The sequence below is a fragment of the Caballeronia sp. SBC1 genome (assembly GCF_011493005.1).
GTDB lineage: Bacteria > Pseudomonadota > Gammaproteobacteria > Burkholderiales > Burkholderiaceae > Caballeronia.
The window spans coordinates 917,912-1,033,254 of record NZ_CP049158.1 but is presented as its reverse complement, the minus strand read 5'-3'; the positions used below and the strand labels follow the sequence as shown (position 1 = coordinate 1,033,254).

The 115,343-nt window shown below is 59.6% G+C and carries 95 protein-coding genes and 2 pseudogenes (2 of these 97 running past the window's edge); 51 read left to right on the top strand and 46 right to left on the bottom strand.

From position 1 onward, the window contains the following. The 4 genes from oxc to SBC1_RS31455 all read left to right on the top strand — a co-directional run. Window positions 1–1,284 carry the 3' portion of an oxalyl-CoA decarboxylase gene (gene oxc / locus SBC1_RS31470; RefSeq protein ID WP_165989116.1) on the top strand. Its footprint begins 471 nt before the window's first position, so only the last 1,284 of its 1,755 coding nucleotides appear in the window; the start codon falls outside the window, past its left edge; the stop codon is at window positions 1,282–1,284. 106 nt (window positions 1,285–1,390) lie between these two features. Next, a complete protein-coding gene (gene frc, locus SBC1_RS31465) occupies window positions 1,391–2,641 on the top strand; it encodes a formyl-CoA transferase (protein WP_165104248.1) in 1,251 nt (416 codons plus the stop codon). Between the two features lie 111 nt (window positions 2,642–2,752). Beyond that, entirely contained in the window at window positions 2,753–3,196 is a 444-nt protein-coding gene (locus SBC1_RS31460) for a PAS domain S-box protein (RefSeq protein WP_165104247.1), read from the top strand. Window positions 3,197–3,248: 52 nt separating this feature from the next. Continuing rightward, window positions 3,249–4,700 (top strand): aldehyde dehydrogenase family protein, encoded by a 1,452-nt coding sequence (locus SBC1_RS31455; RefSeq protein WP_165104246.1) that lies wholly within the window; start codon window positions 3,249–3,251, stop codon window positions 4,698–4,700. A gap of 111 nt (window positions 4,701–4,811) precedes the next feature. Here the strand turns inward: SBC1_RS31455 and SBC1_RS31450 are convergent, their stop codons facing one another. Next, window positions 4,812–5,162, bottom strand: a complete 351-nt coding sequence (locus SBC1_RS31450) for a hypothetical protein (RefSeq protein ID WP_165104245.1) — start codon at window positions 5,160–5,162, stop codon at window positions 4,812–4,814. A 204-nt stretch (window positions 5,163–5,366) separates the two neighbouring features. Continuing rightward, on the bottom strand, window positions 5,367–6,287 hold the full coding sequence (locus SBC1_RS31445; protein ID WP_165104911.1) for a LysR family transcriptional regulator: 921 nt from the start codon (window positions 6,285–6,287) through the stop codon (window positions 5,367–5,369). Window positions 6,288–6,696: 409 nt separating this feature from the next. On the opposite strand from SBC1_RS31445, the gene oxlT reads away from it, so the two are divergent. The 5 genes from oxlT (at window position 6,697) to SBC1_RS31420 (ending at window position 11,275) form a co-directional block, all read left to right on the top strand. Further along, window positions 6,697–8,049 (top strand): oxalate/formate MFS antiporter, encoded by a 1,353-nt coding sequence (gene oxlT / locus SBC1_RS31440; protein ID WP_165104244.1) that lies wholly within the window; start codon window positions 6,697–6,699, stop codon window positions 8,047–8,049. 3 nt (window positions 8,050–8,052) lie between these two features. After that, the gene (locus SBC1_RS31435; RefSeq protein WP_165104243.1) at window positions 8,053–9,030 is read left to right on the top strand and encodes a LysR family transcriptional regulator; all 978 of its coding nucleotides are present in this window, start codon (window positions 8,053–8,055) and stop codon (window positions 9,028–9,030) included. A gap of 135 nt (window positions 9,031–9,165) precedes the next feature. Further along, a complete protein-coding gene (locus SBC1_RS31430) occupies window positions 9,166–10,194 on the top strand; it encodes a 2-dehydropantoate 2-reductase (RefSeq protein ID WP_165104242.1) in 1,029 nt (342 codons plus the stop codon). A gap of 114 nt (window positions 10,195–10,308) precedes the next feature. Beyond that, the gene (locus SBC1_RS31425) at window positions 10,309–10,530 is read left to right on the top strand and encodes a hypothetical protein (protein WP_165104241.1); all 222 of its coding nucleotides are present in this window, start codon (window positions 10,309–10,311) and stop codon (window positions 10,528–10,530) included. Window positions 10,531–10,594: 64 nt separating this feature from the next. Continuing rightward, window positions 10,595–11,275: a GntR family transcriptional regulator gene (locus tag SBC1_RS31420; protein WP_370469715.1), complete on the top strand. Its 681-nt coding sequence runs from the start codon at window positions 10,595–10,597 to the stop codon at window positions 11,273–11,275. Window positions 11,276–11,351: 76 nt separating this feature from the next. Here SBC1_RS31420 and SBC1_RS31415 read toward each other — a convergent pair whose 3' ends face one another. After that, window positions 11,352–11,804, bottom strand: a complete 453-nt coding sequence (locus tag SBC1_RS31415; protein WP_165104239.1) for a hypothetical protein — start codon at window positions 11,802–11,804, stop codon at window positions 11,352–11,354. Between the two features lie 858 nt (window positions 11,805–12,662). Here SBC1_RS31415 and frc (SBC1_RS31410) point away from each other — a divergent pair. The 4 genes from frc (SBC1_RS31410) (at window position 12,663) to SBC1_RS31395 (ending at window position 16,963) form a co-directional block, all read left to right on the top strand. Further along, entirely contained in the window at window positions 12,663–13,910 is a 1,248-nt protein-coding gene (gene frc / locus SBC1_RS31410; protein WP_165104238.1) for a formyl-CoA transferase, read from the top strand. 100 nt (window positions 13,911–14,010) lie between these two features. Beyond that, window positions 14,011–14,787, top strand: coding sequence for a fumarylacetoacetate hydrolase family protein (locus tag SBC1_RS31405; protein WP_165104237.1), 777 nt, complete (start codon window positions 14,011–14,013; stop codon window positions 14,785–14,787). A gap of 13 nt (window positions 14,788–14,800) precedes the next feature. Beyond that, the gene (locus SBC1_RS31400; RefSeq protein ID WP_165104236.1) at window positions 14,801–15,520 is read left to right on the top strand and encodes a hypothetical protein; all 720 of its coding nucleotides are present in this window, start codon (window positions 14,801–14,803) and stop codon (window positions 15,518–15,520) included. Window positions 15,521–15,718: 198 nt separating this feature from the next. Then, the gene (locus SBC1_RS31395) at window positions 15,719–16,963 is read left to right on the top strand and encodes a YbfB/YjiJ family MFS transporter (RefSeq protein ID WP_165104235.1); all 1,245 of its coding nucleotides are present in this window, start codon (window positions 15,719–15,721) and stop codon (window positions 16,961–16,963) included. 170 nt (window positions 16,964–17,133) lie between these two features. On the opposite strand, the gene SBC1_RS31390 is transcribed toward SBC1_RS31395, so the two are convergent. Continuing rightward, a complete protein-coding gene (locus tag SBC1_RS31390; RefSeq protein ID WP_165104234.1) occupies window positions 17,134–17,337 on the bottom strand; it encodes a hypothetical protein in 204 nt (67 codons plus the stop codon). An 8-nt stretch (window positions 17,338–17,345) separates the two neighbouring features. After that, window positions 17,346–18,245: a LysR substrate-binding domain-containing protein gene (locus SBC1_RS31385; protein WP_165104233.1), complete on the bottom strand. Its 900-nt coding sequence runs from the start codon at window positions 18,243–18,245 to the stop codon at window positions 17,346–17,348. A 116-nt stretch (window positions 18,246–18,361) separates the two neighbouring features. Between SBC1_RS31385 and SBC1_RS31380 the strand changes: the two genes are divergently transcribed. Both SBC1_RS31380 and SBC1_RS31375 read left to right on the top strand, forming a co-directional pair. Continuing rightward, window positions 18,362–19,534: a mandelate racemase/muconate lactonizing enzyme family protein gene (locus SBC1_RS31380; RefSeq protein WP_165104232.1), complete on the top strand. Its 1,173-nt coding sequence runs from the start codon at window positions 18,362–18,364 to the stop codon at window positions 19,532–19,534. A 121-nt stretch (window positions 19,535–19,655) separates the two neighbouring features. Next, on the top strand, window positions 19,656–21,284 hold the full coding sequence (locus SBC1_RS31375) for an NAD-dependent malic enzyme (RefSeq protein WP_165989114.1): 1,629 nt from the start codon (window positions 19,656–19,658) through the stop codon (window positions 21,282–21,284). A 121-nt stretch (window positions 21,285–21,405) separates the two neighbouring features. On the opposite strand, the gene SBC1_RS31370 is transcribed toward SBC1_RS31375, so the two are convergent. Further along, window positions 21,406–21,927, bottom strand: a complete 522-nt coding sequence (locus tag SBC1_RS31370) for a hypothetical protein (protein WP_165104230.1) — start codon at window positions 21,925–21,927, stop codon at window positions 21,406–21,408. 277 nt (window positions 21,928–22,204) lie between these two features. Here SBC1_RS31370 and pyrE point away from each other — a divergent pair, with 277 nt between their 5' ends. After that, window positions 22,205–22,720 (top strand): orotate phosphoribosyltransferase, encoded by a 516-nt coding sequence (gene pyrE, locus SBC1_RS31365; RefSeq protein ID WP_165104229.1) that lies wholly within the window; start codon window positions 22,205–22,207, stop codon window positions 22,718–22,720. Between the two features lie 51 nt (window positions 22,721–22,771). Continuing rightward, a complete protein-coding gene (locus SBC1_RS31360; protein WP_165104228.1) occupies window positions 22,772–23,167 on the top strand; it encodes a VOC family protein in 396 nt (131 codons plus the stop codon). A 367-nt stretch (window positions 23,168–23,534) separates the two neighbouring features. Here SBC1_RS31360 and SBC1_RS31355 read toward each other — a convergent pair whose 3' ends face one another. Continuing rightward, window positions 23,535–23,759, bottom strand: coding sequence for a hypothetical protein (locus SBC1_RS31355; RefSeq protein ID WP_165104227.1), 225 nt, complete (start codon window positions 23,757–23,759; stop codon window positions 23,535–23,537). Window positions 23,760–24,418: 659 nt separating this feature from the next. Here SBC1_RS31355 and SBC1_RS31350 point away from each other — a divergent pair. Beyond that, window positions 24,419–24,559: a hypothetical protein gene (locus tag SBC1_RS31350; RefSeq protein ID WP_165104225.1), complete on the top strand. Its 141-nt coding sequence runs from the start codon at window positions 24,419–24,421 to the stop codon at window positions 24,557–24,559. Between the two features lie 521 nt (window positions 24,560–25,080). Then, complete coding sequence (locus tag SBC1_RS31345) at window positions 25,081–26,613, top strand: GGDEF domain-containing protein (RefSeq protein ID WP_165104222.1); 1,533 nt, start codon at window positions 25,081–25,083, stop codon at window positions 26,611–26,613. A 160-nt stretch (window positions 26,614–26,773) separates the two neighbouring features. On the opposite strand, the gene SBC1_RS31340 is transcribed toward SBC1_RS31345, so the two are convergent. The 5 genes from SBC1_RS31340 to SBC1_RS31320 form a co-directional block, all read right to left on the bottom strand. Then, window positions 26,774–27,244, bottom strand: coding sequence for a hypothetical protein (locus SBC1_RS31340; protein WP_165104220.1), 471 nt, complete (start codon window positions 27,242–27,244; stop codon window positions 26,774–26,776). 250 nt (window positions 27,245–27,494) lie between these two features. After that, a complete protein-coding gene (locus SBC1_RS31335) occupies window positions 27,495–28,787 on the bottom strand; it encodes an FAD-binding oxidoreductase (RefSeq protein ID WP_165104218.1) in 1,293 nt (430 codons plus the stop codon). A gap of 9 nt (window positions 28,788–28,796) precedes the next feature. Next, on the bottom strand, window positions 28,797–29,543 hold the full coding sequence (locus tag SBC1_RS31330) for an amino acid ABC transporter ATP-binding protein (RefSeq protein ID WP_165104216.1): 747 nt from the start codon (window positions 29,541–29,543) through the stop codon (window positions 28,797–28,799). Beyond that, window positions 29,540–30,196 (bottom strand): amino acid ABC transporter permease, encoded by a 657-nt coding sequence (locus tag SBC1_RS31325; protein WP_165104213.1) that lies wholly within the window; start codon window positions 30,194–30,196, stop codon window positions 29,540–29,542. The genes SBC1_RS31330 and SBC1_RS31325 overlap by 4 nt, the downstream gene beginning before the upstream one ends. A 31-nt stretch (window positions 30,197–30,227) precedes the next feature. Further along, a complete protein-coding gene (locus SBC1_RS31320; RefSeq protein ID WP_165104211.1) occupies window positions 30,228–30,995 on the bottom strand; it encodes an ABC transporter substrate-binding protein in 768 nt (255 codons plus the stop codon). Between the two features lie 167 nt (window positions 30,996–31,162). Here SBC1_RS31320 and SBC1_RS31315 point away from each other — a divergent pair, with 167 nt between their 5' ends. Beyond that, window positions 31,163–31,987 (top strand): IclR family transcriptional regulator, encoded by an 825-nt coding sequence (locus SBC1_RS31315; RefSeq protein ID WP_165104208.1) that lies wholly within the window; start codon window positions 31,163–31,165, stop codon window positions 31,985–31,987. 92 nt (window positions 31,988–32,079) lie between these two features. Here SBC1_RS31315 and SBC1_RS31310 read toward each other — a convergent pair whose 3' ends face one another. The 4 genes from SBC1_RS31310 to SBC1_RS31295 all read right to left on the bottom strand — a co-directional run bounded on the left by SBC1_RS31310 (window position 32,080) and on the right by SBC1_RS31295 (window position 34,966). After that, window positions 32,080–32,619 (bottom strand): YMGG-like glycine zipper-containing protein, encoded by a 540-nt coding sequence (locus tag SBC1_RS31310; RefSeq protein ID WP_165104206.1) that lies wholly within the window; start codon window positions 32,617–32,619, stop codon window positions 32,080–32,082. A gap of 25 nt (window positions 32,620–32,644) precedes the next feature. Further along, entirely contained in the window at window positions 32,645–33,010 is a 366-nt protein-coding gene (locus tag SBC1_RS31305; protein ID WP_370469669.1) for a hypothetical protein, read from the bottom strand. 656 nt (window positions 33,011–33,666) lie between these two features. After that, on the bottom strand, window positions 33,667–34,368 hold the full coding sequence (locus SBC1_RS31300; RefSeq protein ID WP_165104201.1) for an anti-sigma factor: 702 nt from the start codon (window positions 34,366–34,368) through the stop codon (window positions 33,667–33,669). Further along, a complete protein-coding gene (locus SBC1_RS31295) occupies window positions 34,358–34,966 on the bottom strand; it encodes an RNA polymerase sigma factor (protein ID WP_165104198.1) in 609 nt (202 codons plus the stop codon). Before SBC1_RS31295 ends, SBC1_RS31300 begins: the two co-directional genes overlap by 11 nt. 276 nt (window positions 34,967–35,242) lie before the next feature. Between SBC1_RS31295 and SBC1_RS31290 the strand changes: the two genes are divergently transcribed. Both SBC1_RS31290 and SBC1_RS31285 read left to right on the top strand, forming a co-directional pair. Then, window positions 35,243–36,208 (top strand): metallophosphoesterase, encoded by a 966-nt coding sequence (locus SBC1_RS31290; protein WP_165104196.1) that lies wholly within the window; start codon window positions 35,243–35,245, stop codon window positions 36,206–36,208. A 26-nt stretch (window positions 36,209–36,234) separates the two neighbouring features. Next, entirely contained in the window at window positions 36,235–36,609 is a 375-nt protein-coding gene (locus tag SBC1_RS31285; protein WP_165104194.1) for a cupredoxin family copper-binding protein, read from the top strand. 13 nt (window positions 36,610–36,622) lie between these two features. Here SBC1_RS31285 and SBC1_RS31280 read toward each other — a convergent pair whose 3' ends face one another. Continuing rightward, entirely contained in the window at window positions 36,623–37,708 is a 1,086-nt protein-coding gene (locus tag SBC1_RS31280; RefSeq protein WP_165104192.1) for an aldose epimerase family protein, read from the bottom strand. Window positions 37,709–37,720: 12 nt separating this feature from the next. Further along, window positions 37,721–38,929, bottom strand: coding sequence for a DNA-binding transcriptional regulator (locus SBC1_RS31275; protein ID WP_165104190.1), 1,209 nt, complete (start codon window positions 38,927–38,929; stop codon window positions 37,721–37,723). Between the two features lie 254 nt (window positions 38,930–39,183). Here SBC1_RS31275 and xylA point away from each other — a divergent pair, with 254 nt between their 5' ends. The 5 genes from xylA to SBC1_RS31250 all read left to right on the top strand — a co-directional run bounded on the left by xylA (window position 39,184) and on the right by SBC1_RS31250 (window position 49,620). Beyond that, complete coding sequence (gene xylA / locus SBC1_RS31270) at window positions 39,184–40,500, top strand: xylose isomerase (protein ID WP_165104188.1); 1,317 nt, start codon at window positions 39,184–39,186, stop codon at window positions 40,498–40,500. A gap of 241 nt (window positions 40,501–40,741) precedes the next feature. Further along, complete coding sequence (xylF, locus tag SBC1_RS31265; protein ID WP_165104186.1) at window positions 40,742–41,770, top strand: D-xylose ABC transporter substrate-binding protein; 1,029 nt, start codon at window positions 40,742–40,744, stop codon at window positions 41,768–41,770. A gap of 97 nt (window positions 41,771–41,867) precedes the next feature. Next, complete coding sequence (xylG, locus tag SBC1_RS31260) at window positions 41,868–43,424, top strand: D-xylose ABC transporter ATP-binding protein (protein ID WP_165104184.1); 1,557 nt, start codon at window positions 41,868–41,870, stop codon at window positions 43,422–43,424. Beyond that, the gene (locus SBC1_RS31255; protein WP_165104182.1) at window positions 43,421–44,620 is read left to right on the top strand and encodes a sugar ABC transporter permease; all 1,200 of its coding nucleotides are present in this window, start codon (window positions 43,421–43,423) and stop codon (window positions 44,618–44,620) included. Before xylG ends, SBC1_RS31255 begins: the two co-directional genes overlap by 4 nt. Before the next feature lie 125 nt (window positions 44,621–44,745). Beyond that, entirely contained in the window at window positions 44,746–49,620 is a 4,875-nt protein-coding gene (locus SBC1_RS31250; protein ID WP_165104180.1) for an NAD-glutamate dehydrogenase, read from the top strand. Between the two features lie 59 nt (window positions 49,621–49,679). Here SBC1_RS31250 and tdh read toward each other — a convergent pair whose 3' ends face one another. The 10 genes and pseudogenes from tdh to SBC1_RS31200 form a co-directional block, all read right to left on the bottom strand. Then, entirely contained in the window at window positions 49,680–50,708 is a 1,029-nt protein-coding gene (tdh, locus tag SBC1_RS31245) for an L-threonine 3-dehydrogenase (RefSeq protein WP_158934887.1), read from the bottom strand. 25 nt (window positions 50,709–50,733) lie between these two features. Next, complete coding sequence (locus tag SBC1_RS31240) at window positions 50,734–51,933, bottom strand: glycine C-acetyltransferase (protein ID WP_165104178.1); 1,200 nt, start codon at window positions 51,931–51,933, stop codon at window positions 50,734–50,736. Between the two features lie 83 nt (window positions 51,934–52,016). Further along, window positions 52,017–52,304 (bottom strand): annotated as a pseudogene (locus SBC1_RS31235) (SDR family oxidoreductase); the annotation flags it as partial. Continuing rightward, window positions 52,276–53,538: an MFS transporter gene (locus tag SBC1_RS31230; RefSeq protein ID WP_165104176.1), complete on the bottom strand. Its 1,263-nt coding sequence runs from the start codon at window positions 53,536–53,538 to the stop codon at window positions 52,276–52,278. The gene SBC1_RS31230 and the pseudogene SBC1_RS31235, both read right to left, overlap by 29 nt. Window positions 53,539–53,831: 293 nt before the next feature. Next, a complete protein-coding gene (locus SBC1_RS31225) occupies window positions 53,832–54,623 on the bottom strand; it encodes an ABC transporter substrate-binding protein (RefSeq protein WP_165104174.1) in 792 nt (263 codons plus the stop codon). Between the two features lie 129 nt (window positions 54,624–54,752). Then, on the bottom strand, window positions 54,753–55,814 hold the full coding sequence (locus SBC1_RS31220) for a GlxA family transcriptional regulator (protein WP_165104172.1): 1,062 nt from the start codon (window positions 55,812–55,814) through the stop codon (window positions 54,753–54,755). Window positions 55,815–56,762: 948 nt separating this feature from the next. Beyond that, window positions 56,763–57,554, bottom strand: coding sequence for an ABC transporter ATP-binding protein (locus SBC1_RS31215; RefSeq protein ID WP_165104170.1), 792 nt, complete (start codon window positions 57,552–57,554; stop codon window positions 56,763–56,765). A gap of 104 nt (window positions 57,555–57,658) precedes the next feature. Then, entirely contained in the window at window positions 57,659–58,372 is a 714-nt protein-coding gene (locus SBC1_RS31210) for an ABC transporter permease (protein ID WP_165104168.1), read from the bottom strand. 26 nt (window positions 58,373–58,398) lie between these two features. After that, window positions 58,399–59,088 (bottom strand): ABC transporter permease, encoded by a 690-nt coding sequence (locus SBC1_RS31205; RefSeq protein WP_165104166.1) that lies wholly within the window; start codon window positions 59,086–59,088, stop codon window positions 58,399–58,401. Between the two features lie 476 nt (window positions 59,089–59,564). Then, window positions 59,565–60,071 carry a metal-dependent hydrolase gene (locus SBC1_RS31200; protein ID WP_165104164.1) on the bottom strand — a complete coding sequence of 169 codons (507 nt, stop codon included), beginning with the start codon at window positions 60,069–60,071 and terminating at the stop codon, window positions 59,565–59,567. Window positions 60,072–60,340: 269 nt separating this feature from the next. Between SBC1_RS31200 and SBC1_RS31195 the strand changes: the two genes are divergently transcribed. The 9 genes from SBC1_RS31195 to SBC1_RS31155 all read left to right on the top strand — a co-directional run bounded on the left by SBC1_RS31195 (window position 60,341) and on the right by SBC1_RS31155 (window position 69,699). Continuing rightward, the gene (locus SBC1_RS31195) at window positions 60,341–60,595 is read left to right on the top strand and encodes a hypothetical protein (protein WP_165104162.1); all 255 of its coding nucleotides are present in this window, start codon (window positions 60,341–60,343) and stop codon (window positions 60,593–60,595) included. A gap of 10 nt (window positions 60,596–60,605) precedes the next feature. Beyond that, entirely contained in the window at window positions 60,606–60,788 is a 183-nt protein-coding gene (locus tag SBC1_RS31190; RefSeq protein ID WP_165104160.1) for a hypothetical protein, read from the top strand. A gap of 876 nt (window positions 60,789–61,664) precedes the next feature. Continuing rightward, window positions 61,665–62,924: an alpha/beta hydrolase gene (locus SBC1_RS31185; protein ID WP_165104158.1), complete on the top strand. Its 1,260-nt coding sequence runs from the start codon at window positions 61,665–61,667 to the stop codon at window positions 62,922–62,924. 16 nt (window positions 62,925–62,940) lie between these two features. Next, window positions 62,941–63,804: a VOC family protein gene (locus SBC1_RS31180; protein WP_165104156.1), complete on the top strand. Its 864-nt coding sequence runs from the start codon at window positions 62,941–62,943 to the stop codon at window positions 63,802–63,804. Window positions 63,805–63,830: 26 nt separating this feature from the next. Beyond that, window positions 63,831–65,522 carry an AMP-binding protein gene (locus SBC1_RS31175; RefSeq protein WP_165104154.1) on the top strand — a complete coding sequence of 564 codons (1,692 nt, stop codon included), beginning with the start codon at window positions 63,831–63,833 and terminating at the stop codon, window positions 65,520–65,522. 1 nt (window position 65,523) lies between these two features. After that, entirely contained in the window at window positions 65,524–66,306 is a 783-nt protein-coding gene (locus SBC1_RS31170; RefSeq protein ID WP_304502584.1) for an Asp/Glu racemase, read from the top strand. 2 nt (window positions 66,307–66,308) lie between these two features. Continuing rightward, the gene (locus SBC1_RS31165) at window positions 66,309–67,445 is read left to right on the top strand and encodes a monooxygenase (RefSeq protein WP_165104152.1); all 1,137 of its coding nucleotides are present in this window, start codon (window positions 66,309–66,311) and stop codon (window positions 67,443–67,445) included. Between the two features lie 49 nt (window positions 67,446–67,494). After that, the gene (locus SBC1_RS31160; RefSeq protein WP_165104150.1) at window positions 67,495–68,853 is read left to right on the top strand and encodes an MFS transporter; all 1,359 of its coding nucleotides are present in this window, start codon (window positions 67,495–67,497) and stop codon (window positions 68,851–68,853) included. 150 nt (window positions 68,854–69,003) lie between these two features. Further along, a complete protein-coding gene (locus SBC1_RS31155; protein ID WP_241202297.1) occupies window positions 69,004–69,699 on the top strand; it encodes a TetR/AcrR family transcriptional regulator in 696 nt (231 codons plus the stop codon). Window positions 69,700–69,841: 142 nt separating this feature from the next. Here SBC1_RS31155 and katG read toward each other — a convergent pair whose 3' ends face one another. The 8 genes and pseudogenes from katG to SBC1_RS31115 all read right to left on the bottom strand — a co-directional run bounded on the left by katG (window position 69,842) and on the right by SBC1_RS31115 (window position 82,462). Next, the gene (katG, locus tag SBC1_RS31150) at window positions 69,842–72,103 is read right to left on the bottom strand and encodes a catalase/peroxidase HPI (RefSeq protein WP_165104148.1); all 2,262 of its coding nucleotides are present in this window, start codon (window positions 72,101–72,103) and stop codon (window positions 69,842–69,844) included. 1,541 nt (window positions 72,104–73,644) lie between these two features. Continuing rightward, window positions 73,645–74,160: a hypothetical protein gene (locus tag SBC1_RS31145; protein ID WP_165104146.1), complete on the bottom strand. Its 516-nt coding sequence runs from the start codon at window positions 74,158–74,160 to the stop codon at window positions 73,645–73,647. Between the two features lie 559 nt (window positions 74,161–74,719). Further along, a complete protein-coding gene (gene zwf, locus SBC1_RS31140; RefSeq protein WP_165104144.1) occupies window positions 74,720–76,198 on the bottom strand; it encodes a glucose-6-phosphate dehydrogenase in 1,479 nt (492 codons plus the stop codon). Between the two features lie 142 nt (window positions 76,199–76,340). Next, the gene (locus tag SBC1_RS31135; protein ID WP_165104142.1) at window positions 76,341–77,288 is read right to left on the bottom strand and encodes an ABC transporter substrate-binding protein; all 948 of its coding nucleotides are present in this window, start codon (window positions 77,286–77,288) and stop codon (window positions 76,341–76,343) included. A gap of 98 nt (window positions 77,289–77,386) precedes the next feature. Beyond that, window positions 77,387–78,334: pseudogene (locus SBC1_RS31130) on the bottom strand (ribose ABC transporter permease); the annotation flags it as partial. A gap of 136 nt (window positions 78,335–78,470) precedes the next feature. Further along, a complete protein-coding gene (locus tag SBC1_RS31125; RefSeq protein WP_241202296.1) occupies window positions 78,471–80,021 on the bottom strand; it encodes a sugar ABC transporter ATP-binding protein in 1,551 nt (516 codons plus the stop codon). Further along, window positions 80,008–81,258 (bottom strand): ROK family transcriptional regulator, encoded by a 1,251-nt coding sequence (locus SBC1_RS31120; protein WP_165104137.1) that lies wholly within the window; start codon window positions 81,256–81,258, stop codon window positions 80,008–80,010. Before SBC1_RS31120 ends, SBC1_RS31125 begins: the two co-directional genes overlap by 14 nt. 226 nt (window positions 81,259–81,484) lie before the next feature. Beyond that, the gene (locus tag SBC1_RS31115; protein ID WP_165104134.1) at window positions 81,485–82,462 is read right to left on the bottom strand and encodes a hypothetical protein; all 978 of its coding nucleotides are present in this window, start codon (window positions 82,460–82,462) and stop codon (window positions 81,485–81,487) included. A 98-nt stretch (window positions 82,463–82,560) separates the two neighbouring features. Between SBC1_RS31115 and SBC1_RS31110 the strand changes: the two genes are divergently transcribed. The 5 genes from SBC1_RS31110 to SBC1_RS31090 all read left to right on the top strand — a co-directional run bounded on the left by SBC1_RS31110 (window position 82,561) and on the right by SBC1_RS31090 (window position 88,342). Beyond that, window positions 82,561–82,926: an STAS domain-containing protein gene (locus SBC1_RS31110; RefSeq protein WP_165104132.1), complete on the top strand. Its 366-nt coding sequence runs from the start codon at window positions 82,561–82,563 to the stop codon at window positions 82,924–82,926. A 502-nt stretch (window positions 82,927–83,428) separates the two neighbouring features. Then, window positions 83,429–85,417 carry a gamma-glutamyltransferase family protein gene (locus SBC1_RS31105; RefSeq protein WP_165104130.1) on the top strand — a complete coding sequence of 663 codons (1,989 nt, stop codon included), beginning with the start codon at window positions 83,429–83,431 and terminating at the stop codon, window positions 85,415–85,417. Between the two features lie 476 nt (window positions 85,418–85,893). Then, a complete protein-coding gene (locus SBC1_RS31100) occupies window positions 85,894–86,109 on the top strand; it encodes a DUF3311 domain-containing protein (RefSeq protein WP_165104127.1) in 216 nt (71 codons plus the stop codon). Then, entirely contained in the window at window positions 86,106–87,593 is a 1,488-nt protein-coding gene (locus SBC1_RS31095; protein ID WP_165104125.1) for a sodium:solute symporter, read from the top strand. Before SBC1_RS31100 ends, SBC1_RS31095 begins: the two co-directional genes overlap by 4 nt. A gap of 59 nt (window positions 87,594–87,652) precedes the next feature. Next, on the top strand, window positions 87,653–88,342 hold the full coding sequence (locus SBC1_RS31090; RefSeq protein ID WP_165104123.1) for a cytochrome b/b6 domain-containing protein: 690 nt from the start codon (window positions 87,653–87,655) through the stop codon (window positions 88,340–88,342). A gap of 11 nt (window positions 88,343–88,353) precedes the next feature. Here SBC1_RS31090 and SBC1_RS31085 read toward each other — a convergent pair whose 3' ends face one another. Next, on the bottom strand, window positions 88,354–88,806 hold the full coding sequence (locus SBC1_RS31085; RefSeq protein ID WP_165104121.1) for a CHRD domain-containing protein: 453 nt from the start codon (window positions 88,804–88,806) through the stop codon (window positions 88,354–88,356). A 759-nt stretch (window positions 88,807–89,565) separates the two neighbouring features. On the opposite strand from SBC1_RS31085, the gene SBC1_RS31080 reads away from it, so the two are divergent. Continuing rightward, window positions 89,566–90,891, top strand: a complete 1,326-nt coding sequence (locus SBC1_RS31080; RefSeq protein WP_370469714.1) for an MFS transporter — start codon at window positions 89,566–89,568, stop codon at window positions 90,889–90,891. 448 nt (window positions 90,892–91,339) lie between these two features. Further along, window positions 91,340–92,371, top strand: coding sequence for a hypothetical protein (locus SBC1_RS31075; RefSeq protein ID WP_165104116.1), 1,032 nt, complete (start codon window positions 91,340–91,342; stop codon window positions 92,369–92,371). A gap of 63 nt (window positions 92,372–92,434) precedes the next feature. On the opposite strand, the gene SBC1_RS31070 is transcribed toward SBC1_RS31075, so the two are convergent. The 4 genes from SBC1_RS31070 to SBC1_RS31055 all read right to left on the bottom strand — a co-directional run bounded on the left by SBC1_RS31070 (window position 92,435) and on the right by SBC1_RS31055 (window position 97,993). Then, entirely contained in the window at window positions 92,435–93,589 is a 1,155-nt protein-coding gene (locus tag SBC1_RS31070) for a porin (RefSeq protein WP_165104113.1), read from the bottom strand. Window positions 93,590–94,158: 569 nt separating this feature from the next. After that, window positions 94,159–96,390, bottom strand: coding sequence for a xanthine dehydrogenase family protein molybdopterin-binding subunit (locus SBC1_RS31065; protein ID WP_165104111.1), 2,232 nt, complete (start codon window positions 96,388–96,390; stop codon window positions 94,159–94,161). Window positions 96,391–96,413: 23 nt separating this feature from the next. After that, window positions 96,414–97,418: a xanthine dehydrogenase family protein subunit M gene (locus tag SBC1_RS31060; protein WP_165104109.1), complete on the bottom strand. Its 1,005-nt coding sequence runs from the start codon at window positions 97,416–97,418 to the stop codon at window positions 96,414–96,416. An 11-nt stretch (window positions 97,419–97,429) separates the two neighbouring features. Then, window positions 97,430–97,993, bottom strand: a complete 564-nt coding sequence (locus SBC1_RS31055) for a (2Fe-2S)-binding protein (protein WP_206366127.1) — start codon at window positions 97,991–97,993, stop codon at window positions 97,430–97,432. Between the two features lie 1,218 nt (window positions 97,994–99,211). Between SBC1_RS31055 and cysC the strand changes: the two genes are divergently transcribed. Further along, complete coding sequence (gene cysC, locus SBC1_RS31050; protein ID WP_165104106.1) at window positions 99,212–99,814, top strand: adenylyl-sulfate kinase; 603 nt, start codon at window positions 99,212–99,214, stop codon at window positions 99,812–99,814. 178 nt (window positions 99,815–99,992) lie between these two features. Here the strand turns inward: cysC and SBC1_RS31045 are convergent, their stop codons facing one another. Then, entirely contained in the window at window positions 99,993–101,678 is a 1,686-nt protein-coding gene (locus tag SBC1_RS31045) for a SulP family inorganic anion transporter (protein WP_165104104.1), read from the bottom strand. A gap of 365 nt (window positions 101,679–102,043) precedes the next feature. On the opposite strand from SBC1_RS31045, the gene SBC1_RS31040 reads away from it, so the two are divergent. From SBC1_RS31040 to SBC1_RS31030, 3 genes are all read left to right on the top strand, one after another. Further along, window positions 102,044–102,667, top strand: coding sequence for a DUF1007 family protein (locus SBC1_RS31040; protein ID WP_165104102.1), 624 nt, complete (start codon window positions 102,044–102,046; stop codon window positions 102,665–102,667). Beyond that, the gene (locus SBC1_RS31035; protein ID WP_165104100.1) at window positions 102,661–103,785 is read left to right on the top strand and encodes a nickel/cobalt transporter; all 1,125 of its coding nucleotides are present in this window, start codon (window positions 102,661–102,663) and stop codon (window positions 103,783–103,785) included. Before SBC1_RS31040 ends, SBC1_RS31035 begins: the two co-directional genes overlap by 7 nt. A gap of 125 nt (window positions 103,786–103,910) precedes the next feature. Further along, a complete protein-coding gene (locus SBC1_RS31030; RefSeq protein ID WP_370469668.1) occupies window positions 103,911–106,232 on the top strand; it encodes a hypothetical protein in 2,322 nt (773 codons plus the stop codon). A 344-nt stretch (window positions 106,233–106,576) separates the two neighbouring features. Here the strand turns inward: SBC1_RS31030 and SBC1_RS31025 are convergent, their stop codons facing one another. Continuing rightward, complete coding sequence (locus SBC1_RS31025; RefSeq protein ID WP_165989112.1) at window positions 106,577–107,365, bottom strand: alpha/beta hydrolase; 789 nt, start codon at window positions 107,363–107,365, stop codon at window positions 106,577–106,579. A gap of 210 nt (window positions 107,366–107,575) precedes the next feature. Here SBC1_RS31025 and SBC1_RS31020 point away from each other — a divergent pair, with 210 nt between their 5' ends. Next, window positions 107,576–108,859: a tetratricopeptide repeat protein gene (locus tag SBC1_RS31020; protein ID WP_165104094.1), complete on the top strand. Its 1,284-nt coding sequence runs from the start codon at window positions 107,576–107,578 to the stop codon at window positions 108,857–108,859. 24 nt (window positions 108,860–108,883) lie between these two features. Here SBC1_RS31020 and SBC1_RS31015 read toward each other — a convergent pair whose 3' ends face one another. The 3 genes from SBC1_RS31015 to SBC1_RS31005 form a co-directional block, all read right to left on the bottom strand. After that, window positions 108,884–109,702, bottom strand: coding sequence for a hypothetical protein (locus SBC1_RS31015; RefSeq protein ID WP_165104092.1), 819 nt, complete (start codon window positions 109,700–109,702; stop codon window positions 108,884–108,886). 51 nt (window positions 109,703–109,753) lie between these two features. After that, a complete protein-coding gene (locus SBC1_RS31010) occupies window positions 109,754–111,136 on the bottom strand; it encodes a sigma-54 dependent transcriptional regulator (protein ID WP_165104089.1) in 1,383 nt (460 codons plus the stop codon). Between the two features lie 489 nt (window positions 111,137–111,625). Next, on the bottom strand, window positions 111,626–112,555 hold the full coding sequence (locus SBC1_RS31005; RefSeq protein ID WP_165989110.1) for an alpha/beta hydrolase: 930 nt from the start codon (window positions 112,553–112,555) through the stop codon (window positions 111,626–111,628). Between the two features lie 864 nt (window positions 112,556–113,419). Between SBC1_RS31005 and SBC1_RS31000 the strand changes: the two genes are divergently transcribed. The 3 genes from SBC1_RS31000 to SBC1_RS30990 form a co-directional block, all read left to right on the top strand. Beyond that, a complete protein-coding gene (locus tag SBC1_RS31000) occupies window positions 113,420–113,845 on the top strand; it encodes a phasin family protein (RefSeq protein WP_165104084.1) in 426 nt (141 codons plus the stop codon). Between the two features lie 207 nt (window positions 113,846–114,052). Next, window positions 114,053–114,667, top strand: coding sequence for a carboxymuconolactone decarboxylase family protein (locus tag SBC1_RS30995; RefSeq protein ID WP_241202294.1), 615 nt, complete (start codon window positions 114,053–114,055; stop codon window positions 114,665–114,667). Window positions 114,668–114,901: 234 nt separating this feature from the next. Next, window positions 114,902–115,343 carry the 5' portion of a helix-turn-helix domain-containing protein gene (locus tag SBC1_RS30990; RefSeq protein WP_165104082.1) on the top strand. Its footprint extends 410 nt past the window's final position, so 442 of the gene's 852 nt are visible here — the first part of the coding sequence; its start codon is at window positions 114,902–114,904; its stop codon lies beyond the right edge, outside the window.

The window sequence follows — 115,343 nt, the reverse complement described above, 5'->3', positions numbered from 1 at the left end:
GAAGACATTGGCATCGGCATTGCGCGCGCAATTCGTGCCGCCGTGTCGGGCCGTCCCGGGGGCGTCTATCTGGACCTGCCGGCGAAACTGCTGTCCCAGACCATCGACGCCGTGAAGGGCAAACAGTCTCTGGTGCGCGTGATCGACGCGGCGCCGCGCCAGCTCCCGGCGCCTGACTCGGTCAAGCGCGCGCTCGACGTGCTGAAGGACGCGAAGCGTCCGCTGATCCTGCTCGGCAAGGGCGCGGCTTACGCCCAGGCCGATGCGCAGATTCGCGAGCTCGTGGAAAAGAGCGGCATTCCGTACTTGCCGATGTCGATGGCCAAGGGATTGCTGCCCGATACCCACGAGCAATCGGCGTCCGCCGCGCGCTCGTTCGTGCTGCAGGAAGCCGATGTCGTGCTGCTGATCGGCGCGCGCCTGAACTGGCTGTTGTCGCACGGCAAGGGCAAGACGTGGGGCGGCGCACCGAAGCAATTCATCCAGGTCGATATCTCGCCGACGGAAATCGACAGCAATGTGGCGATCGCCGCGCCGGTGATCGGCGACATTGGCTCGTGCGTGTCGGCGTTGCTGGGCGGCATGGATGCAAGCTTCCCGAAGCCGAGCACTGAGTGGACCGGTGCGATCTCCGAGCGCAAGAACAAGAACCTGGAAAAGATGGCCGCGACGCTGGCGAAGAATCCGTCGCCGATGAATTTCCACAGCGCATTGCGCGCGATCCGCGACGTATTGAAGACGCGCCCGGACATCAACGTGGTCAACGAAGGCGCGAACACCCTCGACTACGCCCGCAGCATCATCGACATGTATGAGCCGCGCAAGCGGTTCGACTCGGGTACGTGGGGAATCATGGGTATCGGCATGGGCTTCGCGATTGGCGCGGCGGTGACGAGCGGCAAGCCGGTCGTCGCCATTGAAGGCGACAGCGCGTTCGGTTTCAGCGGCATGGAACTCGAAACCATCTGCCGCTACGACCTGCCGGTTTGCACCATCGTCTTCAACAACAACGGCGTGTATCGCGGCACCGACGTGAACCCGACCGGCGGCAAGGACGTTGCCCCGACCGTGTTCGTCAAGGGCGCGCGCTACGACAAGATGATCGAGGCGTTCGGTGGCGTAGGCCACCACGCCACGACGCCGGAAGAGCTGACGAAGGCGCTGCAGGAAGCCATTGCGTCCGGCAAGCCGACCCTTATCAATGCGGTTATCGATGAAGCCGCGGGCACCGAGAGCGGCCGCCTGACGAATCTGAATCCGCAAAGCACGGCGATGAAAAAGTAATCCGCTTGGAAGGCATTGGCGGCAATGCAAACACTCGCCGCCGATGTCACCGCCTGGAACATCAGTAAAACCCCACCTTTAGCCAGTGAGTCAGGAGACAGGAATCATGAGCAAGCCACTCGAGGGAATCAAGATTATCGACTTCACGCACGTGCAGGCAGGCCCGGCCTGCACGCAGTTGCTAGCGTGGTTCGGCGCCGACGTGATCAAGGTGGAACGCCCGGGTTCGGGCGATGTTACCCGCACGCAACTGCGTGATATCCCTGATGTTGATGCGCTGTATTTCACGATGCTCAACAGCAACAAGAAGTCCCTCACGCTCGACACCAAGAAGCCGGAAGGCAAGGAAGTGCTGGAGAAACTTATTAAGGAATCCGATGTGATGGTGGAAAACTTCGGTCCGGGCGCGCTCGACCGGATGGGTTTCCCGTGGCATACCATCAAGGAACTGAATCCGAAGATGATCCTGGCGTCGGTGAAAGGCTTCAGCGACGGCCACCACTACGACGACCTGAAAGTCTACGAAAACGTAGCGCAATGCGCGGGCGGTGCGGCGTCGACCACGGGGTTCTGGGACGGCCCGCCGACCATCAGCGCAGCGGCGCTCGGCGACAGCAATACCGGCATGCATCTCGCTATCGGCATCTTGACTGCGCTGATCGGACGCGACAAGACGGGCAAGGGACAGAAGGTTGCGGTATCCATGCAGGACAGCGTGCTCAACCTGTGCCGCGTGAAGTTGCGTGACCAGCAACGCCTGGACCGGCTGGGCTACCTGGAAGAGTATCCGCAATACCCGCACGGCGAATTCAGCGACGTCGTTCCGCGCGGCGGCAATGCGGGCGGCGGTGGTCAGCCGGGCTGGGTGCTGAAATGCAAGGGCTGGGAAACCGATCCGAACTCGTACATCTACTTCACGATCCAGGGTCACGCATGGGCGCCGATTTGCCGCGCGATCGGCAAACCCGAGTGGATAGACGATGCGAACTACAACACGGCGAGCGCGCGTCAGCCCCATATCTTCGACATCTTCAAGACGATCGAAGAATGGCTCGCCGATAAAACCAAGTTCGAGGCCGTGGATATCCTGCGCAAGTTTGATATTCCGTGCTCGCCCGTGCTGACGATGAAAGAGCTGGCCAACGATCCTTCGCTGCGTGAAAGCGGTACGATTACCGAAGTCGCACACAAGGAACGCGGTTCGTATCTCACGGTGGGCAGCCCGATCAAGTTCTCGGACATGAAGCCGGAGATCACGGCGTCGCCGTTGCTGGGCGAACACACTGACGAAGTGCTCGAAAGCCTGGGTTATAGCAGCGCGCAAATCGCCAACCTGCATCAGCAACAAGCTGTTTAAACGCGAAAGCGCAGCGCCGTGGATTGCCTTGACGGACCCACGGCGCGGTCAGAATCGCTGCCAGAATCGCTGCCTGAATAGACCAAGGCCATTTCAACAATGAATAGCGCCATGCATACAAAATCCCCCATTGATTTCGAGCAACTGGTCGACGTGATCGGCGACGCGGTTGTCATCTCAGACGCCAGTGGCGCAATCACCTTATGGAACCCCGCTGCCGCACGCATGTTCGGGTTTACGCCGGAAGAGGCGCTGGGCAATTCGCTGGATCTCATCATTCCCGAACGCTTGCGAGGGCGTCACTGGAGCGGCTACGAAAAAACCATGGCGACCGGTGAGACCCGTTACGGACACGATGTGCTGCGCGTGCCGGCCGTGCACAAGGACGGGCGGTCTTTATCGATTGCATTCACGGTCGCGCTGCTGCATTCATCAGGACCGGAACAGAGTGTGACTGGCATCGTGGCCGTCATTCGCGATGAAACCAGCCGCTTCACTGAAGAGCGAAACCTGCGCAAGCGCCTGGCTGAACTAGAAGCCAAATCCGGCGCGTGATCCGAATCCAGGGTCTGCGCGCAGGACTGCACTACGGTAAAAGGAGACAACAATGACCGCCCAAGCGGACGTGAAACGTTACGAGCTGCTCATTGGTGGCGAAGCAGTGGCGCCCGGTGGAGGCGCGTATTCCAGCATCATCGATCCATCGACCGAGACGTGTATAGCGAGCGTTGCCCAAGGTACGGCGACTGATGTCGACCGTGCCGTGCAGGCGGCACGCGCCGCGTTGAAACCGTGGAATGCAATCAGGGCATCCGAGCGCGGCCGGATCCTGATGCGCTTCGCAGAATTGATGCGTACGCATCAGGATGAAATTGCAGCGGTGGAAAGTCTCGACGCCGGCAAGCCGATTTCCGGCGTGCGACGGCAGGATGTACCGGCTGCTATCGACACCCTCGCGTACTACGCGGGCTGGTGCGACAAGATCAATGGACAAGTAGTGCCCGCGCGACCGGACGCGCTCACCTACACCGTGCGTGAGCCGGTCGGCGTGGTCGCGGCTATCGTGCCGTGGAATTTCCCGTTGATGATCGGCATGTGGAAGATCGCGCCCGCGCTTGCCTGCGGCTGCACGCTGGTCGTCAAGCCCGCGGAGCTGACGCCGTTATCGGCGTTGATGCTCGGCCGTCTCGCGCTGGAAGCAGGCGTGCCGCCGGGCGTACTCAATATTGTTACCGGCAAGGGCTCGGTGGTCGGCGACGCGCTTGTCGCGCACCCAGGTGTGGACAAGGTCACGTTCACCGGTTCGCCATCGGTCGGGCGGGGAATCTTGCAGGGCGCGGCGGTCAACTTCAAGCGAGTCACGCTTGAACTGGGCGGCAAGTCCGCCAACATCATTTTCGCCGATGCCAATCTCGATCAGGCCGCACGCGCTGCTGCGTCGGGGATCTTTTTCAACGCGGGACAGGTGTGCTCGGCGGGCTCGCGGGTCCTCGTCCAGCGAGCGGTGTACGACGAGGTAGTCGAACGTCTGGCGCAACGTGCGCAGTCGATCACGCTGGGTGATCCATCGCAGAAAGAGACGTCCATGGGACCGCTCATTTCCGCGAAGCAGATGCAGACGGTGCTCGATTACGTGGACATTGGGAAGAGCGAAGGGGCGTCGGTGGTGTCGGGTGGACAGCGATGGGGCGAGCGCGGCTATTTTGTCGAGCCCACGGTGTTTGCCAATGTCGAGCATGAGATGCGCATCTCGCAGGAAGAGATCTTCGGCCCGGTGGTCAGCGTGATCCCCTTCGACGATGAAGCCGATGCCGTACGCATTGCCAACGGGACGCTCTATAGCCTCGCGGCGGGTGTCTGGAGTGCAGATATAGGCCGGGTGCACAGGATGGCGTCAGCGCTCAGGGCCGGCACGGTGTGGGTGAATACATACGGTTATACCGACGTGCGATTGCCGTGGGGCGGCTCGGGTGATTCAGGCTTTGGCCGCGAGCATGGTGACGTGGCTATCGAGAACTTCACCGAGCCCAAGAGCGTGTGGGTGTCGTTGGCGCCATGAGCTGGATGCAATGAGAAGAGGGGCGGGTTGATTAACCCGCCCCTCTTTGAAAGCTCAGTACCTGAGGCTTGACCTCAGGCGTGGACGAGTCTGCTCGTCAAGTACTCAGCATCAAGCGGCTTTAACGTGCGGGCTGTCGCAGTCGGGCCGCCACATGCGGGCGCCGCGGGTATCGTCGGCGCGGGCGATGGTCGTGGCGCGGCACGCCTCGTAATACGCGTTCTTCCTGCTCACGATGGCCTCGCACAGGAACTCCGCGCTGTAGGCCTTGAGCAAGTGTGGGCAATGCAATTCGATGTACTGCGCAATGCGCGCGTGATCGCTGGAAGCGTGCGCCAGCGACTGAAGTGTTTCGACGTCCCAGCGGAACATCAGGTCGAGTTCTTCGAAGGCGCTGTTGTAGGCGCAGAGCTGCGTCTGGAGTTCGCGCGCATCGGCGAGCGTGGTTTGTGAACGGTTCATGGTCGTCTCCTTTGTCGGCCGGAGTTGGCGTGTTGGGCGGAGTTGGCGCTTTAGCGCTTATTCCGGCCCCATGCCTTACTCGGTCCCATCCAGTGAACGCCAGCGTGATGTAGCTGCGTGGCTTAACTGCAGGATAGGAAGAACCATCCATATACGATAGTCACTTGTTTTTAGCCTAACTATTAAAGATACCTAATAGATGGTTTACCCGATATGCGTGATGGCCGAGATTTGCGCCGCCCCTTCATCGATGAGGAATTGCTTGAACGCCATTGCCACTGCCGGAAGCCGCTTGTTATGACGATGCACGAGATACCAGTTGAGCATCACGGGGAAACCTTCTATGTCGAGCACGGCCAGCCGTCCGATCTGCAGCTCCATGCTGACCGTGTGCGCCGACAGGAAGCTGATTCCCATCCCGGCAATCACCGCCTGCTTGATCGTCTCCGTGCTCGTGATTTCCATTGCGATGTTCAGCGGCTTGAGCCGTCCCGCGAAACCTTCCTCCATCGAATTCCAGGTGTCGGAACCGCGCTCCCTGACGATGAACGGCTCGTCGACAAGCGACTCAAGCGGAATGTTCTTCTTGCCCACCAGCGGATGATCAGGCGGCGCCACGATCACGTAAGGGTGCGGGGCAAACGACACGTTCTCGGTATCCATGTCCTTCGGCGGACGAACCATGATCCCGAGGTCCGTGAGGTTGTCGGTGAGCTGGTGCAGCAGTTCTTCGCGGTTATGGACGGCCAGGTTGAGCTTGACGTCGGTATTGCGTTTGGTGAATTCAGCCAGCAGGCGCGGAAAGAAATAGTCCCCGGCGCTGATCACGGCCACGTTCAGCGTACCTCCGGAAATACCCTTGAGTCGCGCCATGGCGTCGTCGGCTTCGCGGAATTGCTCGAGGATCGCGCGGCTGTGGTGAAGCATTTCCTGACCGGCAGATGTCAGGTAGATCTTCTTGCCGAGCTGCTCGAACAGCGGCAGTCCCGCGTGCTCCTCGAGCTGCTTGACCTGCGTGGAGACGGCCGGCTGGGTGAGGTAGAGCTCTTCGGCGGCGCGCGAAAAACTGAGTCGCCGGGCGACGGTTTCGAATATTTTCAGTTGCCTGAGCGTTGCATTCCGCATCATGACCGATCTCCGCCTATAAACGATCCTGAATTTATACAATAAATTTTTCTAACTTTCCCTAATCATTTTTCTCCCGCAGGATGCTTTCAACGTGCGCTAGTTTCGTAAGGTGCACGCGGGGGAAGGGGCAGCGCTAGAGTCATCCCCTATAAACATCAGAACATTGGGAATCGCTTAAAAATGATTCTTCGATCACCCGTCTTAGTCTTACTTTTGCGGCCCGCAGGATGGGCATGGCCATATCCGGTGCCGCGGCGCCACGAACACGTTCCCTGACCGACCAAGACCCCCTCACACCGGTGACCAGGACCGGCGTGCCGAAGTTGATTACTCGTCGATCGAGTAGTCGATGAAGCAATCGAATACGCGCCGCACGAGCGCTGATACAAACATAACGGAGACAGATATGGCAAACGCAGCGACGGCACCGGCCGCTGGTCAGCCCAAAATGGGGTGGCACAATAATCGGTGGGCTCAGCTCGCCATCGGCATCATCTGCATGGGGCTGGTCGCCAATCTGCAGTACGCGTGGACTTTGTTCGTAGTCCCAATGGATGCGAAGCATCACTGGGGCCAGGCCGCAATTCAAACAGCGTTCACCATTTTCATTGTCACGGAAACCTGGCTGGTGCCGCTGGAAGGCTGGCTCGTCGATAAATTCGGCCCGCGGCCGGTCGTGATCGGCGGCTCGATCTGTGCGGCGCTAGGCTGGATCATCGATGCAAACGCGACCAGCCTGATCCATCTCTACATTGCGGCGGTCATTGCCGGCGTGGGCGCGGGTTGTGTGTACGGCACCTGCGTGGGCACCGCGCTCAAGTGGTTTCCGGACAAGCGCGGTCTCGCTGCTGGTTTGACGGCGGCCGGTTTCGGCGCGGGCGCGGCCGTCACGGTCATCCCCATCTCGAACATGATCCAGCGCTCCGGCTACGAGCACACCTTCGTGTTCTTCGGCATCTTCCAGGGCGCCTGCATCCTGTTGCTCGGCATGTTGCTGGTACGTCCGAGGCCGCCGGCGTATGCCGTCCCGGCGAAGCGCGTGGTGGCGTCGAAGATCGACTACACGACAGGCCAGATGGTGCGCTCGCCGCTCTTCTGGGTGCTGTACATGATGTTCGTGTTCGTGGCGGCGGGCGGCGTGATCGCTACGGCGCAACTGGGTCCGATCGCCAAGGAATACGGCTTTGCCAAGATGCCGGTCAGCCTGCTCGGCGTGACCTTGCCGCTCCTGACCATGGCGCTCTCGATCGACAACCTGTGCAACGGTTTCACGCGTCCGCTATGCGGCTGGATCTCCGACAAGATCGGCCGTGAGAACACTATGTTCTTCATCTTCATCGGCGAAGGCGTGGCGTTGCTTGGCCTCATGGAGTTCGGCCACAACCCGTATCTGTTCATGTTCTTCGCAGCCGTGACATTCCTGTGCTGGGGCGAAATCTTCTCGATTTTCCCGGCCACGTGTGCCGATACCTTCGGCAGCAAATACGCCGCCGCCAACGCCGGTACGCTTTATACGGCCAAAGGCACGGCTTCGATGCTGGTGCCGCTCGCCTCGGTGTTGTCGGCCATCGGCTCGTGGGATGCGGTGTTCATCGCGACGGCCACCATTTCGATTGCCGCCGGGTTGTGCGCGAAGTTCGTGCTCGCGCCTATGAGAAAGCGCTGGATCGAGAACACGGTTGCCGAGTCGAGCCGGATCGATGCCGCCACGTTTCAGGCTGCCTGGACAGAAGCCCCGCGCAACTCGTCGGCGCAATGAGCAATGACTCGAAGCCCGACTGATGCCGTGCAGGGATTGAAGACGTCCGGCGTGTCGCTGCAGCAGTTGCGCCTGTTCGTGATCCTTGCGCAGCATCGGAGTTTTACTCAGGCGGGCAACGCGCTCGGCGTCACGCAATCGGCGGCGAGCCGCGGCATTAGGGAGCTGGAAGACCTGCTGGAACTGAGGTTGTTCGACCGCACGACGCGTCAGGTCGCACTCACCGATACCGGCCGCGCACTGCTTCCGCGCATTGCGCTGCTAGTCGATGAACTTGAAGCGGCGCTGCGTTTCGGGCGGCAGGTTTCCACGGCGGAAAGCGGCGCGGTGTCGATAGCAAGCAGTTCAAGCCTGGTCGCTTCGGTGCTGCCCGCGCTGCTCTCATCGTGCCGGGCGAGCTACCCCAATATCGCGCTGACGTTGCACGATGCGCCTCCGGGCACGGTGCTCGAACTTGTGCGCGCTGGCGATGCCGACATGGGCGTGCTAGCCGGCCCCCTGACTGATAGTAATCCTCACGGTCTCTGCGATTTATCGACGGAAACCCTGTTCTCCGATCATGTCTGCGCGATCGTGCCGGCCCGGCATGCGCTGGCATCGCACGCCACGGTGCGATGGCGCGACTTGAGCGGCGCGAGTCTGTTTCTTCTCGACGACGATGCCGGCAGTTTCGATGTCATCGCGCGTGCGCTCGATGAATACGGTGCGTCCAACGTCAGGCTTCAGCGGCTGACCCAGGCCGCGAGCGTCGAGCACATGGTCGCGGCGGGACTTGGAATTGGCATCCAGCCGATGCACACAGGCGCAGCCTCGGCTCAAGCGCTCGTTCAACCGGTGCCACTATGGCCATCGGTGACGCGATCCGTTGTGCTCGTGAAGCGAAAGAGCCGCACGTTGCCGGCGCAGGCAGCGCGTATCTGGACGCATGTCATTTCGTCCTATGATGAGGAACATAAGCCGTTGCAAACCGTTCACGCCTGACCCCAATCCACTGAGTATTCGAAGCGCGGCTCCCTGAAAAAGAGTCGCGCTTTTTTCTTGCGCTTTCGTCGTTGTTATCCAATACTGAATCTAATATGTTGTATATCAGAAGAGCTAATGATCTAGGAGACGACAATGAGAATTTGTATTTACGGTGCCGGCGCGATCGGCGGTTACATGGGTGCGCAACTGGCCCGGGCCGGAGCGGACGTAAGTTTCGTTGCACGGGGGCCGCATCTGGCTGCCATGCAGGCGAACGGCGTGCGTTTGCAGATTGATGGTGAGGAGCACATCGTCAAGGTGCGTTGCACAAACAATCCTGCCGATCTCGGGCCACAGGATTACGTGGTGATCGCGCTCAAGGCGCATTCGGTGCCGGGCGTGGTCGACCTGATGCAACCGCTGCTGGGGCCCGATACCGCGGTGATCACGGCGGTGAACGGCCTGCCGTACTGGTATTTCCATCAGCACGGCGGCGCGCTGGCCGGCACCACGCTGGAGAGCGTCGATCCGGGCGGTCGCCAATGGCAAGTGCTCGGGCCGGAGCGGGCGATAGGTTGCGTGCTGATGCCCGCCGCCGAAATTGCGGAACCCGGCGTGATCCGTCATGTGTATGGCAAGAAATTTCCCATCGGCGAGCCGAGCGGGCTGGTGACGCCGCGCCTGCAGGCGTTCCACGACATCATGAGCGCCGCCGACATGGAAGCGCCGATGCGCGACAACATCCGCGACGAGATCTGGCTGAAGCTGTGGGGCAACCTCCCTTTCAATCCTATCAGCGCGCTGACGGGCGCCACGCTCGATGTCCTCACCAGCGACCCTGCCGTGCGCGCGCTGTCACGCCGGATGATGGAGGAGGCGCAGGGCATTGCGGAGCAACTCGGGGTTCATTTCCGTGTGGATGTGGAAAAGCGCATCAACGGAGCAGCGGCTGTCGGCGCTCACAAGACCTCGATGCTGATGGATTGCGAAGCGCGCCGGCCCATGGAGATCGACCCCATTGTGACCGTCGTGCAGGAAATCGGCCGGAAACTGTCCGTCGATACGCCGATGATCGACGCCGTGCTCGCGCTGATCAAGCTGCGTGAAGGCGTCAACCAGGGAACGGCCAAGCCGAATATCAAAACGATTGAATCCTTCACACGTTCGCAAAAAGCCGCTTAAACTGCGAACACGGAAGAGCTGTTGTTTCTGATATATCACATACGAAATATGTTGCGTCGCGTTGCGACGCAACATATACTGAAGGCTCTTGGAGTTAACCACTAGGAGCCGGAAATGAGCATCGCTTTATTAGTCGTGATGGGAATTGCCTTGGTAGCGGGCGGTGTGGGTGTGACGTTTGCACTGGCATCGGCGGTGCCGCAAGACGTGTTGCAACGCGCGCAGGACAATGGTCGTTATGCTGGACTAACGGCAGATGACCAGGGCGGCGGCACGGGTACTCGGGCGACGACGGGCGTGCGGAACCTGGGACATCAAACCATCAATGCCATCTGATACTGAAGTTGCTGCAACCCCGGCTAATCTTCTTGAACCGCGGGCGGAAGGCAAGCCTGCAGGCGTGACGCTTTCGCTGGCGCCGATCAACGCGACGGTTTCGTTGCGCGATCAGGCGTATGCGCGGCTGCGCCAGGCCATTTCCGAGGCGGATATTTATCGTTCGCGCGAAGAGATCCGGCTGGATGAGAAGGATTTGACCGAGGCGCTGGGCGTGAGTCGTACACCGATTCGCGAAGCCATGACGTTGCTCGAGCAGGAAGGGTTTCTGCGAACGGTGCCGCGTCGTGGGATTTATATCGTGCGCAAGACCAAGCACGAGATTGTCGAGATGATCAATATGTGGGCCGCGCTGGAAAGTATGGCGGCGAGGCTTGCGACGCAGCGCGCGACGGATGCAGAGATTGCGTCGTTGCGGCACATGTTTGACCATTTTCAGAATCAGGCGCCGGCGGAGCATATTGAAGAGTATTCGGAGGCGAATATTGCCTTCCATCAGGCGATTGTGCAGTTGAGCAAGTCGCAGATCATCTTCGATACGATCAAGAATATTTTCGTGCACGTGCGCGCGATCCGGAAGATGACGATTTCGCAAAGCGATCGGGCGGCGAGGTCGATTGAAGACCATATGAAGATTATTGAGGCGCTTGAGGCGCGAGATACTGAGTTGGTCGAGAGGCTGGTCAGGCAGCATTCGCTGGATCTGGCGGCGTTTGTCGAGGCGAATTGCGATTTTCTGGATTGAGAGGGGGCGTTCGCACTTGGTCAGGATGGGGCGCTGGCGCTAGGTTGGGGTGGTGCTGGCTAGCCTGTTTCCGGAGTTAGCCGGCTGAGTCCCGGTTGCTACGTTCGGCCTTAGCGGTCTGCTTAAATTGGCTCATTTCTTTATCACTATTAGCCACTTCCGGTGGCGCAGCGTCGCCTAGCGGTGTGCTCGCATTGTCCGCAATGTCGCTAAAGCCGGACGCGGCTTTTTGCATTGCTTGGCGTTGCAGATTTGCAGCACGCGAAACCATGCGCACGACCGACAGAAGCAACGACATTTCGAACGGTTTCACGACATCGAATATTGGTGCTTGCAGCCGATATTCTCGCTCGATCCTCGCGTCAATAGCATCGTTGTATTCACTCAGCGACGACCGATCTTCCGCGCCCCGCGGGTAGTAGTCGAACGGCAGTACCTCTTGTCTATCTTGTCGCGCTGGTGGGTCAAGCGTGAAGCCGCCGTTCTCGAAAGCGTCAGTCGTTACGCCGTCTTCCTGCACGATATCCACCGCACCATCACGCACGTAAGCGAGCAACGTTTGCAGGGTATCCCGCGCGCTTTTGTCTGATCGGGAATACCACGAAAAGCCCCCCGTAAGAACGACTCGGCGCGCGCCACAAGCGCCGCGTTCGATTCCCACACGTACATGTCAGCGTGCATCAACATAGCGCGCCCCGCCTTGGTTTTCTCGGGGTCATCGCTGACGGTTTGTCCCTTACGCATGACGTATCGATAGCCGTTGTAGCGTGTCAATTCCTTTGTCATCCGGTCGTGTCTCCCATGGTGGAAACAGAGCCACGCTAACGCACTTTTCCGCGCGTCCATCTCAATAAAGAAACGGGTGCGTGAGCGATGACTTACATGGGGTCTGCATCAAGGGACGACAGAACGAAATGCATGTTGAAATGTGCAGGTTGAATGCCGCTCCCACTCTTGTAGGCCCCGTCGGTCATCGTCAGCGACTTCGTTTTGTCGACCGGGCCACCGATTAAGCCTCACCGGTAGAACCGATTCAGCACCCCTGTCCCGCTGCGCCCAAACCCGCTACATCGACAGATCCCGTCTTAGCGCACTGCAGCAAAAAATCGCCAAAACCCTTCATCGTGTCAGCAACTTCCGTCTACCGCACCGCACAATTCGCTGGCTGCTACGCGAAAACTCTTGACTAATACTGTGTATGGAATATTGTATATCACAGCGACACGGGTTCATCCCGGTGCCATGAGGGGCCTCCCCATCTATAGAAGCGGGGAAAAAGAGCCCATCATGTCCAGAGCACACCAAAACCCGGCACTGCCCGCAGGGCAATGCCGAAGGGCATCACAAGTATCACGATATAAAACCTGCTAAAGGTTAGGAGACAGGCATGAGCAAAGCCCTCGACGGGGTGCGTATCCTCGATTTCACGCACGTTCAATCGGGCCCGACCTGCACGCAATTGCTTGCATGGTTCGGCGCCGATGTCATCAAGGTTGAGCGCGCTGGCGCAGGCGACATCACGCGCGAGCAACTGCGTGATATCCCCGACGCCGACAGCCTCTACTTCACCATGCTCAACCACAACAAACGTTCGATCACCATCGATACGAAAAATCCGGACGGCAAGAAGGTCCTCGAGTCGCTCGTTAAAAAATGCGACGTGCTGGTCGAGAACTTCGCCCCCGGCGCACTCGACCGCATGGGCTTCACGTGGGAACGCATCCAGGAACTGAACCCGAGGATGATCGTGGCGTCGGTGAAAGGCTTCGGCCCAGGCCCGTACGAAGACTGCAAGGTCTACGAAAACGTCGCCCAGTGCGCAGGCGGTGCAGCATCGACGACAGGTTTCGACGATGGCCCGCCGGTCGTCAGCGGCGCGCAAATCGGCGATTCAGGCACCGGCCTGCATCTGGCGCTCGGCATTGTCACCGCGCTCTATCAACGCAACGCTACGGGCCGCGGTCAGAAGGTGCTCGCCGCCATGCAGGACGGCGTGCTGAACCTCTGCCGCGTGAAGCTGCGCGACCAGCAACGGCTTGAACGCACCGGCACGATGAAGGAATACCCGCAGTATCCGAACGGTACGTTCGGTGAGGCCGTACCGCGCGCCGGCAACGCATCGGGGGGCGGGCAGCCGGGATGGATCCTGAAGTGCAAGGGCTGGGAAACCGATCCGAACGCGTATATCTACTTCATCACGCAAGCGCCGGTCTGGGGCGAGATCTGCAAGGTGATCGGCAGGGAAGAATGGATCGATCATCCCGACTTCCGCACGCCGGCCGCACGGCTTCCGCACCTCAAGGGCATCTTCGCCGAGATCGAACAGTGGACGATGACCAAAACCAAGTTCGAAGCCATGGAGATCCTGAACCAGCACGATATTCCGTGCGGCCCGATCCTCTCGATGAAGGAAATTGCCGAAGACCCGTCGCTGCGCAAGACCGGCACGATCGTCGAAGTGGACCATCCCGTGCGCGGCAAATACCTGACCGTAGGCAACCCGATCAAGCTCTCCGATAGCCCCACGGACGTCTTACGTTCACCGCTTCTGGGCGAGCATACCGACGAGGTGATGGCGGAACTTGGGTACTCGCCCGATCAGATCGCGACGTTGCGAAGCCTCGGGGCGATCTAGGTCCGCGTGCGCTTGCGTCCCTGCTTGTAGGCGCGCATCGCTGCTGGTTCCGGCTGCCGTTTTTCAGAGACGGCAGCAATACTTCTTCAGGGTTTTCAACGTGGCTAACTGGATACGTTTTTCCCGCGCCGATGGCGTGGAGAGCTTCGGCACGCTGTCGGAAGATGGCAGTCGCGTGATGCAATTCGAGTGTTCTCCCTTTGATCGCATAGAGCCAACGGGCAAGGAATTGGGCATTGACGAGGTCACGCTGCTGGCGCCTTGCCAGCCGGGCAAGATCGTCGCGCTCTGGAACAACTTCTACGCGCTATCTAAGAAGCTCGATAAAGCGCCGCCCAAACATCCGCTGTTCCTGATCAAGCCCGCACGGTCGGTGATCGGCACCCACGAGGCGATACGCCGGCCCGTGAGCTACGACGGCAAGATCGCGTACGAAGGCGAGCTAGGCATTGTGATCGGCCGGCGTTGCTCGTCGGTATCGGTGGAAGAAGCCGAGGCTGCGATCTTCGGCTACACGTGCGTCAACGACGTCACGGCCGGCGAACTCCTGCAGGAAGATCCGAACTTTCCGCAATGGTGCCGCGCGAAGGGATTCGATACATTCGGGTGCCTCGGACCAACGATCGCAACCGGATTCGACTGGCGTGCGGCGCGCGTGATCACGACGCTCGATGGCGTCGAGCGGCAGAACTATCCGCTTGACGACATGATCTTCACGCCCGCCGAACAGGTCAGCCTGATCTCGCACGACATGACGCTCGAACCTGGCGATGTCATCGCGTGCGGCACGTCGCTCGGCATCGGCTCGATCAAGGACGGCGCCGAGGTGTGTGTCTCGATCGAAGGTATCGGGACCCTGGTCAATCGCTTGCTCTGATGCGGAGACATCAATGCTCGACGGTGCGTTGTGTGCATTTGCAGTGATGGCGTCGATGCAGAGTCTGAAGGCGCCGGGCGCAGTCTCGCCCACGCGTCGGCAGGCACTACGCGATGCAACCGGCGTGGGCGCGGCGGTGATCGTGGCTTACGGCATGGCGACGGGCTTCGACTCGACGCTCGTCGCGTTGGCTATCGCAGCGTTTGCGATGCTGACGCCGCAGTCAGGCCGGACCACGCCCGCGTCGCTGCAAAGTGCGCTGGCGCTGGCCGCGCTTGCGTCGGCATCGGCAGATCGTGCGCTCGGCTTCGACCCGGGCGCTTCGCTTGAGTGGACCGCGGTCGGCGGCATCGTGGCGATTGCGTTGGCGTTCGTGCTGAGCCGCGTGCGCTTCGGGGTATCGAATGCAAAACTGACGAGCACGATGCATTTCGCCTGCGCCGCGTTGTGCACGGTGATTGCCTATACGGCAGGGTTCGAAGGCGGCGCGGTGGCGGTGGTGATCATCGGCGCAATGGTCGCGCTGATTGGCGCTTACCTGGCAATGGCAATGGCCGATCGCGCGTACTCGGTTTTTATCGCCGCGTTGAATGGGTATGCCGCGTGTTCGGTTGTCGCGGCCGGCGTCGGGCTGGCAAACGGCGCGCTCGTGGTGACTGGCGTAGCGCTCGTGTTGGGATGCGTGGCAACGTGTACGAGTGTCAGGCCTTCAGGGGCGCCCAGCGAGAAGTAGGGACGAGATAGCGTGCTTGGGCACGCTATCTGCGTAATGAGGCCGGTTTTAATCGACAAGGAATTCGAGCCGTGAGCGAAGGGCGCGAGCGCGCCGGTACGAGGCCAAGGCGCGTTACCATAGCAACACGCCGCCAGATGCTGTGGCCGCATCCGGTAACGTTCATGTCCTTCGAGTTCCTCTAAGCCGCCTTAGCCGATGATCGACGACACACGCAGCAGCGCGGCACACGCAGCATCTGTTCATATATCACGCTCTCGCCAGCACACGCTCGTTCTGGCTGCGGGTTTGTCATTCGGCAGCGCAATCGCGCTTGGCCTTACGCGTTTCTCCTACGCACTTTTGTTGCCGGCAATGAAGGCCGATCTCAGCTGGAGCTTCGCGCAAGCCGGCGCGATGAACACTGCCAATGCGCTTGGTTATCTGCTTGGCGCACTCGCATTTCCATTTGTATCGCGTCGATGGCCCGTGGGTCTGTGTTTCATCGCGGGATGTGTTTTGACGGCAGTGTTGATGATCACCGGTGGTCTGGTTTCCGATACCCACGCGTTGCTTGCGCAGCGTGTCGTTACAGGCATTACCAGCGCGTTGATCTTCGTTGGCGGCGGGGTGTTGGCGGCGCGCCTCGCATCGGCCCATCCACGCGATTCAGGCCTGGTGCTCGGACTCTATTACGGCGGTGCAGGCAGCGGGATAGTCGTCGCGGCGCTGCTGGTGCCCATGACCACGTTCAGCGGACCGCATGGCTGGCAATGGGCCTGGTTCGCTTTGGCCGCGGCGTGCGCGTTGGCGTCCATAGTTGCGATTGCTGCCGCTCGCAGGATAGAACACAGCGAACCTGCGCCGGCCGTTCCTGCGTCACACGGTGCTTCGCCGATACACCCAGGCCCTTTACCCTGGCGACATTTCGGTTTCATGCTGGCCGGTTACGCGCTGTTCGGCGTGGGTTATATCGGCTACATGACTTTCCTTATCGCGTTGCTTCGAGCAGCCGGCATGAGCGCGGCCGTGGTGACTGCGTTCTATGTGCTGCTCGGTCTGGCAACCATTGTCTCGGCCCGGCTCTGGTCGGGACTGCTCAACCGCATGAGCGGTGGACAGGCATTGGCGGTCTTCAACGCGGTCCTCGCGTTCGCGACCCTGATGCCCGCGTTGTTCACGCAACCGGCGGTGGCATTTATATCGGGTGCGTTGTTTGGCGCGACATTTTTATCAGCGGTGGCATCGACGACCGCGTTCGTCCGGCACAATCTTCCAGCCACGCAATGGACCCGTGGAATCGGTGTGTTTACGATCGTTTTCGCGGTGGGGCAGATTGTCGGGCCGATCGTAATCGGCTGGATCTCGGATGGTGCAGGCCTCGCTCGCGGGCTCGTGTATTCGTCGGTCCTGCTTGCCGCAGGTGCGGTTCTCGCGATGCTGCAGAAGCCATTGCGCATTTGACAGTGCTGCAACGGCTATCTATTGATGTGGACCTCGGGCGTAGAAGATACTTAGCATGGCTTAGTGGTTTGGCGCGCGTAAAAAAATCGCTCAGTGCCCTTAAGCGATAAGCGATCTTTAAATACCTACGCTACGCTAAGCGATCAATCCGCCGCGCAGTCGATCAAATCTTAGTGACCAAAGTAGATCGAATGCTGGTCGTTGCCCGCAGCCGGCGCAACGGTGGTCCGGATACCTGAAGCCGACGTGCCACTGGTCGACGGGCCATACGCTTGCGCGGCTACCCCGTTCGATGCATCAACGCGTTGCTGGGCGAGCGCGGCTGGACCATGCCGGTCCGGCCGGTTGCAATCGAAGCGGTCGATATCACCCAAGGCGGGGGTTACTGGGACACGCGAAAGTGCTCGACCAGGAAGTCGATGAACGCACGAATACGCGCGGGTTGATTGCGGCGGCTTGGATAGTAGACAAACAAGTCCGCTGGCGGCAGCAGGAAGTCTGGCAGCACGACTTTCAGCCGGCCGCTTTCCAGGTATTTCGCGAGGTCCCATTCTGAGCGGATCGAGATGCCGTGTCCATCGAGCGCCCAGCCGAGCACGATGTCGCCGTCATTACTCGAGAGGCCGCCGTGCACCTTGACCGACACCGTCTCGCCGTCGCGGGTGAAACGCCAGACGCCGTAGGCATCGTCGTTCTGCCGGTGAAGGATAGTACGGTGGCGCGCGAGATCCGCAAGCGCGCTCGGGTTGCCGTGCCGCTGGAGATACGCCGGCGATGCGCACAGGAAGCGCCGGTTCGACATGATGCGGCGCGCGTTGAGCCGCGTATCGGGTAACGCGCCGAAGCGGATGGCGAGATCGAAACCCTGCTCGACAATGTCCACCGGCCGGTCCGTCACATCCAGTTGAACCTCGACTTGCGGATAGCGCTGCACGAACGCTGAGACAAGCGGCGCGATCGTCGTGCGGCCGAAGCCGAGCGAGGCATTCACGCGCAAGATGCCGCGGGGCGCTTCGCGGCTACGCGATACGGCATCCTCCATCTCACTCACGGCGGCAAGAATACGCGTAGCGTGCCGCAGATACGTGTCGCCCTCGTCAGTGAGGCTCGCGCTGCGCGTGGTGCGGTTCACAAGCCTGACGCCCAGCCGCTGCTCCATGAGCGCAAGGCGCCGGGTGGCGGCCGGCGGCGTCAGATCAAGCGCACGCGCGGCCGCCGACAAGCTGCCGAGGCGCGCCAGCTGGACAAAAAACTCGAGATCGGAGGTTACGTCATTCTTCACTTTAACTGAATAATCATATGTGTACCGTTGAAGTGTAACGCGATTGGGTGCGCGTAAACTTCGTTATCTGCTTGTGCGTTCCTAAACGCATTTGCCGACACTCAGGAGACAGTCACATGAAAATCGTGGAAATCCGCGAGCAAACCATTCCGATCAGTTCCTCCATTCGGAATGCGTATATCGACTTCAGCAAGATGACGCTCAGTCTCGTTGCCGTCATCACCGACGTCATTCGTGACGGCAAGCCAGTAGTTGGCTACGGCTTCAATTCGAACGGACGGTACGGCCAGGGCAAGCTGATGCGCGAACGTTTTATTCCGCGCGTGCTGGAAGCCGAGCCGGATTCGTTGCTCGACACGTCGGCGGGGCGCAACAACCTCGATCCGCACAAGATCTGGGCCACGATGTTCACGAACGAAAAGCCAGGCGGTCATGGCGAGCGCTCGGTGGCAATCGGCACTATCGACATGGCGGTGTGGGACGCGGTCGCGAAGATCGAAGGCAAGCCGCTGTTCCAATTGCTGGCGGATCGCTATGGCAACGGCACGCCGGATCGCGATGTTTTCGTTTATGCGGCCGGGGGTTACTACTATCCCGGGCAGGACTTCGGCAAGCTGAAGGACGAGATGCGCAGCTACATTGACCGCGGTTATACGGTGGTCAAGAAGAAGATAGGTGGCGGTTCGCTCGACGACGACCTGCGCCGGATCGACGCGGTGCTGTCCGTGCTGCAGGACGGTCAAAAGCTTGCCGTCGATGCAAACGGCCGCTTCGACCTGGACACAGCCATCAAGTACGCGAAAGCCCTCTCGCAATACGACTTGTTCTGGTACGAAGAGCCGGGCGATCCGCTCGATTTCGAACTCCAGGCCACGCTGCGGAATTACTACGACAAGCCGATGGCGACCGGCGAGAATTTGTTCTCGATGCAGGATGCGCGTAATCTGATCCGCTATGGCGGCATGCGTGCGGACCGCGACTACCTGCAATTCGACTGCGCGCTGAGCTATGGGCTGGTCGAATATTTGCGTACGCTGGACATGTTGCATCAGCACGGCTGGTCGCGTTCACGCTGCATTCCGCACGGCGGCCACCAGATGTCATTGAACATTGCAGCGGGTCTCGGCCTGGGCGGCAACGAATCATATCCGGATCTGTTCCAGCCATTCGGCGGCTTTCCGGACGGCGTGAAAGTGCACAACGGTTATGTAACGTTGCCGGATCTTCCCGGCATTGGCTTTGAAGGCAAGAGCGATTTATATGTGCACATGCAGGCTTTATCGTCGTAAGGCTTTCCTTTCTTCGTCGTCGCGTGGCTTAGCTATTTGCTAACCGTTGGTATGGCGACGTCCGATGTGTTCATACGCTATTCGGCGCAGTCCCTATGCGCCGGCTGACAGGAGCATTGCAATGCAAAAAACTAGCGAGCTTACCGGCCGCGATTTCCTTCGCGATCCCCGTCTTAACAAAGGTTCCGCCTTTACCGAAGCCGAACGTCGCCAATACCATCTTGAAGGGCTGTTGCCGCCGGGCTGCAGTTCACTGGAATTGCAGGTTGCGCGTACGCACACGGAGCTGGCTGCTCTCGACAACGACCTGCAAAAATATCTCCTGCTGTCCGATCTCCAGGCCCGCAACGAGACCTTGTTCTACGCCACGATCATGTCCGATCCGGCGACGTTCATGCCGCTCGTGTACACGCCGACAGTCGGCGAGGCGTGCCAGAAATTCAACCATATCTTCCGTGCAACGCGGGGCATGTATGTGCCTATCTCGGCACGGGGAAGGGTGAAAGAACTGCTGCAAAACTGGCCGGAAAAAGATGTTCGCTTCATCGTGGTGACGGATGGCGAACGCATTCTCGGACTGGGCGACCTGGGTGTGGGCGGGATGGGCATTCCGATCGGCAAGCTCTCGCTCTACACGGCCTGCGCAGGCGTGCCGCCCCAATACTGCTTGCCGGTGACGCTGGACGTAGGCACCAATAACCGCGACCTGCTCGACGATCCTCTCTATCTGGGCTTGCGTCAGGAACGTGTACGGGGCGACGACTACCATGCGTTCGTGAACGAGTTCGTTGAAGCAGCGCTAGAGTTGCATCCGAAATGCTGTATCCAGTGGGAAGACTTCGCCAACTTCAATGCCGTGCCGCTGCTCGCGCGATACAAGGACAAGATCTGCACCTATAACGATGACATTCAGGGCACCGCCGCCGTCGCGCTGGCGGGCATCTTCGCTGCGCTTCACATCTCGAAGCAAAAGCTCGTCGACCAGCGTTTCCTGTTCCTGGGCGGCGGCTCTGCGGGGACCGGCATTGCCGAGCTGATCAGTCAGGCAATGGTGCTGGAAGGCTTAAGCATTGACGAAGCAAGGGCGCGCAGTGCGCTGTTCGACGTGAATGGGTTGATGGTGAAATCGCGCCAGGACCTGGCCGATTTCCAGAAGCCTTTCGCCGTGGATCATGCCGCCGTGAATACTTTTGCTGACGCGGTGAAGGCGCTGAAACCGACCGGCATCATTGGTGTCAGTACCGTGCCGAAGCTGTTCAACCAGCAGGTGATCGAGGCCATGGCGGAGATCAACGAGCGTCCGATCATCTTCCCGTACTCCAACCCGACCTCACGCTCCGAGTGCACGGCCGAGGAAGCGTACCGGTGGTCCTCCGGTCGCGCTATTTTCGCGAGTGGCAGCCCATTCCCGCCGGTGGAAATAGAAGGGCGCACGTTTGTGCCTGGACAAGGTAACAACGTCTATATTTTCCCCGCGCTGGGCATGGCCGTGTTCGCCACCCAGGCGACGCGGGTCACGGACGAAATGTTCATTGTTGCGGCGAAAGCAGTAGCCGAGCAGGTCTCCGAAACCAGTCTTGCAACCGGCCTGATCTATCCACCGCAGAGCAAGATTTTCGAGGCATCGCTTCATGTAGCCGTGCGCGTGGCAGAGTGCATTTTCGACAATGAGCTGGCACGCGTGCCAAGGCCCGACGACATCACCGCGCTGATCCGCGACTGCGCTTACAAGCCGGCGTACGCGCTTTAAATCAGGCGGGCGTCGATTTTCCTCAAGCCGGATCGGGACTGGCGCATTTCGAACGCTTTTGGTGGGTTAGGGCCGGGGTTGGCCCCACGCGGGTTTGCTCCGCGTTCATCGTGCGGATGCGTTAAGCGAGTGCGGCCCGGATGCGGTCGATAGCCGCAATCTCCGGCGCACTCCCGGCAAGCCGTTCGCGAGGGCACCACGGGTACGGCAGAGCGTCGGCCCATCGCAGGATTGGCTCGACCGTGTCTTGCGGTAGTGTCGTCATCTCTTCTATTGTGATTCGGAGTTGCCGGACCTGTCCCGACTCCGCCGCCAACCACTCGTACCGGCCGAAACCAGCGCGCGCGAGACCGGTGCTTTTTTCTGACATACAGACAAGCCAGTCGCAGCTGAACGCCGCTCCGGCCACGGGCGGATCGCCCATACAGAAGGTGTAGACGTTCTCATAACGCTGTGCAAACTCGCTCACCAGAACATTCGAAATAGCTTTCGCACCCGTGACCGTGGCCGGGAACGAGATTTCCGATGTATTCAGTTGCATCGTGAGTTCGGCGTCGTCGGTAAATGCACTCGTGATCAAAAACGGGCGATTGCCGTCCTTCGCCCGAATATAGGTCTCGATGGATTTTTGCAGGGTGATCATGGGCGGTTCGGTGACTATGCTGGCAGGGTGGGAACGGGTGCGGCCCCAAGTCTATCGCCGCCTGACCCGCGCAGGGCGGTATCCCTTTGCCTGTAGCGGGCATGCGAGCGGGGCTTTATCGAGGCGTTTCGCTGCCCGATAATTCTGGGTGGGAGTCGGTCATTACGTCATATTGGATGCCCGTGCTTGGGATAATTGCTTCCTCGAAAGCGAGTTTTCGCGTAGATTTGCGACCGCGAAACAATTGTTACCCAGTAAAAGTAAGAGGAAACCATTCATGACCATTGCCCGGCGAATCCGCGAAGTGTCCAAGTTGAGCGGCGATTTTCTGCTGCGTTCAGGCAAACGCAGCAACACCTACTTCGACAAATATCGCTTCGAGTCCGATCCCGTATTGCTTAAAGCGATTGCGGAAGCGATGGTGCCCCTGATCCCCCCAGGCACTGAAGTGTTGGGTGGTCTCGAGATGGGCGGTATTCCAATCGTGACCATGCTCAGCCAGGTGACCGGCCTGCCGGCTGCGTATATCCGCAAGGAAGCGAAAGAGTACGGCACCTGCCAGTATGCGGAAGGTGCGGAGCTGGCCGGACGCAAGCTCGTGCTGGTTGAGGACATTGTGTCGAGCGGCGGAGCGATTTCCGACGCCGTGGCGAAACTGCGTGCCGACGGCGTGCCGGTCTCGCTAACGCTGTGCGTGATCGACCGTGAAAGCGGGGGTAAGGAAATGCTCGCGGGAATCGGGATCGAACTGAAATCCCTTTATACCTTCTCGCAGATCGAAGCGGGCCATTGAACAGCACTTCAGCAGCACTTCCGATGAGCCTCAATTCCTGAGCGGCCGAGCATGCAGCTTCTCGATCACGTTTCTATCGGGGTTCCCGATCTTGACATCGCCCGGCATTTTTACGATGCGATCATGAGCACGCTCGGCGCAGCCAAGGTGTATGACTTGCCTCACGCGCTGGGATACGGGGAACGGTGCACGCCGCAAGATGCCGCGTCGACTTATCTCGCGGTGTACCTGGATCAGGGCGTAATAGGCGACAACAAGCGGCACTGGTGTTTCAAGGCCGCCTCCCGTGCGCAGGTCGACGCGTTCCACGCCGCCGGCCTTGCGGCCGGAGGGAGTTCGGGTGGCCCTCCGGGGCTACGATCCGACTACCATCCGGGTTATTACGCCGCGTTTCTCCATGATCCGGCGGGCAACCGCGTGGAAGCGGTGTGTCACCTCGTCGCTTGATCGCTGGTTTGCCCCTGACCGGCGGCATGGACACTTGGCCCCGAGATTTGAGTGCCCCGAGTCTGGTTTTCCGTACTCAGCACTTCCGTGGACTTTGAGATCAAGCCCGACGCACGCATTGCGCCGAAGCAAGAAAAACCATTAGCACTACCAAGGTAGTTTTGCGATGTGATAGTAGCCGAATCATGAGGAATGCATGCGAAAGTCTGGCGTCGCGGACGCCTTCGCCCAAAACCAACCGCAAGATCGTCAATGCGAATGCGTAGGATCTCAGGTCATCCCGATACTGATCCTGATACCCCAGCGCGCGCAATCAAAGGATGGGTCACCCTTAGGCTGCGAGCGGTAGAACGCGCAAGCGTTGTTGCTATTGAGTCTGGTCGGCGTCAGTCGAGGTCTGCTGATGCCGATGTCCGTGACCTCGTCCGGTTGCGGACGGAGCACTGGCTTGAACGGGAGGCGCAGGCGGGTGATTAATGTACTGGAAGTTCTGCGCAATTGCCGAGTTGGGGACGTCCTGGCTCGACTGTGCGTAAGTTGTAGAAACGAATAGCAGGCACGCGACGGCCTGCGCGAACAGGATACGGTTCATTAGTGACTCGTTTGTTCGTGAAGAAAAAAACGGCCCACCCAAGAGGGCGGGCCAAGCTGCAGTCACTTGCATCACTCACAACCGCGTCTTGGGAGAAGACGCATGTCGAGTGTATGCCGAGCATGCGTCTCGTGCGTTGCAAGACTGCTTACATGCGTTACACCGCATGACAAGCTGTCTTTTCAATAGAAGGAACAAACTTTGCGTATGCCTGCTACTACTGAATGCCGAAGCCGGAGATTCAGTGTAATCAATGAACGGCATATCACGCTGGGATAGATTACAAAATACCGACAGTGCAATTGTATTGACTGAAGGATTGACGAGAGTTGATCCACGTTCCAATTCGGGCCTTGATTCACGTCTTGATTTACCACTTGATTCACGTAAACCCCATCGTTATTCAGCACAAAAATTTGCGAAAAGTTGTTATCCATTTCGCTTTCGGGCCGTTAACAGGGAAGTAGGTGGACAACCATCGACCGGCGGGAAACCTCTTGGAACGCGTGATCGGCAACATCGTCAACCATGAATGCTCGGGTTGAGGTGTGTCGTTGAGCTCGTCCGCCGATGTCGGCGTCTGTACTACCTGTGCGTGAATGTCCCGCTATGTGAAGCCACTTCACTTTTTTGCCAGCCTCACACCTATGGAAAATACCATGAAGAAAATTGCCATCACCCTCGCTCTCTTGGCTACGACGTTCTGCGCTGCCGCCCCGGCCTTCGCCCAGCCGTATCATCACCATCGCGAGTGCCACAAAGTCAGGGTGCATCATCATTGGGAAAATCGCTGCCGTTGATTACGGAGCTTTTCGGCCGATCGATGTGCGGCACGGCATTGATCGCTGATTGAATCCGCGGCATCAATAGGAAGACCTCCAAGATCTCCCAGCGGATACAAGCATTTGCACCAGCATGGCATCAAGCAGTTTTTGAAAAAGCCGTTCGGCATTCTGCCGCAACGGCTTTTTCGCGTCTGGCGTTGCGCGGCGCGACGCGTAAGCTTGACAGCGTTGCATCGCAATGATTGCCTTGACACGTAAAGCGCGCCCTAGAAGAAAGATCATCGCGCGCTACCCGGGAGCGCTTAGAATAATTGCATGACGAATAGGTGCCAGGATGCCCACTAAGACCCGGAGCCAAGCAAAATAATCAAAAGGTGGGATGCACATCCAGGGCATTGACCGATTGCATGGGTGATTGCGGCTTTAGGGAAACCGCCCTCAAGCGGGAGGGTCGATCGACGAAGTGCAAAGAGGCGCGGGCCGGCTCGGGTCCGACAAGCGCCAGACAATAGCGCCTTAGCGTTGGAAGCCTTCGAATGTTAAAAAAACCGACTATTTTCTTTCGGCTCAGAGCGGCTTTAGCGCGCCATCCGAATGCAATAGGTCTTGGCAGCATCGCTTTCTCGCTCATCGTGCTTGGGTTCGCCCTGGCTGTTCTGGTGCAGGCGCGTCAGGACGCGACTGCTCGTGCTATCGAAAACGCGGACAATCTGGCCCGGGTCATTGAACATGACATCACCTACACCTCTGAACTCACGGACCTCTCCATTCAAGCGGCCGTGGACGGCGCACAAGACGCAGACGTCATGCGGCTGCCGGACCGCCTGAGGCGGGAACTTCTCTTCGACAGATCGGCTACCGCCAGCCAGTACATAGGCTCGTTGTTGTGCCTCGATTCAAGAGGCAAGATTATTGTGGATTCCACAAGCGCGGTTCCGCGCAGCGTGGATCTGGCTGATCGCACATGGTTCACCGTTCATCGCGACAATCCGAATCTTGGACTGTTCGTCAGCCGTCCACTGCAGTCGCGTCTGAATCCTGGCGAAGTCGATCTCATGTTCAGCCGACGGGTGAACCATCCTGATGGCTCGTTCGCCGGGGTGGTGGTAGCAGCCTTTCGGCTCGACTACTTCCAGAACTTGCTGTCGGGCGTCCAGCTCGGACCCGGTGGGAACATCACGCTCTTGCAGGACGACGGCCATGTGATCCTGCGTTATCCGAACGACGGAATCCCGGTCGACGAAAACTTCAGTGGACGAAAAAACTTCGAGCGCTTCAGGCAGATGCATGAGACGTCGTTCATCGGCACGTCTGGAACAGACGGGGAGGAACGGCTCTATAACTTTCGCAAGTTCGACAAGCTGAAGATGATCGTGATAATTGCGCCCGCGACCCGTTACGTCTTCGCGGACTGGACGAGCCGGGCGTGGTATATCGGCATTGTCACTGCGCTGCTAATTGTCGGCCTGTTGTTTGCCGCGCAGCTTCTCTCCGTGGAATTCCGGCACAGGCTGCTAGTAGAGGAACAGTTGCGCGACATGACGCGTATAGACGGGCTGACAGGGTTGAGTAACCGCCGCAGTCTGGACGATCGTCTCATGCTCGAATGGCAGCGTTCCAAACGTTCGGGAAAACCATTGGCGCTTTTGTTCGTGGATATCGACCGGTTTAAAAACTACAACGACACGTACGGTCATCAGGCCGGTGACGACGCGTTAACCGCCGTCGCTCAGGCGATCGCGCGTAACAGCCAGCGGCCGGGCGATATTGCTGCGCGCTTCGGGGGCGAGGAGTTTGTTGTGGTGCTGCCCGAGACGGGCGGTGCGGAGGCGGCTGTGGTTGCAGCCGCTATTCACGCGGCTGTGCGAGGACTGGCTATTGAACATAACGGTAGCGAACATGGGGTCATCACGGTGAGCATCGGCGTGGCGTGTACAGAGACCGAAGAGGTGGCCGACGCGCTCGCGCTGATCAAAGCGGCAGACCAGGCCGTGTATCGGGCAAAGGCTTCTGGCAGAAACCAAACCAGCATGGCCGAGCCATTTGGCGGAGCGGCCGTCACGATCTAGGTCGGATTGCAATGCCCTCGGCTTCACCCACGGCGACCCACGGCCGGATCACTACACGGATGCGCCCTGGCGTTTCGTTCAGCGAGTTCTGATTGAAGAGGCCAGGGCGGTGATGGTGTCTATGTTTTGCTACCGGCAACCTACTTTCAAACGCGCGCTCTCATGCGGCGCCGGCCGCCGGACTTTTCTCACGCATCGACGTGACATGTTGCCTGGCCGCTTCGTTGCCGTGGGATAACGCGCGCACGGCAAGGGAAAACGCTAACTGGGTGTCGTGAGCGACAGCGCTGCGGTCATCGTCGAAGAGCTTGGCTGCGTGGCGCAGATGCTGCGCCGCTTGCCCATGGAGTTCCGCGGCGGCTGCGTGATGCTGCGCTGCGGTCGTGTTTTCGGCCGAGCCTGTTGGCGGAGGCAGTACAGTCGACGCACCCGCGTTGTGTTTGACGACGCTGTTGGCTTCATCTATGGCGTGAAGCGCGTGACCATGTGCCATGATCGCCTGATGGGCAGCATGGTCGTGGTCCTTGCCCGCTTCGAAATGGTGCGACGCCTCGCGGTGAAATCGCGCGGCCTGCTCGTGATGCGACGCTGCGGCTTCGAGATGTCCCTTTTTGCTTTGTTTTGTGTTCATGGTTACTCCTCCTGTACGACTTGTCCGACTTCGACGTTTGACCCGCTGCATGAGCCGCGTAAATGAGCCACCTAAATGAGCCACCTAAATGAGCCACCTAAATGAGCCACGCAACCGGCCGGAACCTATCCAATGAATTTACGCCTCTTCGGTTCCCGGAGGTTTTTTTTCGGCGAGCCGGCGCGGTCTGGTTGCGGCTTACCCCTAAGCCGGTCTGCAGCGAAGCACGCGGGCCATCATCGGACAGTTGTCAGGACAGCGCATCCAGCAAGCCGTACCACGCCACCCCCGCGCTGATATAAATGCGCTGCAACGCATGAAAGGGGATCGGCTTGATCGACGTCGGCGGGAGAGGCAACCCCTTTGCCGCGCCGCTCATGAACGCGGCGAGGTGTTTGCCCAAGGTTGTCGCCATCGCGATGCCGCGCCCGTTGTAACCCAGCGCTATGGTCAAGCCCTCGGCAGGCGTGTGCACATGCGGCAGGAAGTCACGCGTAATGGCGATGCGTCCCGCCCATCGGTATTCATATTCAATGCCTTCGAGCTGCGGATACATCAACCGCGATGCGCGTTCAAGATGCGCCCAATCGGCGGCAGTACGCGGATCGCGGAAGGGACCGCGGCCGCCCATCAGCAAGCGGCCTGCGGCGTCCTTGCGGAAATACAGCAGGAGCCGCCGCGAGTCCGACGCGACTTCGCGTCCAGGCAGCACGGTTGCGGAAATATCGTCGGGTAAAGGCCGGGTTGCGACAATGAAACTGTTCGCCGCGATCACCGATTGCGCGAGGCCGGGCCAAAGTGCATCGGTATAACCATTGGTTGCGAGCAGCACCTGTTTCGCATCGATGACCACACCGCCCGCACATCGCACGCGCCATGCGTCGGAACGCCGTTCGAGCGCGACGGCACGGGTTGCGCTGTGAATAGATACACCCGCTGCCTTCGCCGCGCGCGCCAGTCCACGCGCATAACTCAGGGGCTGTACGCTGCCGGCGCGTTTGTCGATCCAGCCCCCCACGAAAGTTTCCGTGCCGAGACGCTTCGCAACCTGTGCGCGGTCGAGTAGTTCGACCGGCGCACCGCGAGCTTCCCACTGCCGCGCACGGGCGTGCAGCGTGCCGAGCAGCTTGTCCGAATGCGTAGGTTGGATCCAGCCATTGCGGGTGGCATCGCATTGGATCTGGTGACGTTCGATCAGGTCGAAGACCGTGTCCGCGGCGCTGCCCGCGATCTGCGCGAGCGCTTCGCCTTCGCGTGAACCATACCGGCGGATGAGTTCGTCGGGATCGTATTTCAGCCCGGGGATCACCTGTCCGCCGTTGCGGCCGGACGCACCCCAGCCCGGTTCATTCGCATCGATCACGCAGACTTTCAAGCCGTGCCTGGCAAGATGCAATGCGCTCGACAGACCCGTATAACCCGCACCGACTATAAGAATATCGGTTCGGACGGACGTGTCGAGCGGAGGAGTATCGACGGCCGGTTCCGCAGTCGCGGCCCAGAGAGAGGGCGGCAAGGGTCGTGCAACTTCAACAATGCTCATGTTGGATAGTCAGGTTGAAGGCGCGTCGGAGGAGGTGAGCACCCGGCGCAGGAAATCGCGTGTGCGAGGATGTTGCGGACGTTCGAGCAGATCGGCTGCGGCACCTTCTTCGCAGATCGTTCCGTCGTAGAGAAAGCACACCCTGTCCGCCACTTCGCGCGCAAAACTCATTTCGTGCGTGACCACAATCATGGTCATGCCGTCATACGCGAGTTGGCGCATGACGCTCAGGACCTCACCGACCAGTTCCGGATCGAGCGCGGAGGTAGGTTCGTCGAACAGGATGGCCTTGGGCTCCATGGCGAGCGCCCGGGCAATCGCCACGCGTTGCTGCTGACCACCCGACAATTCCGACGGGTAGGCATCCATACGATGTGCGAGCCCGACCTTGTCGAGCAGATGGCGCGCTTTTTCGCGGGCTTGCACACGGGCTTCTTTTTTGACGAACACCGGACCTTCGAATACATTTTCCAGCGCAGTACGGTGTGGAAACAGGTTGAAGCGCTGGAACACCATGCCCACCTGCATGCGCAGTTCGTGAATGTGATGGGAGCGCGCGTCGACTGCGCGGCCATCCACGGTAATGGTGCCGGCGTCATGTTTTTCCAGGCCGTTGATGCATCGCAAGAGCGTTGACTTGCCCGACCCCGACGGACCGATCAGGCAGACCACCTGACCCGCTTCAACGTTGAGGCTGACGCCCTTCAGCACTTCCTGGTCGTGGAAGCGTTTATGAATCGAGTCGACCTTGATCATCGTTTCCCCTTGAGGCCGAGACGGCGTTCCAGACGACGCAAGCCATAAACGAGCGGCAGGCTCAGCCCGAGATACAGCAGCGCAACCAGCGTGAATACGGTCATGTTCTGGAACGTCGACGACGCGATCAACTGTCCGGCACGCGTCATTTCAGCGACCGTAATGGTGGACGCGAGCGACGAGTCCTTCAGCATCATCACGAGCGTGTTGCCATAGGGCGGCAAGGCGATCTTGAACGCCTGCGGCAACACCACGCGCCGCATGATCAGCGCACCGCGCATGCCGATGGATTGCGCCGCTTCTATCTGCCCGTGATCGATCGCCTGGATACCCGCGCGAAAATTTTCGGCCTGATACACGGAGTAAGCGATACCCAGCCCGATAAAACCCGCTTGAAACGCGCTCAGGCGCACGCCGAGATCGGGCAGCACGAAGTAGATATAAAAAAGCTGGACGATGATCGGCAGGCCGCGGATCACGTTGATAAACGTGGCTGCGGCGCGTGAAGCGAGCTTGTTCGACGACACGCGCATCAGCGCCAGCAGGAGGCCGAGCAGCGTGCTCAGGATGAACGAGCAGAAGGTGATCTCGATCGTGACGACCGCGCCTTTCAGCAGGATCGGCAGGAACTCGATGGCGTTCTGGAAGAACATGGCTTCTATCCTCTCTATGCTGAGGACGTCGTTATTCCACCTGCCACTTCTTGATGATCTGCATCAGCGTGCCGTCGGTCTTGATCTTCCTGATGCCCGCGTTCAACTGGTCGAGCGTGGCGGTGTCGCCCTTGCGTACCACGAAGCACAACTGGCCTTTCACTTCCGGCTGATACTCCGCGACTAGCCGCAACTGCGGATTCGGGTTGTGCTGAAGCTGGTAAGCGATGATCGGATGGTCACCGAAGCCCGCCTTGATACGTCCGAGCGCAACGTCGCGCATGATGTCGGCGACTGAATCGTAGGTGCGCACTTCCTTGAAGATGCCTTTCTTGTTCAGTGCATCGACAAACGCCGTGCCTACCTGGGCACCCACCACTTCGCCTTTAAGCGAGTCCATGGTCGGGTATTTACCGGTGTCGTCGGCGCGCACGATGAGGCCTTCGCCATACGAATACACCGTGTCCGAGAAGTCGACGACCTGCTGGCGCGCCGGCGTCTTCAGCATGGCGGCCGAAATGATGTCGATCTTCTTCGTCGTCAGCGACGGAATTAATGAGGAGAACGTGGTTTGTTCGATGCTGACGTCAAAGCCCGATGCCTTGCCGGTCGCCGTGATGGCGTCGACCAGCAAGCCCTGGATCGAGTTGGTCTTGACGTCGAGGAAGGTGAACGGAATGCCCGTGGCTGTCGCCCCGACCGTATAAGTGGGCGTGGCGGCGACCGACACGGCGGGTGCACCCGTGAGCAGCAATCCCGTTGCAAAGACACAGGCGAAGCGTTTGACGAACTGGAACATGAGGCTCTCCACTAATTGGGAAGGGTCGACAAGAAAAATCATTAATTGAGGTTTTAGATATCTTATTCGAGACAAAAAAATCGTCAATCGAAATATGCGTATCGATATTCGATATGGTAGTGTTGCAGTGTGGGCCCGAGCCCCGATCCAAACAATTGGGTAAATCCATGAACCGAAACAAGCTGGACCTTCCTGCGGACGTGCCTGCCGTAGCCGACGACGCGCCGGATACGTTGTTCAATCAGTCGTTGGAAAAGGGCATTGCGGTGTTGCGAGCGTTCAGCGCGCAGCGGCGGACCATGACGCTGCCGGAGGTGGCGGAGGCCACGTCAATCACCAAGAGTTCGGCGCAGCGGATGATCTACACGCTGGAAAAGCTGGGGTATGTGAAGAAGCATCCGCGCACGAAGCGTTACCAGCTTGCGGTGAAGGCGATGCAGATTGGCTTTAACTATCTGGCGGCGGATACGTTGATTGATGTCGCGAATCCGTTCCTGTCGGAGCTGACGAATGTGACCGGGGAGACGACCAACCTGACGGAGCCGGATGGCGTTGAGATGGTGTACGTGGGGCGGTTCGTGTGTACGAAGTTCTTGCCGATCCACATGCCTATTGGCAGTCGCATTCCGATGTATTGCACGGCATCGGGGAGGGCGTATCTGGCGGCGTTGCCGGAGGATGAGTCACGCGTGCTGCTGGAGGGAAGCGCGCGAGTGGCACATACGCAGTACACGGTGACCGACTTGGGCGAGATCGGCGCGCGGCTGGCGCAGGGAAGGCTCAGCGGCTATGCGTCCAATCGGGAGGAGTTGTTTATCGGCGATATGACGATTGCAGCGGCCGTGCTTGACGGGGAGCGGCGGCCGGTGGGAGCAGTGCATGTTGTTGCGCCCATTAGTCGCTGGACGCTCGCCGAAGCGGAGCAGCGCCTGGCACCGGCTGTGATTGATTGCGCGCGCGGAATCAGCAATTCAATCCGTACTCTCGGATAGGTTTTTCGTTCGCACTCCTCCCACTGAGCCCGTTGTCCGGGTGCGAACGAAACCGGCGAAAACAACGCAAGCGCAACGAAAGCTCGCTTTCTTCAATACCCTTGCGGCGGCGGAGGCGGCGGCATCCCGGGCGGCGGTGGCGGAGGCGGTGGTTGCGTCGAATAAACGCCTTGCGGTGGTGGTGCGCTCATCATTCGCCCGCGCATTGGCACCCGGTTACCGTTTGCATACATGCACTGCAGATACGCCTGGTCATAGCGGCGCTGTACGTCATAGGCCGAACCTTGTGCGTTGCTCGCACCAAACAAACTGCCGGCCAGCAAGCCAGCGCCAGCACCTACCGCGGCGCCCGAACCGCCATTGAACGCCGCACCTGCAGCCGCGCCCAGCGCCGTGCCGACTACCGCGCTGCCTACCACGCTATTGGTAGTGGACTGATTGGCCTGGTCGCCGCCAACCTGTCCATATGCAAACTGACGACACGAACCATCGTCCGCACGGAACTGGTCAAAAGTCTTGCCGGTACCAGGAAGGGCCATCACGCTCGGTCCCGTGGGCACCACGGCGCACCCGCCGAGAATGCCGAGCGAAACCCCCATTGAAACGAGTAATGCAAGTCTTGGATACTTCATGACGCTTTGATCTTCCGTTCAAGGATTACTGAGAGTTGCCTGGCTGCGGCGCCACGGGACGCCAGCCGGACGGGCAGTTCTTCACATACGGGTAGTACGCTTTCGATGCATCGCAGTAGTACCAGGAAGCACCGCCCTGCTGTCCGGAGGCATCGGCTGACGGCCCCGGACCCTGCACTTGTCCCTGTTCCACATAGTTGACCGGCGGTGGCGCCGGTACAGCCACGACCGGCGGGTAAGGGTAGTAATACGGAACGGGCGCAACGGGATAGTAATAAGGCACTCCCACCCCAACCCCCACAAAAACACGTGCAGCATCCGCCGGCACGCAGATACAGGCTGCGACCACTGCCGCCGCCGCCAGCGGCAAGCAAGAATTCAGGCGTTTCACGACATTTCTCCCAACCTGGTTTGACGACACGCTCCCCAACTTTTTACCGTAAGCAGATATCGGACCGTCCCGTAATCCGCTGCATTAAAGGAGCACAACTGAACGCTAAATCAGTTGAACACGAAGCGCCATTACAGACGTTACGCGTCATTTTTCCGATCGTTACAAAACAGCGTTTAACGCACTCATTCGCAAGAAAATTGACAGTATTAAGTAATATTTTTCTCACGAAAACTGGCCTGAAAACAGCCGGTCATTCCGGGCGCTTGCAAGCGGAGGAAGGCATTCGCGCAAGCCATCCTGCAGCAGGGTTCTTTCGATTGATAACGATCAGCTCGTCCGATAATTCCGGGCGCGCAGTGTTGTTTACATGAGACGCCGAATCGTCTTCACGCACAAGAGCGGGCGCTCGCGAATATTTGCGCGGAGGGCGACTGGATCGAAGAGAGCGTTCTGACGCGGCTGTGAGCGAGCAGAATCGCGAGGGTAGGGAGCGCCGGTGAAGAACGGTGGCCGGCAGCCCGAGCGAGCAGGCCGGATAAAAACTGCGAGCGCAGCTCCGGTTAGACCGCACCAAGATGCGGATCATGATGCTTGCCCGGCTGTCCGCAAACCCTTGAAATTCGGACAGCCGGTGTCAAGCAGCGCGGTCCTCCTTATTGCCGCGTTCCCGCTCTGATCGCTTCGGCGAACCGCTTGATGTAGACCGGCGATGCATCGCTGATTGCCCAATACACCATGCCGTCCTGATGCCACTCGACGAGCGAATAGCCATCGTCGGATTGTGTGATCAGAGGCGTGGACGACGACGCGCTTTTGCCATCGCTTTTGCCATGATCGTCGGGGAATACGTACAAATCGATCGGATGCTTCAGATACCGGTAGATCATGACGGCAACGGGACGGTGATCCACATAGTCGAGCCGCCCGCCGACCAGCGGAAAGCCTTGCGCCTCGGGATCAACCACGGGCGGCGCATAGTCAATACGCCCGTTGAACCAGGGCTTCACCGTGTGCTGGTCGCTCGACAGCACATCCATCGTGCGAGCCGACATCAGCGCCCGTACATGGCTCGAAACGATCTCCTGTTGCAGGTCCCCGCCACGGGATGGCTGCTGGGTCCAGAGCAGCGTCATGAAGACCAGCGAGCACAAGCCGATCCCCGCGATTCCTCCGCCAATGAACGGCAGTCCCGCCATGCGCCACGACCCGTTCCAGGGCCACAGCGACGGACTTTTCCTGGCTGTTTCTGCTTTCAACCGGGCTTGCACCTGAGCCCGCAAGGATTCCGGAGCACGTTCATAAAGCGAGCCGTCGCGCAGTTTCTCAGCGAGCGATGAGTTGGATCTAGTTTCCACGCTTGGACTCCTCCGGACCGGCGGGTGGTGTTTTGACCAGGCGGATCGCCTGCTGTTCCGACCCGCCCTGTGCCGCGCGTACAGCCGTGCACAAGAGGCGGCGCGCGCGTGAAAGCCGCGACATGACTGTGCCCAGCGGGATGCCCGCCACGGCCGCTACGTCCCTGTAGCTCATGTCTTCCAGTTCACGCAACACGATCACCTCACGATATTCAACTGGCAACGTAGCCAACGCCCGATGCACGAGTTCGGTCTCGTCTTGACGCACGGCGAGCTTCTCCGGATCGTCGCCGCTTTCATCGGCCCAGCCGGGAAGCTGATCGTCGACATTGAGTGAGTCGTCGTAGGGCGTGGCATCCGCGCGGTTATGTTGCCTGCGCCATTCGGTGAACCACGTGTTGCGCACGATCGCCAGCAGCCAGGCGCGCGGATTGTCGCCCTCGTAGCCATCGAAGAAACGAAAGGCTCTCAGGAAGGCTTCCTGCACGACATCGTCAGCGTCCGCAGGACTGCCGCTCAGCCAGCGCGCAAGGTTATACGCCGCGTCCAGATGCGGCAGCATCACCGCGTCGAAGCGATTCGGCGAGTGCTTCGCCATCGGTACTCTCCCTGCCGTGGAACTTTCTGAACGTGCGCCACGCGCCAACGCACATGACGGGTCGCCGGTCGGTCCGCAATGCTGAAATACCGCAATACAAGACGCTGGCTCCCAACTCTACTTACCGGTCAGTCGCCTGATTTATTCCCGATTATGCGAGTTCGGCAAAAAAATATACCCGGAATAAAGCGTCGGACCTCCGAGTTTGATGGGCATGGGGCAATGCATATCCACTTTGCATACCCGTTTCGCACACCCATCCACCAGGAGCCGTTCATGCCCGACCTCGACAAAAAGATTCTCCCGCCCGACCCCCTTACGGCACACGGCGCCAGGCGGCGCACTGCACTCACGTGCATGGCATGGGCCGGTGCAGGCATGCTGTGGACCCTGAACGGCGGCGTGCCGGGCTCGAAGCTGATTGGGGGCACCGCACAGGCTGCCGAAACCGATCGTCATGCGTTCAGCTTCGTGCAGATCAGCGACAGTCATATTGGCTTCAGCAAGGACCCGAACCTCGATCCTGCAAGCACCCTGTCAGAGGCCGTCGACAAGATCCGCGCGAGTTCGGAGAAGCCCAGGTTCATCATCCACACCGGCGACATCAGCCACCTGTCCAAGCCCGGCGAGTTCGACACCGCCACGCAGATCATCCAGAGCGCCGGGCTCGATGTGCACTACGTACCCGGCGAACACGACGTTCTCGTTGACGACGGCGGTTCGTATTTCGAGCGCTTCGCCAAACCTGCGGACCCCAAGTGGTACAGCTTCGATCAGGGCGGGGTGCATTTCATCGGCTTGACCAATGTGCTGGATCTGCGCGGGGGTGGCCTGGGATTTCTCGGCGATGAGCAACTAGCGTGGCTGAAGCAAGACTTGCATGCGCGCACGAGCAGCACGCCGATTGTCGTGTTCGCGCATATCCCCCTCTGGTCTTTGTATCCGCAGTGGGGCTGGGGTACGGATGACAGCGCGCAGGCGCTAGCGATGATGAAGCGTTTCGGCTCGGTCACGGTGCTTAACGGCCACGTGCATCAGGTCGCGCAAAAAGTCGAAGGTGAAATCAACTTCTATTCGGCATTGTCGACCGCTTTTCCGCAACCAGCGCCCGGCACGGCAGCAGGTCCCGGTCCGATGAAAGTTCCCGCCGACACGCTACGCAAGATGCTGGGCGTACGCACGGTCAACTATGTCCCGGGCAAGGCCGAACTGGCCATTGTCGATACACGGCTCAGCGTATGAGCAGCCTTTTAATAGAGCGGAGAACGATGATGAAAATGCCGGACCTTCAAGGCGTATGGATAGCCAAGACCGCTGCCAAAACAATGGCCGCATTATGCTTTGCGGCGGCGCTGGCGGCTGCACCCGTATTCGCCGCCGAGGCGAAGCCGGCCGCTACCGTAGTGATCGACAATTTTTCGTTTAGTCCTGCTCAGTTGTCGGTTGCGGCAGGCTCGACTGTGACGTGGGAGAACCACGACGACATGCCTCATACCATCGTCAACGATGCAACGCCGCGCGAATTCAAATCGGCGCCGCTCGATTCCGGGGAGCACTTTTCACAGACGTTCCTGAAGCCCGGCACGTATAAATATTTCTGCTCGATTCATCCGCATATGACGGGCACGATCGTTGTGAAATAGAAGGGGCTACGAGCTATTGCTGCAGGCCCAGCCGATACCACGTGACCTGCCGGTACGGTTCACCGGGCCGCACGATCACGCTGCCCGCGTCCGCCATGTTGACCTGGTTCGGGAAAGCGCCGGCCTGCAGACACAGGCCGGCGTGCTTCCCGTAACGCCGTCCATGCCGTCCCACAATGCCATCCAGGTGATTGCCGGTATAGAACTGCACACCGGGTGCGCTGGTTCCCATCGTCAACTCGCGGCCACTGCCGGGGTCGTAGAGCCGCACGACGGGCTTGAGCGTGTTGCCGCTTTCACCTATGACATAACAATGATCGAAGCCGCCGGCACGCGTGAGCTGATCGTGCGGCCAGTCCAGCCTTGCACCGACCGGAGCGCTTGCGCGGAAATCGAACGCATGGCCCGCTACCTGCGCGCGGCCTTCGGGAATTAGCGCTGCGTCGACTTCGAAGAATGTGTCGGCATCGATGGAAATCACGTGGCCGCGGATATCGGTCGTTTCGTCACCCGACAGATTGAAGCAGGCGTGGTTCGTCAGGTTGAGCGGCGTAGGCGCATCGGATACGGCTTCATACGCGAGCGTCAGCGTGCCATCGTCGTCAAGCGTGTAGCGTAATGTGGTTGACACATTACCTGGGAAGCCCGCGTCGCCTTCCGGTGACTCATGCGTGAGGACCAGTCCTCCGTCCACTTCCCGGGCGTCCCATAGCGCGCGATGAAAGCCCGCCGCGCCGCCATGCAGCAGGTTGTCGCCCTCGTTGCGATCAAGCGAATACGCAACGTTGTCGAGCGCGAAGCGCGCGTTCTCAATGCGGTTTGCCCAGCGTCCGATCACGCCGCCCAGATAAGCACGGCCGGCGAAATATTCAGCGGGCGTGTCGTGACCCAGCAGGACATCTGCCACGCGGCCCGCGCGATCGGCGGTATTCCACGAGACCAGCGTCGCACCGAGATCGCTGATCGCGACGCGCATGCCGTGCACATTGCGCAGCGTGAACAGACGCGCCACATCGCCGCCGGGCAACTCACCCCAGCGTTCGACACTGACGCGCGCGGAGCCGGGGCGGAGAGGGGTGGGCATATCGGAGAGATTCATGAAGAGCGGGGATCAGCCGGGTTGTGCGCAGGGCGCGACCGGCAGGCGCTCCTGATATTCGCGCGGCGTACAGTCCAGCTCGCGACGGAACACGGCGTACATGTATTGCAGCGATGTGAAGCCGCAGCGGATGGCGACTTCGGCGCTGGATAAATCGTGACGCGCGAGGAGTTGCTTCGCAATCTCGAGTTTGTGATTCAGTATCTCCTGATGCACGGTGCAGCCGAGTTCGCGGCGGAAGTGATCCTCCAGCGACGAGCGCGATACACCCACGTAGTCGGCCACCTGTTCGGTCTTGATGCCCTGGCATCCGTATTGCCGGATGTAATGGCGGGCACGCATGACATAGGGGCTCGACACCGGTTGATGACGCGTTGATTCGAGCACGTTGATGCCCACTGGCGGCACGAGGATGCGCCTGCCGTGAAAGCGCGCGCCGCCCAGCATCTGGTGCAGCAAATGAGCAGCGGTTCGGCCCATTTCCTCGGTTCCCTGGATCACGGAAGACAGCGGAATGCGCGTGAGCGAGCGGGTCAGGGGATCGTTGTCTATGCCAATGATGGCCACTTGCTCGGGTACGGGAATACCCGAGATGAGACACGCCTGCAACAGATGCCGCGCGCGGGCATCGGTCACGGCGATCACGCCAACGGGCTTCGGCAGGCTCTCGAGCCACGAAGTCAGTTGGGCGCTTGCCTGACTCCAGACCGGCGCGCTGGTCGGCAGGCCGCGATGAATATCCGCCTCCAGCCCATCGGCTGCGAGCAGCGCCTTGAAGGCCAGTTCACGTTCTTGCGCCCAGCGGTTTTCGGGCGCTTCAGGCAGGCTGTAAAGTGCAAAACGCTGCAAGCCTGCACCGATCAGATGCGTGTACGCAAGCGACATCAGCTTCGCGTTGTCGGTCGCAATATACGGCAGCCTGGCTGGATAACACGCCGGGTCCGCATAGGACGAACCCACGGCGACCACGGGCAGTTGCGAATCTCCAAGTGCTTCGGCCACCGCCGGATCGTCGAAATCCGCGATGATGCCGTCGCCTTCGAAGCGTTCGATGCCGTTTAGCCGGCAGCGAAAATCTTCCTCCAGGAAGAGATCCCATGCGACGCGCGTGGACAGCAAATAATTGCCTATACCGGTAATGACCTCGCGGTCATACACCTTGTTCGCGTTGAACAGCAGCGCGATCCGGTGCGAAGCTTGAGCGGTCTGTGGTCGTGTCATCGAACTCCGGATGGATGCATACCTCGCTACTGCAGTGCCGCGATATGTCCATCGTCTCCGTTGCAGCGCAATATGCGCCTGTTTTTTTACGGGATCTTTTTAGCGTTTGCTGATTCTAGGCCAGCGCATCCGCCAACCGCCAGCCTGATTATGACTTAGCTTCAGAAACACCATGAGCGCTGGCGGATTTCGCAATTGCCCGGTGAGCGACGATGCTGGCAGCATGGTGTCACATTAAAAAGAAGGAGACGCTCATGTCGTATTTCGAACATTTGCCGGCCGTGCGTTATGAAGGCCCGCAGTCCGACAATCCTTTTGCCTTTCGTCATTACGATCGCGACAAGCTGGTCCTCGGCAAGCGCATGGAGGATCACTTGCGTCTCGCCGTTTGTTACTGGCACACGTTCGTATGGCCCGGCGTGGACATGTTCGGGCAGGGCACCTTTCACCGGCCGTGGCAGCAACCCGGCGACGCAATAGAACGAGCCCACGTGAAAGCCGACTCGGCGTTCGAGTTCTTCTCCAAACTGGGTGCGCCGTATTACACCTTCCACGACACGGACGTCGCGCCCGAAGGTGACAGCATCAAGCATTACGTCAACAACTTCAAAGGCGTCACGGACTATCTGGCGGCGAAGCAGGAGCAAACCGGCGTCAAGTTATTGTGGGGTACGGCGAACCTGTTCTCACATCCGCGATACGCTGCGGGAGCCGCGACCAATCCCAACCCTGAAGTGTTTGCGTTCGCGGCCACTCAGGTGTTCCAGGCGCTCGAGGCCACGCATCGGCTTGGAGGTGAGAACTATGTGTTGTGGGGCGGCCGCGAGGGTTATGACACGCTGCTGAACACCGACCTTAAGCGTGAGCGGGATCAGCTTGGGCGTTTCCTCAACATGGTGGTAGAGCATAAGCACAAGACGGGTTTCAAGGGTGCGTTGCTGATCGAGCCGAAACCGCAGGAGCCGACCAAGCACCAGTACGACTACGACGTGGCAACGGTCCACGGTTTTCTCGCGCAGTTCGGTTTGCAAAATGAAATCCGCGTGAACATTGAGGCGAATCATGCAACGCTCGCGGGACATTCGTTTCACCACGAGATTGCGACGGCTTACGCGCTCGGCATCTTTGGCAGTGTCGATGCGAATCGTGGTGATCCGCAAAACGGTTGGGATACCGACCAGTTTCCGAACAGCGTTGAAGAGCTGACGCTGGCGCTGTATGAAATCCTGAGGCACGGCGGCTTCAGCACAGGGGGCATGAATTTCGATGCGAAGGTACGGCGTCAGAGCGTGGCGCCCGAGGACCTGTTCTTCGGGCATATAGGCGCGATCGATGTCATAGCGATCGCGCTGGAACGGGCAGCCACCCTGGTCGAGAACGACAAGCTTGCCGAATTCAAGACCCAGCGTTATGCAGGCTGGGACACGGAATTTGGCCGCAAGATCCTCTCTGGCGGTTACTCTCTGGAGTCGCTGGCGATCGATGCGCTGGGACGTCGTGTTAACCCTCAGCATGTGAGTGGACAACAGGAGCAACTCGAAAATATCGTGAACAGAGCAATTTATAAGTAACGCGCTTGCCTATGAAAATCATTAAGCGCCCCGGCTGATTTCGCAATTGCGCCTAATGCGAATAAAGGCCCAAGCTAACGACAAAATCAAGAAACGACCTTCATCAAAACCGACGACCGCGAACACGTATTCGCGGCGCAAGCAGTAGATTCCGCCGACGTCTCCTCTCTCGCACATGCGTTGCCCTGACCGGCCGCGCAGGGAGACGTATCGGCTAGTCAACCATAAAAAGGAGTGAGACATGAAGTCTGCAAAACGCCGCGCCGTACTCGGATCGCTAGTCTGTGGAGCGATGTTCGCCAGTTTGACCGTGCTTCCTTCTCTCGCTTATGCGAGCAAGGACAAGCCTGAAATTGGCTTCTGTATTGACGACCTGCGGGTTGAGCGCTGGTCGCGTGACCGGGATTATTTTGTCGCCGCCGCCACGAAGCTGGGCGCCAAGGTGTCCGTGCAATCGGCTGACGCCAGCGAAGAACGGCAGATATCGCAGATTGAAAACCTGATCTCGCGGGGTGTCGATGTCATCGTGATCGTGCCGTTCAATTCGAAAACCCTCGGCAACGTGGTGGCCGAAGCGAAGAAGGCAGGCATCAAGGTGGTGTCGTACGATCGACTGATCCTGGACGCGGATGTGGACGCCTATATCTCCTTCGACAACGAAAAGGTCGGCGAGATGCAGGCACAGGGCGTGTTCAATGCGCAGCCCAAGGGTAACTACTTCATGCTCGGCGGCGCGCCGACCGACAACAACGCGAAGATGCTGCGTGAAGGGCAGATGAAGATCCTGAAGCCAGCCATTGATCGCGGCGACATCAAGATTGTCGGCCAGCAATGGGTGCCGGAATGGAGTGCCGCGACCGCGCTGCGCATAACCGAAGATGCGCTGACCGCGAACAACAACAAGATCGACGCCATTGTGGCGTCCAACGACGGCACGGCGGGTGGCGCTATCCAGGCGCTTGCCGCGCAACACCTCGCTGGCAAGGTGCCTATCTCCGGTCAGGATGCTGACCTTGCGGCGGTCAAGCGTCTGGTGGACGGCACGCAGACCATGACCGTCTATAAACCGCTGAAGCTGATTGCAGGCGAAGCGGCCAAACTGGCGGTGGACCTCGCAAAAGGACAGCAACCCGCCTATAACGCGAAATACGACAACGGCATGAAGCAGGTCAACACCGTGTTGCTGCAGCCGACGCTCCTGACGAAGAGCAATGTCGACACCGTGATAAAGGACGGCTTCTATACACAGGCCCAGTTGGCGGGGAATTGACACGTCTTTAGCGTCATGCCGGGCGTGAGGGCCTTAAAGCGTACGAGCAAGTGTGTACGGGACCTTCACGCTGATTCACTGTCCAGGAAAAAACCGCATGGCAAACGCGCTGCTGGAAATGCATGGCATCGTCAAGACGTTTGGCGGTGTGAAGGCGCTCGATGGTATCGACCTCGTGGTCTCGCCCGGGGAATGCGTTGGTTTGTGCGGCGAGAATGGCGCGGGCAAATCGACCCTGATGAAGGTGCTGTCCGGGGTTTATCCGCATGGCACGTGGGAGGGAGAAATCTGCTGGGAGGGAGAACCTTTACGCGCGTCTACTATCCGCGAAACGGAGGATGCCGGCATTGTCATCATCCATCAGGAATTGATGCTGGTACCGCAGTTATCTGTGGCGGAGAACATCTTCCTCGGCAACGAAATCACGCTGAGCGGCGGCCGCATGAACTACGCGGCAATGTATCAGCGAGCCGACGAATTACTGCGCGAACTGAACATCAGCGGCATCAATGTGGCTCAGCCCGTGATGAATTACGGCGGCGGTCATCAGCAACTGATAGAGATTGCCAAGGCGTTGAACAAGCGCGCGAAGTTGCTGATCCTGGATGAACCATCGTCGTCCCTGACCGCCAGCGAAATCCGGATCTTGCTGGACATTGTGCGTGACCTGAAGAAGCGCGGCGTAGCGTGTGTGTACATTTCTCACAAGCTCGACGAGGTGGAAGCGGTCTGTGACACCATCACCGTGATCCGGGACGGCAAGCATGTCAGCACGCAGCCCATGAAGGATCTGAGCACCGACAGCATCATTTCCATGATGGTAGGCCGGGAGATCAAGAACCTGTTCCCGCGCGAGCCGCACGACATTGGCGAAGTGATTTTCGAGGCACGCCACGTCACCTGTTTTGATGTGACCAACGCGCGGCGCAAGCGCGTGGATGACGTCTCGTTTTCGCTGCGCAAGGGAGAGATTCTTGGCGTTGCCGGCCTGGTCGGCGCAGGGCGGACCGAATTGATGCAAGCAATCTTCGGCGCTTACCCGGGTATCAGCGAAGCGGAGGTTTATCTGAACGGCAAGCGCCTGAAGATCAAGACGCCGGCCCATGCGATCGACGCCGGTATCGGCATGGTGCCCGAGGACCGCAAGCGTCACGGCATCGTGCCGCAACTCGGCGTGGGACATAACATCACGCTTGCCGTGCTGAATCGTTTTGCGAAGGGTGGCCGCATTGATTCCGCTGCCGAACTCGACACGATCCACACCGAAATGAAGCGGCTCTCCGTGCGCGCCGCCACGCCTATGTTGTCCATCGCGAGCCTGTCCGGCGGCAATCAGCAGAAGGCCGTGCTGACCAAGATGCTATTGACCGACCCGGCAATTCTTATCCTCGACGAACCCACGCGGGGCGTCGATGTAGGCGCCAAGTTCGAGATCTACAAACTCATGTTCGCGCTGGCCCGGCGCGGCGTGTCGATCATCGTGGTGTCGTCGGAACTCAATGAAGTGCTTGGCGTGAGTGACCGCGTGCTGGTCATAGGTGAGGGCCAACTGCGTGGCGACTTTATCAATGAAGGGCTCACACAAGAACATATCCTGGCGGCGGCTATCCGCGCGACCCCACAGACAAACTCTTTTCAAGCGAGCGTCGCATGACTCCTGACGTCACCTCGTCGCCCAAACGCGGCGCCACCGGCGGCGCCAGCACCACATCCGGGCAGCGCTTCAAGCAGCTTTTCACGCGTTACAAGTTGCTGGCGCTGTTGCTTGCGGTCACCGTCATCTGGATCTTCTTTTCCTTCCTTACCGATGGCGCGTTCGTCACGCCGCGCAATCTTTCGAACCTGCTCCGGCAGATGTCGATCACCGGCATGCTCGCGTGCGGCATGGTGTTCGTGATCATCTCGGGCGAGATCGATTTGTCGGTTGGCTCGTTGCTCGGTCTGCTCGGCGGCGTGGCCGCTATTCTCGATGTCTCGCATCACTGGCCAATCCAGTTCACCGTGCCGGCGGTAATGCTGCTCGGCATCGCGATCGGCATGTTCAACGGCTGGTGGTCGACTTATTTACGGGTGCCGTCGTTCATTGTCGGGCTTGGCGGCATGCTCGCGTATCGGGGCGTTCTGCTGGGTGTGACCGGCGGTTCGACTATCGCGCCGGTCTCCAGCAACCTGGTGTTCATCGGCCAGGGATATTTACCGCGCATGGCGGGCAATGCGCTTGCAATCGTACTGTTCGCGTTGCTGGTCGCGTTGACCGTGCGCCAGCGGCAGAACCATTTGCGTTACAGCTTGCCGGTAGTGCCGCTGTGGCAGGACGGCGTGAAGATTGTCGCGGCCGGGCTCGTACTGGTTGCGTTCGTGACCACGCTGAACCAGTACGGCGGAATTCCCGTGCCGGTATTGTTGCTGCTGGCGTTACTCGGTATTTTCACCTATATCGCTACGCAGACCGTATTCGGGCGGCGCATTTATGCGGTTGGTTCAAACCTCGAAGCGACCCGTTTGTCGGGCGTGAATACGAACCGCGTGAAGTTGGTGATCTTCGCGTTGATGGGCCTGATGTGCGCGCTTGCCGGGTTGGTCAACACGGCGCGGCTCGCGGCCGGGTCGCCGTCGGCGGGAACAATGGGTGAGCTCGACGCCATTGCCGCGTGCTTTATCGGCGGCACGTCCATGCGCGGTGGATCGGGAACCGTCTATGGCGCGTTGATCGGGGCGCTGGTCATGGCGAGCCTGGACAATGGCATGTCGATGCTCGACGTTGATTCGTATTGGCAGATGATCGTGAAGGGCGGCATTCTCGTGCTCGCGGTGTGGATCGACGTTGTGTCGGGCTCTAACCAGCGCTAACCAGAAGTGACCAACGCTAGTCAGCGTTGGCGCCGGGTTTTTCCATGGTGGTTTGACCGGAGGGCAGGTGTCACAAAACTTGGCGCATAATCCGAGCACCGAACGAGCAAGATCCGGGAGACGATATGCTGACCAAGAGCGAAGAACGCGTTGCGCACCTTCTCACCGACGTAGTCGACTTTGCACGGGGACGGCTGCCAGAGCCCGCGTTCAATGTCGTTGAACCGCTCCTGCGTCACTACTACGAGCTTGCTGATCCAGAAGACATCCAGAGCCGCGACATAGCCGATCTCTACGGCGCGGCCATGGCGCACTGGCAGACGGCGCAAAAATTCACCACGGGCCGCGAAGTCCTGCGGGTATACAACCCCAACCTCGAACAACACGGCTGGCATTCCGATCACACGGTAGTCGAGATCGTCAACGACGACATGCCGTTCCTCGTCGACTCCGTCACGATGGCGGTCAACCGTCTTGGCCTGGCGATGCATTCCGCCATTCATCCGGTGTTCCGGGTCTCCCGCGACGCAAGCGGGGCGATCACGCGTATCGCGCTGGGTCACGTCGACGGCGCCGATCCGCAATCGCGCCTCGAATCGTTTATTCATTTTGAAGTGGACCGCTGCGGCGAGGCTGCCAAGCTCGATGAGCTTCGCAGCGACATTGCTCGCGTGCTCGGCGACGTACGCGCTTCGGTGGAAGACTGGCCGAAGATCCTTGAGGTGGCACGCGCAACCATAGGCGAAATGAAAGCGCGTGAAACTAGCGCGGACGGCGTGGAAGCACGCGCGTTCCTGGAATGGATGGTGGCGGATCATTTCACCTTCCTCGGACACCGCGACTACGAGCTCATTACGCAAGATAGCGGGTTTGCACTGCGCGGCGTGCCGGGCTCCGGCGCGGGACTATTGCGCGAAAGCCTGCGGCCGCCCGCAGCCGATAACGTCACGCCATTGCCTCCGGCCGCAGCGGCCATCATCAACGGCTCCGCACCGATTTTTCTCACCAAGGCCAATTCGCGGGCGACCGTGCACAGGCCCGGTTATCTGGACTACGTTGGTGTGAAGCGCGTCGGCGCGGATGGCAAGGTGATCGGGGAGCGGCGGTTTATCGGCCTGTACACGTCCACCGCGTATCTGGTTCCCACGTCCGAGATCCCGATCGTGCGACGCAAATGCGCGAACATCATCAGGCGTGCCGGCTTTCTCGCCAAGGGGCATCTGCACAAGTCGCTAGTGACCGTGCTCGAACAATATCCACGCGAAGAACTCTTCGAAGCGGATGAGGACGACTTGTTCGACATCGCGCTCGGCGTGCTGCGTTTGCAGGAGCATCAGCGAACTCGGCTCTTCGTGCGGCGAGACCGGTTCGACCGCTTTGTCTCATGTCTCGTTTTCGTATCGCGCGACAAGTTCAATACGGACCTGCGCAAACGCATCGCGAACGTGCTCATGGAAGCGTTCAACGGCAAGAGCATTGAGTTCACGCCGCTGCTGTCGGAGTCTCCGCTGGCGCGCATCTATATCACGGTGCGTTCCGATAAAGGCGCCATGCGCGAAGCCGACACGCGCGAACTCGAGCAACGGATCGTGCAGGTTGCGCGCCGCTGGCAGGACGATCTCGCGGACGCACTGGTCGACGGCTTTGGCGAAGAGCAGGGCAACCGGCTCCTGAATCGATACGCAGATTCGTTCCCCGCGGGTTATCGCGAAGATTATCCGGCTCGGACGGCGGTGCGCGATATCGAATTGATCGAGCAGACGCAGGTGAGGGCGGGCGGTCTCGCGATGAGCCTTTACAGGCCGATTGAAGCGGGGCGGCGGGCGTTTCGATTCAAGGTGTACAGGGTGGGTGACCCGATCGCGCTGTCGCATAGCCTGCCAATGCTGGAGCATCTTGGCGTACGCGTGGATGAAGAACGGCCTTATCGCATCGAGCCGCTAGGTGCGCCGCATGCGTGGATACACGACTTCGGCCTGGAGCTTGCGGACGACGTGGAGTTCGACATCGACCGCGTCAAGGAGCTGTTCGAGAACGCATTCGCAAGCGTCTGGACTGGCGAAGTCGAGAACGACGGTTTCAACCGGCTGGTCTTGCGCGCGCAACTCGGTGCCCGCGACGTCACAATCCTGCGTGCCTATGCCAAGTACCTGCGGCAAGTGGGGTCTACATTCAGCGACGCCTATATAGAACGCGCGCTCACCGGCAACCCGGCGATTGCGCGCAAGTTGCTTGAACTGTTCCTGGTGCGCTTTAATCCGGCTCTTCCCGGTGCAGTCGGCGATAACCCTCAAAGTCGTGATCTTCGTGACACCCGCACGCAGCATGTGCTTGCCGAAATAGAAGCCGCGCTCGACAAGGTACCGAACCTCGACGAAGACCGTATCCTGCGGCAGTTCCTGGGCGTCATCAACGCGACGGTACGAACCAATCATTTTCGTAAGGATGCCGAAGGTAATCCAAAACCTTACCTGTCATTCAAACTCGATCCGTCGATGGTGCCGGGCCTGCCCGAACCCAAGCCGATGTTCGAGATATGGGTCTATGCGCCGCGCGTTGAAGGTGTGCACCTGCGTGGCGGCAAGGTGGCGCGAGGGGGGTTGCGCTGGTCGGATCGACGGGAAGACTTTCGCACGGAAGTGCTTGGCCTGATGAAGGCGCAGATGGTCAAAAACACTGTGATCGTGCCGGTTGGATCGAAGGGCGGCTTCGTGGTGAAGAACCCGCCGCCGATCACGGACCGCGAGGCCTTCGCGCGTGAAGGCGTGGCGTGCTACCAGATGTTCCTGCGTGGTCTGCTGGATGTAACCGACAACCGCGTGGCCGACGCTATCGTGCCGCCGCCGGATACCGTGCGCCATGATCCAGATGACCCCTACCTCGTCGTCGCCGCCGACAAGGGCACGGCCACGTTCTCCGACTATGCAAACGCAATCGCCCGCGAATACGGCTTCTGGCTGGACGACGCGTTCGCTTCAGGCGGTTCGGTGGGCTACGACCACAAGAGGATGGCGATCACTGCGCGCGGCGCGTGGGAGTCGGTCAAGCGCCATTCGCGCGAGATGGGCGTGGATACGCAGACAACGGATTTCACCGTGGTCGGTATCGGCGACATGTCGGGTGATGTGTTCGGCAATGGCATGCTGCTTTCGCGTCATATCCGCCTGATCGCGGCGGTCGATCATCGTCATATCTTCCTCGATCCGAACCCCGATACCGCCGCAAGTTTCAACGAACGCGAGCGGCTGTTCGCGCTGCCGCGATCAAGCTGGGCAGATTACGACGCCACGCTGATTTCAGCCGGAGGCGGAATATTTCCGCGTACCGCGAAAACGATCGCGTTGTCAGCGCAAGTGCAGGCCGCGCTTGGTGTGACGGCAGCGACGCTTGCACCGAACGAGTTGATCCGCGCGATCCTGCTGGCGGATGTTCATCTGCTATATAACGGCGGCGTGGGCACGTACGTCAAGTCGACGCGCGAGACGGCTGCGCAGGTCGGCGATCGAACTAACGACGCGGTGCGCGTCAACGGTTCCGAGCTGCGCTGCAAGGTAGTAGCCGAAGGCGGCAACCTGGGCGTGACGCAGCTTGGCCGGATCGAATACGCGCAGCACGGCGGGCGTATCAACACGGATGCCATCGATAATTCCGCAGGCGTCGACTGCTCCGACCACGAGGTGAACATCAAGATCCTGCTGGGCCTTGTGGTGGCTGACGGCGAGATGACCGAAAAGCAGCGTAACGCGCTGCTTGCCGAAATGACCGATGAAGTCGGCCTGCTCGTGCTGAAGGATAACTACGCGCAGACGCAGGCGTTATCGATTGCGAACCGCTACGTGGCCGAGATGCTCGACGCCGAAGCGCGGCTGATGCGCTGGCTCGAACGCGCGGGCCGGTTGAAACGCAAGATCGAATTCCTGCCATCGGACGAGGATATCGCCGAACGTCAGTCGGCTAAACAAGGGCTCACGTCACCCGAGCGCGCCGTGTTGCTCGCTTACAGCAAGATGTGGCTATACGATGAACTGGTCGCCTCCGATGTCCCCGAGGACGTGCTCGTCGCAGGCATGCTGCCCGACTATTTCCCGTTGCCCTTGCAAGCTCGTTACAGCGAACCGATGCAGCGTCATCCGCTCAGACGTGAAATCCTCGCCACGCACCTGACGAATGCGCTGATCAACCGAGTTGGCTGTACCTTCGTGCATCGATTGATGGAGGAAACCGATGCGCGTCCGAGCGAGATCGTGCGCGCCTGCATCATGGCGCGCGATGTATTCGATCTGAACGAAATCTGGAGCAGTATCGATGCGCTCGACAATCGCGTTGCGGACGAAGTGCAAGCGAAAATGTTCGTCGATGTCGTGCGTTTGCTCGAAGGCGCGACGCTCTGGTTCCTGCGCCATTTGAAGGTATCGACGGAGGACGCGAGTCTTGCGGCCGAGCGTGTCGCGCGTTGTCGTGATGCCGCGCAGAGGCTTGCGCCGCAGTTGCCGAATTTGCTGCCTGCCGACGAACTCGACGGATGGACCGAACGGCGTCGCGTGCTGGAAGAGGCGGGAGTTGAAGGTCCGCTGGCGGCCCTGGTGGCGAGCGGCGGGTTATCGACTGCCGTGCTGGACAGTGCCGAAGTGGCGGCGAGTTGCGACCGTAGCCTCGAGACCGTCGCGAGCGTTTATTTCACCATAGGCACGTTGCTGAACTATGGCTGGATCGCGGAACGCGCGATGGCGTTGCCTGCATCCACTCACTGGGACCTGCTGGCGCGGGCGGCTGCCTTGGAAGAACTGGCGCGACTGAAGCGCGCGTTGACGATCAGCGCGCTTGAACAAACACGCAATATCGATACGCCTGAAGTAATCGTTGAAAACTGGCGATGCAGACGGGAAGCCGCGGTCGAACGTTACGGGCGTTTGTTGGCGGAATTGCGTGCAACGAGCGGTGCGAGTCTTTCGATGCTGCTCGTTGTGGTCCGCGAGATAGCGACGCTGGAGCGCACGTAGTTGCGTGGGCTGGAGTTATTGAAATGACTCCAGCCCAGCAGCGTCAATGCGTTCAAAAATCAAACCGTCCAGTCCAGGATCACCTTGCCGCTCTGGCCTGACAACATGGTCGCGAACGCTTCTTCATAGTCGTCAACCGCGAAGCTGTGCGTGAGGATAGGGGAGAGGTCGAGTCCGCTCTGCAGCATGGCGACCATCTTGTACCAGGTCTCGAACATCTCACGGCCATAGATGCCCTTGATCTCCAGTCCCTTGAAGATCACCTGGGTCCAGTCGATCGCCATGTGCGCGGGCGGAATGCCGAGCAACGCGACCTTGCCACCGTGATTCATCGCTTCCAGCAGGCCCGTGAACGCGCTCGGCACGCCGGACATTTCCAGCCCCACGTCGAACCCTTCCGTCATGTGCAGCTCGGCCATGACGTCGCGCAGTGACGTCTCCGAGACATTGACCGCCCGCGTCGCGCCCATCTTGCGGGCAAGCTCCAGCCGGTAATCGTTCACGTCAGTGATCACCACATTGCGCGCGCCCACATGCTTGGCAATTGCCACGGCCATGATGCCGATGGGTCCGGCGCCCGTGATCAACACATCTTCGCCGACCAGATTGAACGACAGCGCCGTATGCGTCGCGTTGCCGAACGGATCGAAGATAGCGGCGAGGTCATCGGAGATCTCCGGCGGAATCTTGAACGCGTTGAACGCCGGAATCACGAGGAATTCGGCGAACGCACCGGGACGATTGACACCCACACCAACCGTATTGCGGCACAGATGCCGACGCCCGGCACGACAGTTGCGGCAGAACCCGCAGGTGATATGACCTTCACCCGACACGCGGTCGCCGATCGCGAAGCCACGCACTTCCTGCCCCATCTCGACAATCTCGCCAACATATTCGTGACCCACATGCATCGGCACGGGAATCGTCTTCTGCGCCCACTCGTCCCACTTCCAGATATGGATGTCGGTGCCGCAGATCGCTGTGCGCGTGATGCGGATCATCACGTCGTTGTGACCGACTTCAGGCTTCTTGACGCGTGTCAGCGTCAGCCCCGGACCGCGTTCCAGTTTTGCCAGTGCTTTCATGATTGTTCCGATTTGTCCCGTTGCTTCAGATGATGCCCAGTGAACGGCCGACGCGCGCAAACGCATCCACCGCGCGATCGATTTGCGCCGGCGTATGCGCGGCGCTCATCTGCGTGCGAATACGGGCGCGGCCTTTCGGCACCACGGGGAACGAAAAGCCGATCACGTAGACGCCTTCATGCAACAACGCGTCCGCCATGCGCGATGCCACCTGGGCGTCGCCCAGCATCACCGGGATGATCGGATGTTCGCCGGGCACGAGCGTGAAACCGAGCTTGCTCATGGCGTCGCGGAAATGGGCGCCGTTGGCGCGGACGCTGGCGCGTAGCTGGGCGCCTTCGTCGCTGGCGAGCAATTCGAGCACCTTGAGCGTGGCAGCGGCAATGCTGGGCGTCAGCGTATTCGAGAACAGATAGGGGCGCGAACGCTGGCGCAGCAACTCGACGATCTCGCGGCTTGCGGCTACGTAACCACCGGATGCACCGCCCAGCGCTTTGCCTAATGTACCGGTGATGATGTCCACGCGAGACAGCACGCCGCAATGCTCCGGCGTGCCGCGTCCGTGCTCACCGATAAAGCCGACTGCGTGCGAGTCATCGACCATGACCAGTGCACCGTATTGATCCGCGAGGTCACAGATGCCGGCGAGATTCGCGATGATGCCGTCCATCGAAAACACGCCGTCGGTCGCGATCAGCTTGAAGCGCGCGCCGGCAGCATCTGCTTCGCGAAGTTTCGTTTCAAGGTCGGCGAGATCGTTGTTCTTGTAGCGGTAGCGCTTGGCCTTGGACAAACGAACGCCGTCGATAATGCTCGCATGATTGAGTTCGTCGCTAATGATGGCGTCGGACTCGTCGAGCAAGGTTTCGAACAGGCCGCCGTTTGCGTCGAAACAACTTGAGTACAGGATGCAGTCGTCGGTTTGAAGGAAGGCGGCGAGCGCTTGCTCGAGTTCCTTGTGGACGGTCTGCGTGCCGCAAATAAACCGCACTGAAGCCATGCCGAAACCATCGCGATCGAGGCCCGTTTTGGCGGCTTCGATCAGGCGAGCGTCGTTGGCGAGACCGAGGTAATTGTTCGCGCAGAAGTTCAGCATCCCGGCGCCGTCCGCCAGGCGAATGTCAGCCGATTGCGGGCTTGAAATCACGCGCTCGGTCTTGTAGAAACCGTCGGCGCGGATCTGATCGAGAGTGCTGCGCACGTGCGTGAGATAAGAATCATGCATGGATCATGCTCCTGAGTAATAGGGTGCCCGCGATGGATTGCACGGCGGGACCGCACGGCAACGTCGTTTAGATGGTGCGCCTCTCAGTATGCAGGAACTGACGTCCGGCATGAAGCAAAATGCCGGTGCCAGAGCACCACCGGCCAGCCGCCATCGATGATCTGACCGTTCACGTAACTCGACGCGGGTGACGAGCGATACGCCGCCGTGCGGACCAGCACTTCGGGTTTGCCCCAGCGTTGCGACGGATTACTGCTGTTCACTCACGCATCGAACACGGCGTTTTCTATCAGCGCGTGGTTCATGTCGGTCAGGATGTACCCGGGGCCGATGGCAGGGCAATCACTCCAGCTCGACGCCTCGCAGCTCAGGAATCAGGAAGAGCGTTGCCAGCAGATCAAGAATATAGATCGATGCCAGCAACGCGATTGCCGTGCCGAATGAGTAATGTGTGGCGAGCGCCCCGATAACGAGCGGACCGAAACCGCCTACCGCGCGCCCGATGCTCCACAACACGTTTTGCGCGGTGCTTCGAGCATGCGTTGGATAGAGCTCGGCCATTAGCGCGCCGTAACCGCCCATCATCCCGTTCACGAACAAGCCCATGAAAATGCCGCCGATCAGGAGCGCATTCGGGGTACTGAGCGTCGAGTAAACGAACACCATGACCAGTGCGCCGACCTGGTACCCGATGAAGGTCGGCTTGCGTCCTATCCGGTCCGCGAGCTGGCCGAAGATCCAGATGCCGGCGAGCATGCCGAGGATCGATGAGCCGGTCCAGATGGCGGATTTAGTGAGCGAGTAGCCAAACATGTTCGACAGATAAGCCGGCATCCATACGATGAGGCCGTAGTACCCGAAGTTCTGAACCGAGCAAAGGATGATCACGCCAATGCTATGTTTGGTCGTGGTCTTGTCGCGGAACAGGGTCTTGATCGGGAACTCGCGTTTCTTCGTGGCGTGCGTGCGCACGAATAGTTCGGATTCGCCGATAGCCTTGCGGATCACGAACGACCCCACGGCCGGAAACAGGCCGACCACGAACATGCCGCGCCAGCCGATATGCGGCAGCAGCAGCGGCGTGACCACGGCGGCCGCGAGCACGCCGAGTTGCCAGCCCATGCCCACATACGACGACACGCGGCCACGCTGGTTCGCAGGCCATGCTTCGATGGCAAGCGCCATGCCTATACCAAACTCGCCGCCTAGCCCGACGCCTGCAATAAACCGGTAGACGAGCAGGTCGCCATAACCGGTTGCGAGCGCGCACAGGCCCGTGAAGAGCGCGAACAGCAGGATGGTGTAGGTCAGCACGCGAACGCGGCCGAGGTAGTCGCTCAAGATGCCGAAGCCCACGCCGCCCACTACGCCGCCAGTGAGCGTCCACGTGACCAGCGATCCGGCTTGAGAACTCGTCAAGCCGAGGTCGGCGGAAATCAGGTTCAGCATGAAGCCGAGGATGAGAAGATCGAAGCCATCCATCGCATAGCCTGAAACGGCTGCGATCAACGCCCGAGCGGGGCTGTGCGTTCCGACTGCGGAAGGCGCGCTGGCGTTGGCCGGGACGTCGAGCGATTCGACGCGGTCTTGCTTGTAGCTTGTCATTAAGGATGGGCTCCGTGCGAATGGCCGTGACCCTGCCATGCACTCTGGTATCGAGCCGCGTCTGCTCGTGAGGCAGCGGCGCGCCTGCGCCGGTCCGCTTAACGATCAACCTATGAACTCGAAGCTTGGTGTAAACCCGTGATCATACAGCGCGCCGTGCATGATAAAAAAACGGGCGCACGGCCCGTTCTATTCGTCGTGGTGTAAATGAAAGCCCGCCGATTCCTTCACGCCAGGCGTCATGATGGCGCCTGGCGTTGGCTTTTCAAGCCGGTCCCGTTGCAGGTGCGGTCTTACTTCACCACCACCTTAACGTCGAAGTACTTCGACCCCAGCTTGTCGATGGTGCCATCGGCCTTCAGATCCGTCAGTGCCTGATTAAGGGCATCTTTCAGCGCGTGGTTGTTTTTGGCCACGCCGAAACCCACACCCGCGCCCAGCAGTTTCTCATCAGCCACGGCAGGTCCTGCGAACGCGAATCCCGCACCCTGCGGCGTCTTCAGAAAACCCTTCGACGCCGCTTCTGCGTCCTGGAACGCCGCATCCAGCCGGCCCGCCGCGAGGTCCGCATAAACCTGGTCCTGCGCCTGGTACGACACTACATCGATACCCGCTGCCGCCCACTTTGCTTTCGCGTAAGTTTCCTGGATCGACCCTTGCAGCACACCAACGTGTGCGCCCTTCAGGCCATCTACGGTGGGCAGGATCTTGCTGCCTTTCTTCGCAATCAACTGGTTCGGGATCGCGTAGATCGGATTGGTGAAATTGATGGCCGCCTTGCGCTGGTCGGTGATGGTCATGTCCGAGTTGATCGCGTCGAACTTGCGTGCCTGCAAGGCCGGGATCAGGCCGTCGAACGAGTTCTCGACCCAGATGCATTTGACCTTGAGTTTCGCGCACACGGCGTTGCCGACATCGATATCAAAACCGACCAGCTCGCCGCTCGGCGATTTCGATTCGAACGGCGCATACGAGGCCTCGACGCCAAAGCGAATTTCCTTGAGATCCGCCGCGTGCGCGCTTGCGACGAATGATCCAGCGAATGCCGTGGTGGCAAGTGCGAAAGCGGCGACCTTGTGATTCATCCAATAAACGTTCTTCAACTGATACCTCTCAGGGTTGGGGCGATGATTTTAAGCGTTCGCACGATCAGTGCCGGCGAACGCGAGATGGGGGGCATGCTATGTGCCGCGCACAAGCCAGCAAAAGGGGCTTCAAACAGGCTCACGCGATGAACCGAGCAATGCGCCGCCACGTGGTTCATCGGGTGCCTGTCCGCTATGTTTTTCGATCCAGTTACGGCGTTCCTCGCGCGGTGTCACGCCGAAGCGGTCGCGGTAGGCATTGGAGAAATGCGCCGCTGACGCAAACCCGCACGCGAGGCTGATCTGCACCACCGACTTGCTGGTGCGCTGCAATTGCGTGCGGGCTTTGGTCAGGCGCAGGTTGACGTAATACTTCGACGGCATTGCGCCGAGATACTGGCGGAAGAGCCGTTCGAGCTGGCGTCGCGAGATGCCGACGAGCCCGGCGATTTCATCGGTGGCGAGGGGGTCTTCAATGTTCGCTTCCATCAGTTGCAGCGCGTCGTTAAGCCGCGGATGGGGTTCGCCCGGCGCGGTCACGAACGGAATGCGCTGACGCTCTTCGCCCGAGCGCAATACGCCTATGCCCAGCGAGTCGGCGATCCGTTCCGCCAGGTCCGCGCCCTGATCGCGCGCGATCATTGCAAGCATGAAGTCGACGGTCGCCTGGCCGCCGGTGCAGGTTGAGCGATCGCGGTCGATTTCGAAGATTTGCTGCGTGACGATCGAACGTTCGAACTCCTCGGCAAACTGCTGGTAGGTTTCCCAGTTCACCGCTACGCGATAGGCGCTCAACTGGCCCGCCATTGCAAGCCACCAGACGCCGTGGTGAATGCCGGTCACGCGGGGTGTGCGGTTGCCCACGCGCGCGAGGCTTTGCAGGAAGAGCCGGTAATCGGCGAATTGCTGATATCGCTCGCTGACCACGATCAGCCAGTCGCAGCTGACGGTGTCGCCGAACGCGGTATCGGCGTGAAGCTGTGCGCCGCCGGCGAGGGTCACCGGGCGTCCGTCCCACGAGCAGATTTGCCAGTCGTAGAGCGCGTGGCCGTCGATCTCGTTCGCGAGACGCAGGCTGTCGAGGATCATCCCCACGCCGCTCATGGAGCAGGGCGGCAGCACCGCGATCGCGACCTTGAGGGGCTTGGCGGCCGGGGTCGGCCCGGGTCCGGGGTTAATGCTCGGGCTCATGTTCGAAATTGGTTTTTGTTCGCACCAGGGATCGGATGAGGTTTGCTGAAGCTCGGGCAGAGGGCACTGAAGGGGTGGTCGTTTTTGGGTTTATGGTCGGGGGCGATGTTGGGGTGGTGGTTTCGGCGGTAGCGGTCGGGGTCAATGCCGGGTTGCTGCTTTCGGCCTTAGTGGTCTGCTTGAGTCGGATTTTCTCTTTATCACTATTAGCCACTGTGCGTGGCGGCACGTCATTTCTTTGTCCAAAGCGACAAAGAAACGAAGCAAAGAAAACGCTTTCAAACCACGCTACCCTAAGTGTCCACAGCGTGCAGTTTCTATTCATAGGTGCCCCAAAAGCACGGTGCTCGCCAGAGCGACGGATGTGTGAACCCCTCCTTCTCCGAACACGGATACCCACACGCTTCGCCACCAGTGACTGAACCTGCCCAAGGACCACCCCGCGCTATCCGCGGACAACCTTCCTTCGGATTTATACGTATGCCGAACCATGTCGCCAACCCACGAAGAAACGAGACCGCAAAGATGCGTGAGGCCGTGTTAGTACCTGGATAAATGGTGCTTGCCCGAGAGCGTTGGGGGCGAAGCGTGTTCGTGTCAGGATTCGCGAGAAGGAGGGTTTCACACATCCGTGGCTCTGGCGAGCACCGTGCTTTTGGGGTACCCATGAATGGGAACTGCACGCTGTGGACACTTATGAGCCCTCGTTCTGAAAGCGTTTTCTTTGCTTCGTTTCTTTGTCGCTTTGGACAAAGAAATGACGTGCCGCCACGCACAGTGGCTAATAGTGATAAAGAGAATATCCGACTCTCGCAGACCACCACGGCCGAAAGCAGCACCCCGGCAATAACTCTGACCGCTAACCCCGGAACCTAGCAACCCGGCATCGACCCCGCCCAACCCCAACGCCCAAGCCCCACCAGCCCCAAACCCCGAGTGCGAACGAAACTACTTAAGACTGCCGGAGAGGAACTGGCGCAGCCGCTCGCTCTTCGGTGCCGTGAGCACGTCGGCGGGCGCACCTTCTTCTTCGGTGCGGCCCTGATGCAGGAACATCACATGGTTCGAGACATTGCGCGCAAACCCCATCTCGTGCGTGACCACGATCATCGTGCGGCCCTCTTCAGCAAGCTTCTGCATCACCTTCAACACTTCGCCAACCAGTTCCGGGTCGAGCGCCGAAGTGGGTTCGTCGAACAGCATCACGTCAGGATGCATCGCCAGCGCGCGCGCAATGGCCACCCGCTGCTGCTGTCCGCCCGACATATGCGAAGGATATTGCTTCTCGATGCGAGGCGCGAGACCCACTTTCTCAAGGTACATCCGGGCACGCTCCTCGGCTTCCTTCTTCGATAGACCGAGCACATGCCGCGGCGCTTCCATCACGTTTTCGATAGCGGTCATATGCGACCACAAGTTGAAGTGCTGGAACACCATCGCGAGCTTGGTGCGCACGCGCTGCAACTGCTTGCGGTCGGCCACCTCATAGTTGCCTGCGCGGTCGGCCTTGACGAGCACCGTCTCGCCATCTACCACAATCTGCCCGGCGTTCGGCCGCTCGAGAAAGTTGATGCAGCGCAGGAATGTGCTCTTGCCCGATCCACTCGCACCGATGATGCTGATGACGTCGCCCGCGCGCGCGGAAAGCGATACGCCCTTGAGCACCTCATTGTCGCCGTAGCGCTTGTGAATATCCTGCGCGACCAGTTTCGTCGCGGCATCTTTGGCGGTTGGCTCCAACTCATACTCCCGGGGTGGTTGACTGAACTGCGGTTTAAACCAAGGTAATGCTCAATGCAATGCTCACGCTAATACTTCAAGGCGCCGATTTTAAGCGACAACCTTCAACGACGGCTCGCGCCCAGATACCCGAGCCAGCGCTTTTCTGCTCGCCGGAACGCGCCGATCAACACGAACGACACCGCCAGGTAAATCAGCGCCGCGAGCCCGAACGAGTCGAACGACTGATACGTAGCCGAGTTTGCGTCGCGCGCGACCTTCAGGATGTCCGGTACGGTTGCGGTGAACGCGACCGTTGTGGCATGCAGCATGAGGATTACTTCGTTACTGTACAGCGGCAGCGAGCGTCGCAGCGCGGACGGCAGGATCACGCGCCGGTACACCGTGAAGGTGCTCATGCCGTACGCGCGTGCCGCTTCCACTTCGCCGTACGGAATCGAGCGGATCGCACCGGCGAAAATCTCGGTGGTGTACGCGCAGGTATTGAGCGCGAAGGCCAGGATCGCGCAGTTGAAACCGCTGCGAAAGAAGGCTTCGAGCAGCGACTGCGAGCGCACGAATTCAAGACTGTACATGCCGGTGTAGAGCAGCAACAACTGAACGTACAACGGCGTACCGCGAAATACGTAAGTGTAGAGGCGCACCGGCGTTGCAAGCCAGCGGTTCTTCGACACACGGGCGCAGGCCAGCGGAACCGCCGCGACAAAACCGAGCGCAAGCGAGGCTGCCAGCAGCCACAAGGTGACAGCGAGACCCGAGGCGCGCATGCCGTCGGAGTAAAGAAACGGGCGCCAGTAATCGGCAAGTATCTGGATCATGATGGTCGCTTTTCCCTTGTTTTTGCTCAGAGGTCGGCGTGACGCACGCCCGTGGAGTAGCGGCGTTCGAGATACAGCAGAACGAAGTTCGAGACCGTCGTGATGGCAAGATAGGCAGCGGCTGCGATCAGGATGAAGAAAAACATCTTGTAGGTGCTTTTGCCAGCGTCTTGCGCGGCCTTGACGATATCGGCGAGACCGATGATCGACACCAGCGCCGTCGCCTTGATCATCACCTGCCAGTTGTTGCCGATCCCCGGCAGCGCGAAGCGCATCATCTGCGGAAACAGGATGCGCACGAACACGCGCACGCCGCTCATGCCATAGGCGCTGCCGGCTTCCAGTTGGCCGCGCGGCACCGCGAGAAACGCGCCACGAAAGGTTTCGGTGAAGTAAGCGCCGTAGATGAAACCGAGTGTGAGAACGCCGGCCGTGAAGGGGTCAATGTCGAATTGATCCAGGCCGAACGCATCGGTCAGGTTGTTGACCGCGATCTGGATACTGTAGAAAAGCAGGAGCATCAGGACCAGGTCGGGCACCGCACGAATCAGCGTGGTGTAGGCGGTGGCGATGCCGCGCGTAACGCGGTTGGCCGATAGCTTGGCGCTTGCGCCAGCGAGCCCGAGCAGGATGGATACCGCAAGAGACAGGACGGCGAGCGCAATCGTCTGTTTCGCGCCCGCCAGCAGCAGTGGACCATAGCCGTATAGGAACAAGTGCGTGTCTCCGTTTGTTGAAGGGATCGTGGACACGCGCCTTATGACGGCTGTGTTGCCCGGACGACTGGCGCCGATAGTCACCAGCGAAAATTAATTGCTCAAACGGGGTGAGGGCTGTTTATTGCACCGCAACAAACGCTTCGATCGATGCGGATCGCGAGCAATTAACCACCGGGCAGGGGCTTCGGGTGCTTTGCTGTCTTCGTGCGACATGGCGATCGACGGCAGCTGCCGAGCGAAATCCACAGGTTTTGCGTCGCTTTTCCGATAGAAACAAAAGAGCCGGGAACGCGCGTTGGCCGGGGCTGAGTCATGAAAATCAGGTGGTTCTATCATGCGCGGGTGAAAGATCGATCAAGTCGGCGCGGCGCATCCCTTGACCGAGTGGATACAAGCTCGCGTTTGCCTGGCCATGGATCGTTGACGAAGAAAGGCCGAAAAATCAAAGCGTTCGGGAGACTGCAAGCCTTCGTTCAGAGCGCGTGAAGCAGCCTGAGGCCGTACACGCTGTGGAACCAGACGTGGTCCACAGCCAAGGCCGCCGCGATCCATGCCGCGCCGACGATCAACGCGTCGCATCGGCCGCTGTTCCACCAGTTCAGGGAGTGTCGCGAGACGAGCCACGGCACACCGAGCGGGTTGGGCCAGTCGGCGAAGAGATGCATCAAGCCACCGCACGCGAAGCCGAAACTGACGGCAGCCCATGGGTGGACGCCGAGAAAATGGTAAGAAACGAGGAGCAGGGCAACCCAGCCAACGCCCCAATGCGTGAGCGTGCGATGCGTGATCCATAACCTTCGCGCCCGCGTCCACCACGCCACTTCGAGCCAGTCGGGCGCGGTGCCGCCGAACACTCCGGCACAAAAACTGAGTACGCCCCAGATGTGATAAGGACCGGTTGCGCCGGCTTTGCTGACGACCGCAGCAGCGATAAGACCTGCTGCCCACCCGGTCGCGTGATGCGCGTTGCTCGAAGCCATGAAGAGATGCCGCGTGTAGCGAGTGAAATGAAGTCGCGCATGTTGACACAAGAGTTGCGTATTGTGCGCAATGTCGCGGAGGGCGAGGCACGTTCCGATGTTCGCGGATGTGTTGATGACTCAACCGAGGAGGGCGAGCGAGCAGCACCGGTCGGTAAGATGTCCGGGCAGTCGTCGTCATTAGCCACTAGCGCGCGGACACGGTCGCCAGGCAAGGAGCGGGCGCGAGATTTGCTGTACGGCGAATATCGCTACCCTCTATCAAGCCTATGTCCCGTCTTGTCCTTACCGCTGTTTCCTTACTCGGAATTCTGCTGACCAATACGGCGTTTGCCGCAACCCGCAACGAGCAGACCGCAGCCTGCAAAGGGGACGCGATTCGCTACTGCGCAGCGGATATTCCGAACGAGCAGAAAATCACTGTCTGCATGAAGGCGCATCTTCAGCAACTCAGTCCTGAATGCAAGGCGATGTTCAAGCAACCGGCGACGAGCAAACACAAGAAGGTGCTCAAGCCCGCATGAACAAGGAGCAATGATGTTGACGCAGACGTTCGAAACACTTCTTGGGCTGTTATTGCCCGGCTTTATCCGCCTGTCGGCGCTGACACCGGTCAGTGTCGCGCAGGGATTCGGAACGGTGCTGGGAGTCCTGGTCGGCATTGCGATCCCGCTAGGAATAGCAATGACGACCCGCAAGCAGTTGGATAGGCTTTGAACGCGGCTTTGAAAAATTTGACTGTTCAAGGAGGCGATGACCAACAGGTCCGTTCGGCATTGCCGGTACGGTGCGGCTGAGAACCGGCGCGCGCGAGCATTCAAAACAGTGCACGCCAGCAGCAGCGTCGAGCTCTATCGCGCAACGTTTTTCGTGAGCGGCTTGGCTCCTTTCACGCACGCCTTGCCGCATGATTCAGCCTGACTTTCGACAGAGTGAAGTCTGCGCCAAGCATCGTGCACTATTTCATCCCCGTTGGTCCTCTATCGCGAAGATCATGCTGTGTTTTACCCCGATTCGGCATGGCAATTGCGCCGGGCTGCTCCGTCGATACCGTCGTACTGGTGGGCGGCTAATAGTGTCCCATGTTGTCAATCAGCATGAATTCGGCACCCGTAATGGCAGAGGCCGTGTCCATGTAACATGCCGGGACGCACAGCGGATCGTCCACCCCATGAATGTCCAGCGCTGGCGCTGTAATGATGGTCGCCAGCCGCCGCCGACGGTCGCCGCTAACGCTATGCCGGATTGAGAAAGTAAGGAATGCATATTAAATTGATGAGATGAACCTTGGCGGTGAAATTCATCGCCATGCGGGAGGGTGTCGGGACCTTCGGCGCGCACGCAGCATTCCAGGCGCCTGGGCGTGGCTGATCAAAATGGACAGCGCTGGATAGCGGCAGTCGTTGAGATCCAGCATTGGCGTACCCGAAGATTCCATTCCGATAGACGACGTCCACTCTATACCGGTAGCGCATCCGCTGGACTTTTGACAAGACCGCCAGCGGATAGAACAATTTCGTCAATTATTTGACGTTATTGTCAAAAAGACTATACTCCCGTCAACAGAGACGAAGACTGACGGAGACTTTTTGTATGAGCTATATGCCAGCGGGCCCGGTTATCGAGCATGCTCATGCGTTGACGATCGACTGGTTTCCCGACGTTCTGCCGCCCGCCACGCAACAGGCGAGCGTGACACTGCGCACTGAGGACGGCGCGGCGACCAGTGGCGTTCTTTACCGGGGCGCATCGGAGAAAACCGTGGTTTGCCTGATGCATCCCCGGGAGAACTTCACGTTCCACTATCTGATTCCGGGGCTGCTCCGAGCGGGGGCGTCGGTGTGGGCGCAGACTGCTCGCTCAGTTGGCAACGACCTGCGCCTTGAACATGAACTTGCCTTGCACGATGTCGCAGCCGGTCTGCGTTATCTGCGTGACGCAGGTTTCGAGCGTATCGTGTTGCTCGGCAACTCGGGCGGCTCCGGACTCTATAGCTTCTATATCCAGCAAGCGGCGCTCGGCGCGCATGACCGCGTCCTGAACACACCTGGAGGCCGGGCGACGCATCTGTCGCGTGCGACCATGCCGACGGTTGACGGCATGATCTTTCTGGCGCCGCATCCGGGGCAGGGCCGCTTATTAATGGGCTGTATCGATCCTTCTGTCACCGACGAAGGCGATGCGCTATCGGTCGACGATTCACTGAACCCCTTCAATCCTGAGAACGGCTATTCGCGTGAGCCCGGCGCGACGTGCTATGGCTCTGAGTTCGTTGCACGCTATAAAGATGCGCAACGGGAGCGCGTTGCGCGGCTCGACTCGATCGCCCGTCAGTTGATTGCGGTGCGCCAGGAGGCGCGGCAAGCGGTGAAGGACAAACGTGCGACTCGCCGGCAGAAGCTCGAAGCGAGCCACACGCCCATCATGACCGTGTGGCGCACAGATGCCGACCTTCGGTGTCTGGATTCGTCGCTTGATCCGTCCGATCGCAAGCGCGGTTCGCTATGGTCTCCTGATCCAGTCGTCTCGAACTATGGCTCTGTTGGGTTTGGGCGCTTGTGTTCGCCGGAATCGTGGCTCTCGACATGGTCCGGTCTATCGTCGAACGCGGCGTTGCAGGCAACCGCACCTTCGATCACTGTTCCTTCGCTGCTGGTCGAATACACGGGCGATCAAACCACTTTTCCGGTGGCTATCGCCGACATTTTTTCCTGTATCGGCTCGAACGACAAGACTCACGTTCGCGTGCGCGGCGATCATCATGGCAGACCGCTGGATGCCGGCGATGAGCCCGGGCGGGCGATCGCCGCGCGCGCCGTTGGCGAATGGCTTCAGCAACGGTCTTTCTTGTAATCAGGGAGTTTTCAAAATGAATCAATCAGCATTACTAACGTTATCGGGGGTCGATCACACAGCGCGACCGACCTGGAAACTACGCGAGACTATCGAGTTTTATCGCGACACGTTGGGTCTGCCTTTAGTCCATGCAATTTCCGCGCGGGGCTGGGGCCCGCGGACTCATCCGGACTTTCTTCATTTCTTCTTCGACAGCGGCAACGGCAGCACGATCGCCTTTTTCTACTATCTGGGCGAGCCGCGCCCACAGGAGCGCCCCTCGATGCCACCCACGCCGGACGACCATGTGTTCGACGCAACGCACACAGCGTGGCTGACGGACAGCGTGGAGCGGTTGCTCGCCTGGAAGGAGATGCTGGAAGCCAAGGGTGTCGAAGTCTCTTCCACGACGCAGCATGAAGTGATCGAATCGATTTACTTTCGCGACCCCAACGGCTACTTCATCGAGATCACGGTCAAGCTGCGCGAACTGCAGGCGCTGGACGCAAGCGACGCGGCGCTGACGCTCGCGGCCGCGATGGAGGCCGAGCACGCGGCGAGCGGGAGAGCAGGACAAGTCCGGCAGATCGATACTGTGTGGCAGGAGAAGGGCCGGCTACTCATCGAACAATCCGGCATAACGAGCAAAGGGCCGGGCTTTTTCGTGCCCGCGCTGGCAGAGTTCGCGAGTGTGGTCGATGCCGCGCGGCGTCATTCGGTGTACCGGGTCTCGCAACCGTCGCCGGGTTATTTCCTGATTGAATCGGACGAGGCGCTGGAGTTCAACCGCAAGGAACTTGGCTTGAAACCGGCTGTTTGGTACGGCCTGTTCGCCGGCGGATTGTGCGGACGTATTGATACATTCGACAAAGACCGCGTTCGCATCGTCGGACAATAAAAGCGGATCGACTGGAGAAGACAGATATGGCAGGCATCAACTTTCCAATCGAGGGCGTAGTTTATTGCGATCCTTCGGTTGCCCGGCATTACTTCGAAGTCGGGGCGTGGGTCGACAGGACCTTCGCCGAGGCCCTTGCGCGGACGGCCGAGCGCCTACCCGACAAGCTGGCTCTGATCAGCGACGAGCGCAGCATTACGTTCCGCACCCTTGACGAGCAAAGCGATCGGCTGGCTGCCGCGTTGCTCAAACTTGGCCTCCAGCCGGGCGCGCGCGCCGTGTTCCAGATGGGAACGACGATCGACACCGCGTTGGCGCTGTGCGCCTGCTACAAGAGCGGCATTGTCCCGGTGTGCGCGTTGCCGCAGTATCGCGAGGTCGAGATCGGCAAGCTTGCGAGCCTGGCGTTGCCGCAAGCTTATTTCGTGCAGGCTGACGCCGGAAAGTTCGATCTTGTCGGATTTGCACAGACGATGCTTGCCGGGCATCCGTCGCTCAGGCATGTCGTCGTGGCGCGCGGTGCGGCAGCCGAGGGCACCCATTCAATGTCCGCACTGGCAGAGTCGATCTCCCTGGATGAAGCGAGGGCCTTGCTGAGCGCGGTACACATCGGCTCAGAAGACGTCCTGAGTTTCCAGCTCTCGGGCGGCACGACGGGCGTGCCCAAAATCATCCCGCGGTTTCACGCCGAATACCTCGCGCATGCCGAGGCATGGTCCCGGCACGTGGATGCCGGCGAGCATGCCACGCTGATCTGGTCATTACCCTTGCTTCATAACGCGGCGCACTTGTATGCGCTGGTGCCCACGATCGCCCTCGGGCAGACCACCGTATTGATGCCGAAGGTCGATATAGTAAGGATGGCGAATCTGATCCAGCTGCATCGCGTGACCCATGCCGTTTCAATCGGGCCGATAGCGCCGCAGATCATGGCGTGTGCCGAGGTGCTCGACTATGACCTGTCGTCGCTGAAACTGTTCTTCTGCCTGACTCGCGCTGATGGGCTCGAAGCATTTCTCGGTGTGCCGAGCTCGAATCTGTACGGCACGACCGAAGGTTTGCTGATCGGCTCCGGCCCGGCGGCCGAGACATTCGTCCGTCACCACACGCATGGGCGCTCAGGCTGTGAGTATGACGAACTTGTTTTGCTGAAGCCCGATAGCGAGGTGCCTGTCGCGGTGGGCGAAATGGGAGAACTGTGTTTTCGCGGACCGTCGAGTCTCAGAGGCTACTACAACGCACCGGAAGCGAATGCCACGGCTTTTACATCGAACGGATTTTTCCGCACTGGTGACATGATGCGCGCGCATGTCATCCGGGGCCTCACGTATTACTCGTTCGAAGGTCGCTTGCGCGACAACATCAATCGCGGCGGCGAAAAGATTGGCGCGGAAGAAGTCGAAGCGTTTCTAAGCCGGCACCCGGCCGTGCTCGACGCAAAACTCGTGGCCATGCCTGACACGCTGTACGGAGAAAAAGCCTGTGCGTTTCTTATTTTGCGCGAGGGACATGCTGTGCCCGATGTCCCGCAGATCATCAAATTCCTTTCGTCGCAAGGTCTGGCGAAGTTCAAGTGTCCGGAGCGTATTGAAATCGTGGACGCGTTTCCGGTGACGCGAGTCGGCAAGGTCGACAAACCCGCCATGCGCCGGATGATCGCCGAGACCATCGAGGCCGAAGCTGCAGCCGCTGTTTTATCTTCCAGACAGGATCATTGACATGAGCAAGCTCGCTTACCGGATCGGCCAGATCGTGCCGAGCTCCAACACGACGATGGAAACTGAAGTGCCCGCTTTGCTACGGCGCCGCGAAATGCTGGCGCCCGAGCGGTTCACGTTTCATTCGAGCCGCATGCGAATGCACAATGTGACGAAAGAGGAACTTGTCGCCATGAACAAGGAAGGCTTGCGATGCGCTGCGGAACTGGCCGATGCCCGCGTTGACGTGATGAGTACTGCTTGCCTTGTCGCGATCATGGCGATAGGGCCCGGATACCACCGCACGGTGGAGAGGGAACTGGCGGAGGTGGTCCGGGCCAATCAGTGCAACGCAGCGGTGATGACCTCGGCGGGAGCGCTGATCGAGGGCCTGAAAATCATGGGTGCCCACAGGATTTCGCTGATGGCTCCGTATATGAAGCCGCTGACGAAGCTGGTCGTGGAGTACATCGAAAGCGAAGGGATCGAGGTGATCGACGCGCTCTCGTTCGAGATCGCCGATAACCTGGATGTAGGCAGGCGCGACCCGATGCAGCTTCTGAAGGACATGGAGACGCTCAACGTGGCGAACACCGACGTGGTGGTTGCGTCGGCTTGCGTGCAGATGCAATCGCTGCCGGCTATTGACGCGATCGAAACAAAGCTCGGTATTCCCGTGACGTCGACTGCGGTGTGCACGACGCGACGGATGCTCGACAAGCTTGGGCTCGATGCGCGGATACCGGGCGGTGGTGCGTTACTCACGGAAAGATTCGCGACGCTCGAGTCAGCGGCAGGAGCCTGATCATGAACATCAACATTGTAGGCGGCGGTCCGGGCGGATTGTTTTTCTCGTACCTGATCAAGCGGCGTTTTCCGGAATGGACCGTACGGGTCTTCGAACAGAATGACGCCGGTGCAACCTATGGCTGGGGCGTGGTGTTTTCCGACATTGCACTAGTGTTTCTCGCGAAATCGGACCCCGGGTTTTTCCGTCGATTCACCACCGCTCACGTGCGTTCCGATCACATGGAGATTGTCCATCGCGGCGTACATGTGCCTATACAGGGCAACTGCTTCTCGCGAGTAGCCCGCATTGCGTTGCTGCAGTTTCTGCATGCCGAATGCAGATCGGTGGGTGTGGAACTGCAGTTCAACTTCCACGTGGATGATATGAGCAAGCTACCTCAGGCGGATCTCGTGGTGGTGGCGGACGGAGTGAACAGCCGGACTCGCACGCAGTATGCGGATGCGTTCAAACCCTCGTTCGTGCAGCGTCGAAACAAATTTGCGTGGTACGGCACCAGCAAGCTGTTTCATGCCGTCTCACTGATTTTTCGTGAGAACAGGTTCGGTGCGTTCATTGCCCATAGTTACGCCTACAGCGACCGGATGAGCACGTTTCTGATTGAAACAGATCCGCTGACGTGGGCCCACGCCGGATTGGGCGAGATGGACGACGCGGCCAGCCGCGCGTTTTGCGAAAAGGTCTTCGCGGACGACCTGGACGGACATGGGCTGCTGTCGAACAAGTCCGCGTGGTTCGAAGCTGTCACAGTCAAGAATGAGAACTGGTATCACGAGAACATGGTTTTGATTGGCGACGCGTTGCGCTCGGTTCACTTCTCGCTGGGTTCCGGCACGCGCATGGCGATGGAAGATTCCATCGCGCTGTATGAAGGCCTGTGTGCTCACGCGACCGATCTCGACGCAGCGTTCGGCTATTTCGAGGTCTCACGCCGATCCGCGTCGGACCGCTTCCAGCAGGCGGCGGCAAAGAGTCTTGACTGGTACGAAAACGTCGGCGACAAGCTGCATCTCGATCCGGTCGGTTTCACTTACGACTACATGCGCCGTACTGGACGGGTAACGCATGACGACCTGCGCCACCGTGCTCCCGAGTTCATTCGTCAATACGAGTCGATATACGGCGTGCCTGCTTGAGCGGGGTTTGTTGCTTCGTCGATTGGTCAAACCGGGTACGGAGACAGTCATGGCATCGGCAGGAGAAGAGAGCGCTTTTTCATTGTTCGACGAGAGGCCGGTCTCGGCCGTTCAGTGGCGTGTAATTGGCTTGTGCGCGTTGTGCATGGTGATCGACGGTTACGACGTTCAGGCAATGGCTTATGCCGCTCCAGCCCTGATCCGGACTTGGGGCGCCGGTCGCTCGATCCTGGGTCCGGTCTTCGGGGCCGGCTTGTTGGGCATGTTCGTTGGATCGCTCGCGCTTGCGGGACTGGCAGACGAGATCGGCCGCCGTCCCGTACTGATCGCGGCGACCGCCTGGGTTGCGCTTTGCATGGTGCTCACGCCGGCCGCCCACTCGGTCGGCACACTGATCGCCATACGTTTCGCCGCAGGCATCGGGATGGGCGTAATCGTTCCGAATGCAATGGCGCTGGCGGGCGAATACAGTCCGGCACGCGTTCGCGTCAGTCTGATGATGGCGGTGTCCTCGGGCTACATCGTGGGCGGCGTGGTTGGCGGAGCCATTGCGGTGCTTGTGATTGCACCGTTCGGATGGAGCGGCGTTTTTTATGCGGGCGCTTTGCTCACAGCGTTGCTTTCTTTTTCGATGCTTGCGGTGCTTCCCGAATCGCTGCAGTTTTACCTGCTTCGCCATCCGCAAGCGCCAAGGACGTTGCTGTTGCTTCACCGTGTGGCGCCCGGCGCCACGGTGCCCATACTGCCGCCGACCCGCGAAGAAATCCGCAAGGGGCTCGGGGGTCATGCACTGGCTACATTATTCGGCGATAACCGCCGGATCGTCACGCTGCTGCTTTGGGTCGCGAACTTTGCCAATATGCTGTGCGCGTATTTCCTCGCAGCATGGATACCGGTGTTGACGAGCGGTGCGGGGTATTCGTCGAACCGGGCAGTAGTGGCGGGCACCGCGCTCTGGCTTGGTGGCCTCGCGGGCAACTACGCGCTCGGCATGCTGATCGACCGGCGCGGTTTCGCTGCCGTGCTGCCTGGCAATTTCGCGCTCGGTGGCGTCGCGATAGTGGGAATAAGTTATTTCCATGCGTCGCCACCAGCCGCCTTCGTGTGTATCGCATTTGCCGGCTTCTGCATTCTCGGCGGTCAATCCGGGCTGAACGCATTAGCGGTCGCAATCTATCCGACGCGCTCGCGAGCTACCGGTGCGGGCTGGGCGCTCGGGTTCGGCAGGCTTGGCGCGGTGCTGGGGCCGCTAGTCGGCGGCCAGTTGATGGCGCTTGCCTGGAGCGTCGATCAAATCTTGCTTATGTCGGCCGTACCGACCGTATTGGCGGCGGTGGCTGTCGGCGGACTTGGCCGCATACATGGCCGGCGCGGCAAGCAAATCGAATTGTCGCGCAGCGACGCATGAAGGCGCCTTGCTTAGGGCTCGCGGCGAAGGCACGAGCGCAATGGGCTCGGCATACCGATCGAACGTCGGAGATTGAACGCTACAATCACGCGAACACAACACTACGGTACCGCGGCGCTCTGGCCGCCGACCGTTATCAGGAGTGGTTTCGTGGCAAAGGTGAACGCTGAGGGACAAAAAGAACAGATCCTGAACGCCGCAGCCGCGCTTTTCATCGAGAAGGGTTTCGGCGGTGTGTCGATGCAGGAAATTGCCGAGGCGCTGGGTGTGACGCGTACGGCGGTCTATTACTACTTCAAGAACAAGGATGAGATTCTTACGGCGCTGGTCGAGGAGGTCACGTTAAGAGCGAAGCGGCTGTCGAGCCAGGCGGTTGCCGAGCCGGACGCGGACCCGAAAGAGCGCCTGCGCTTGCTTGTTCATCAGCACACAATGCTGATCCTCAGCCACTACAACGAATTTCGCGTAATCCACCGCACCGAGCAGCAGTTGCCCGAGCGTGCGTATCGTGCGAACGAAGACGCGAAACGCGCGGTGCTGAACAACTTTACAGCGGCAATCGAGGCCGGCGTGAACGCCGGTGTATTCCGCGTGGTGGATGCGAAGGTCACGGCGTTCACGCTCATCGGCATGTGCAGTTGGCCGGCGTTCTGGTACAAGCCGGCAGGCGCGAGCAGCGCGATCGAGATTGCCGATACGATCGCGGAGCTCGCGTTGCAGTCGGTAGTCCGTCCGGTGAAACGCCAGCTAAAAGGCAGCCGTACGGTGAGCGAAGCGTTGGCGCTGCTGCGTGAAGATCTGGACCATCTGTCGCTGATGATCGATAAAACGCCGAAGCCCGAGTAGATAAAACACGGCTGCGGTCTGACGTTCCCGTCAAAGTTCCGAACAGTTGGTAGCAGGTTCCACTCTGGCAATTCAATTGTGATCGTCGCGCGGCTGGGAAAGCCCCGCCAGGATGACTACCCTGACGGGGCCGCGCGAGCTGTCAGGCAAGCTCGAACCGGTCGAGGTTCATCACTTTCACCCAGGCTGCGACGAAGTCGTGGACGAATTTTTCCTGCGCGTCCTCAGTGGCATAGACTTCGCTAAGGGCTCGAAGCTGGGAATGCGAACCGAAGATCAGATCGACACGGGAGCCGGTCCACTTCCTCTCCCCAGTCTTGCGGTCCCGCCCCTCAAACACGTCCCGGCTCGACGAGATCTGCTGCCATTCCGTACCCATGTCGAGCAGGTTGCGGAAGAAGTCGTTGGTCAGCGTTTCCGGCCGGTCGGTGAATGCGCCGTGCGGATTCTTCCCGACATTGACGTTCAGGGCACGCAAGCCACCAATGAGCACCGTCATTTCCGGGGCGGTCAGGGTCAGCAATTGCGCCTTGTCGATCAGCAAAGCCTCGGCCGGAACCTTGAGCTTGCCCTTTAGGTAATTGCGGAAACCATCGGCAACCGGTTCCAGCGCCGCGACGGAGTCCACATCGGTCTGTGCCTGCGAGGCGTCCATGCGACCGGGCGTGAACGGCACGGTTACCTGATGCCCGGCGTTTTTCGCAGCCTGCTCGATGCCGGCGCTCCCCGCCAGCACAATCAAGTCGGCCAGCGATATCTTCTTGCCGCCGGACTGCGCACTGTTGAATTCGCCCTGGATGCCTTCGAGCGCCTTCAGCACCTTCGACAGCTGCTCGGGCTGGTTGACCTCCCAATCCTTCTGCGGCGCGAGGCGAATGCGCGCACCATTGGCACCACCGCGCTTGTCGGAACCACGGAAGGTGGACGCCGACGCCCACGCGGTCGAGACCAGCTCAGAGACGGCCAGCCCCGATGCCAGGATCTTCTGCTTGAGCGAAGTGATGTCCGGCTCTTCGACCAGGGGATGGTCGACTGCCGGAATGGGATCCTGCCACAGCAGTTCTTCGGCCGGTACTTCAGGGCCAAGGTAGCGGGCGCGCGGCCCCATGTCGCGATGCGTCAGCTTGAACCAGGCACGGGCGAAGGCATCGGCTAGCTCGTCAGGATGCTCCCAGAAGTGCCGCGATATTTTCTCGTAGGTGGGGTCGAAGCGCAGCGACAGGTCAGTGGTGAGCATAGTCGGCTGCAGCTTTTTCGACGGATCATGAGCGTGCGGGATCGTTTCACCCGCGCCCTTGGCGACCCACTGATTGGCGCCGGCGGGGCTCTTGGTCAGTTCCCATTCGTGACCGAACAGGTTCTCGAAAAAGCCGTTGTCCCACTTCGTCGGCGCGCTGGTCCACGTGACTTCCAGGCCGCTCGTAATCGTGTCGCCGCCCTTGCCGCTGCCGAAGCTGTTCTTCCAGCCCAGCCCTTGATTCTCGAGATCGGCCGACTCGGGCTCGGGACCGACATTGTCGGCAGGACCGGCTCCGTGCGTCTTGCCAAACGTGTGGCCACCGGCAATCAGCGCGACGGTTTCCTCGTCGTTCATGGCCATGCGCGCGAAGGTTTCACGGATGTCGTGCGCCGCGGCAACCGGGTCCGGATTGCCGTCGGGACCTTCCGGATTGACATAGATCAGGCCCATCTGCACAGCGCCCAACGGATTTTCCAGATCGCGCCCGGCGTCAGTGCGGCTGGTCTCTTCGCCGTGCTTCTCTTCGTCGGCTACGATCACGCCTCCGTCGTCGTCCTCGCCGGCGGCACCCTTGCCATAACGGACATCGCCGCCCAGCCAGGTCTTTTCGTTGCCCCAGTAGACGTCCTGGTCCGGCTCCCATGTGTCTTCGCGGCCGCCGCCGAAGCCGAAGGTCTTGAAGCCCATCGTCTCAAGCGCGACATTGCCGGTGAGGATCAACAGGTCAGCCCAGGAAATCTTCTGCCCATACTTCTGCTTGATCGGCCAGAGCAAGCGGCGAGCTTTATCCAGGCTGACATTGTCCGGCCAGCTGTTGAGCGGCGCGAAACGCTGCTGGCCGCGCCCGGCGCCCCCGCGGCCGTCGCCAATGCGGTACGTCCCAGCACTGTGCCAAGCCATGCGGATAAATAGCGGGCCGTAGTGGCCGAAGTCAGCCGGCCACCAATCTTGCGAATCGGTCATCAGCGCGGCAAGGTCCTTCTTTACAGCGGCGAGGTCAAGGCTCTTGAAAGCCTCGGCATAGTTGAAGCCGTTGTCCAAGGGGTTGGACTTGCTGGAGTGCTGGCTGAGCAGGTCCACCCGCAGTTGCTTAGGCCACCAGTCACGGTTCGTCGTGCCACCGCCAGCGGCATGATTGAACGGGCATTTTGCGTCATTTGACATGCGTTATCTCCTTGAGAGGACGTATCCCACTACTTTTTCTATAAGGGCGTCAGGCTTTCATGGTGCATTGCATCGATGACCTCGCGCCCGCGGGTCTTCCGGGAAATCCCTTGGTCGGCTCTAACTGTTCATCACCCGAGGCGCAACCTATTACTCCCGCAAGCGATGTCGTAGCGTACATTGAACGAGCACTGCTCGCGTTGGCGAGCCTACTCCAATTAAATATAAGCGAGTGTGACCATCAACAGAATTAGATTCGTGCAATGCCATTGATAGGTCACCGCTATATCGGAGCGGGCGCTTTTTGTATGGCTTGTCGACATCTGTAGGGCCACGAGGACAACTTCTGCAACGGCTTCCCGAAGCGCGGCACCTCGCCCGGTCTACGGTGATGGACTATGTCGAGCCGTTTGACACGGTGCAGCAATTGGACGACGACGAAAACCACCGCTCGTACTGCCCGATCTTGTTGGTACTGGTTGATCGCCGCGCAATACGACATCAAATCGCCAGCCTCTCTTAATCAAGTGGAGACTCATGGCGCCCTGTCTTTCATGCAGCATGACCAGCACCGAAGAAGGGCGCTTTTAGCTCGCTACCGCGATGCACCACATTGCGTAGGGTGGACCGCATCGCTACCATCGTTACGTTCACCGATTGGAAACTTCCGCAATCGCGGCTAACGTATTAGGTAGGGTAAAAACCCGGTAACAAGGGTGGTGGCACCTGACCCATTGAACTCCATAATATGCAGACACCCCTTCCTTCCCAGCGAGTCCGCAGATGTAAAGACAACGTTGAACGCGCTATCTGGCGCCGAACGATTAGGAGTAGGGGATAGTACGGAGATCTGCAACAAGACGTTCGGGACAACCACAGTTCGTATGAGTTGCGTTTGAATCGGTGAGGGCTATCTCCAGCAGGAAATCGATTACGACGCTTGGTTTCCTGAGCTTCCTGGCGAAGGCCGTTTCCTGCACTGGGCGTTATTCGTGTAGCCCCGCGTGTGATGTGTCATTGGCTTACAGACGATGGAATTCGGAGGGCGTGCGCATGGTCAAGGTGGTCGGCAAACTTCTTACAGTGTTCCAGCGGGACGGTGAAACAGTCGTGCGTGCGCTCGAACGCTCAGAGTATCCTTCGGCGATCAAGGACATCGTTCGATCTTCCCGTTGTGGCTTGTGCAATGTGTGGTGCGTACTCGATTCGAGTAACGTCGCTGAGGCAGTATTCGGATGCCAGAGCGACGATTGCGCGGACGACTGCGTTTTGACGAAACACGTGATTGGTGACCAGACGTATTGGGCCTGTCAGTGTGTCGCTAAAAAGCCGCCGACGAACATTATCCCATTGCACCGGTCTACTGATCATCCACCGGCGAGCTGCAGCGAGCCACGGTATTGAAAGTCTCCAGACGGCTGCATGCTGCAATTGACGTCCTGAAGAACGGATGCGGGTGTCACAAGGGCTTGGGCGTGGTCGGCATGGAGATCTACCATCCGGAATCGAGGCCCGTGAAAGGGCAAGGGTTGATCCTTCCCCTACGCTGGAACGAGATGAGTCGGCGATTCGCAGCGCTGTTTCAGCACTCTCATGTACTTCGAGGCCAGGTTCGGCATTCCGCCGTCTTCTAACACTTGAGATAACCGCCTCGCTGCCGCATCAATTGTACGGAAACCTAACGTTGTCAGTTGGGCGTCGTGCTGACACAGCATTTTCTCAACGTAGTGAGCGTGGTCGGATTTCAACGTCCATTCGCCCGCCATTTTTGCATGCGCAACGCTTGCTTTAATCGTCAGTTCTGCAGCAACACAGGTCTCGAGCGAACCCTCGTCTGCGTCGATGCCGCATATATAGTAGGTAAGGTAGGCGGCCTTCAGCAAGTCGCCAGCGATCTCGGCATTGCCGAAACCCTGGCGCAAGGCGACCAGCGCCAAATGATTGCGGAGCGAGGCAGCCCGGAAGGTAGCTGCCGGCATTGGCAGCAGATCAGACCGCTTCAGCTGTGGCCGCTTGGCCGCCCCTCCATTGCTCGCGTGCGTGTCGGTTTTGCTCATTATCGATTCCTTTGCTGGCCGTCGGAATGCAAGACTGCGCGCGCCAAAGCGCAATTCCCGTATTAAATATTTTTACTGCGATTCGTGCCAACGCACTTCACGCGCTTGTCCGAACGCGGTTTGTTCTCGATCGCGCTGCGGCGTTGGTCTTATGACTAGACCCCCGTCGGGATAACCCGAAAAGTGGGCATCACCATAGGCTTTGGGCATCCCGCGCAGAGTTGCTTGCGACAGGTAAGTTTAGCGGGCACTAACGAATGCTATCGAACGAACTAGCGACGTTTAGCCCCGCTGTTTGCTCAAATGCGGTCGACCTGTGGAGCGTATCGATGGGTTTGCGACACCAACGTGCTTAAATTCACTCAACCAAGCAAATGCGGCGGATTCCTCAACCGTCGCGTTCGGTGGCATTGTCTCGTCCGACGGATGTGCGCCACTGGACGCTCAACAGGTGCTCGCGCATGGACCGTGCAGCTAATTCGCTATCGGGGGCTTTCATGGAGCTGACAATCTCCTCGTGCGGCCGGGCGAAATGTGCACAGTGGGTCTACGGCGTCGCTCAGTTTTCTTCTTCCTGCCAGCAGGTGTTGTGCCGAGCGAGCAGAGCGCTGGCTGCCGCCGGCCCCCAGGTACCGGACGAGTAGGGTTTCGGAAGGCTTGTCTGTGATGCCCAATCTTCGATGATTGGCGCAACCCATCGCCACGCAGCCTCCTGCTCGTCGCGCCGCACGAAGAGCGCGAGCCGCCCCGCGATTACATCGAGTAACAGGCGCTGATAAGCCTCCATCCGGTCCTGCTTGAAGAATTGATCGAAGGCCAGATCGAGGTGCACGCCTTGCAAGGTCATTCCCATGCCCGGCTGCTTGGCGAGCGCACTGAGCCGGATTGATTCGTTCGGTTGCAAACGGATCGTCAGCCGGTTCGAGCCCGGACGCAAGGCCACCGGCCCCAACGCAGAGTGCGGCACCGGCCGGAAGTTGACGACAATCTCTGCAATGCGGCCTGCGAGCCGCTTGCCGGTCCGCAAAAAAAACGGCACACCCGCCCAACGCCAGTTTTCCACCTCGACTTTCAACGCGACGAAAGTCTCGGTCGTGCTGCCCTGGCTGACACCGGCCTCCTCGTGATAAGCGGGTACCGTTGTGTCCTTGATGCTGCCGGCATGATATTGTCCACGGACCACGCTCCGTCCAATCTCGTCGCGATGCAGCGGTTTGAGCGCGCGCAGCACGCGCAGCTTCTCGTCGCGCACCGCATCCGCGTCCATCGGCTGCGGCGGTTCCATCGCGATGATGGATAGCAGTTGCAACAGGTGGTTCTGCACCATATCGCGCAGCGCACCCGTCTGGTCGTAGAAGTTGCCGCGGCCTTCAACACCCAATTCCTCGGCTACAGTGATCTGAACGCTCTCTACCCATTCACGGCGCCACAATGGTTCGAACAACGAATTGCCGAAGCGCAGTGCGAGCAGGTTCTGGACCGCTTCCTTGCCGAGGTAGTGGTCGATCCGGTAGATCTGGTCTTCCTTGAAGATCTGGCCGACTGCGTCGTTGATCGCATTGGACGATGCCAGATCGTAGCCGAGCGGCTTCTCCAGAACGACGCGGGAGCCTTCGGTGAGTCCGGCCGACGCCAGGGCGCGGCAGACTGGCACAAACAGCGCAGGCCCGGTTGCCAGGTAGAAAATGGGTCTGCCGCGGACCGTGGCTAGCGTATCAGCCAGCAAGGAGAATGCTTCGGGCTGACTGACGTCGAGCGCGACGTAGGCAATGCGCTCAAGAAAACTTTGCCACACTGAATCGTCGGTCGCGGCTGCCAGGACGGTTGGCTTGACGTGCTCGTCGACCCATCGCCGATAGCTGCCGGTATCCAGTGCTGTCAGCGCGACTGCGACGATTTTTCCATCTGGCGCGAGCATACCGTCACGGTGCGCCGCACACAGCGCGGGCAAAATCTTGCGCATCGCCAGATCGCCCGTTCCGCCGAACAGGACGAAGGCGAATGGGGGATGATCCGGCCTGCTGATAGAAGGTTTCATCGCGGGAATAAGCCACGGAGAAATTTCGTTCGCAATGCGAATGATTTATTATGTTGCCCCGTCGTTGAATTGAACCCAACCTCTCGCTATATGACAGAAAACCCGGCGAGCGGCACCGCGATCACCGCCCGCCCGGTTTAGTTCAATGCGCCGCGGTCCAGCCCTTGTAACTGCCTACGTTATCGCGCGTCACGAGCGTTGACGGCATCAGCATAAGCGGGTTGGCCGGCTTCTTGCCGTTCATGATGTCGTAGCCAATGGTCACGGCGTTCTGTGCCATCGTCCACGGATCCTGGCTGGCCGACGCCTGAACGAGCGTGTCACTCTTGAGCGCCGTCTCAATGTCCGGTGCGCCATCCACTGACGTAATGAACAGTTCCTTCCGATGCAACTGCTTCGCGGCAAGATCGCTGCCGACCGCCTGCGGGTCGTTGATCGCGAATACCGCGTCCACCTTCGGGAACCGCGTCAGGTAGCCCTGCATCGCAGCCATGCCGCCTTCGCGCGATCCCTTGGCGTCCTGGTCATCCGACAGGACCTTGATGCCCGGGCTCTTGGCCAGCACCGACTTACAGCCCTTCACGCGATCCAGCACAGCCGAAACGGGCGGTCCATTTTCAATCACGACGTCGCCCTTGCCGTTGAGCTTCTTCACGATAAACCCGCAAGACAGCTCGCCGGCCTGGACGTTGTTCGTCTGAACGGTGGCGTCGGCGCCGGCGGCTGCCACGTCGACTGCAATAACAACAATCCCTGCGGCCTGCGCCTTCTTCACTGCCGGCTCGATGGCCTTCGGGTCCGCTGCGTTCAACAGGATCATGTCCACGTGAGCAGCAATAAAGTTATCGATCTGCGTGAACTGCTTGCTCATGTCGTAGTCGGCCGATACAGCCGTCACGGTCACGGCCGGGTTGATCTGCTTGGCTTTGGCCTCCGCACCTTTCACGATGGTGACGAAGTAGGGGTTGCCGAGCGATCCGACCGTGATGCCGATCGACTTGAGTTGCTTGTCGGCAGCGTGCGCCGGGGCAGTGAGGCTGAAGCCGAGCGCCAATGCAATGCTTGCGGCCGCGATTTTTTGTTTCAACATTTCGTTGTCTCCAAGTGGGTCCGGTGTATTTTCGGGCGCGAAGGGACCGTTTTCGCGTCCGTCCTCTACCTTCTATAAGGCAAGATTCGATAGATGCTTCAGGTGCGTGCTGAACCACGCTGGCGGTACCGGTCGAGCGTCACTGCGCCAATGATCACCAGGCCTTTGATGATGTACTGCCACACGTCCGACACGCCGAGCAGCACGAGACCATTGGTCAGGACCGCGATGATCAGCGCGCCCACCAGCGTACCGATGATCGATCCCACGCCGCCCACGAAACTGGTGCCGCCCAGGATCACCGCCGCGATGGCGTCGAGTTCGTACGATTGCCCCATCTGCAAGCCATTCGCCGCATACAGGCGGGCTGCCGACATGACCGCGCCGAGACCTGCAAGAAAGCCGGAGATGACATACACGAACATCTCGATGCCCCATACCCGGATACCTGAAAGACGCGCCGCTTCGGGGTTCCCGCCGACGGAATAGATCCGCAATCCGAGAACCGTTCGGCGCAGGATGAACCATGAGATCGCGACAACCGCGACGGCGATGATGACCAGCCAGGGAATACCAAAGAGCGAGTCGTTGCCGATGAACGCGAACGACAGTTGCGGGTTGAAGATCGTGGTGTCATGTCCCATCAACCGGGCAATGCCGCGTACCGCCGTCAGCGAGCCAAGCGTCACAATGAACGGCGGCAGCCTGAGGAGAGAAATCAGTGCACCGTTGATCAGTCCGAAGCCGGCTCCGACCGCGAGCGCGACCGGCACGGCGAGGCCGCCGAAGCCCGGAATGTTCGATGCCAGCAAGGCTGCCACCGCCGCGGCCGACAGCACGGACCCCACCGACAGGTCGATACCGCCGGTCAAGATCACGAAGGTCATGCCCGCAGCCAGCACCACGTTGATTGACGCCTGCTGCGTGACGATCGACAGGTTTTGGAGGCTGAAGAAATTACCCGTCGTAATCCCGAAGCCGATGCAAAGAAGAATCAGGATAGGCAGCATGCCCGCTGTTCGCATCAGAGTCTGCATGCGCTCGTGCCGCAAGATGTTCGCTTGTCGCTGGACCGGGTCGGTCGTGCCCTTTACAGGGGTTGTGCCGGCTTCCTGCGGCTTGAGTGAATTGCTCATGTCGTCCTCCAGATATTCGTGACGTCTGATTGGTTCGGTGTACGAATCAAGCTGCCTGGTCGACCGGGGGGCGGGAGCCCGTTGCCAGTTCGATGATGGCTTCCTGCGTGATCGGCGTGCCGGTATGGCCGCCAAGCTGGCCGGCGAGTTCGCCTTCGCGCATGACGAGCACGCGGTCGGCGACGCCGATGACTTCCGGTAGTTCGCTCGATATAACGATGATGCCAACGCCGGATCGAGCCAGCTCGTTGATGATTCGATAAATCTCTGACTTGGCGCCGATGTCGACGCCGCGTGTGGGTTCATCGAGGATGAGGACGCGCGGTTTCGTTTCCAGCAGGCGCGACAGCAGCACTTTCTGCTGGTTGCCGCCGGATAAAGAGCCCGCGTTCACTTTCGCGTTTGCCACGCGAATGGAGAGCGCGGAAATCGCGTCGCGCGCGCGAGACGCGCCTCGGGCGAGGTCGAGCACGCCAAGACGGGCATCGCGGCCGGCCACGGCAACGTTGATGTTGTCGCGCACGCTCATGTCGAGGAAGAGGCCCTGGCGCTTGCGGTCTTCAGTCAGATACACCACGCCTGCATCGATCGCGTCACGCGGCGAGCGCATGGCGAGCGTCTTGCCATCGACTGTGATTTCTCCTCGAATACGCGGCTCGGCGCCGAAGATCAGCCGCGCCAGTTCGGTGCGGCCCGCGCCGACCAGCCCTGCAATTCCAAGCACTTCGCCAGCGTGAAGTTCGAGGCTGCAACCTTTGACGCGGCGGCCATCGGCGACATCGCGGACCGACAGCACGACCTTGCCCGGGTCGTAGGGCGCATGCTGCTTTTTGTAGAAGCCGGAAATATCCCGGCCGACCATCATTTTGACGAGGCTCTCGGCTGACAAATCCTCGCGATCGAGCGTGCCGACGTAGGCGCCATCGCGCAGCACGGAGACACGATCCGACAATTCGTAGATCTCGGCCATGCGGTGGCTGATGTAGATGATCGCCAGTCCTTCGGCACGCAAATTACGGATCAACTCGAACAGCCGGTCGGTTTCACGCGATGACAGCGGCGTGGTCGGCTCATCCATCACAAGGATCCGCGCGTTGGCATGAACCGCCCGCGCGATCTCGACCAACTGTTGCTCCGCTATCGACAGATCCCCGACAAGCGTCTGCGGCCGAAAGGTCGCGCCCAGCCGCTTGAGCACGTCCTCGCAGCCGCGCTCCATGCCTGCCCGGTCCACCAGCCCGAAGCGGCCGCCCTTGCGCAGTTCGCGCCCGGCATGGATATTTTCGGCAACTGAAAGGTTGGGCGCGAGGCTTAACTCCTGATAGATCACCGCAACGCCGATCGCTTTCGCCGCGAGCGGGCCGTCGATGCTGGTCACCTTTCCATCGACCAGGATTTCGCCGCCGGGGTCCGCCTGGTAGGCGCCAGAGAGCACCTTCATCAAGGTGGATTTGCCGGCGCCGTTTTCGCCCATCAGCGAATGCACTTCGCCCGGATAGACGGTCAGCGACACGTTGTCGAGTGCGCGCACACCGGGAAAGGTTTTACTGATGCCGCGCATGGCGAGGATTGGGGGCTTTGACTCAGACATGGGCATGATTGACCTCTTTCGATTTCGCGCTGGCGCTCTGGAGCAACCCGGCGTTCGGCGAAAAGTTGAAGAACATGGGCAGCGTGGCCGCACCGATGGCGCCCGCATCCGATCCAAACGACCCCCGGACCAGTGCCGGGACGCTGCGGGCTTCCGGCACCGTGGCCGTCATTGCAGCCTGCAATCGTTCCAGCAGCGTATCGAGAAGTCCGCTGTCGACATCCGCGTCGAGCACGATTGTCGGCACGTCCACCACGCACAACGTTGCGTGCAGCGCCGGAGCGAGAGCCTCCACGCAATCTTCGATCCACTCGTCTACCGCAGGCAGTTTGCGCTGGATGCAGGTACTGAGATCGAAGCGGTTTTGTATTGACTCGCCGCTGTACCGCAGATGGCGTGCGAGCGCATTCAGCGACGCGCGCGACAACAGGATGTCCCATTGCCCGGTGGGGAGCGGGGCGGAAGGGAGGCGGCTTGGGGGCACCGGCATGATGCCAATATCTCCCGCGTTGCCCGTGCCGCCTCGCAGGCAATCGCCATCGATCGCGATGCCGCCGCCGATCGCCGAGCCGAGGAAGAGATAGACGAAGTCATGACACTGGCGTCCGCAACCGTAAAATAGTTCGGCGATAGCGGCCGCGTTGCCATCGTTTTCGGCAAAGACGGGAAGGCCCATCAGCTTGCTTAACTCGGCCGAGAAATCGATCTCGTCCCACGCCCGGAAGCGTTCAGCCGAAAGCCCAAGTTCGCGTGCCCAACTGCCCAGGTGGAACGGCTGGGCGAGACCGATACCTGTCAGCCGCTCGCGCTCGCCCGGGTTCAGCAATGCCAGCATGTTCTGGATGTCGCGCTGAAGGATCTTCAGGACTTCATCGGGGTGGGGGAGCACCCTGTCGAGGGTGCTGCGCGCCAGGACATCGCCAGAAAAATTCACGAGCACCGTTTCGATGCTGGTCCGGTCGATTCTCACGCCAATGCCAAACGCGCCGCGCGGGTTCAGACGGATCAGCGAAGCGGGCTGACCGCGCTGGCCTTCGAGCCGGCGGCCAATGTGTTCAATGAGACCGGCCTCGTCCAGCGACGCAATGATGCTCCCGACCGCCGTGCTGGTCAGGTTGGCCAGCCGCGCGAGATCCGCCTTGGCAGTAGGTTGCGAGCGACGCAGAGCCTGTAGCAAAAGCCGCTCGTGATAGAGCCGCAAGTTTGCCGAATTGCTGCCACGTCCAATGTGGGGAGTTCGCACGGGTCTCCTCCTAAGAATCTGTTGCGTATTTATTAAATCAACGTGATTTATTTAATATCGTTTGCGAGGGGATGTATAGGAGGGAAATCCCGGAGAGGGGGTTGAAGGAGGTGAGAAAGCGATGCTGGGCGGGCGAAGCGGCCGTTTGCAAAGCTGGATTAGCGCGCCCAACAAGGAATAGTCAGATCAAACTGCCAAGTGGTTTTTCGGGCGTGCCATTGCGCTCTCACGACCGAAGCGGGCGCTGAACGACATTCGTCCAGAGCTCGCGAAGACTGTCGACACCGCCGGCAGTTGAACTCCAGAGTGTGGAATCGCTAACGAGCAAGCTGCCGTTGAACGTCTCCGGTCGGGATTGCAGGAGGGCATCGAATCTCACATGGTCAGCTGCAAAGGGATGCGGCGGGGCGGCGGGGTCGATTCGCTGGCGTGCCAGCACGTCGAGTTTGTTCACAGCCTCGCCGAGACGCTCAAGTTGCGGCAGATGCGGATGCAGATTGAACGTGCTGACGCTCTGAAGCAGACCTAATCGATCAAGCGTTGTATCGGCTTCTATTGGCGCGGGGGATCCGTCGGCTTCTGGCGCCGGCCTGAGTCCAAAGCGGTTTTCCACCGGTACGCCGAGGCCCGCGAGGAGCGAACGCGCCAAGCCGCCGAACCGTTGCCGGGGCGGAATCGTCTTGTCGCCGTGATGCTCGAATTCGGTAATCTGACGTTGCAGCTGCTCGCCTTCCGGCAGGCCCGTTACATCACCAATGTCGTGATGCGGGCAGATGAAGGCAAGATGGTCGGGCTGTCCGAGGAACGTTCGGACGGTTTCGATTTCCGCGCTTCCCGCTGTTTGAGCAGTCCTGAGCGAATCGAAACTGATGACAATAAGTGTATCGACGCCGCTGAGAAGACGTGCATCGAGCGGCGTGAGCGTCCCGTCGTCCGTGACACGCTCGATCTCTGTCACGCTCTGGCCAGTGAGCGCCGCCGCCAGATCGACGAAGGCGGTGAAGTTGCGCTTCATGATGTGGTCAAGGAAACCGGCAATGCTTTGGTCAAACTGATGCAGGTTTGAGAACTCATGGAATCTCGGGAAACCCATCCGGCGGCTTTCAAAGAGCGCCGGAAATCGATCTTCGATCACATGAAGCGGCGCGCTGTTCTCACCCGGCCGACTCCACGCGTAATAGACAAGGACTTTCCGCTTGATCATGGTGTTTGTGCCTCCGTGAGCTGCCCGGCCAGATGGATTATGGCGGCCATTCTTCTACCCGTTGGGAGATTTTCCTTAACCTCGCGATGGTGCTTGTCGTGACGACGCTAGTCGTCTTCACCAGTGTACTGGTTGCGCTCGGTGTGGGTTTCGCCGCTGCGTTTATTGCATTCATCTATCGCTCGAATGCGCAGATGATTCGTCGCATACCCCATGCCACGCAGCTTCGCTCCAGGACACAACGCTCGCGTGCTTCGCTTGAGGCTCTTGGCCAGCAGGGCAGCCGGATTACTGTCGTCGAACTTGCTGGTCCGCTTTTCTTTGGCTCGGCCGAGAGAATCGAGCGAGTGGTTGGCGATGAGTTATCCGGCAGCGATTGGGTGTTGCTCGACCTGAAACGCATCAGCCATTTCGACAGCAGCGGCGTATTGATGTTGAAGCGACTCGATGAACTACTAATTTGACATAAGATAAATTATCAACATTTAAGTATGTATTTTGATAATTCAAAATAAGCGCTCACTGACTCAGCCGTAAACCGCGGGCCGTGGCCGTTCTGCGGCTGCAAACACCTGAATGCGAGTTCATGCACGACGGAATGAGCGTGACACTCGACCTACGTGAAGCAGTCACGAAGGCTCCTCGAGCGACGGCGCAGAACGCTGGCCACGCCTCGTGCAAGGCTCAGGCAAGGCATGCTCGTCGCATCGGCTTTCATCACGCCACCCCACGCCAGCTTACGCGTCTGCGCTAATCGTCGAATTCGTCCGTTTCCAATTTCGCTCCAAGTTTCGACAATTATTTCAAATTTCATTCAAATATTATTTTTATGGAGATATTTAGTAATGTTTTGGATAGTATTTTGTCGGCTTACTGTGGACTGGAGACGCGTCCAGATTAAAGCATCCCCCGGCCGCTGTTCCCGGTCATGAAAACTCGACAATAAAAGGACTTGTAGAAAGCACGATGAAAAGCACCCCCTACTTCGCCCTTGTGACGGCAATATCCGCCTCCACCCTTCTGCTGGTTTCCTGCGGCGGTGATTCAGACAACCACCAGCCCGCCTCCATAACACCCACACAAGACTCGAGTTGTCTCGCCGTGGACAGTAGCGGGTCGAGCGTCGTCATTGGCTCGAATCTCCCGGGTGACCCCTCGCTCCCTGAAGCCGCTTCGGGTTATCGCACCGGCCTGAAGCCTGTATACGCGAAGACCTATATGGTCACCACATCGAACGCGTACGCGAGCGCTGCGGGCTGCGCCGTGCTCAAGAAAGGCGGGACCGCGGCCGACGCCGCCGTTGCCGTGCAAGCGGTGCTGGGCCTGACAGTTCCAGAAGCAACGGGACTCGGATCAGGAGGAGTGCTGATGTATTACGATGCATCGAAAAAGACGGTGCAGGCGTACGACGGTCGCGAGTCAGCACCGAGCGCAGCGACAGAAAACTATCTTCGTTATGTCGACGATACAAGCGACCGTTCCGCACCCCAGCCAAGCGCACGCGCAAGCGGTCGCTCGATCGGCACCATTGGTGTACCGCGTCTTATTGAGGCGCTGCAGCGGGATCACGGCAAGCTTGCGTGGAAGGACCTGTTCGGCGACGCGATCTCGCTGTCGACCAATGGGTTTCCAATCGGTGGACGGCTCGCTGGCGCAATTGCTTCGAACGCAAGCAGCCTTAAACGCGACCCCGAAGCCGCTGCTTACTTTCTCAACGCGGACGGCTCGCCCAAGGCATTGGGCACGCTGCTGAAAAATCCGGCCTACGCCAACACGCTGAAGGCAATGGCAAGCAGCGGCGCCAACGCGCTGTATTCCGGCCAGATTGCACAGGACATCGTGACGAAGATCGCAACGACCACCGGCGCGGATGGCTCGGTGATCACGCCGGGCAAAACGACGCTCGCCGATCTCGCGAACTATCAGGCGAAACAGCGCGATCCTATTTGTACGACTTATCGGAGCTACTGGATTTGTGGCATGCCGCCGCCGTCGTCCGGCGGTATTGCGGTGGCGTCCGCGCTGGGCATTCTTGAGAATTTTAATCTTCAGCAGCAAAAGCCAACGTCAATGGATCTCGAAGGCGGCAAGCCTACGGTTCAGGGCGTTCATCTGATTACTGAAGCTGAACGGATGGCGTATGCGGACCGCGACAAGTATGTGGCCGATACCGATTTTATCCCGCCACCGAATGGCACCTGGAACACGCTGCTCAACAAGCCGTATTTGCAGAGCAGAGCGGCCCTGATCAACGTCAACAAAAGCATGGGTACGGCTGCTGCTGGCAACTTCGGCGCGGTACCGCTTGGCGTCGATAAAACGCTGATCGAGCACGGCACGAACCAGTTCACCATCGTGGATGGCAGCGGCAACGTGGTGACGGCCACCACGACGGTTGAGTCGAGCATGGGCTCGTTCCACATGACAAACGGCTTCCTACTGAACAACCAGCTCACGGATTTCTCCGCGAATCCGACCGACACCACCGGCGCTCCGGTCGCGAATCGCGTGCAGCCTGGCAAGAGGCCGCGCAGTTCGATGGCGCCTACCCTTGTCTTCAAGATCGCCGCCGATGGATCGAAAGGCGATTTCGTGATGGCAACGGGTTCACCCGGCGGCGGCACGATCCCGCAGTACGTCGTGAAGACGGTCGTTGGTGTGCTTGACTGGGGACTGGACGCGCAGCAATCAGCGAATCTGGTCGACTTTGGCGCGAGCAATGGCCCGGTCACGACGCTGGGCGGCGAGCATCCGAACATCAACAGTTCGAATGGCGGTGCGAACGATCCCTTGCTTGCCGGCCTTGTCGCTTTGGGTCACACCATCTCCACGGCGGCTCAGGCGAGCGGCGTCAATACGATCCTTCGGACTGGGTCCAATCAGTCGAGCGTCCTGCAGGGCGGCACGGATCCGCGCCGGGAGGGTGTGGTGCTGGGGGATACTTTCGCTCCTTAAGAAGCGAGCCTGCGCAGCGGGGCTGGTGATTACGGCCTGCCCCGCTCAGCGGCAACAACGTCACCTCATTGACTCGTCTTGTTGATTCGTCTCATTGACTCGTCTCTCGCCCATCGATTCAACCCGGCGCAAACGAGCAGCAAGGACGCAGTCGCAAAAAACACCGCTTGCAAGCCGGCAGCTCCACCTCTGCGTCCTCCATCGGGAATGCTCTCCTGTTCAATCGATAAGGTATCCATATTTATAAGAGGCATCTCGGCCGAGCCATCCGTTCGCGCCAGCTCCCGTGGCAGCGTCAAATTTCCAGGTTGTTGATAAGACGCATAGCCCAGTGACATCTCGCGAGCGATATCCAAACCTTTCAATAAACCTGCGTTATTTTGATCGACTTTGCCGAATTAACGAATAAAGCATAGAGTCAGCGAAATAAAATCAGGTCCGCGACAAAAGCTACGCACCTTAGGGGGTTATTCGTCATGCTTTTTCGAATTATGGCGGCGCTGCCGTTCATCGGCATTCTCATCGGCATTCCGTTCGTCAATCAGGTTGAACCCCTTGTCCTCGGCATGCCGTTCGTGCTCGCATGGATCGTGATCTGGATCGTGCTGAGCGCGATCATCATGGGCATCATCTACCGGCTGGATCCGGCCAACCGCCATGCCGTCAATGAAGCTGGGGAGGCTCGCTCATGAGCAGCGCTCTACTCATCATCGTTGCAGTGACCGTGTTAGCGCTTTATCTGGGCGTTCGTGCGCGGCGCGGTCATGACATGAATCTGGAGCAATGGACTGTCGGCGGCCGCAGCTTCGGCACGGCGTTCGTATTCCTCCTGATGGCCGGGGAAATCTACACAACGTTCACCTTCCTCGGCGGCAGTGGCTTCGCCTATGGCAAGGGCGCGCCGGTCTACTACATTCTCGCCTACGGAACTCTCGCTTACATCCTCTCGTACTGGATGCTGCCGCCAATCTGGCGCTACGCGAAAAAACATCGGCTCGTCTCCCAACCCCATTACTTCGCGAGCAAATACAACAGTCCCGCGCTCGGCGTCCTGGTCGCGGTGGTTGGTGTGGTCGCGCTGATCCCCTACCTCGTACTGCAGCTCAAGGGACTCGGCATCATCGTGGCAACGGCTTCGTACGGCGTGATATCGCCGACTATCGCCGTCTGGATCGGCGCGCTTGTCGTCACTGCTTACGTCATCTTGTCGGGCGTACGGGGCTCGGCGTGGAATTCCGTGGTGAAGGACATTCTGATCCTCAGCGTGGTGCTGGCGCTGGGCATCTACCTGCCTTATCACCTTTACGGCGGTATCGGCCCAATGTTCCATGCGATCGATGCCGCGAAGCCCGGCTTCCTCACCTTCCCGGCTAAGGGATCGAGCGTGTCGTGGTTCCAGTCCACCGTGCTGCTGACGGCGCTCGGCTTCTTTATGTGGCCGCATACGTTCGGTTCGGTGTATACCGCTCGCGATGAACGGATCTTCCGACGCAACGCGATCATCCTGCCCGTCTATCAATTGATCCTGCTGTTCGTGTTCTTCGTGGGATTCGCTGCAACGCTCAAGGTGCCGGGCCTGAAAGGCGGCGACATCGACCTGTCGCTGTTCCGTCTGTCCATTCAGAGTTTCGATCCCTGGGTCGTTGGTGTGATCGGCGCTGCCGGCGTGCTGACGGCGCTCGTCCCCGGTTCGATGATTCTTACCTCGGCGTCGACCCTGCTTGCAAACGACGTATATCGAGGAGCGATGAACCGTCAGGCTTCCGATGCATTTGTCGGCAGGCTCGCACGCTGGCTCGTGCCTGTCGTGGCACTCGTCGCCATCTGGTTCACGCTGCAGGGTGGCAACACGATCGTCGCGCTGTTGCTGATGGGCTATAGCTTCGTTACACAACTGTTTCCAGCCTTGATCGCCAGCCTGATGCAACGAAGCCGTGCGACGAAACAGGGCGCCATGGGCGGGATCATCGCAGGCGTAGCCGTTGTCGTGGTGACCACGACCATGCACCTGAGCATCGGACAGATGTTTCCATTCCTCCCCGACGCGGCGAAGGACATCAATATTGGCTTCCTCGCGCTGGCGTTGAATATCATCGTGTTCGTGGTCGTCAGTGCGCTCACGCAACCGCGCGTGGCAAGCGGTACTGCGCATAAAACCGACGGCGCGCTGCGTTGAGTAGCGTTCGATCTTAAGGTGTCGGCGCTTTCTTTTCGAAGGTAGGCTGCACGGCCAATATGGATGCTGATGAACCCGTCAAACCGCAGGCGCAGGGCGGTCGTCCGGTGCTTGTCTGGGACCTGCCAACAAGAATGTTTCACTGGCTGGTAGTGGTGATGGTGGTGGCCGCCTATGCGACCGCCAAGCTGAACTGGATGGACTGGCACGTCCGGATTGGCGAGGCGCTGCTGACCCTGGTGCTGTTCCGCTTGCTGTGGGGTTTCTTCGGCAGCGAGACCGCGCGGTTTCATAGTTTCTTGCGCGCGCCTGCCGCTGCATGGCAGCATCTGCGTCACTTGTTCCGCCGCGAAGCCGACCTGCAGGTGGGACACAATTCCGCGGGCGGGTGGATGGTATTGCTACTGCTGGCTTTGCTGCTGGGGGAGACGCTGAGCGGGCTTTACGTCAACAACGACGTTGCGGATGACGGGCCGTTGACCCAATGGGTTCCTGCAGCGATTGCCAACGCAATCACCGCGCTGCACACGATCTTGTGGGACGCACTGCTGGTGGCGGTAGCGCTGCACGTGCTGGCTATTGCTGTATACGCGGTGGCCAAGGGCCACAATCTGCTGCACCCCATGCTCACTGGCGTCAAGCGCCTGCCGGAGCGTATCCGCGCGCCCCGGCAGGCGTCAGCCATGCTGGCGCTGCTGTTGTTGGTCATCAGCGCCACCGCGGTGACGCTGCTTGCCACCTATCTCTAGCGCGGTGTGAGTTACTTTGGCGGCACTACCTGACCGCGGATTTCGCCGGCGGGATGGTCCTTGGTGTGAACGTTGACGTACATCTGGCCCGCGAGAAACTCTTGCGCGTCCGCCGGCGACAGCGTAGCTGTGCCGTTGACGGGACTCGTGACGGCTGCGCCCTTCTCTGAGAGCCAGACTTTCACAGGCGCGTTTTTGCCGGACGCAGCGGGGCCATGAAAGTGCGCCATGGTGGCGTCGCTGGACAAGCCGCTGAAGGTGATCGCCCAGGTGACGACCCGGGTATCGGGATCGTACGAGATGTTGGCGCTGCCGCTACCCGAGGTCTCAACCGGAGGCACCTGCTGCGCGCCGGTGAGCGGAACGGTGAACGAAACCGGCGCCGCTTGCGCCAGGGTCATCGCCCCCGCACATGCGAGGCCGATGAAAACCATGAGAGCTCGTCGCGAGATGGAAACATCCATTTTATTATCTCCTGTCGATATGGCCTGGCTAGGCCAAGGGCGCTTGGGCTTACTTCAAGAAGGCGAGCGAAGGCGAGAGAACTCGAACTGGTCCGTTCCTGCAAGCCGCCCGCATGGCCGCTCGGCCCCGCCTGCAAGGCCTGAGAAAAGGACAAATTCACGCTAGATCATGCTCGCACATGAGTGATCTGACAAGCGTGGAAGCCCCGTGGAAGCCCCGAGGCGGGCGTACGTGGGCGTACGTTATAGCGACGGTCGTGAAGCCTTGGCGCGCTATCAGACCAGGCACTGGCCGCAACGCAGAAGAGTCACCGCCCTCCACCCATTCGCCTCACGCGGCTGCGCAAGCAGTCATTGGTCTCGTATCAATGGCTAAGGACAATGGCTGAGCATGCGTTGGTGTTCGCCCGCATTGCTGAACATCGCAATGATGTGCGAGATTGTAGAAGGAAGGACCTGTGGGCTGAGAAGATATTGACGGCCTATATCCTTCGCTTCATCGATTACGGCAAATTCAAGGATTTTCAATCGACGCTTGAACGAAGAGCGTGAAGAGCGCGGTTGGCATGCTTGTGATTTGCAATGCATTCTTGCGCGCCGACATGGTCTTGCCATGTTTGCGTGACAAGAAGCCACGGGGGACGTGGCGAATCGACTTTACAGTTCTTTCAAAAATAAGAGGCGTAGATGTCCAGCGAGAAAGCAGCTGAAATTGCGGCACGGCTTGATCGGTTGCCACCCTCGCGTACGGTCTGGACCATGGTGATCCTGATCTCGCTTGGCGGTGTGTTCGAGTTCTATGACCTGTTCTTCACAGGATACGTTGCACCCGGCATGGTCCAGTCCGGGTTATTCAAACCAGAGTCGCTAGGCTTCTTTGCGGCCCTCCAGCCCCTTGCAGTGGCGGGTTTCGGAACCTTTGTCTTTGCCACATTTGCGGGACTGTGGGTAGGTACCCTCGTGCTGGGTTATGTGGCGGACCGGTTTGGCCGGCGCCTGATCTTCACCTGGTCGCTGGTCTGGTACATGGTCTGCACGGTGATCATGGCGTTCCAGACCACCGGATTCGCGCTCGATATCTGGCGCTTCATCGCGGGCATTGGCATTGGCGTCGAGCTGGTAACGATCGACACGTATATCTCCGAGCTGATTCCAAGCCAGGAGCGTGGCCGCGCGTACGCCATGAACCAGTTCATCACGTTTGCTGTCGTGCCGGTGGTCGCGTTTCTCGCGTATGCATTGAACGGGACACGGCCGCTCGGCCTTGACTATTGGCGGGTAGTCATCCTGATTGGATCAGTTGGCGCCGTGGTTGTCTGGATCTTGCGCCGCCATATTCCGGAAAGCCCGCGTTGGCTCGCGCGTCACGGCCGGATCGATGAAGCTGAGAAGATAGTCGCGGACATCGAACGCCGGGTCGTCGCGGAGAAAGGCATCAGCCTGCCGCCGCCACAAACGATCTCACCGGAGAGAGAAGGACGCGGCTCGCTCAAGGAAATTTTCGCACCGGGTTATCGGCGCCGGACGATCATTCTGTCGATCTTCAACATGGCGCAAGTGATCGGCTTTTATGGCTTCGCTGCCTGGGTGCCGACCCTTCTGATCCATCGCGGCATTCATGTCACAGCAAGCCTCGGATACGCATTTGTCATTGCGATTGCAAACCCCTTTGGTCCGCTGCTGGGCATGTTGTTCGCCGACAAGCTCGAACGGAAAACCCAGATCTGCGGGGGGCTCCTCACGATGGCCGTTGTCATCGCGATATTCTCCCAAGTCTCCACGCCATGGATCCTGATCGCGCTCGGCGTCTTGTTCACGCTGGCCTCGAACATCATGTCCTATGCGTATCACGGCTATCAAGCCGAGCTATATCCAACCCGCGTGCGGGCGCGCGCAATTGGCTTTGTCTATTCCTGGAGCCGGATTTCCGCGGCCTTCGCGGGGCTGGCGATCGGCATACTGCTGCACGGGTATGGCGTGCCAGGCGTCGCGGTCTTCGTCGGAATGTCGATGCTGGTGGCGATCTGCATGATCCTGCTTGGACCTTCCACTAAAGGGCTGGCGCTCGAGACTATCAACCATTGAGTCGTGCACGGCCGGGGTTCCTCTGCGAGCGTTGGACGACGCCGGCAGTGTCACCCCCCGGCAGAGCTTCGTATAACGGCGGCAAAGGAGTCCTGATATGAATCGGATTCCTGAATACATGCGCACTCGACTCATTGCGAATTCCACACTATCTTCCAAGCGATGGTTCGAAAAAATCTGCGACCCGTCGACAAGATATCGCTACGTTTCGCCGCTCCAGTGAAGATCTACCCGCATAGATCCGCTCGCCGTACTCGACTGAACTCCTGAATACCGGGCAAGCATCAGACTTAAGGGGGAACCGGCCTTACGACTGCGTCGAAATCAGCCCACCCGGGATGCGGATTTAGATGGGAAAGCGGATTGATTACCAAACGTGACAAACCGGGGCGGCAAGGAAATCGCACCGTTAGAATCCGCCTACCAGGCGACCTCCTGATGTGCCTTAATGTCATCTTTGCGCACGACCTGCTTACTGAGCGCAACACGACTGACGAACGCCGCAAGCCGTTACGTCTCACCGGTATTGCTCGTATTCGCGCTGCTGTGCGCGATGCCCTCGGCAGCGCAGGAAATCTCCGTGTCGGGCGGCGTGGGCCGTGCCAACGCGCCAAGCGAGTCAACTTACTCGTGGGGTTTCACCTATCTGCAACCACTCGACGCTTACAACGCTCTCAGCTACTCATGGATAAACGAGGGGCATTACACGGATCATCATCCGGATGGTTTCGCTCTCCAGTACTGGCGGCGACTGTGGTTGTTTAACGATCGGCTGGCATTGGCGGGCGGAATTGGCGCGTACAATTTTTTCGACACAACAGCGTCTGACGAAGGCAAACGGTATGCCGACGTACATGGCTGGGCCTTGATCTATAGCCTTAGCGCAACATGGTACACACGCACACCGTGGTTCTATCAGTTGCGGGTGAACCGGATAGACACATTCCGCAGCATCACCACGACAAGCGCGATGGTCGGCATTGGGTATCAACTCGGCGGCACCAATCATTCCGGAGCTATTCCAGACTACCTTGCGCAAGGCTCCGGTAGTCGGAACGAGCTTACCGTGCTCGCCGGAAGAACAGAGGTGAACAGCCTGCATTCGCCGGGCGCGTTCGCCAAGAGCGTTGAGTTTCGGCACGGGTTTGGATCTTACGTCGACGCGACCCTGACCTGGATGGATGAGGGACCGACCGCACTCACCCGGCGCAACGGCGTAGCAACTGAACTATGGGCCAGCCGTGGATTTTTTAACGAGAGGCTTCGGCTGGCAGTTGGCGCAGGCCCCTATGTTGCCATCGATACCTACCGGGTCGCCGGCGGCACGAACACAGAGGACAAGGTCTCCGCGTTGGTCACCATGACGGCGAGCTATCAGTTCGCGAGACACTGGATCGTGCGCGGCTCCTGGAACCGTGTCCTGACCGGCTACAACAAGGACAGCGACGTTTTTCTCGCCGGCGTCGGCTACCGTTTCTAAACATGCGGCAGCGCCTGGGACAATGCTACGCAGTACTTTTCTTCATAAGCCGCTGCCCCGTTCTCAGAACTTATGACGCATGCCGAGGATGAACATCTCCTGGCTCGCCGTGCCATTGAAACCATATGAGCCAATCGAAGCCTGTGCTGCCGATGTGGTGCCGTCCGGGTTGAGTTGGGTGCCGCTGGCATGCTGATATGCGCCCACCGCATAAAGATCAGTGCGCTTCGACAGTGAATAATCCGCCCCAACGCTGGCCTGGTTATAGGTGGCCGACGTATTGCCGCTCGCCTTCTCATACGAGTAGCCTACGGCAAACAACACGGCTGGAGTGGCCTGGTAGTTGACGAACGCATTGCCAACGTTGTACTTCTCGGTGCTCAGGAAGGTTGAGTCACCATCGTTTTTATATTGCGCGTTGCTGTATGAACCGCCCACCGTTACAGGACCCAGCGCGTACTGAATTCCCGCACGAGCAATGCCCAGCGATTTGGCCGTCGTGTAGCCGTTGTTGATTGCGCCCTCGAAGATCGCGTCTGATGACGCGGTCGGATCCCATCCGTCGCGGAACGCGCCTGCGGTCGGACTGGGGTTCGTGGCGAGGAAATAACCGGCGGCGATCCCGAGCGGACCGTTGTTGTACGTGACAGCCCCGCTGTAGGTATAGCCCTGGCCCGTGCGGCCGGCCAGACCGCTGAAGGCGTACAGCCCCTCAAACTGCAAGCCGGAGTAATTGGGTGACACATACTTCACGGCGTTGGATACCCGTAAGCTATTGTCGTAATTGTCCACGTCGCCCGGAGTCGCAAAAATACTCCCGAAATAATTGTCAGCCGTGAGCGGTTGCACCATATCTACAAGCGGATCGTATTGCCGGCCAAGAGTCAGGGTGCCCCAACTATTACCGGACAAGCCGACATACGCCTGACGCCCGAATTCCCTGCCACCCTGGCCTAACTGCCCTGTGCCAACATCGAAGCCATTTTCTAAATCGAAGATTGCCTTGAGGCCGCCGCCGAGATCTTCCGAACCTTTCAAGCCCCAGCGATCACCGGACAAGGTGCCATCTATAAACCCCCACCGTCCGCCCTCGCTGGTTTTAACATAACCGACCCCTGCATCGATCGTTCCATACAGGGTAACGCTGGACTGCGCCTGCGCGGCCCCGGCTACACCGAGGAGCGCCAGTGAGATTGCGCTAAGAGCACTCTTTTTCATCTCTTTCTCCACGCTAAGACACGGGAAAACTTTTCGCTTGCAGCGCATTTAGGCAATATTCATTGGTCCGGCTATTGCAACTCTTTTTGATTGGTATACCTAAATAGATTCCGAAATAAACGAAATGAAAAAATACCGTCAAAGCACTGTAATAGGGAGAGACCGCAAGCTAGCTCGCGGTCTCAAGCTCGCACTGAAAATGTTTGGCAACAACTTTCGTGGAGAACGCGAGCCGAAGTTAATCTAGACCAAAAAAACAACTAGTTCAATACCACGCATATAACCAATTGTTGTTTTCCGGTACTGGCTGTCTCGTAGCGAACCCACGAAGCGTGGATTGCTTTATGTTCGTGTTTTAAGCAACGGATCGAGCAGGCTTATATAACGGAAACTTGCACCATTCTGGTACTCCGTTTAGAGAAAATCAGAATCTTGAATACGAAAATATTCCCGGATTCCCGTTGGGCCCGTCACTAATACGGTAATACGGCCATCGTGCGATCCTTTATTGCTCCGCTCCCGCAGTGCTTGGTCGATTTATGCGGGCTTGCATGGCGAGCCTGTACGGGCTATCCCCCCTTCAGCAGATCCTCAATCATCACAGGCAGTCGCCGGACTCGTACCCCCGTCGCATGGTAAACGGCGTTGGTGATCGCCGCTGCAATCCCCGCCAGACCTATCTCCGCGATACCCCGCGCGCCCAGTTCGTTGAAAATCGTATCGGGATGGTCCAGGAAGGTGACGTCGAGCGCGGGCGTGTCCGCGTTCGACGCCATGATGTAATCGGCGAGATTGCTGTTGATTGGCGCACCGGTCCGTTCGTCGTAGCTCGTGTGCTCGAACAGCGCCATGCCCACACCCATCACGATCGCCCCTTCAATCTGGTTGCGCCCTGCCTTTGGGTTGAGGATGCGCCCCGCATCGATCACGGTGACCACGCGGCTCACGCGCAGTTGTGCGATCTCCGGTTGCCACGTGACCTCGGCGAAATGCGCGCCGTAAGAATGGATGGAAAATTTCTTCTTCAATGGATCGTCGAAACCGCCCACGGCACTGCCGCTGCCCGACGCCGCGTGCATCTTCGCCACCACCAGTATTTCGCCGAACGGCACGCCGCTTGCCGGTGTTTCACCCTTGCGATGCACCCGGCCTTCGCTGAACGCCAGCGTGGCCGCATCGGCGCCTTCGAACGGTGATCCAGACACCGCCGCAGCGCGTGCGAGCACCGTGCCGATCGCCGCGCGAGCGGCATCGAAAACGGCTGGAATCACCGAAGCGGTCGCGGCCGATCCGCCGGATATCGGTCCTGGCGGTAAAACGGTATCGCCTAGACCCACTTCTATCTTGTCCAGCGGAAGCCCCGTTTTCGCCGCCACGAGTTGCGCGAGAATAGTGTAAGTGCCAGTGCCAATATCCTGCGTGCCGCATACCACCCTCGCCGTTCCGTCCGCGCGCAGGTCCACTGTGGCTTCGGCCGAGAACCTGAGCCCTAGCCAACTGCAGGCACCCACGCCCCAGCCCAGCGTCAGGCCATCGCGCTTCATGGAACCGATGCCGGGCGTGCGCTGGGCCCAGCCGAACTTGTCGGCGCCCGTGCGTAAGCACTCCACCAGATGACGCGATGAGAACGGCAGGCCGCTGCTTTCATCGACCCGTGGTTCGTTCATGATGCGCAGCTCCACCGGATCGATACTCAGCTTTACGGCGAGCTCGTCCATGGCCGATTCGAGCGCAAAGAGTCCCGGCACCGCGCCCGGTCCGCGCATGGCCGTAGGCGAGCCTACATTGCGCGGCACGGTGCCCGAGCTCACGCGCAGGTTCGGCGTGCTGTACAAAAGCGGCGTGGCTTCGCCGCAGCTTTCGGAATACGCATCGAGGATCGAGGTGTGGTTCAGGTAGTCGTGGCGAATGGAGGTGAGCGTGCCGTCGGCGTTTGCCCCAAGACGTACGCGTTGCTGCGTCACTGGCCGATGTCCAACGTTCTGGAACATCATCTTGCGGCTCAACACGAGTTTTACCGGGTGTCCTGTATGGCGTGACGCGGCGGCAGCCAGCAGCGAATGCGGCCACATCCACAGCTTGCCGCCGAAGCCCGAGCCCAGATAACGCGAGATGACCCGCACCTTTTCCTTCGGCAGGCCGAGCATCTGGGTCAGCGTGCCCTGGTGGTTCGAGATCGCCTGAGATGTTTCGTAGAACGTATAACTGTCGCCATCCCAGTGCGCGACAGTCGCGTGAAGTTCGATCGGGTTATGCGTCTCGGCCGGCGTCACATAGGTTTCGTCGAGCTTGACCGGCGCGCTATCGAAAGCGCTCGCGGCGTCACCGCGCTCGCTTTCGACCTTCGGCTCCTCGTCGCTCGACAGAGTGGTGCTTACATCGTGCGGGGTGGTTTCATAACCGACCTTGACGGCGGCGGCCGCCGCGCTCGCGGCTTCGAACGTATCCGCTACGACCAGCGCAACGTACTGGCCGTAATAGCGAATGATGTCGTCTTCGAACGGTGGACGCGCCTCGTCCACATAACCGGTATCGATTGAATTGCCGGAGATCCGGTAGAAGCGGCCAATGTTGCCGCGATGCAAAACCGCGTGCACGCCGGGCATGGATTCAGCGGCGGCGAATTCGAGGGAGACCAGCTTGCCGCTGGCAATGGTGCTGCTCACCGGGACCGCATGCAGCAAGCCCGGCAGGTCGACGTCCGACGTATAAGTGGCTTCGCCGCTAACTTTCAGCGGTCCGTCGATGCGCGAGTGCGGCCGGCCGATGACCGCATGCAGGGAATCAAGCACAGTAGACATTGGGTGAGTTCCTTTCGACGATATCAGGCGGCGCGGGTTGCTAGCGTCAGCGCGTGGACCAGGCAACGTTGCGCCAGTTCAACCTTGAAAGCGTTGCCGCTTTGCGGCCGGGCGCCGGCGAGTGCGTCCGCTGCGGCGCGCCTGAAGCTTGGCGCGTCCGGCGCTGCAGAGATGAGCGCGGCCTCGGCCTCGCGCGAGCGCCAGGGCTTCGTGCCCACGCCGCCGAGCGCAATACGCGCATGGCTGACGCGGCCATCGGTCACCGTGACAACCACCGCCGCGGAGGCCAGCGCGAACTCGTACGAGGCCCGGTCGCGCAGCTTCAGATAGAGAGACCGGCTGCCTTCTGCTGGCGGCGGCAACGTGACATGAGTGATGAGATCGCCGGGTTCAAGCACCGTTTCCCGTTCAGGCGTGGTGCCGGGCAGCAGGAAAAAATCGTCGATGGCGACGCTTCGCTCGCCTCGCGTTCCCTTGATATGAACCACGGCTTCGAGCGCCGTGAGCGCCACGTTCATGTCTGATGGATTGCTGGCAATACACGCATCGCTTACGCCAAGGATCGCCAGGGTGCGGTTGAAACCGCTGATTGCCGCGCACCCCGAGCCGGGTTCCCGCTTGTTGCAAGCCATGGCGGTATCGCGGAAATACATGCACCTTGTGCGTTGCAACAGGTTGCCGCCCGTCGTCGCCATGTTGCGCAGTTGCGCCGACGCCCCGGCAAGCAACGCCTGCGACAGAACCGGGTAAGCGTCGCGAATCAGGGCATGGTGCGCGAGATCGGCATTGCGCACCGTGGCGCCAATCTTCACGCCGCCGTCCGCCTGCGCTTCAACGCCATTCAGCGGCAAGCGGCTGATATCGATCACGCGGCCGGGCCGCTCGACGTTCAGTTTCATCAGGTCGAGCAGCGTCGTGCCGCCGGCAAGGAAACGCACGTCGGCGCCCTGCTGTGCAGTATGTGACGCGGCACCGGCCTTGATCGCGTCCTGCACGTCGTTCGCGCGGGAGAGCTGGAACAGTTCCATGTCGGCGCTCCTCAGGCCTTGCCGCGCACGATCTGGATCGCGGCAACAATGTTCTGATAGGCGCCGCAGCGGCACAGGTTGCCGCTCATGGCTTCGCGGACGTCGGCATCGGAGGGGCCGACCGGCTCTTCAAGCAACGCGACCGCAGACATGATCTGGCCGGACGTACAGTAGCCGCATTGATAACCGTCGCATTCGACAAACGACGCCTGCATGGGATGCAACGCGCTGGAGTTGCCGATGCCTTCGATTGTCGTGATCTCGTCGCCCGCATGATTGGCGGCGAGACACAGGCATGAATTCACGCGGCGTCCGTTCACATGGACGGTGCACGCGCCACACTGGCCGTGGTCGCAGCCTTTCTTCGTGCCAGTCAAGTGCAGGTGCTCACGCAACGCGTCCAGCAGCGTGGTGCGAGGATCCAGCATGAGCGCGTAATTTCTGCCGTTGATCGAAAGTTCGACGGCAATAGTGACGGGTTCGATCGATTGCGTTCGCGCATGCCGCGCGGGCGCGCCGGATTTAGGGCCGACGGTTTCGTCGATGAAACGGGTTGGGGATGATTGATCGTGCACGGCGGAAATCTCCTGACTGTTGGGACAGGGAGAAGTCGGTCACGTCGCAGATACGCTCGTCAGGATGCCGATGCGGTGCCGGTACCGGAGGGATGCGGATGCGAGCCGAGCGGGGCGCGCTTCGTTGACCAACAACGTGGCTAGTAACAACGGCACTAGTATAGGCAGTCGTTCCGGAATTTGCTGAACCTGCTTTGACCACGCGTGCGGTCCGGCATGCCCTCAGTTCTCGCGTGGCCGCCAGCGACCGCGCGCGCGATTTTTCGATCGGTCTTGTATTCATCTCGAAGGGAGCGAGTCGTCCATCACGTCAGAACCCGCGTGCGTATCCTCCCGAACCATCCGCTTGAACGCCGACAGTACGCGTGAGCACGTCAGGGTTTAACGCCAGACTCTCTCCTTGAATGGTGCCGCCGGAACAAGCTGAGCATCGTTCTTGATAACAAGATAATTTATCTGTACAACGAAACTTATTGAATAGGTACGTGCTGCCTGATCGAAATAGTGAGTGAAGGAATATAGGGGATGTTGCTGGCGCTGTCTTTTGCATAGGTAATCCCGAGCCAGGCAATGGCGTGCGTTTGGCACATGCCGCTGAGGGCCGGCATTGCTTGATGACAATGGTCGAGATGCTAGTGTATGAACAGATCCCGCGGTCTTTTTCTAGTTTCCCCTCGCAACACGCCGCAATACTTCAGCGGCGCCGGCCAGGACTGACCGAAGAAGAGCCGGTATCGAGCAAGGCCGTGTCCGTAAACGGTGGTAACACGACATCGGAGTTTTATGACGACCGGGTTCCCGAAGCGGGACGGGTTGAGTGTGAAGTTCTGAGGTTTTTCAAGCAACAGGTTTTGTCGCGCCTGAGCACGGGACTACGCCATCATGGTTGAACCCTCAACCGGTTTTCAGCAAAATGCTTCCAGTAAAGAGGCGTAAGGGTTGTGGCCTTTGCTGTAACACGCCTGCCGAGGCATCCAACTAGACTATCTTTCAATTCAGCCCGGCGTTCTATCAATGTTCATCCGGGAATATATTGTGCATGTCATTTTGGTGCCAGGCGTTAGCGGGCTAGCGGTGCGAGGTTCTACGGGAAAGCGGGACCAACGTCGGCGGAACTACGCAATCGAAACTCTCGCTTGCCACCGAACTATCACGACCGTGACGCTATTCAAGCCATCCCATCTTATGCGTAACCCTGTGTAAAGGCGTGGAGGTTAAATGGATCTGCCAATCGATAGCACACCCCACATTTATCCCCATGCCTTCTCAGTGAGTGCGAGGGACCGAGCTGAGTTGCTTCGACAAACTCCCGGGATCATCTGGTTCACGGGGCTCTCTGCGGCTGGAAAATCGACCATCGCGAGCGCCGTGGAACTGAGTCTCCATAGGAGCGGCAAACACACCTTTCTATTAGATGGGGACACTCTGCGCACCGGGCTATGTCGAGACCTCGGTTTTTCCAACGAACATCGACATGAAAACATCAGGCGCGCAGGAGAAGTCAGCCGACTGATGGCTGACGCCGGTCTGCTGGTGTTGGTCTGCGCCATCTCCCCCTTTGCCGCCGATCGGGAACTGGCACGAGCGATTGCCGGACCTCACCGGTTCATGGAAGTACATGTGCATGTACCCGTCGCTGTTGCAGAAAGACGCGATCCCAAAGGGCTTTATAAGCTGGCAAGACTGGGAGCGATCAAGAATTTCACGGGTATCGATTCCCCCTATGAAGAACCGGCCAGCCCGGACATTCGCATCAATACCACCCAATGTTCCGTAGCCGACGCGGCGGCCTTGATTACTCACCGGTTGTGCGGCCCCTGAGCAGCTCTTTCCCAAACAATCCGCTTCAACCACGAGCCGATCGACAACGTGGTTACTCACAACGCGAGAACGAACCGGCAGACCCGCAATCAGCGTTGTTCCAGGCGCCGCTGGCAATGATTGGCTGAGGTATGTTGCCTATGTTGCATGCCCCGCCCGGGGCACGTTCAATGCACATTCAATGCGTGCTCGAGGTTGCAGACGGATCGAATCCGGCCGCTACCAGCGCCTGATGCAGCGTCTCGAAAAGTTGCGATGCTCCCAGCACTGCGGTAATTCCGTGACGCTCCATATCGGCTCGCAGATACTGGCTGACGCGTGCAAACAGCACATTGACACCGCGCTGCTTCAGGCCCTCGCAGAACTCGGCAAGTGTCCGGGCCGCCGAATAATCGAGGTCCGTAATAGCGCCCGCGTCGACGATGAACCAGTGGACCGTCGTTGGGGCGCGGTCGAGCAGGCGGCGCACGTCGTCGACGAAAAAATGATCGTTCGCGAAAAACAGATCGGCGCCAAAGCGATAAACAATCAGCCCGGGCGCCGTCTCGGTGCCCGGTGTGGCAGGCACGGGAGCCCAGTGTCCGCCCGCCGCCGGAGTGGGCGCAAGCATCATGGTGTGCGGATGATAGCTATGGCGCACATGGCGCAGCAACGACAACGCGACCGCCAGCAGTATCCCGTCCTCAACACCGATCACCACCACCGCCAGGGCCGTGACAAGTGCCAGCGTGAGTTCTCCAGGGCTTTCACGGCGGATGGCGTAAAGGCTCTTGACATCGATCAGCCCGATCGCGATCGTGAACACAATACCCGCCAGCACGCAGTGCGGAAGATACTGCAGCCACTTGCTGAAGAACATCAACACCACGCCGACCACAACCGCAAACACCACTTGCGCAAACTGGCTGCGTGCACCGGCACGATCGGCCATGGCGGTCTGGGTCGGACTGCCATTCACCACGAACGCCCCAGTCACGGCAGCCACCGCGTTGGCTGCCGCAATCCCCAGGATGTCCGCATCAGCGTCGACGGGTTCGTGATAACGCTCCGCAAACACGCGGCCCGCCGCGACGCTTTGCGCGATGATCATCACAAAACACGAGGCGGCCACGGGCAACAGGCTCAGTGTTTGCTCCCACGTGGCAAGCGGGAAGCTTAGCGCCGGCAGTCCACCCGCGACCGGCCCGACGACCGCGATTCCGTGGCCGGCGAAGTCGTAGATATAACTTGCCGCTATGCCGCCAACCACCGCGAACATCGCGACTGGAAGACGTGGCAACAGGCGTTTGAAAACGAGAATACAGCTCACCACTGCGACCGATATACCCAGCGTTGGAAGCGAAACGTGAGCCAGTTGAAGGGCTATCGATTCGATCTGTACAAGCGTGCGCGACGACCCTGTGGCCACGCCGAGCATGTCGCCCAGCATTGCGACGCCGACCTGAACGCCGACGCCGGCAAGGAACCCGAGCAAGACCGTGCGGGACAGGAAATCAGCCAGGAAACCGAGCTTGAAGATCCGGGCGATCAGCAGCATCGCGGCCGTTAGCAGCGCGACGACCCCGGCTAGCGCCATGTACTGTGCACTTCCGACCGTCGCCATGGTTGACAGGTGGCTTGCGAAAATGGTCGCCGTCGCCGAGTCCGCGGCCACGACCAGGTGGCGGGACGCGCCGAAGAGCGCGAATGCCAGCAGCGGTAAAAATGCCGTGTAAAGACCGGTCACGGCCGGCATTCCCGCTATGCGCGCATAGCCCAGCACTTGCGGGATATCCATTGACGCGAGGGTCACGCCGGCCAGGAGATCGCGGAGTGCCGCAACGCGGCCAAGCGGCAACACGCCCCCTAATAACTTAAAGCGCATTGTGCGTCCCCGAACGATGTTGCATGCAATAGTGCGATAAAAATAAAGGTGTCATGGCGCATCGTGCCGCAAGTTGATTTGTAAGAGCAAGGTTTCTTGATGAATGCGTTGCACGGCCGGACGCCATCGCCCTCGATTCTGGGCATTAGAAAAGCGCCGTGTTATAAAACGGGCTCGTGTTGGAGGTTGGTCGCGACGAGGGCGACATGCAGATGAGCTTTCTGAAACAAGGCCTGCTTTACGTTCATTACAGAACAACGTGTACCGCCAGGACCGCGCCGGAACCGCTGCAAGCCAAGGCTCATGCATCACCCGGCCTGCGGCCTTCGGTCAGGCTTTCAGTCAGACCGCCAGTCAGACCGTCCATGACGTCCCTGCTCTTTCTCGTGCGCGGGTTGTATCGCTACCTGCTGTTCGCATGCTGTGGGCTCCCGCTTGCTGTCCTTCCTGCTCCGGCCCGGGCACATCCGCATGTGTGGATCAATTATTCGATGGTCGCCCAGACGCAGGGCACGCTGCTGGTTGCCATGCAGCAGACCTGGATCTTTGCGAAAGGCTTTCCGTTTTCGTTGGTTGGCGATTTTTCCAACATGCCCAAGTCCGGTCCGCTCAATGCCGGCTACACGGCGACGTTCAAGGCACAGGCGTTCTCATTGCTCAAAAGCTCGGATTATTTCACCCATGTTTTTGTCGATGGCCGAGCGGTTGCCGTGGGAGAGGCGCGCAACTTCAGTGTCAGCATCGAGCAAGGCCATGTTGTTTACCGGTTCCTTTTGCCGCTTGTCAAACCAGTGGACTTCAAGCGTGAGCGAGTCACGCTCGGTGTCTGGGACGAGACGTTTTTCGTCGACTTTGAAAGCGCGGCGCAGCCCGTGTTGACGCTCAGTGCGGGCTCTCCGCGTAACTGCAAGGCGGCGTCGTTCGAGGACCACGATCACCCTATTTTCGGCGGCTCTGTCATCCCTCTTGCGAGCAGGCTATCGTGCTGACCCGCTTTGGTAACCGGCGCGGTCGTGGACATCGCAGGATGATTGGCTTCTGCCTCGCCGCTGCCGTGACGCTTGCGACGCAGGGTGTTATTGCTCAAACCACGGACGTCTTCGGACGTACGTCGACTGGCGCGCCAAGCGCGGCGAACACCGCGGACGCGCCTCGACCCACGCCGGTAGCCATGCCCTCGATTATCCGCGATGCCGTCACGGCCAGCCTCCATTTGCAAAGCAAGCTGAACGAAAAGCTGCAAGAGACGCTCGCAGACCAGCGCAATGAATCCGGCCTTTTCGCCACCTGGATGATCGTACTGTGCTCGTTCGCTTACGGGGTGTTGCATGCGCTTGGGCCCGGGCACGGCAAGGTTGTGGTCAGCGCGTATCTGGCGTCGCGCCGGGCACGTTTTATCGATGCCGCCTTGCTCAGCGGATGGAGCGCGCTGGTGCAGTCCTTGTCCGCGATTGTTCTTGTCGGCGGCGCGGCATGGCTCTCCCGCGAGGGCCTGCCCGGCGTGTTGACGCAGGCGTCGAGCCTTGAGTTGACGAGCTACGTTGCGTTGCTCTGTGTGGGCGTTTGGTCGTTATGGGCAATCTCGACGCGGCGCGATTGTTGCGACACGGATCGCGTGGCGCTCATTCCAAAGAAACGCGTGAGTCTCTTCGAAAACAGAAGCGCTTCGGGCGATCAGGACGAAGCGGCATATCTTGGCGTAAGCCTCGCTCAAAGGCGTTCGCGTGCACGCTGGGCCAGAACTGACGCTGAACGCGGAACGTTCCGGGCTAGCAGCCGGATATTCCTGACGGGCATAGCAGTCGGTGTACGTCCGTGCGCGGGCGCTATCTTCGTGTTGATTGCGGCGCTCGCCAACCACGTATTTATCGTCGGGGTACTCGCGTCCCTGGCAATGGGCGCAGGCGTCGCTTGCACGGTCCTGGCGATCGGGATGGCGAGTTTATCCGTGAACCGCATGGTCTCGAGCGCTGCAGTTTTCAGGCGGCAGAAAGTCGAGCGAATTCGTTTCGGCCTGGCGCTTGCCGGTGCGATTTTCATCACGGCGTTTGCGGCATGGCAAGTCTTTGCACTCGTGTCCGGGACACAGGCAGCATCGCTCGCATGATGTCTGACCGGGTGACTGCTTCAAGCGGGCCAAGAAAAATTTCATACGGGGTTGTGATGCGAATGTGCCGTCGGATAAGGGCATCGGCTGCTGCGCTTTTGCTACTGATCATCGGGATAGGTGCGTTGTTCGCACCAGTCAGCGCGCGTGCCGCCGATTGCCATGCCGGCACGCTTGTCACTGTTGTTGCGCACCTCGACGACGACCTGCTTTTCGTCAATCCGGGCATCAGCGACAAGCTTGAGGCCGGCTGGTGCGTCACGACCGTGCACCTGATCGGCGGTGCCAACAGCGCAAATTTCGACTACGTGAAGCTACGCGAAAAGGGCACGCGCCTCGCTTACGCGCGCATGGCGGGCGTGGCAGATGACTGGATCGAATCGACTGTCATGTTCGCCGGCAAACCTGTGCACCAGATGGTGTTGAAACAGCAGCCGAGGGTGACCCTGCTGGAACTGCGGATGCCGGGTGGCGCAGTCCGCGGCGGCAAGGTGCCACTAGGCCTGATGTGGGACCAGGGCGAGACCATCAACACCTATCCGATCAACAACGACGGCTCCAATGCCACGCACTATGACCGCGCGGAGACGGTCGCCACGCTCAAGCAGATCCTCGCGCCGGCGACCTTGATCTACACGCTCAATCCGGACACCGTGCCTTTCATCGAACACCCGGATCACATCTATTCCGCACGTATCACGCGCGTAGTTGCCCAGAGCCTCAACCGGAACATTCCGATTGGTTATCACGTCACCTATCCGACCGGCGGCATGCCGAAGAACCTGAGCGCTGGCGAGACCCAGATGAAGCGCGATGACGTGGCGTCCTACTTCGCTATCGATGGTGACGACAACGGCGAGCATGTCTTCGGCGAATACCAGTGGGACGGCAATTGGGTGGCGCGGCGTTACTGGACCGAGTCGAGCTCGAGCGCGGCCGGCCTGGAGTTCCGGCCGCGCTCGAGCAACCTCGTCAACGAGTACTCGAGCCAGTGCCTGACCTCGGCCGGCATGAACGGCAAGCCGACGCTCGCCGGTTGCTCAGGTGCGAAGACACAGGACTGGCACTGGCAACCGGTGCCGGCCATGCCGGGCACCAGGAACAATTCGCAGCTCGTCGATGAATCCACGCAGCAGTGCGTGGCCGAACGCGGCGGTGACCTGATTGAAGAGCCCTGCAATAAAGACGAGGCGGCTCAGAAATGGACACCGTGGGATTTCGGTCTTGTGTACACCCCACTCGGCCATTGCCTCGCCGGGCATAACGGTGCGTTGTCGGCTGGGCATTGCTCGTCGCTGACCGCGGAATCGCGATGGGCGCCCACGCCTCATTCGCAATGGACCGACCTGCGGCAGGACGGGGCAATGTACGGCAACGTTCGAGGAACCGTGGATGGTGACAAACCGGTCAGTACGGTTTATGTTCAGCGTCGCCGGGACGGGCCGGGCTTTAATGTATGGGTAGCGGGCTTTTCGCGGTTGCCGACTGCCGCGCCGTGGTATCTGAACACGGTGCCGTTCAACCCGCATGCCGGCACCCCCACGTGCGCCGGTGACACGCTCTGCTTCGACAGTGTGCGTTTCCTGCTTGGTGACTTCGAAGGTACGGGCCGCGACGACCTGATGGTGGTTGCACCACGCAACGGCGGCACGGCTTTCTGGCTGATGCGCAGCACCGGCACGCGCTTCGAGGCACCGCGCTTGTGGTACCAGACCTCCTCCGCGCTGACGCCTGCCACCGCGCAGCAATATGTAGCCGGAGACTTCGATGGCAGCGGCCGCGCCGGTGTGATGATCGCGCAAAAGCGCAGCGATGCCACACTCGATCTTTGGGTCATTGCCAGCGAGGGTTTGACCGGGCAAGCGCCGGCACTTTGGATGAAAGCGAGTGGGCTTAGCGCGAATGCGCGCTTCCTGCCGGCTCACGTGGCCGGATCGCGGCACACCGGTTTGATTGCGGTAGAAACCGTGAATTCGGCGATGGCCGTGACGCAGCTTGCCAGTTCAGGCAGCGCGTTTACCGGCCGCTTGCGCGGCAATACCTATGCGGAGTTCGCACCCGCGTTCGCCAAGGTGATCGCAGGCGACGTGGACGGCGATGGTATCGATGATCTGGTCGTGCTCCAGCCACGCGGCGACGGACCCAATATCAATGTATGGCGGATGAGGGGCGGCCCGATATTCGGCGACCCGGTCAAGGTCGGCACTATTCGTGAATCGTCGTATGCCGACGCTATTCCTGCGCTTGTACGGCGTAAGCGTGGTGAAACACTCATGCTCTTCAAGCGCGCGAATGCGAAGCTCGGCGGATTCTATTTCACGGGGGGCGCACCGAGTCTTATCGGATATGACCTGGATACTTCGTTCAAGATGGGTCCGGCGCATATTTGGGGCGACCTGCCGGGCTTGTTTTCGGAAGCGCTATGGATCAACACGCTGTCGCAGTGAGGAGGCCGCATTGATGCGAAGCCTCCGGGCGGCTACGCCAGTCTGATAGCCACTACGCCTGGCAAGATGATTGCCGCAGCCGCGGGGCCGCCCCATCCACGATGGTATAGGACGCTATCACTATGGCGTTGACCAGCGCGAAATAAGTAATGTGAATCACGACCGACGCAGCCAAATAAGGCCACCTTGCCGGGGGCGTCGCTTGTTAAGTGACAACAAAAGCCTGCGGGAACTGGACCGCGGGGAGATATGTTTACGTTAGTCTACGGCATATCATCAGTATTCCTATATACATAGAATCTAACCGTCCCGCGATCCATCCCCTGTGTCGCCCTTCGCCTTGATTATGAAGCTTGGTCCTGCGCGTGCTCAGCAGCTTGTTCAATCAAGGCCGCTACTTCCTTGGGATGCGACTCATACACCGAGTGACTCGCGCCGGCAATCTCGACGGTATGGCTATGGGCACGAGCCGCGTACATCCGTTCCAGGTCGGGATTGATGATCTTGTCCGATTTCGCGACCATGTACCAGCTAGGTTTCACCTTCCATGCCGGATCGGTCATGGCAGTTGAGAAAACTGCGGCCGACGTCGGCATCTGCGCGCTGGCTTCAAACTTAGCTTGCTTCAGCGGCAGGTCCGCTGCGAAGTCGCCGGGGTAGTTGGCGGGATCGAGGAACAGGAAACCATCCGGTGTTTTCACGAGCGGGTGTGCGGAATTCGGAAACTTCTTGCCGTTGCCAACCTCGGTCTCGCCGGTGTCCAAGGCATGAGCCGCAATGTAGACCAGGCCGGCGACATGGGGATCGTTTCCAGCCGACGTGATGATCGCTCCGCCGTAGCTATGGCCGACCAAAATGGCCGGGCCGTCCTGACGGTCGAGAACACGTTTTGTGGCGGTTACGTCTTCCGCAAATGACGTCAACGGTTCCTCGACCAGGGTCACGTTATAGCCGTCCTTGGTCAGGATGTTGTAGACAGGTCTCCAGCCCGAGCCACCAACAAACGCGCCGTGGACCAGCACGATGTTCTTGACGGGACCTTTAGCGGGTTGAGGCTGTTGAGCCATGGCGCCAACCGAAATGAACGCACTGGCAATGATCGACAAAAGTAACGTAGCGCGACGGATTTTCATTTTTAATTCCTGGGAAGTTTGTGGTTTGCAATGGGACGAACACGCCCACCCGTCCCTCTATTCCCGTCGCGATAAAATATTTTTTGGATTGGCCCTTCGCACGCAACTCGCGCTACGTTCTATCCGATGTCCTTGGTCAGTGTTTTGTAAGCAGCGCCTGATACAAGAGCGGTAACGCTTGTCAACGTCTGCTGCGATCAAGACCGCCCCATGAACCGGAAAACCCTCTCCGACCGTGGACACACGGACAATCATCTTTTGGAGTTGGCATGGCACGCCCGGCAACAGGGTGACCTGACTGCGGCAGAACACGCCTATCGTAGCGTGCTTGAGCGGGATGATCGCAATGGTGTGGCTCACAACAACCTGGCGAATCTCTTGCGGCAATGCGGCCGGTTCAGTGAAGCCGAAGCGCACTATTGTCGCGCACTCAAGCAGATGCCGGATTCCGCGGAGATCAGGAATAACCGCGCTGGTACGCTCGAAAGACTTCATCGGTATGAAGAGGCGGAAACCGACTATCGCCGTGCGCTCGAACTGAAGCCCGATTTCGCCGAAGCCCGCTTCAATCTGGGGATGCTTCTTCTGTCGGCCGGGCGTTATACGGAAGGCTGGCAATACTACGAAGCGCGATCGGAAGCGTTTGGAGAACACGGGCAGTTGCCCTTCCCTCAATGGAACGGCGAGGAACTGAGCGGCAAGACCCTGCTGCTCTTTCCCGAGCAAGGATACGGTGACACCATACAGTTCATCCGTTACGTGCCGCTGCTTAAAACACGAGGCGCGGCAAAGATATCGGTGATCTGCAAACCGGCACTTGCGCCCCTTCTGCGCACGGTGGAAGGTATCGATGCACTGATAACCGACCCTCAGACACTTCATGTTCACGATTACTGGGCTTCGCTGATGAGCCTGCCCTGGCGAACGGGTACGACAGTCGAGTCGATCCCGGCGAGGATTCCTTATGTGGGTGTATTCACCAACCGCATGGAGATGTGGCAAGCACGCTTACCCGGCGACGGCTTGCGCGTGGGGCTGGTTTGGAAAGGTAACGCCGAGCACGACAACGATGCCCAACGATCGTTGAGCCATTTTTCCGATCTGGCGCCACTGTGGTCCGTCAGTGGTGTTCGCTTTATCAGCCTGCAAGTGGGGGACGCCGAAACGCAGGCCGATGAATGCAAAGTGCTGCAACCCGCTCTTTGCCTGGGACGGGAGCTTCGCGATTTCGGCGATACCGCGGCTATCGTCGCGCAACTCAATCTTGTGATCTGCGTCGATACAGCGATCGCTCACGTGGCCGGTGCGCTGGGCGTTGCATGCTGGTTGATGTTGCCGCAGACAGGAGTCGACTGGCGCTGGCATCGGACGGGAACCGGGTCACCCTGGTACCCCAACGATATGTATCTGTTTCGCCAGCGCCAAGAGGGGTGGCCGGCCTTGATCGACGAGGTGAAATGTGCTCTGGCGGACATCATGCGAGGCGCGCGTTAGCCGAACGTTGAACGCCGCTAAGCCCTATTCATCGTTAGCCTTGGCCGATTCCTTCGCCGCCAGGGCAACAAGATGTTTTGCTTCCCAGCTTGAGGCATCGATCGTGGACGCTTGCGTCGCAGTGTCTGCAACGCAACTCCAGTCACCAAGCGCACGGCAATGCCACGCGTGATGCAACAACGCATCGCGTGTATGTTCGCGGCTGGCGAGTTCGGTGCGCATCTGTTCTAACTGACTGCTATCTCCACCGCTCGCCGATATCCCGGCGAGACGCCGACGCGCCACCGCCAGATTTCCGCCCTGCAGCGCACGATCGAACGCGCTGACATCGGACGGCGATGTTCGCGCGGTTTCATCGTTGGCGTTCTGGCGAGCATCCTGAGAGGGCCGCGCCGCCAAGACGCTGTTGCCTTGACCGTGCCCCTGCGTCAGCACCGGTCCGCTTTGGACCAGCGGCCCTGTTGCCGGCAAGCGCGTTGCATCCGTTTGCCGGTTGTAGCTGATGCCCGCAAGATACGGTTGGGCAATGGCATAAGCCACCAGCGCACCGGCACCAATCGCGCACGCAATTGCAATGCGTGCCCCGCGCCGTTTGCTTGCCCGATCGGAAAGCAGTGCGGTTTCCGCCAGTCCCGGGTATGCGCCCCGTGAACGCGTGCGACGCAAGACGCCGCGAGAACTACCTTTATTCGCATTCGAAGAGGAAGAAAAATTCGCCAGGCGTTGCATGATGGTCGGCGTATTGCCGCATCGGCTGCATGATCGCCCACCATCGGAATAGGTGTTGCCGCATCGCTCGCAGGTGGTCCATGCAATGTGGTCAACTGACTCAAGCACGCGCATATGATTCTCCATCACTTACCTTCGGGGGTTCATTGGCTGCATCAGGAACTTTTACTCAAAGTCACCGGGATCGGTCGAATCGTGGGCTTCATCACTGGCTGCACGCGTGGGTATTCCCAGCTCTTGCATCAACCGGTGCAGATGCACACGCGAAATGCCAAGGCTACGGGCGGCGTCGACCACACGGCCCTTGTGCACGAAGAGCGCGACCTCTATCGCCCTTCTGTCTGCTGACGTTCGTGCTTCACGAAGCGAGTTCGGCGCGAGCGCAACATGCTCCGCCAATTCAAGGTCATCAGCGGTGATGAACTTGCCTTCGGACAAAATGATCGCGCGGCGGACACGATTGATCAGTTCCCGGACGTTCCCAGGCCAGCCATAGTTATGCAACGCTGCAACAGCGTCCGGCGCGAAGCCATGGATCCTGCGCGCGCGTTCATCTTTAAACCGTTCGAGTGCGTGCATTGCAAGCTCGGTGATGTCTTTTCCCCTCACGCGAAGAGGCGGCTCCTTAACCTGAAGCACGCAAAGCCGGAAGAAAAGGTCTGCTCTAAACCTCCCCTCCTCCACGGCAGCTTCCATGTCCTGGTGCGTTGCCGTGATCACCCGTACGTCCACGTCGATAGACTCGAGGCCACCCAGGCGTTCGATCTTGCGTTCCTGGATAAAGCGCAGCAACGCAGCCTGACTCTCATGCGGCAGGTCGCCAATTTCGTCGAGGAACAACGTTCCGCCATGTGCCTGTTCGACTCGCCCTATCTTGCGCTGTGTGGCGCCAGTGAACGCTCCGCGTTCGTAGCCGAACAATTCTGAATGCAGGAGATCATGCGGAACGGCGCCGCAGTTCACCGCCACGAAAGGCATATCGCGGCGCTCCGATTGCGCGTGAATCATCTGCGCGGTCAACTCCTTGCCGGTTCCTGACTCGCCCGAAATAAACACGGTGGCGTCGGTCGCGGAAACCTTTCGGATGGTCCGATGAAGCTCCAGCATGGCTTCAGATGAACCTAACATGCCGCTGCTGAACGCATCCTTGAGATCCGGCGGTTCAACCTCGGAACGAAGAACCTCCATACCAATGGCCCGCCCAACGATATTCACGATCCGCTCATGTGATGTCGGCAGCGTTACAAAATCGAAGCAATGTGTCGCAATAACGTCTCGAACGGCCGTCCATTTTCGCGTCTCTTGAGATACCAGCGCCACCCAAGCCACCAACACGGAACGTGAGAGTTGTTCGACCCTTGCGATCCGGCCTTCGTGGATACCGTCTGTCAGATCGAGCAGCCCGGCCATGGGCGCACGCGCCAGCTTCGCTACTGTGTGAGCGCCCATGGCCGGCACGACAAGCCATGCGCGGTCACCGAGGCGCCTTAGAAGCGACTCGTTTGGATTTCCTCCAAGGTAGAGAAGCGTGCGATGAGCGCTGTCCATGTTGTAAGCGATTCTCTGGTAGACCCTTCTTTACATCTCTTTAGTCTCGCCGGCACGCTCGCCATTGGTTGCCCACAATTCATCACCGGGATCGGTTCGCGATGCAGATGCGAGTTGAACGAGTGGAAGAACAGAGGGAACAACCCATAGCAGGCCGCATGCACGGCAAGCAGGTAACAATCGAGGTAGCAATCGGCTCAATCGGCTCAATCGGATTTCTCGTCTTGTCGCCATCCTAGCGGGGCGAATTCACGACAGGTGAAACCAAAAGTTAAGTTGCGTTTCCGTTGATGAGAAAACGTCGAGAGATGTAACGAGATCTATCAAGAGACGTGTAAAGACAATGCGTAAGCGTTGCTTAAGCATTTGTTGGACCTTAGTCGAGCCTTAGGCGCGCCTTACAGTTACATCGCCCGAAGGGGAGCCTTCAGGCTGGATGCTCGAATGATGGAGCGAGCGCATTGCCGCGCGAGTCGTTCCGCTGCGCTTTCAAACCTGCGGGCGCGTCAAGAATTCACAAACCTTGCGATACAGCTGCTTCACGCCCGGACTCACATCGAGTGCGCGCAGGCATCCATGTACGAGTCCTTCCCCAATCCAAAGATAGCCTTCCCCACCGGCCGCGCGAATCCGCTCAACGTAGACGCGGGCGTCGTCACGCAGCGGATCATGTTCAACGCCAATGGCTAATGTTGGCGGCAAGCCACCGAAATGGGTCGCGTCGAGCGGCGTCATCTGCGGATAAGGCTCCCTGTCCTGCCAGTACAGCTTGCGGTACGCGTGGACGTCGGCCAGCGTGAGCATTGGGGCGTTAGCCTCAGTATCGCGCGCTGGCAGCTCGGGTTCGCGTCCGAGCGCGGGATAGATTGCCACCACACCCGCTACCCCGGCAACACCCCGGTCACGAAGAATGGCCGCGACGCTGGCGGCAAGATTACCTCCGGCACTATCACCGACCAGTTGCAGCGGTGCAGGAAGTCTCGCAAATGGCAGCGTGCCGTTGATTGCAGCAAGCGCCACTTCAATGCAGTCTTCGTGCGCGGCCGGCGCGGGGTGCTCGGGCGCCAGCCGATAGTCAACTGCAACCACGTGCATGCTGGTATCGGCCGCAAGACGCGCGGTAATTGCTTCGTGGCTATCGAGCGAGCCGAGGACATAACCGCCGCCGTGAAAATACAGCACGGTGCCTGCTTGACCCGTGGCATTCGCCTTTCGGTACAACCGCAAGGGAATGCGATGTCCCGCGACAGAATCGAGCGCGGTTGTTTCAATGACCAATCCATCGGGCAGCGCAGGCGTAAAAGCCTTCGCGTAGTTGTCGTACAGAGTGCGTTGCCCGGCAATTGTCATGGTGGCCGTGTCCGGCGGATACATCTCATAGGTCTGTCGTACAAACTCCGTTATTTCCGCTTCGAGCATCGATTTTTTATCCGTGGTTAAACTTGTCCATTCAACGCGTCAAGCAATTTTGCTTAGGTATCCGACGTAATATTCATACCCTCCCTTAAAATTTCACTATATCCGAAATAGCCGTTGACGGTTTTGGAGGCCGCCTTTGCGTAGTAGGCGGGGCCTCCTGCCAACCATGGCCTTATTGTTGTTGTTTTGGTACCGCAACGTCAGGTCAGTGAGACTGACATAACTTACAAGCTCAAACTATCGGTGTATTGCCCGCTTACGACTGCAAGTTGACACCTTGCGACGCCATCAAGGCGCTGGGAATTGTTCGAATGGGCTTTCGCTCGCGCCAGTGGACGGGAAGCATCGAATAACTTGCCCGTTGTCCCAGTCCCAGATCCCCGTTGCGGCCGTTTTCCGCCCCGGGAAACCTCTTCGACCTGCCGGGACACGCGCAGCAATCGCTGCGAAGTTCTCGGCGACGGAGAAAGCCGCGGGGCCACGACCATGGCGCTGGTGGAATTGGCGAACTCCCTCGGATTTAACCCTGAAGCCGCCTTCAGCCGGCCATTCAAACAAATTATGGGTATTTCCCCCGGGGCGGGGCGGGGCGACGCATTGCCCGAAGCGGCGCCGGGGCCGCCGGGTTCCCGCTTGTGGTGCATGCCCCATGAACCTTGAGATTGGCCAGGGCCGTGCCAAATAGCGCCTGCCCTTTACTCCTTTCTGACAGTCAGATAACCGCAAACTGTCGTCCTGTGCGCGTTTTCCCTTGGATTCAGTAAAGATCGTTAGCCTGTACTATCGAAAAAGCGTTGGGCGCCCCTCTACGCCGGAGGAGCGTCGACGTTTCCGCGAACGTGAACATATCTTAGGGAGAGGCACATGACGAAGCCCGAGTACAGCGACCCGTTCAGTCAGTTTTCCGCGATGTTCCAGCAGTACAAACTCCCGGGATTCGACGTGCAGGCAATTCTGGATGCGCGCAGGAAGGACGTCGAAGCGCTGGCGGCCGCGAACCGCGTCGCATTCGGCGGCATGGAAGCGCTTCGAGATAAACAGATCGAAATCCTGCGCCGAGCCCTCAATGACTTCCAGGGCATTGCGCAGCAATTTGCCACCTCTCCGGCCAAAACTTCGTCCAATCCGACCGAAGTTGTTCAAAAGGCACTGCACCAGGCGCTCGCCGATATGCAGGAAATCGCTCAGAAAACGCAGCAGGCTCAGACCGAAGCCTATGCGATTGTGACTAAGCGAATTGAAGAAGCAGCCAAGGAATTGAAGTCGTCAATGGAGCAGCCCAAGGAGTAGCCAAGCCGGGCAGCCCCGAACCGGACCTTACCGGGAACGTGACTGGCGTTCCCGGCGCTCTTCATTCCTGCTTCACTACCGCTCCCTTGGAAAGAACTCCGCGCCGCCGGCTGATCGCGGGCGTAGATCGGCCTTTATTACATCCGAGGTAATTGAACGTATTCGTGCGATCGCTAAGATGGCAGTCATCTGCTTGCGGTATCAGCGTTGAAAAAACATCGCATGGAGATACACACACGGTCATGTTCAATCAATGGAAAGGAGTTAGGAATGCATAACTTTACACTTCACACAATCGAATCGGCGCCCGAAAAATCCAAACCCACATTGCATGCGCTGGAAGAGAAGTTCGGCTTTTTACCAAACGTGATGGCAACCATGGCAGGCAACCCCGTTCTCCTTAACGGGTTTGCCGGCAGCTTCGCAAGTTTTCATGGTGGAAGCCTCGACGAGTGCGAGAAGCAGGTTCTACTGCTCACAAACGCGGTCACGATCAAGTGCCCGTGGACCGTTGCGGCTCATTCCACGTTTGCCCTTGAGGACGGCATGAGGGAGTCCGACGTCAAGGCGATTCGCGAGGGGAGATTGCCGGACGACCCGAAGTACGCGGCGCTGTCGCGCATAACCAGGGCCCTGATCGAAAAGCGAGGAAATGTAGCCGACGAAGATATCGAAAAGTTTACTTCCGCTGGATATTCGCCGCTTCAGATTTTCGAGGTAATCACCAGCATTGGCGTGTCCACCATGGCTGCCACTACGACAAACATGGCAGGTACGCCGGTCGAAGAGCGCTTTAAGGCTCAGACATGGACGCCTGCCTGACGAGGCGACGCGCCACGAAGCGAGGCGATCGCGCGTGGTTCGGTTCGCGCCGAACCACGCGCGATTGCTGTAATCGCTGCGACCGCCGACCCGACTGGGCGGCGGTCGGTCGACTTGCTGAGTTAAGAGTATTCTTGTCCGCTGGATCGAGAGACAGCGAACGTTGGCGATGATCTTATCCGCGCGCGGTCGATCATGAACACTCACCTGAACTCTGTTGCGAATGAGAGACCCATGAATTCTGCGCGCAACAACACCAAACTGCCTGCCAACGAGCTCGGTTTGCTGCTGCGCCAATGGCGCGATATGCGCGGCAGAAGTCAGTTTGAGTTATCTCTCGATGCGGGCGTGTCGCAGCGGCACATCAGCTTTATCGAAAGCGGGCGCAGCGTTCCGAGTCGTCAAATGTTAATGGATATTGCCCAAGCGCTAGACATTCCTCTGCGCGAACGCAACACGTTATTGCTGGCGGCCGGCTACGCGCCCATCTATCAGGAAAGCGCATGGGACGCGCTCGAAATGCAGAGTGTGACCAGTGCGCTAGGGCGAATTTTGCGTCAGCATGAACCCTTTCCTGCGGTGGTAATGGACCGCCATTGGAACGTGCTCATGACCAATGAATCTGCGCCGCGGTTCTTCAATTGCTTCATCAACATGTCTGCACGCAAGAGCCCTC

Coding starts and splice junctions, on each gene's coding strand:
- SBC1_RS31005 (WP_165989110.1), bottom strand. CDS start 112,555: ATGCTCGAAGCGGAAATAACGGAGTTTGTACGACAGACCTATGAGATG.
- SBC1_RS31280 (WP_165104192.1), bottom strand. CDS start 37,708: ATGAATCTCTCCGATATGCCCACCCCTCTCCGCCCCGGCTCCGCGCGC.
- SBC1_RS31310 (WP_165104206.1), bottom strand. CDS start 32,619: ATGAAGTATCCAAGACTTGCATTACTCGTTTCAATGGGGGTTTCGCTC.
- SBC1_RS31195 (WP_165104162.1), top strand. CDS start 60,341: ATGTCCCGTCTTGTCCTTACCGCTGTTTCCTTACTCGGAATTCTGCTG.
- SBC1_RS31370 (WP_165104230.1), bottom strand. CDS start 21,927: ATGATCACCCTGCAAAAATCCATCGAGACCTATATTCGGGCGAAGGAC.
- SBC1_RS31085 (WP_165104121.1), bottom strand. CDS start 88,806: ATGGATGTTTCCATCTCGCGACGAGCTCTCATGGTTTTCATCGGCCTC.
- SBC1_RS31255 (WP_165104182.1), top strand. CDS start 43,421: ATGACTCCTGACGTCACCTCGTCGCCCAAACGCGGCGCCACCGGCGGC.
- SBC1_RS31425 (WP_165104241.1), top strand. CDS start 10,309: ATGAGCATCGCTTTATTAGTCGTGATGGGAATTGCCTTGGTAGCGGGC.
- SBC1_RS31455 (WP_165104246.1), top strand. CDS start 3,249: ATGACCGCCCAAGCGGACGTGAAACGTTACGAGCTGCTCATTGGTGGC.
- SBC1_RS31400 (WP_165104236.1), top strand. CDS start 14,801: ATGCTCGACGGTGCGTTGTGTGCATTTGCAGTGATGGCGTCGATGCAG.
- SBC1_RS31020 (WP_165104094.1), top strand. CDS start 107,576: ATGAACCGGAAAACCCTCTCCGACCGTGGACACACGGACAATCATCTT.
- SBC1_RS31380 (WP_165104232.1), top strand. CDS start 18,362: ATGAAAATCGTGGAAATCCGCGAGCAAACCATTCCGATCAGTTCCTCC.
- SBC1_RS31375 (WP_165989114.1), top strand. CDS start 19,656: ATGCAAAAAACTAGCGAGCTTACCGGCCGCGATTTCCTTCGCGATCCC.
- SBC1_RS31355 (WP_165104227.1), bottom strand. CDS start 23,759: ATGAACCGTATCCTGTTCGCGCAGGCCGTCGCGTGCCTGCTATTCGTT.
- SBC1_RS31010 (WP_165104089.1), bottom strand. CDS start 111,136: ATGGACAGCGCTCATCGCACGCTTCTCTACCTTGGAGGAAATCCAAAC.
- SBC1_RS31345 (WP_165104222.1), top strand. CDS start 25,081: ATGTTAAAAAAACCGACTATTTTCTTTCGGCTCAGAGCGGCTTTAGCG.
- SBC1_RS31395 (WP_165104235.1), top strand. CDS start 15,719: ATGATCGACGACACACGCAGCAGCGCGGCACACGCAGCATCTGTTCAT.
- SBC1_RS31105 (WP_165104130.1), top strand. CDS start 83,429: ATGAAAAGCACCCCCTACTTCGCCCTTGTGACGGCAATATCCGCCTCC.
- katG (WP_165104148.1), bottom strand. CDS start 72,103: ATGTCAAATGACGCAAAATGCCCGTTCAATCATGCCGCTGGCGGTGGC.
- SBC1_RS31250 (WP_165104180.1), top strand. CDS start 44,746: ATGCTGACCAAGAGCGAAGAACGCGTTGCGCACCTTCTCACCGACGTA.
- SBC1_RS31125 (WP_241202296.1), bottom strand. CDS start 80,021: ATGCCCATGTCTGAGTCAAAGCCCCCAATCCTCGCCATGCGCGGCATC.
- SBC1_RS31320 (WP_165104211.1), bottom strand. CDS start 30,995: ATGTTCCAGTTCGTCAAACGCTTCGCCTGTGTCTTTGCAACGGGATTG.
- SBC1_RS31065 (WP_165104111.1), bottom strand. CDS start 96,390: ATGTCTACTGTGCTTGATTCCCTGCATGCGGTCATCGGCCGGCCGCAC.
- SBC1_RS31015 (WP_165104092.1), bottom strand. CDS start 109,702: ATGCGCGTGCTTGAGTCAGTTGACCACATTGCATGGACCACCTGCGAG.
- SBC1_RS31460 (WP_165104247.1), top strand. CDS start 2,753: ATGCATACAAAATCCCCCATTGATTTCGAGCAACTGGTCGACGTGATC.
- xylA (WP_165104188.1), top strand. CDS start 39,184: ATGTCGTATTTCGAACATTTGCCGGCCGTGCGTTATGAAGGCCCGCAG.
- SBC1_RS31275 (WP_165104190.1), bottom strand. CDS start 38,929: ATGACACGACCACAGACCGCTCAAGCTTCGCACCGGATCGCGCTGCTG.
- SBC1_RS31230 (WP_165104176.1), bottom strand. CDS start 53,538: ATGACAAGCTACAAGCAAGACCGCGTCGAATCGCTCGACGTCCCGGCC.
- SBC1_RS31450 (WP_165104245.1), bottom strand. CDS start 5,162: ATGAACCGTTCACAAACCACGCTCGCCGATGCGCGCGAACTCCAGACG.
- SBC1_RS31190 (WP_165104160.1), top strand. CDS start 60,606: ATGATGTTGACGCAGACGTTCGAAACACTTCTTGGGCTGTTATTGCCC.
- tdh (WP_158934887.1), bottom strand. CDS start 50,708: ATGAAAGCACTGGCAAAACTGGAACGCGGTCCGGGGCTGACGCTGACA.
- SBC1_RS31060 (WP_165104109.1), bottom strand. CDS start 97,418: ATGGAACTGTTCCAGCTCTCCCGCGCGAACGACGTGCAGGACGCGATC.
- SBC1_RS31435 (WP_165104243.1), top strand. CDS start 8,053: ATGACTCGAAGCCCGACTGATGCCGTGCAGGGATTGAAGACGTCCGGC.
- SBC1_RS31080 (WP_370469714.1), top strand. CDS start 89,566: ATGGTGATCCTGATCTCGCTTGGCGGTGTGTTCGAGTTCTATGACCTG.
- SBC1_RS31115 (WP_165104134.1), bottom strand. CDS start 82,462: ATGATCAAGCGGAAAGTCCTTGTCTATTACGCGTGGAGTCGGCCGGGT.
- zwf (WP_165104144.1), bottom strand. CDS start 76,198: ATGAAACCTTCTATCAGCAGGCCGGATCATCCCCCATTCGCCTTCGTC.
- SBC1_RS31180 (WP_165104156.1), top strand. CDS start 62,941: ATGAATCAATCAGCATTACTAACGTTATCGGGGGTCGATCACACAGCG.
- SBC1_RS31285 (WP_165104194.1), top strand. CDS start 36,235: ATGATGAAAATGCCGGACCTTCAAGGCGTATGGATAGCCAAGACCGCT.
- SBC1_RS31090 (WP_165104123.1), top strand. CDS start 87,653: ATGGATGCTGATGAACCCGTCAAACCGCAGGCGCAGGGCGGTCGTCCG.
- xylF (WP_165104186.1), top strand. CDS start 40,742: ATGAAGTCTGCAAAACGCCGCGCCGTACTCGGATCGCTAGTCTGTGGA.
- SBC1_RS31315 (WP_165104208.1), top strand. CDS start 31,163: ATGAACCGAAACAAGCTGGACCTTCCTGCGGACGTGCCTGCCGTAGCC.
- SBC1_RS31350 (WP_165104225.1), top strand. CDS start 24,419: ATGAAGAAAATTGCCATCACCCTCGCTCTCTTGGCTACGACGTTCTGC.
- SBC1_RS31170 (WP_304502584.1), top strand. CDS start 65,524: ATGAGCAAGCTCGCTTACCGGATCGGCCAGATCGTGCCGAGCTCCAAC.
- pyrE (WP_165104229.1), top strand. CDS start 22,205: ATGACCATTGCCCGGCGAATCCGCGAAGTGTCCAAGTTGAGCGGCGAT.
- SBC1_RS31175 (WP_165104154.1), top strand. CDS start 63,831: ATGGCAGGCATCAACTTTCCAATCGAGGGCGTAGTTTATTGCGATCCT.
- SBC1_RS31135 (WP_165104142.1), bottom strand. CDS start 77,288: ATGTTGAAACAAAAAATCGCGGCCGCAAGCATTGCATTGGCGCTCGGC.
- SBC1_RS31160 (WP_165104150.1), top strand. CDS start 67,495: ATGGCATCGGCAGGAGAAGAGAGCGCTTTTTCATTGTTCGACGAGAGG.
- SBC1_RS31295 (WP_165104198.1), bottom strand. CDS start 34,966: ATGGCGAAGCACTCGCCGAATCGCTTCGACGCGGTGATGCTGCCGCAT.
- SBC1_RS31070 (WP_165104113.1), bottom strand. CDS start 93,589: ATGAAAAAGAGTGCTCTTAGCGCAATCTCACTGGCGCTCCTCGGTGTA.
- SBC1_RS31240 (WP_165104178.1), bottom strand. CDS start 51,933: ATGCATGATTCTTATCTCACGCACGTGCGCAGCACTCTCGATCAGATC.
- SBC1_RS31225 (WP_165104174.1), bottom strand. CDS start 54,623: ATGAATCACAAGGTCGCCGCTTTCGCACTTGCCACCACGGCATTCGCT.
- SBC1_RS31360 (WP_165104228.1), top strand. CDS start 22,772: ATGCAGCTTCTCGATCACGTTTCTATCGGGGTTCCCGATCTTGACATC.
- SBC1_RS31100 (WP_165104127.1), top strand. CDS start 85,894: ATGCTTTTTCGAATTATGGCGGCGCTGCCGTTCATCGGCATTCTCATC.
- SBC1_RS31200 (WP_165104164.1), bottom strand. CDS start 60,071: ATGGCTTCGAGCAACGCGCATCACGCGACCGGGTGGGCAGCAGGTCTT.
- SBC1_RS31165 (WP_165104152.1), top strand. CDS start 66,309: ATGAACATCAACATTGTAGGCGGCGGTCCGGGCGGATTGTTTTTCTCG.
- SBC1_RS31340 (WP_165104220.1), bottom strand. CDS start 27,244: ATGAACACAAAACAAAGCAAAAAGGGACATCTCGAAGCCGCAGCGTCG.
- SBC1_RS31045 (WP_165104104.1), bottom strand. CDS start 101,678: ATGCGCTTTAAGTTATTAGGGGGCGTGTTGCCGCTTGGCCGCGTTGCG.
- xylG (WP_165104184.1), top strand. CDS start 41,868: ATGGCAAACGCGCTGCTGGAAATGCATGGCATCGTCAAGACGTTTGGC.
- SBC1_RS31290 (WP_165104196.1), top strand. CDS start 35,243: ATGCCCGACCTCGACAAAAAGATTCTCCCGCCCGACCCCCTTACGGCA.
- SBC1_RS31210 (WP_165104168.1), bottom strand. CDS start 58,372: ATGATCCAGATACTTGCCGATTACTGGCGCCCGTTTCTTTACTCCGAC.
- oxlT (WP_165104244.1), top strand. CDS start 6,697: ATGGCAAACGCAGCGACGGCACCGGCCGCTGGTCAGCCCAAAATGGGG.
- SBC1_RS31335 (WP_165104218.1), bottom strand. CDS start 28,787: ATGAGCATTGTTGAAGTTGCACGACCCTTGCCGCCCTCTCTCTGGGCC.
- SBC1_RS31095 (WP_165104125.1), top strand. CDS start 86,106: ATGAGCAGCGCTCTACTCATCATCGTTGCAGTGACCGTGTTAGCGCTT.
- SBC1_RS31325 (WP_165104213.1), bottom strand. CDS start 30,196: ATGTTCTTCCAGAACGCCATCGAGTTCCTGCCGATCCTGCTGAAAGGC.
- cysC (WP_165104106.1), top strand. CDS start 99,212: ATGGATCTGCCAATCGATAGCACACCCCACATTTATCCCCATGCCTTC.
- SBC1_RS31025 (WP_165989112.1), bottom strand. CDS start 107,365: ATGAAAATCCGTCGCGCTACGTTACTTTTGTCGATCATTGCCAGTGCG.
- SBC1_RS31000 (WP_165104084.1), top strand. CDS start 113,420: ATGACGAAGCCCGAGTACAGCGACCCGTTCAGTCAGTTTTCCGCGATG.
- SBC1_RS31075 (WP_165104116.1), top strand. CDS start 91,340: ATGTCATCTTTGCGCACGACCTGCTTACTGAGCGCAACACGACTGACG.
- SBC1_RS31185 (WP_165104158.1), top strand. CDS start 61,665: ATGAGCTATATGCCAGCGGGCCCGGTTATCGAGCATGCTCATGCGTTG.
- SBC1_RS31220 (WP_165104172.1), bottom strand. CDS start 55,814: ATGAGCCCGAGCATTAACCCCGGACCCGGGCCGACCCCGGCCGCCAAG.
- SBC1_RS31040 (WP_165104102.1), top strand. CDS start 102,044: ATGACGTCCCTGCTCTTTCTCGTGCGCGGGTTGTATCGCTACCTGCTG.
- SBC1_RS31330 (WP_165104216.1), bottom strand. CDS start 29,543: ATGATCAAGGTCGACTCGATTCATAAACGCTTCCACGACCAGGAAGTG.
- SBC1_RS31445 (WP_165104911.1), bottom strand. CDS start 6,287: ATGCGGAATGCAACGCTCAGGCAACTGAAAATATTCGAAACCGTCGCC.
- frc (WP_165104238.1), top strand. CDS start 12,663: ATGAGCAAAGCCCTCGACGGGGTGCGTATCCTCGATTTCACGCACGTT.
- SBC1_RS31145 (WP_165104146.1), bottom strand. CDS start 74,160: ATGAGCAAAACCGACACGCACGCGAGCAATGGAGGGGCGGCCAAGCGG.
- frc (WP_165104248.1), top strand. CDS start 1,391: ATGAGCAAGCCACTCGAGGGAATCAAGATTATCGACTTCACGCACGTG.
- SBC1_RS31430 (WP_165104242.1), top strand. CDS start 9,166: ATGAGAATTTGTATTTACGGTGCCGGCGCGATCGGCGGTTACATGGGT.